This is a genomic window from Enterobacter sp. WP_7_1, assembly GCF_003688535.1.
GTDB lineage: Bacteria > Pseudomonadota > Gammaproteobacteria > Enterobacterales > Enterobacteriaceae > Enterobacter > Enterobacter asburiae.
In genome coordinates this window covers 1,092,106-1,206,563 of sequence record NZ_REFK01000001.1, presented here as the reverse complement: position 1 = coordinate 1,206,563, position 114,458 = coordinate 1,092,106, and the positions used below count along the sequence as shown (strand labels likewise).

Genomic DNA, 114,458 nt, shown 5'->3' with positions numbered 1-114,458 from the left:
CGGGGGGCTTACCTATTGCCTTACCGCATGCGCTGGCGGAGCCTGAGCTAATGGCCGCTCTGCTGCCAACCCTGGACGGAATTTACCTGCCGGGCAGCCCAAGTAACGTGCAGCCGCACCTTTATGGTGAAAACGGCGATGAGCCTAACGCCGATCCCGGGCGAGATCTTCTGAGCATGGCGCTGATTGCCGCCGCGCTCGAAAGGCGCATCCCCATTTTCGCCATCTGCCGGGGGCTGCAGGAACTGGTTGTTGCGACGGGAGGGACGCTGTATCGCCGCCTGTTCGAGCAGAACGACCTGCTTGAACACCGGGAGGATGCTGAACTGCCGGTTGAGCTACAATACGCCCCTTCTCATGAAGTTCAGGTTCAGGAGGGAGGACTGCTGTCTCAATTAATACCAGGCTGTAACAAATTTTGGGTAAACTCGTTACACGGGCAAGGTGCACGAACGTTAGGACCACGGCTCCGCGTGGAGGCCCGTTCGACGGACGGGCTGGTCGAAGCGGTTAGCGTTCATGACCACCCTTTTGCCCTCGGCGTGCAATGGCACCCCGAATGGAACAGCAGCGAGTACGCCCTGTCACGCATGTTGTTTGAAGGTTTTATCACCGCCTGTCAAAGCCACGTTGCCGAGAAGCAACGGCTTTGACCACTATCGTAAAGGAAATGCAACTATGAGCGATGACGGACTGGCGCCAGGGAAACGTCTGTCAGAGATCCGCCAGCAGCTGGGTCTCTCGCAGCGGCGTGCCGCCGAACTGTCTGGGTTAACACACAGTGCCATCAGCACCATTGAGCAGGATAAAGTCAGTCCTGCCATCAGTACGCTGCAAAAGCTGCTGAAAGTTTATGGGCTGTCGCTCTCGGAATTCTTTTCGGAACCGGAAAAACCTGATGAACCGCAGGTGGTTATTAATCAGGAAGATCTTATCGAAATAGGCAGTCAGGGTGTTTCGATGAAGCTGGTTCATAACGGAAATCCGAACCGTACGCTGGCGATGATTTTTGAAACTTACCAGCCTGGAACCACGACCGGAGAGAGGATCAAACATCAGGGTGAGGAGATCGGTACGATACTGGAAGGTGAAATAGTGCTAACCATTAATGGCCAGCCATATCACCTGGTTGCGGGGCAGAGCTATGCCATCAATACCGGCATACCGCACAGCTTCAGCAACACCTCGGCAGGCATCTGCCGCATTATCAGTGCCCACACCCCCACCACGTTCTAATTACCACTCGGTCCCGGCGTAAGCGCGCTTACGCCGGGACAAATAAAAACGATCAATGTCGGCATTCAACGGGTTAATTCCCGGGATGCCTCACGGCTTCGTATTGCCTGAAACGGCCATGCCTTTATTTATCTGATTGCGAAAGAAAGGAGTGAATATGCATTTTAAGCACCTGACTTACTGGCAGGATAAAGCAAAAAACAGCGCCATTGAGACCCGGCTATTTATTAACGGTGCCTATTGTGATGCCGCCGATAACGCCACGTTTGAAACCGTCAATCCCGCTACCCGGCAGGCGCTGGCGAACGTGGCCCAGGGCAAGCAGGCGGACGTGGACCGTGCGGTTCAGGCCGCGCGTGAGGTATTTGAGCGCGGTGACTGGTCGCAGGCGTCTCCGACGCAGCGCAAGGCCGTGCTACATAAGCTCGCCGATTTGATGGAACGCCACGTCGAAGAGCTGGCCTTACTGGAAACGCTGGACACCGGTAAACCCATCCGCCACAGCCTGCGCGACGATATACCCGGCGCGGCGCGCGCCATTCGCTGGTACGCCGAAGCGGCGGATAAAGTCTACGGCGAAGTGGCGCCTACGGGGCCGGGCGAGCTGGCGATGATTGTGCGCGAGCCGATCGGGGTTGTCGCGGCCATCGTCCCCTGGAACTTCCCGCTGCTGCTGGCCTGCTGGAAGCTGGGCCCGGCGCTGATCGCGGGCAATAGCGTGGTATTGAAACCGTCGGAGAAATCGCCGCTCACAGCCCTGCGCCTGGCCGGGCTGGCGAAAGAGGCGGGCCTGCCGGACGGCGTGCTGAATGTGATAAGCGGTTACGGCCACGAAGCGGGCCAGGCGCTGGCGCTGCATCCGGAGGTCGAGGTGCTGACGTTTACCGGCTCTACCCGTACCGGCAAGCAGCTGTTGAAGGACGCGGGTGAAAGCAACATGAAGCGGGTCTGGCTGGAGGCAGGCGGCAAGAGCGCCAACATTATCTTTGCCGACTGTCCGAACCTGGACAAGGCCGTGAGCGCGACCGCCGCCGGGATTTTTTATAACCAGGGGCAAGTCTGTATCGCCGGTACCCGCCTGCTGCTCGAAGACAGCATCGCCGATGACTTCCTGGCAAAGCTGAAAGCGCAGGCCCGTCACTGGCAGCCGGGCGATCCGCTCGATCCCGACAGCACGATGGGAATGCTCATCGACGCTGCGCACGCCGATACCGTCCACACGTTTATTCGCGAGGGAACCCGAAAAGGCACGCTCCTGCTGGACGGGCGGGAACAATCATGGCCTTCCGCAGTCGGTCCAACCATTTTTGTCGACATCGACCCTGCCTCCCCGCTCAGCCGGGAAGAGATTTTCGGGCCGGTGCTGGTCGTCACCCGTTTTAAAACCGAAGAGGAAGCCTTAACGCTGGCCAACGACAGTGAATATGGGCTTGGCGCGGCGGTATGGACCCGCGATCTCTCCCGCGCGCACCGCATGAGCCGCCGCCTGAAAGCAGGCTCGGTCTTCGTCAATAACTATAACGACGGTGATATGACCGTACCCTTTGGCGGCTATAAGCAGAGCGGCAACGGTCGCGATAAGTCCCTGCACGCGCTGGAAAAATTTACCGAACTGAAAACCATCTGGATTGCCCTGGAGCCTCAATCATGACCGAACATACCACCAGCTACTACGCGGCCAGCGCGAACGCTTACGAACCTTTCCCGACGCTTAACGAGTCGATCAGCTGCGACGTGTGCGTGGTGGGCGGCGGCTACACCGGCCTCTCCTCCGCGCTGCATCTCGCCGAAATGGGCTACGACGTGGTGCTCCTTGAAGGGGCGCGCATCGGCTTCGGCGCCAGCGGACGCAACGGCGGCCAGCTGGTTAACTCCTACAGCCGCGATATCGACGTGATTGAGAAAAACTACGGACCCGACGCCGCCAGAGTCCTCGGGAGCATGATGTTTGAAGGCGGAGAGATCATCCGGGAGCGTATCCAGCGCTATCAGATCCAGTGCGACTATCGTCCCGGCGGGCTGTTTGTGGCGTTAAACCATAAGCAATTGGAGACGCTGGAGGAGCAAAAAGCCAACTGGGAACGCTACGGCAACACGCAGCTGGAGCTGCTGGACGCCAGCGCCATCCGCCGGGAAGTCGACAGCGAGCGCTATACCGGCGCGCTGCTGGACCGCAGCGGGGGGCACATTCATCCGCTGAACCTGGCGATCGGCGAAGCGGACGCCATTCGCCTGAACGGCGGGCGGGTGTATGAACAGTCCCCAGTGACCGCCATTCAGCACACCAGCCCGGCCGTGGTGAGCACGCAGCATGGCCAGGTGACGGCCCGCTACGTGATCGTCGCCGGGAATGCCTATCTGGGCGATAAGATAGAGCCGGAACTAGCAAAACGCAGCATGCCCTGCGGCACCCAGGTGGTGACCACCGCCCCGCTGCCGGAGGAGGTCGTCCGCACGCTGATCCCCAATAACTACTGCGTGGAAGATTGCAACTATCTGCTGGATTACTATCGCCTCACCGCCGACAACCGTCTGCTGTACGGCGGTGGCGTAGTCTATGGCGCGCGCGATCCGGACGATGTCGAGCGCCTGGTGATGCCAAAGCTGCTGCAAACCTTCCCTCAGCTGGCAGGCGTCAAAATCGACTACCGCTGGACGGGCAACTTCCTGCTGACCCTGTCGCGTATGCCGCAGTTTGGTCGTCTGGATAAAAACATTTATTACATGCAGGGCTACAGCGGCCACGGCGTGACCTGCACCCACCTGGCCGGACGGCTGATCTCTGAACTGTTGCGCGGTGACGCTGAGCGCTTTGATGCGTTTGCCAAACTCCCGCACTACCCCTTCCCGGGCGGTCGCAGCCTGCGGATCCCATTCACGGCGATGGGCGCGGCGTATTACAGCCTGCGCGATCGTCTTGGCGTATGATCGTTTCGACAAAAGGGTATCTGACATGAGTAACCAGGAATTTCATCAGCGCAGACTTTCTGCCACCCCGCGCGGCGTAGGCGTAATGTGTGATTTCTTTGCCCGCACGGCGGAGAATGCCACGCTTACCGACGTGGAAGGCAACGACTATATTGATTTCGCCGCCGGGATCGCGGTACTGAATACCGGCCATCGTCACCCTGAACTGGTGGCCGCAGTGGAAAAACAGCTTCACCAGTTCACCCATACTGCCTATCAGATTGTGCCGTACGAAAGCTACGTTTCATTAGCCGAAAAGCTTAACGAGCTGGCCCCGGTGCAGAGCCCGGCCAAGACGGCGTTCTTCACAACGGGCGCGGAAGCGGTGGAAAATGCGATTAAAATCGCCCGGGCCCACACCGGCAGACCGGGTGTGATTGCCTTCGGGGGAGGCTTTCACGGCCGAACCTATATGACCATGGCGTTAACCGGCAAGGTCGCGCCCTATAAGCTGGGATTTGGCCCCTTCCCGGGGTCGGTTTATCACGTGCCGTATCCCTCCGAGCTGCACGGCATTACGACGCAGGATGCCATCACGGCGATTGAGCGCCTGTTCAAAGCGGATATTGAGGCGAAACAGGTGGCGGCGATTATTTTTGAACCCATTCAGGGTGAAGGCGGATTCAACGTCGCTCCGGCAGAGCTGGTGGCCGCCATCCGCCGTATCTGCGATGAGCACGGGATCGTGATGATTGCCGACGAAGTGCAGAGCGGCTTCGCCCGTACGGGTAAACTGTTTGCCATGGAACACTACGCGGACAAGCCCGACCTGATGACGATGGCTAAAAGCCTGGCAGGCGGAATGCCGCTGTCCGGCGTGGTGGGCCGCGCCGGGATCATGGACGCGCCGGCGCCCGGCGGTCTGGGGGGAACCTATGCAGGCAACCCGCTTGCGGTGGCCGCCGCGCACGCGGTGCTGAATATTATCGACAGCGAGTCACTGTGCGCGCGCGCCCGTCATCTGGGCGATCGACTGACAGCCACGCTGGAGGAGATTCAGGGCAGCTTTCCTGCGCTCGTGGCGATTAGGGGAAGAGGATCGATGATTGCGGCGGAGTTTTTTGATCCCGAGAGCCGTGAACCTTCGGCCGCCATCGCGCAGGCGATCCAGCAAAAGGCGCTCGCCCAGGGCCTGCTGCTGCTGATCTGCGGCCAGTACGGAAACGTGATCCGCTTCCTTTACCCGCTGACCATTCCGGATGCCCAGTTCAACCAGGCGCTGGCGATCCTGCAACAGGTTATGCGTGGTAAGGACTAAGTGCCCACCGAAAACCGTCTGCCGGAATGCCGGCGACGGTTTCAACGGAGGAGATCGGCATAGATTTCCTCCGTGTGGGAAATGTTGGGGAATTTGGTCTGTTTCATTGTATGCTCCCTGAAACACATCCCTGGCAAGAGGAAATAAGAATTGCAAAAAACATCAGCCTATCAGTCACTTGTCAAAACCTTCCAGCGTCTCTCCCGCTTCTCGCACCTCTCCTCCATCGCCAGCTGGGACATGTTCACCATGATGCCGCCAGGCGGCAGCGCCGCGCGCGGCGAGGCGCTGGCGGAGATGAGCGTCCTGCAACATCAGATCCTGACAGATAAAAAAGTCGGCGACCTGTTAGCGGCGGCGGCAGATGAAGATCTGAATGATGTCGAACAGGCCAATCTGCGCGAAATGACGCGCCTCTACCAGCAGGCGACCCTGCTGCCGGAATCGCTGGTGGAAGCGAAATCCCTGGCAGGCAGCAAGTGTGAACACGCCTGGCGTACTCAGCGCCCCGCCAACGACTGGCAGGGTTTTTCCGCCAACCTGAAAGAGGTGGTCAAACTCAGCCGCGAAGAGGCTCGCCTGCGGGCTGAAGCCAAAGGCTGTACGCCGTACGACGCGCTGCTGGATATTTTTGAGCCCGACATGACCAGCGCACGTCTGGACGTTCTGTTCGGTGATATGAAGTCCTGGCTACCGGACCTGCTGGCAAACGTGGTCGAAAAACAGGCTCAGCGGTCGTTTATTCCCCCGCAGGGCCCTTTCCCGACGGCAACCCAGCGTGAGCTGGGCCTGGAAGCCATGAAGATGCTTGGCTTCGATTTTAACGGCGGCCGCCTGGACGTGAGCGCGCACCCGTTCTGCGGCGGCGTCCCGGAAGACGTGCGCATCACCACGCGCTATGACGAAGATGAGCTGCTCAGCGCGCTGTTTGGCGTGATCCACGAAACCGGACACGCCCGCTACGAACAAAACCTGCCGCGCGCGTGGGCAGGACAGCCGATTGCCCTGGCGCGCTCAACCGCGATCCATGAGTCACAGAGCCTGTTCTTTGAAATGCAGCTGGGACGCAGTGAAGCTTTCCTCAGGCATCTCCTCCCTGCGGTACACGCCCGCTTTGGCAGCCAGGCGGCGTTTAGCGAAGAGAACTTTATTGCCTGGAACCAGCGCGTGAAGCCTGGCTATATCCGCGTCGATGCGGACGAAGTGAGCTATCCGGCACACGTGGTGCTGCGCTATGAGATTGAGCGCGCGCTGATCAACGGCGAGATAGAGGTGGACGATATTCCCGCCCTGTGGGATGAGAAAATGCAGGCCTGGCTCGGGTTATCCACCAAAGACAACTACCGCAACGGCTGTATGCAGGATATCCACTGGACCGACGGCGGTTTTGGTTACTTCCCGTCATACACGCTTGGCGCCATGTACGCCGCGCAGCTGTTCCATGCCGCCAGAACCGCACTGCCGGGTCTGCAGACCTCCATCGCCGAAGGTGATTTTTCCGCACTCTTTGAGTGGCTGCGTCAGAACATCTGGCAGCACGGCAGCCGCTTCAGCACGTCGCAATTAATCACCCAGGCGACGGGCGAAGATCTGAATATCCGTTACTTCCGCGAACATCTGACCTCCCGTTATCTTTAATCCCTCTGCCGGAGCCTGCTCCGGCACTCTTCTCACCCTTTTCAATAAGAATATGATTTAGCACATGTTGTCATGATTGCGTCGGGTGTATGAATGCGTGTCCTTCCGACACAATTAGACTGCCATCAGGTCAGGATTAAAAAAATAAAGGGATGAATGATGAAAGGCATAATGAAAACGATGTTAGCCATTCTGTGTGCGACCAGTTTAAGTACTTTCGCAGCCAAGGATAATACCCCGCAAGACGCGTTCAACGATATTACCCGCTCTCTTGCAGACCTCCAGCCCATCACGTTTCAGGCTCCTGCTGAAAAATATAAGCTGCTGGTGTTTATTGATAATCAGTGCATTTACTGCAGCAACGTAGTGAAAAACGTTAAGCAATATACGGATGCCGGTTTGACGATGTCGTTTCTGACCGTTGCGCCCAACGCCATTCGCGACTCGGTAATTGAAGATATGGGACGCGTCTGGTGTTCAACCGATAGGGTCAAAAGCCTGCAACAAGCGATGGCGGGATTTTTACCGGATAACGACACCACCACAGCCTGCTCCGATCTGATCGCGCGGCAATCTGCCCTGGCAGAACGTTTGGGCATTAGCATCACCCCGGTAATGGTGGTGATCGAGCCTGAATCACGGTCGATTATAGGCAGTCAGTCTCCGGCGGCTATTCTGGCCACACTGAACAAATAACAGAGGCCCGTACGAGCAGCGGCGTTTGGCCTGTTCGTACACTTTTCTCCCCGCTGTACATTCCGTTACACGCCGATACCAATCACTCACGGAAACCTCGAATTTACAGGGATATAGTTATTTCAACGGCCCCGCAGTGGGGTTAAATGAAAAACCAAATTCGAGGGTATGAGAATGAATAAAGTATTAGCTCTGGTTGTTGCCGCTGCTATGGGTCTGTCTTCTGCTGCATTTGCTGCTGACACTACCGCAACTGCTGCACCGGCTGCCGCGCCTGCTGCAACTACCACCGCTGCGCCAGCAAAAGCGGTTCACCATAAGAAACATCACAAAGCTGCAGCGAAAAAAGAAGCCGCTGCACCAGCAACCGCAGCACCAACCGAGCAGAAAGCTCAGGCTGCCAAAAAGCACCACAAAAAAGCCGCTAAACCAGCTGTAGAGCAGAAAGCGCAGGCTGCTAAAAAGCATCACAAAAAAGCAACCAAACCAGCTGTAGAACAGAAAGCGCAGGCTGCTAAAAAGCACCACAAAAAAGCAACCAAACCAGCTGTAGAACAGAAAGCTCAGGCTGCTAAAAAGCATCACAAAAAAGCAGTAAAACACGAAGCTGCCAAACCAGCTGCACAGCCAGCTGCGTAAGAGTACAAGCTTAACCGTGCCCTTCGGGGCACGTTGGTAAACCGGCGCTGAACCGGAACAGGTTCCGCGCCGTTTTTTTATTTCCGGAGGGCGTATGCTGCGACGCTATCGGTTTGAGCTGATTCTGATCCTGCTTATTTTATGCGCGCTCATCGCCAGCCATTTTTATCTTTCCTGATTGTAGCACGCTGATTTTACTCCCACTTTAGCGCTGTCCCGTCTATAGTATTTTCATAGGGTTCACTTTTAATAATCATAATTACCCCCACCAGAGTGTGATATGCGTAAATCTGTTGTGTTGTTACTGGGAACGTTTGGTCTTTTTTCTGGATTCTCACATGCGGATGATGGCGGTGATGACACCATTAGCGCGAAAGAGCTAAAGACGCTTTTTTTCGGTCATGACGATCGTACGCGCGTCGCCGATCCCACCCAGGCGCCCTGGGATGCTATAGGCCAACTGGAAACCGCCAGTGGTAACTTATGTACTGCGACGCTGATCACCCCGCAGCTTGCCCTGACGGCAGGCCACTGCCTGTTAACGCCGCCAAACGGCAAGCCGGATAAAGCGGTTGCCTTGCGGTTTGTGTCGCAAAAAGGAACCTGGCGCTATGAAATCCACGGCATTGAGGGGCGGGTTGATCCGTCTCTCGGCAAACGCCTGAAGCCGGATGGCGACGGCTGGATAGTGCCACCGGCAGCCGCCTCGTGGGATTTTGGCCTGATCATTTTACGCTACCCGCCTTCTGGCATTACGCCGCTGCCGTTATTTGACGGCGACAAGGCCGCCCTCACCGCAGCGCTGAAAGCCGCCGACCGAAAGGTGACGCAGTCAGGCTATCCTGTCGATCATCTGGATACGCTTTATACGCACACCGACTGTATTGTGACGGGCTGGGCGCAAACCAGCGTACTTTCGCATCAGTGCGATACGTTGCCGGGTGACAGTGGTTCACCGCTGATGCTGAAAACCGACAAGGGCTGGCAGTTGATTGGTGTCCAAAGCTCTGCCCCGGCGGCAAAAGACCGGTGGCGCGCCGACAACCGCGCCTTGTCCGTTACCGGTTTCCGCGACCAGCTGGAAGCGCTGGCTACACAGTAAGCCAGCGCGGAGGCCTGAAACTAATGATCGCAACGTTATCAGGCGAGTTTTATCATGATCATGCCGGCAAGCAGCAAGATGAGCCCCATCCAGCCCTTGTTGTTTAAGCGCTGGCCGAAGAGTACCCAGCCTGCGGCCAGCGTGGCGGCGATACCAAAACCGCCCCACAGCGCATAGGCCACCGACAGATCGATCCCTTTTACCGCCTGGGACAGGGCGCTGAACGCCCCGAGAACCGCGGCAATCGACATCAAGCCGTACAGTTTACGGCGAAAACCATCCGAGAATTTCAGCAGAACGTTCGCCAGGATTTCCAGCACGATGGCGAGCCCCAGCCAGGCCGCATGAACCCACTCAAACTGTTGCATGGTTCTGCTCCTTCTGCTGTTTGCCAGGTTTACGGGTACCCGATTTAATCAGCACAATACCCGCGACCAGCGTCGTTAATCCGGCGACCTTCATTGTTGTTAATGTTTCGTCAAATATCAGCACGCTGAACAGCGTAATCAACAAAATACCGATCCCTTCCCACAGTGCATACGCGACGCCCAGCGCAATTTTTTTCACCGCAAACGAGAGGAAAATATAGGAAAGCGAAATCATCACCAGCATCAAAATAAAACCAGTGTTGCCATCGCTGACGCTTGCCCATTTCATAGACAGCGTGCCGGTAATTTCAGCGATAATTGCCAGCGCTAATAGGATCCAGTAAAACATGTTTTTCTCCTGCTTGAGAATATAATCCATCGTGGCCCGCTGCGTGCAGCAAACCAAAAAATACGAATTGAAATCAGACAGCTAAGCGCTTAGCGCCAGCTCAGGCAGAAGAAATGACTATAGTGCGGTGCGCCAGTGTTGCTCACCAGAAAGCAGGCAGAAGGAGGTGGAGTATACAGCGGTATTGTTTGAAGAGTACGTCCTGAACATATTGTCCATAAAATTACAATTATCCGCGTTGTTGCTTCTCGTCTTTGCGGATGAAAATTGTCCTCGGTAGTTAAACACACCAAATTTGTACCATAAGCCAGGATTTTACTCAAAGTCTTTGCAATTCTTTACCCATCCCGTTTGATTTTGGTTAGTTTATTGCAATGCCTTTCACCTTTATTATAAATATAAAGAAAATTTCGGAGTCACCATGGCTAAACCCATTATTACCCTGAACGGGTTAAAAATTGTCATCATGCTGGGCATGCTGGTGATCATACTGACAGGCGTTCGTTTTGCCGCCGACATTATTGTGCCCTTTATTCTGGCCCTGTTTGTTGCGGTGATCCTTAACCCGCTGGTACAGCGCATGACGCGGCTACGCATCCCGCGCGTGCTGGCAATCACGCTGCTTATCAGCATCATCATTGTGGCGATGGTCTTGCTGGTGGCGTATCTGGGGACCTCGCTCAATGAGCTGGCGCGAACGCTGCCGAAATACCGCTCTTCGCTGGCGATACCGCTGCTCCAGCTGGAACCCTGGCTGCAGCGCGCGGGTATCGAAGTCTCGGTTGAGGAGCTCCTGAAATATATCGACCCCAACGCGGCCATGACGATCGTCACCAGCCTGCTGGCGCAGCTTTCCAATGCCATGACCTCCATTTTCCTGCTGTTTTTAACGGTGGTGTTCATGCTGCTGGAAGTGCCGCAGCTGCCGGCAAAGCTGCAGCAGATGATGGTCCGTCCGGCTGAAGGCATGGGGGCGATTCAGCGTGCGCTGGACAGCGTCTCCCGCTATCTGGTGCTGAAAACCGCCATTAGCCTGGTCACGGGGGGCGTCGTCTGGGTGATGCTTCTGGCGCTGGACGTTCGCTTTGCGTTTGTCTGGGGGCTGCTGGCGTTTGCGCTTAACTACATTCCCAACATCGGCTCCGTGCTGGCGGCGATCCCCCCTATCCTTCAGGTGCTGGTTTTCAGCGGGCTTTATGACGCGCTGATCCTGCTGGCCGGATACCTGGTCATCAATCTGGTGTTCGGTAACATTCTTGAGCCACGCATGATGGGGCGAGGGCTGGGACTCTCCACGCTGGTGGTCTTTTTGTCCCTGATTTTCTGGGGCTGGCTGCTCGGACCCGTTGGGATGCTGCTCTCCGTCCCGCTGACCATTATCGTCAAGATTGGTCTGGAACAGACGGCGGGCGGACAAACCATCGCCGTGCTGCTGAGCGATATGAGCCATAAATAGCGGTCAGTCCGCCATCGACAGGAGGGGCTTGCGGGTCCTTCCCCCTTTGCGATACGTACCGATCGCCCTCCGCCATTCCGCCAGCGGATACACCGTGACGTCGCTGTACCCGCTGGCGGGCAAATTAAGCCAGATGCGGTCAAACTCCGCGCGCCACGCCTCAGCGCTGAGCGCATCCAGACCGTTTCGGATATGGAACCACGCCACGCGCGGCGCTGGCCGTTGCTGTCTGAACGTTTGACCGGAGAGCAGCCCGTAGCAGACAAACATGCCCTGCTCGGGCATCGCGCTGAGGAGCGCTTCCGCAAGCGGCCCGCCGGTAGCATCGTAGACGACGTCGGTACGCGCGGCGACGGTGCCAATCCGCTGGGCGTCATGCTGCGCGACGGGAATGATCCCCATCGTCTCCAGCCGTTCAGCGTGAACGGCGGAACGGTGAATTCCGTACACCGCCTCCGCCCCCGCCTGACGCGCCCACTGCCCCAGCAGAATGGCGCAATCCGACCCGGCTGCCGTGAGCAGCACCCGCTTTCCTTCAGGCGGATAGCGGGTAAGCATCATCTGCGCCGCCAGCGGGTTGATATAGGCCCGCGCGGCCAGACGTGCGTCAACAGCGTCCGGAACGGGGATAGCATACTCTGCCGGGCAATCAACATAGCGCTGCCAGGTGCCTTGACCGCGCAGCGGCAGGACGCGTTTACCCAGCAGATGCGTAAACGACGCGGGCGCGTCGGTGACAATGCCGACACCTTCATACCCCGCGACCGCCGGTAGCGGAGTTCGGTGGCTGTAGGCGCCGGTGATGGGAATGAGATCGGACGCGTTCACCGGAGAAAACAGCATTCGCACACGAAGATGACCCGGCGCAAGCGCCCCCAGCGGCGCGGTTTCAGGTTGCAGAACGGTTTCTGGCTCACCAAAACGGCGATACCAGAGGGCCAGATTTTCCATTACGATCTCACGGCTGATAGCGGAACGACTACTCGCGCCAGCCCATTGCCGGTGCGACGTGTTTGAGAATAGACTCAATCACGTGCGCATTGTAATCCACACCGAGCTGGTTCGGCACGGTCAGTAATAACGTATCGGCTTCGGCAATCGCGTCGTCCTTTTTCAGCTGTTCGATCAGCTTGTCCGGCTCCGCCGCATAGCTGCGTCCGAAGATGGCGCGCGTTTTCTCATCAAGGTAGCCCACGCTATCGCTGTCGTTGCGGCTGGCACCGAAATACATCCGGTCGCGGTCGTCCATCAGCGCAAAAATGCTGCGGCTGACCGACACCCGCGGCTGGCGAGTATGCCCTGCCTCTTTCCAGGCCTGACGGTACGCGCGGATCTGTTTTGCCTGCTGAATATGGAACGGCTCGCCGGTTTCATCGTCCTTCAGGGTTGAGCTTTGCAGGTTCATTCCCAGCTTTGCGGCCCATACGGCCGTCGCATTTGAACCGGCGCCCCACCAGATACGCTCGCGCAACCCTTCAGAATACGGCTCCAGGCGCAGCAGCCCCGGCGGATTCGGGAACATAGGCTGTGGATTGGGTTTTGCAAACCCTTCACCGCGCAGCACCTCAAGCAGCACCTCGGTATGACGGCGCGCCATGTCCGATTCGTCTTCCCCTTCCTGCGGGACATAGCCGAAATGACGCCAGCCATCAATGACCTGCTCCGGCGAGCCGCGGCTGATGCCAAGCTGCAGACGACCGCCGGAAATCAGATCCGCAGCCCCCGCATCTTCAGCCATGTACATCGGATTTTCATAGCGCATATCAATCACGCCGGTACCGATTTCGATGGTTTTCGTTTTTGCGCCTATTGCCGCCAGCAGAGGGAACGGCGAGCTAAGCTGTCGGGCAAAGTGGTGCACGCGGAAATACGCGCCGTCTGCCCCCAGCTCTTCAGCCGCCACGGCTAAATCGATGGACTGCAGCAGCGTGTCTGCCGCCGAGCGCGTGCCGGACTGCGGAGAAGGCGTCCAGTGACCAAAGGATAAAAACCCGATCTTTTTCATAACGATGTGTCCTGAGAATGCTTTGCGTTGCACCTACTTTACGCATTACCGGGTGAGAATAAATGGCGTTTATTTAACGGAAAGCATCAAATAAATTGACAGAATAGCGTGGTTCGTCATTCCGCCTCATAATGGGATATAATATCCCCCACTTTTTTCATGGCAGGTAAAACCGGCAATGGCTTTGATCCCCAAAAACTACGCGCGGCTGGAAAGCGGCTACCGCGAAAAAGCATTAAAAATCTATCCCTGGGTCTGCGGACGCTGCTCGCGGGAGTTTGTCTATTCCAATCTGCGTGAATTGACGGTTCACCATATCGATCACGACCATACCAACAACCCGGAAGATGGCAGCAACTGGGAGCTGTTGTGCCTGTTTTGCCACGATCACGAGCATTCGAAATACACCGAAGCGGATCAGTACGGCACCACCGTGGTGGCCGGGGAAGACGCGCAAAAAGACGTGGGCGTCGCCACGTTTAACCCGTTTGCCGATTTAAAAGCGATGATGGATAAGAAGAAGTAATCGTTCACCGCCCATACCTGCCGTATGGGCGGCTCAGGAAAGGATAAAGGTCATGGACACCCTCCGCTGCTACTGGGATATGTTTTACACCGCCTACGGTTTACTTTTCACGAGAATACTTTGCCTCATACTTCTGGTCTGGCTGTGCCATGATTTTCTGCGCCGCCCAGAGAAAAATGCTGCTGATGCCGCTGGCCCGATTGCAGAAGCCGATGCCCGGGAGCGATATCAATGGCGTTTTCAGCTGTGGTCATTGCGAACGGTACAACTCCTCTGCGTGCTCTCACTTTTCTGGATGCTTATTAAGGGACTCCTTGCCTGACCCTCTCCCTGGTTAAAATGTCCAGGTGATAGCGGCGGTTGCAGACCCTTCATTACGCCGCATTACGATCGGGCTGTTATTCGCATGGTCGCCCAGCCAGGTGTAGTCCGCACTCAGCACCGTCCCCCAGTGAGCATCGAACTGATGGCTCCAGGTCAGGCTGGTGTCGACGCCATAGAATCCACCCGGCGCAGCATAGTGGCGATATCCGGTGCGGCGGCTCTGCTGCTCGCTGACCCCATACCAGGTATTCAGATAACGGCTGTCGCCAAACAGGGCCGCAGACTGAAAGGCAACCGTATCCTGGTTATTTTGCACGGGGATCAGCGTCACGGAGGCCTGATAGCTTGCACCCTGGCTGTCCGTTAACGGCAGCGTCGCTTTGCCTTCCATACTCAGCCATGGCGCGGCCTGCCAGCCGACGGCAAGGCCGGTATTCAGAGTGGCATCAATGTCCCCCATCCCTTTCAAATTGTTTGCGCCCTCACGCCAGCCAGAATTTTTATCAGCCCTTCCGAAGTCGTAGCCCAGCGTGTGTTCGAAATACCAGCCGCTGTCGTTTTGCAGGTCATATCCCCCCCCTTTTTGCGCATCAATAAAGAAAGCGCCTTTGCGTCCCTGCAGCACCGGAACCACCTGCCACACCTGCTTGTCTGAGCCTGAGTAACGCGGGGCATACTGCCCCCCAAGCCCCACGGTGAGGGAATCGGACGCGGTGCCATCATCCGCCTGCACGCCGGAACTCACGGCCATCAGAAGCGGGACGGACATATACAGGACTTTTTTTATCGCTATCATACTGCTCTCCATACGGACGCTGGCGCCTCCTGATACGGGGGCGGCCACACAACGTTGGCGCAGTATGATTTGGCTGAATCAATGAATCGTCGGGATAGTGTTAAGAAATGGTCAAGGTGAACGGATGTTGTCCAGAAGAGTGCTGATTATTGAAGATGACGCCGATGCGGCTGGCGTGCTCGAGGCCTATTTACGGCGGGAAAATTACGACGTGACCATTACCGGAGACGGTCATTCCGGGCTGGATATGGCGCAGCGGTGGAAGCCCGACCTCATACTGCTGGACGTGATGCTGCCGGGGCTTAACGGCACCGAGGTGCTGGCTGGCCTGCGTCGTAAAAGCGATGTGCCGGTGATCATGGTCACGGCCATGGGGGATACCCCCGACCGCATTGGTGCCCTGCGGTACGGTGCCGATGATTACGTTGTGAAGCCTTATCATCCGGGCGAAGTGGTGGCTCGGGTGCAGGCGGTGCTGCGGCGCAGCAGTAAAAAAGAGACGGACGAGGCGATCCTTCGCTGGCAAACGCTGGAGGTGGACGTGGCCGCCATTGTGGCGAGCGTGGATAACGGCGGCGACGCGCCCGTGATGCTCGATCTTACGCCAACGGAATTCTCGCTTCTGGCAACGCTGCTGCGTTCTCCGGCGCACCCGTTCTCCCGCCAGTATTTACTGGAGCACTGTTTGCCGGAAAGCGAGGCGCTGGAGCGCGTGGTGGACACCCATATTTATAACCTGCGTAAAAAACTCGAAGCGGCGGGGATCTCCGGCGTGCTGATCAACGTTCGCGGCGTGGGTTACAGGTTCAGACAGCCATGATTAAAAATCAGCACTCCTCTCTGTGGCGCTGGATTTGCGCGCGCATCTTAGCGCTGGCTATCGGCAGCGTGATCGTCATTGCCACCTGCATGTGGCTGCGCTATGCGGTTCAGAACTACTGGATAATGGGCAAAATGCCAGCGGCGGTCCGCCAGGAGTTTCTGGCGCTCAGCCAGAACCCGCAGACCAATCCGGCCCGCTTCCACTCGATTGTGGACACCTGGTGGGGCCTGAGCTATTCCACGCCGTCTATCGCCTCAGCCGACTGGGCCACGGTGGCCCTTCTGGTGCTGGTGATGATCCCGTTTATTGTGGTGATGGGGCTCAAACACGCCCGGCCGCTGGCGCTGCAGTTCAGCCGCCTTCGCGATGCGGCAAAGGATGTCGCCGACGGGCAGTTTGGCCGCCAGGCGGAACTGATCGAGGATGCGCCGGCTGAAATGGTCAGCTTTGCGACCGACTTTAACTCCATGACGGGACAGCTCGCCCGCTATGAAAAAGAGCTCCGCGCCTCGCACGTCGCGATGGCGCACGAGCTGCGCTCGCCCCTGACGGCCGCCATCGGGCGTCTGCAGGGCATGTTAGACGGCGTGTTTGATGCCAGCCCGGCGCAGCTCGGCATGGTGATGAAACAGCTCCAGCACCTCAACCGTCTCACCGATGAGCTTCACCTTCTCTCGCTCGCCGACGCGGGTAACCTCGTGCTGGAGGACCAGCCGTTCTGTCTGGATGAGCTGATTCAGGAGCGGGCTGCCTGGATCATGCCCGAGGCTGACGCGCATCATTTTCGGATAACGCTTCGCAACCCGCGCCCCAGCCTCTTCAGAGGCGATGCGTTCCGTCTGGGCCAGGTTGTTACCATCCTCATGGAAAATGCGCTACGTTACGGGCGCGAGGGCGGCCACCTCGAGGTGGCGCTGCATTACGCCAGCGGTCATTACACCCTCGAATTTACCGATGACGGGCCGGGCGTGTCGCCCCAGTTCTTACCGGAAATGTTTAAACGCTTTAGCCGCGAGGAGCAGTCCCGCGCCCGGCATTCCGGCGGCAGCGGCCTCGGTTTGTCCATCGCCCGGGCGATTTGTGAGGCGCATGGGGGAGAGATTAGCGCGTCATTGCCGGAAACCGGCGGCCTCACCGTGCGCATTTTGTTGCCCTGGCACCCGGCCGGTAATGAAAATCTCCACTCTTGATAAAGCCTTGACAGAACGTCGAATCTTTCTCGACGTAGCGCGCATTTAATAACGCCATTCCCTTTATGGAGCGGCGTTATGTCAGACGAATTTTTTCTCTCCCTCCGCCACTGCCTGCATCATATGTACGGCGTGGCGCGCACCCTTTCCTGGCTGCATTATCTTCCCCTGGCCCTGCTTGCGCTGGCGATTTTTCCGCTGACCGGCTGCGGCGATAAACACGAAAATAAGCCCGACCCGGCGCGAGCGGTACGCTACGTCGTCGTCGGGGCCGCCCAGACCCTTCCCGCGCTGGAAAGAACCGGTGAGATCCATGCCCACGATGAAACGACCCTGAGCTTTCGGACCGGGGGCCGGATACTGACGCGCAGCGTTGATATTGGCGACCGGGTCACTGCCGGACAGCTGCTGGCCACGCTTGACAACACGACCGGGCAAAACCAGCTCGACGGCGCGGCGGCCGACTATGAAGGCGCCAAAGCCTCAGCGCAGGTCGCCGCGCTTAACGTCAGCCGAATGCAAAAGCTCATGCCAACGGGGGCGATAGCCCGCACGCAGCTCGACAGCGCCCGTGCGGACTGGCTTGTCGCCCGCGCGCGCTTAAAAAGCAGCGAGGCCGCGTGGCGAAATGCCCGCGAAAGCCTCGGCTGGACGCGCCTGATCGCGCCGCAGGCGGGCGTTATCACCGCCGTGAACGCCTCTGCGGGACAGGTTGTCAGCGACGGTCAGTCCGTGCTGACGCTGGCAACCGGTGAAGCCCGCGACGTGGCGTTTGATATTGCCACTCCCGATGCGATCCCGCCTCTGGATAAGGCGTTTTTGCGGGTTTCCCTCCTCAGCGACCCGTCGGTGCAGGCGTCTGCCGCGCTGCGGGATATCACCCCTCAGGCCGATCCTCAGACCCGCACCTGGCGCGTCAGGGCCACCCTGCAAAACCCGCCCGCGGCCATGGCGCTGGGCGCCAGCGTGACCGTCACGTTGCCATCGTCAGCCCCGCGCGGATACACCCTTCCCGCCTCGGCGCTGACCCGCGTCGGCGACAAACCCGCCGTTTTTGTGATTACCCCGCAGTCGCGGGCGCAGCTGCGCGCGGTGGTGCCCGTCGGCTATACGGCCTCCTCCGTCATGATTGCCTCCGGCCTTGAGCCGGGCGACCGGGTGATTACCGCGGGCGTGAGCACATTACGATCCGGCGAGCCGGTGGTTGCCGGAGAGGTTCAGCCATGAACACAGGACCGGAAGCCAAATTTAACCTCTCCGCCTGGGCGCTGAAGAACCAGCAGATGGTCAGCTTTTTCATGCTGCTGGTGATTGCGATGGGCGTGTTCTGCTATGAGAAGCTGCCGCGTAACGAAGATCCGGCTTTTACCATTAAAACGGCCGTCGTCTCCGCGCAGTGGCCGGGAGCAACCGTGGCGGATACCACCCGCCTGCTCACCGATACGCTTGAAAAAAAGCTGCAGGAAACGCCCTGGCTGGACTATCTCGAAAGTGAAACCCGGGCCGGACGCACCGTTATCCACGTCAACCTCCGTGACGATACGCCCCCGCAGAGCGTGCCGGACATCTGGTATCAGGTTCGCAAAAAAATGCAGGACATCGCGCCGTCCCTGCCTGATGGGGTGCAGGGTCCTGCCGTGGACGACGAGTTTGACGACACGTTCGGCACAATTTACGCCTTTATTCCCGAGGGCTTCACCCTGCGGGAGGTGCGGGATCGCGCAGAGACAATACGGCGCGAGCTCATGTCCCTGCCGGATATGGGCAAAACCACCCTGCTGGGCGAACAGCAGGAGCAGTGGGTCCTCGCCTTTTCTCCGGCGCGCCTGGCCGGGATGGGGCTCGATATTCAGGAGATTGCCGATGCCCTCCGGGCGCAAAACGCCGTTGTCCCGGCAGGAACGATGCGTACTGAAAAAGAGAACATGGCGATCAAGGTCAGCGGGGCGCTCACGACCGAAGAGAGCTTACGCGCCGTCACGCTGCACGTGAACAATCGCTATATTCCGCTGACCGACATTGCCACCGTCACCCGGGAAATCGCCGAGCCACCGGCCCCGGCCTACCGGGTGAACGGTAGACCGGCTATCGGGCTGGCGGTGTCGATGGCGCCAACGGGCAACATGCTGCGTTTCGGCGCTGCGCTGAACGCCAGAATGGCGGCCCTCAGCGCCGGGCTGCCGCACGGTATCGAGATGGTGAAAGTTGCCGATCAGTCAGCGGTGGTCAGTGACGCGGTAAGCGGGTTTATCCGGGTGCTTATCGAAGCCGTTATTATCGTGCTGGCGGTTTCATTTGTCTCTCTGGGGTTACGGGCCGGACTGGTGGTGGCGACGGCCATCCCGCTGGTGCTCGCCATGACGTTTGCCGGCATGATGCTCGCAGGTATTGGCCTTCAGCGTATCTCGCTCGGGGCGCTGATCATTGCCCTGGGCCTGCTGGTGGATGACGCCATGATCGCCGTCGAAACGATGGTCTCCCGGCTGGAAGCGGGGGATTCCCGTCGGCTCGCGGCCACCCATGCATTTAAAACGACGGCCTTCCCGATGCTCACCGGTACTCTGGTAATGATTGCCGGCTTTATTCCCGTTGGTTTTGCGGCCTCCAGCGCCGGTGAATACTGCTTTTCCCTGTTTGCGGTGGTGCTCATTGCCCTGCTCTGCTCCTGGGCTGTCGCGATCCTGTTTTCGCCGCTGACGGGCACGAGGCTGCTGCCGGAAAAAGTCAGACATCACGCGGCAGGCCCCGGCAGGATCGCGCGCGGGTACGGCAGACTTTTACGCCTGGCACTGCGTCACCGAGTCGCTACCGTGCTGATTGCGCTTTCCGCGCTGGGGCTGTCCGTGTACGGCACGACGTTTATGCAGGGCGAGTTTTTCCCCGCTTCGGACAGGCCTGAGCTGCTGGTCAGCCTGACGCTTCCGGCCAACGCGTCGCAGCCGGAAACGCTAAGAGAGGTGGAAAAGCTGGAAAAGGCGCTGGCCAGCAACGGCAACATCGATCGCTATTCGACGTACGTCGGGTCGGGCGCCATCCGTTTTTACCTGCCGATGGACGTGCTGCTGGAAAATGAAAATATCGCCCAGATGGTCGTGGTGGCTAAGGATCTTGAGGCGCGGGATCGTCTGCATGCGCAGCTCAACAGGATCCTGGCGACGCAGTTTAGCGACATCATCACGCGCGTGTCGCCCCTTGAGCTGGGGCCGCCCGTCGGCTGGCCAATCAAATACCGGGTGAGTGGGCCTGACTATCTGCAGGTTCGGGCGTTTGCGAACCGTCTCACGGACGCGATTGGGCAGTCCCCGTTCTCACGCGACGTTAACCAGACGGCCGGAGAGCCGGAGAGGGTCATAACCCTTGAGGTGAATCAGACGGCGGCCAGGGCGGCGGGCATATCGTCAGAAAGCCTCGCCCGCACGCTGAACACCGTCTGGTCCGGCAGCGTTGTTACCTCCATCAGGGATAACGACCGCCTTGTCGACGTGGTGCTGCGGGCCACGGACGATGCACGTCACAGCACCGCCACCCTCTCCTCGCTCACGATTCAGGGGAATGACGGTAAAAAAATTCCGCTCAGCGCCGTCGCGACGCCGGTCTGGGGCGTGGACGATCCGGTCATCTGGCGTCGGCAGCGCGTGCCCTTTATCACGGTGCAAACGGACCTTGCCCCGGGGCTGAAGGCTGAAGCGGTATCCGCGGCGCTGCGTCCGGCGGTCGACAGGCTGCGCGCGAGCCTGCCCGCAGGTTACAGCATTGAAGAAGGCGGTGCGGTTGCCGAATCGGATAAGGGGAACAGCTCCGTCTTTACCGTTCTTCCGGTAACGCTGGTCCTCATGCTGTTGCTGCTGATGCTTCAGCTGCGGCGATATTCCCGGATGCTGCTGGCCCTCCTGATGGCCCCGTTTGGCTTGCCGGGGATCGTGCTGGCTATGCTGCCCGGCGGCACGCCGATGGGGTTTGTCGCGCTGCTGGGCGTCATCGCCCTGGCGGGGATGATCGTGCGCAACGCGGTGATACTGATTAGCGAGGTTGACAGCAATCTTGCTCAGGGGATAGCAAACGATGCCGCCATTATGGCGGCCGCGGAGCACCGGGCCAGACCCATCTGCCTGACCGCCTGCGCCGCCATTCTGGGCATGGTCCCGATCTCTCATCAGGTCTTCTGGGGGCCAATGGCCTATGCCATTATCGGCGGGCTGCTGGTCGCGACGCTGGTGACGCTGACCGTGTTACCCGCGTCGTTTAGCCTGCTGTTACAGTGGGGAACTCAGCGCAACGCCGCAGAAGACGGGCTGCGCTGAGGCTCCACCGTTTCCCGGCAGATTACGCGGCGGTCAGCGCAAAACGGTCTTTCAGTACATGGCGGATTTCCTCCTCCGCCAGCTGCCGCGTTTCAATGCCGTTCGCCGTGATGATTTTCAGCACGTCGCCCAGTAAAATCTGGCGTCCTTCCGGGCTGTGCTGCACCACTACCCGCTTCTGCACAAAGATGGCATCCGGGTGCGTGGAGTTAAGGTAGTTGGCCGGAACGAAGTCAATCCATTCCTGAGGGGTGAGATCAAAGCCGTACTGCCGGGCCCATTCACCCTCAACCTTCGCCTCAAGCAAATACTCACCCTCCGCGCTGCGGCTCAGTCGGAACGTGTCGAAATCCTGCGTGATATCCACATCAAGCGTGTCCAGCGCCATCGGCGCGCGAATGCCGTAGCTGCCGAAACCGAGGTCGCAAAGCCACTGTCGGCTCTCCACCTCGGCAATCAACGCCATATGGGTTTTCGGCCGCCGCGCGGGGTAGAACATCGGGCGCGCCGCCACGAAGCGGTAAGGGATCCCTAACGCCTCCAGCGCCATGGCAAAAAGCCCGTTTACCTCATAGCAGTAGCCGCCGCGCCCCTGCGTTAACACCTTATCGGCAATGTCGTCCGGCGCCAGCGAGACAATTTTGCCCGCCTGCACGTCCAGATTCTCAAAGGGGACTGAAAAGAGCTGATGGCGCATCAGCGCATGCAGGGTGGCCGTATCGGCAGCCGCCGGTCCGGTATAGTTTATGCGGTTGAAATAGGTGGAAATGTTGAAGTTATCGCTGTGCATAATGCCTCCTTGTCCTGAACATGCCGGACACTATAGATGGCGCGCATCAATGGCTGTATAGTCAGTTTTATCGAAAATTAGCCTGAACAGTTACCCATGTCTGCCCCGTCCCAGTCCTCTCCTCACTATCGCCGTATTGCGGATATGCTGCGTCTTACCATTACGTCCGGCGCGCTGCGCGCCGGTGACAGGATGATCTCCGCGCGCAAACTGGCCGAACGCGAGCGCGTTAGCCTTCCGACGGCGCTGGAGGCCCTTCGCTGCCTGGAGGCTGAAGGGCTGATCGTTGCGCGCCCGCGGTCAGGCTATTACATCCGTCAGACCAGCCAGCCTCCGCGCGCGGAGCCCGCGCGTTCCTTGCCTGGCCCGGTCCCCGTCACCATGTCCGCCGTGGCCCGGTCGCTGTTCAGCAGTGCAGAAGCCCGGCTGATCCCGCTGGGCGCCGCCCTGCCCGATCCCGCGTGGCTGCCGGGAGATGCGCTGCAGCGGGCGTTGCACTCTGCGGGCCGTCGTCTGGACGCGCATGGACAGAGCTACAGCCTGCCTCCGGGAAGGCGGGATTTGCGAAGCAAGATTGCCGCGCGCTCTGCCCAGTGGGGAGCCCGGTTCGGTGCGGACGATCTCATTATTACCGCAGGCGCGACGCAGGCGCTGCGCCTGGCCCTTCGGGCCGTGTGCCAGCCGGGCGATGTCGTGGCGATTGAGCAGCCAGCCTACTTTGGCACGCTCCTGCTGCTGGAGGATTTAGGCCTGAAGGCTTTAGCGATCCCCACCGACCCTGTGGAAGGCCTGCTGCTGGAACCGCTGGCGGACGCTATTCGCCACCACCGCCCTGCTGCCGTTCTGGCCTCGCCCACGGTACAAAATCCTTTGGGTGCCAGCATGCCCGTCGCGCGCAAGCAGGAGCTGGTTGCCCTGCTGGAAGAGGCGGGTATTCCCTTGATTGAAGACGATGTTTACGGTGACCTGGTCGGCGAGGGGCAACGCCCTCCGGCCTGCAAGGCGTTCGACCAGAGCGGGAATGTGATTTACTGCAGTTCCCTGTCTAAAACGCTTGCGCCCGGATGGCGAATCGGCTGGATCGCCGCCGGACGCTACTCCCCGCAGGTCTTACAGGCCCGCATGGCCGGAGAATGGGCTGGCGCCCCGCTGATGGAAGCGGCGACGAGCGAAGTTCTGGCGAGCGGCGACTACGATCGCCATCTGCGGCGGCTGAAGCGCCGGATCGCAGAGGGCGTTCACGCCGTCGTGGCGCAGGTCAAGGCGAGCTTTCCGTCCGGTACACGCGTTAACGTGCCCGCTGCCGGTTTCCTGCTATGGGTTGAACTGCCTCAGCGGGTCAACGCGCTGGAGGTGCACCGTCGCGCGCTGGCGCTGGGCATTGGCGTCAGCCCTGGCCCCCTGTTTTCCCCTGCCGCGGAGTTAACGCACTTTCTGCGGCTGAACTGCGCAAACGAACCCACACCCCGCCTGCTGAACGCCGTTGAGCAGATTGGCGCGCTGTGTCACGAGCTGGCTGCTTTCACACCAGACTCTCCAGCCATTCGGTAAAGACCCGCACCTTGCGGGAGAGATGGCGGTGTGGATAGAGCAGTGACAGCTTGCGGTCCGGCGAACGATAGTCCGGCAGGACTTCAACCAGAAGACCGCGGTCTATGTAAGGCTGGAGAAAGAGATTCATCCCCTGCATTAACCCCAACCCGGCAAGGCCTGCCGCGATGTAGGCCTCGGAGTTATCCACGACAAGCTTACCGGGCAGGGTAATTTCCGCGATGCCTTCTGGCGTGGTAAATGTCCACGGATGAATTTGTCTGCTGCGGTTATTAATCCAGTTGATGGCCTGATGCTTGCGTAAATCATCCGGCGTTTCTGGCATACCGTGTTTTGCCAGCCAGGCCGGGCTGGCGCAGGTCGTGATTTTGATGTTCCCGATTTTACGCGCGATATACTCACCGTCCTCCAGCTCTCCCACCCGCAGCACGCAGTCCAGGCCATCCCGCAGCATATCCCGACGGCGGTCAGAGCTGCTCAGAATGATGTCGATCTCAGGATGCTGACGATAAAAATCAGGCAGATTGGGTATCACCCGCAGCGTGGCAAAAGAGACCGGCATATCCACACGCAGCTGGCCGTGTATTGCCCGGTCCGTACCAAACGACTCCAGCAATTCGTCCGCCTGCGCCAGCAGGGGTTTACTCCGGCGATAAAAGGCTTCCCCATCCGGCGTCAGGCTAATCCGACGCGTTGTGCGCTGCAGTAGCCGGGTGCCGCTGTGTTGCTCCAGAAGCTGTAACGCTTTGGTAACCGCCGGACGATGGACCTGCAGATTCTCCGCCGCCTGGGTAAGACTGCCTGACTCGACAATTTCAATAAAAATTCGAATAGCTTCAAAGAGGTTTATTTGCATAAGGAACGCTTTTGTCGCGAGCAGGATAAAATGATTGTTATTAATTTTATAACAGTGATGAATCTTTTTGGCTGTTTTTCCTAACAATCCTGCGCCCTACACTCTTCCCCATTCAAACGTGAGGGAGAGTCCGCTATGAAAAATAACCGTATTTGCCAGATCCTGGGCATCGAAAAACCTGTTATTCAGGGGCCGTTATCCTGGCTCACCGATGCTCGTTTAGTTGCTGCGGTCAGCAATGCCGGAGGGCTCGGCGTGCTGGGGCCCAATGCCGGTTTAACCGCCGACACCGCGGTCTCCACGCCGGAAGAGACCGCCGAAAAAATGCGCGAAGAAATTCGTAAAACCAAACGGCTGACCGAGAAACCGTTTGGCGTGAACCTGATCCCCACGGCCGTTAATGACGTCTGGACAGGGCCTATTCTTCAGGTGGTGAAAGACGAAGGCGTCAGGGCCGTGGTGTATACGGGCTATGGGGAAGGCAGCATTATTCCCGCGCTGTTCAGCGAGTTAAGAGAGGCGGGTATCGCCATTATCTACCGCGACATCAACCCAACGCCGGAGAACACCCGCCTCGCGGAAGAAATGGGGGCTGACATTATCGTCGCCACCGGTTTTGATGAGGGCGGGACGTTACCCGCAACGGTGCTTGGCACCTTTTCCATCGTGCCGCTGATTGCCGATGCCGTGAAGCACGTCCCGGTTATGGCCGCGGGCGGCATTACCGATAATCGCACCGCCAGAGCGGCGCATGCATTGGGCGCGGAAGGCGTGTTTGCCGGTTCGGTCTTTATCAGCACGGAAGAAAGCCGCGTGCCGCAGGGGGTCAAAGAGAAAATTGTTGCCGCCAACGGCCTCGATTTGCTGCTTTTCCGCACCGTGCCCCATTACTACCGCTCTCTTCCCGGCAAGCTGGCGGACAAACTGGCGGCGATGGATAAAGCAGGCGCAAGCAACGAAGCGCTGGGCAAGGCGATGGGAGGATTACGGGGCCTGCGTCTTGGCATGCTCGAAGGCAACACCGATGAGGGCTATATCGCGCTCGGCACGGGGATTGGGAACATCCGCAGCGTGAAAAGCGTGGCCGAGGTTGTGAATGCGTTAACGGTTGAGTAAGCACCCGGCGTCCTGGCCTGCACCAGGACGCCCAGGCTCATCAGGGAATAATCCGCGCGGCTCTCAGCTGCGCGAACAGGCGGAAAAACATCTCATCGGTGGCCTGCATTTGCGTAAAGCCCGCCCTGCGCAGCTTGCTCCCGTCACCAAACATGTCGTAATCCCAGCTAAAGACAAAATCGGCAAACCGCCCGTCGCTCAGCTGCAGAATATCCGCTTCCACCAGCCGCTCTTCGGCAAGCTCTCGCCATACCCCGCGATAGTCGTTAAACAGCTGATGAAATGACAGCCTCACCGGCGGCGCAGAGTCCAGTTCAAACCAGCGTGCGATGCGCGGCCACAGTTCGCTCCAGCGCCAGACATCGCCATTGTTCACGTTGAACGCCTGATTCTGTGCCGCAGGTGACGCGGCGGCCCACACCGTGGCCTCGGCCAGCAGCCCGGCGTCGGTATGGTCAACGATGCTGTGCCAGGCCTGTTCCGAACCGGGGAAACGCAGCGGTAACCCCAGCGCCTTGCACAGGGAGGCGTACATGGCGATGCTCAGCGCAAGGTTCATGGCATTACCCGGTACCGCACTCCCCACCACGCCCGGCCTGATGGCATTCCAGTGCCAGCCTTTCCCCCGCTGAAACTGGCTGAGCCACGCGAGCTGCGCGGCGTTAAATTCGGCACCCGGCACGCCGGGATCGCTTTCCCGCGCCGGGGTTTTAAACGGCCCCAGATGCGCACCATAGACTTTGTACCCCTGCATCAGGCTTACCGTCTGTAAAGGTGCCGTTTTTTCGAGGGTGCTGACCAGATTACGCAGCATGGTGACGTTCGGCTCAACCATGTCCGTCCAGTTCGCCGCGTTCGCCCAGGCGCTGTAAAAAATGTGGGTGACACCGTTCAGGGCGTCCAGCGCCCGCGCGGTGTCCTGCGCGTCCAGTAAATCGACGTTCACCACGGGAATGCCGTCCGGATGGGTTACCTCGCGGCGACTGAGGCCGATCACCTCCCACTGATGGTGCAGGAGCGTGCTGACCAGCTGTCTGCCGACAATGCCGCTGGCGCCTGCGACCAGGGCGACGTTGTGTTGCTGCATCTTATTCATGGTGTTTCTCCGTAAAGGGTGACAGACGCAGTGTGATCTATTATTTTTTCTGGAGATATCCCCTGAAACCGATGGCACTTATAAGCAGAATCTTTAAATGAATAATAAGCTCACCGCCATTTCTACCTTTCTACGCGTCGCTGAAGCGGGCTCGTTTTCGGCGGCAGCCCGTCAGACCGGCATTAAGCAGTCCGCCGTCAGTCAACAGATCGCGGCGCTTGAGGACGCGCTGGGTGTGGTACTGCTGCACCGAACGACGCGTACGATGAAGCTGACCGAACAGGGTGAACGTTACCGGCGTGATATGCAGCTCGTGCTGGACGCAATGGGGGAAGCGGAGAGGCGTCTGCATCCTGTTGACCATAGCATTCAGGGACGCGTCCATGTCCAGCTACCGAGCGGCCTGGGGCAGATCGTTTTGCCGCATCTGCTGGCGCTACAGCGCCTGCATCCCGAACTGCAGCTGATGATTTCCCTGGATGACCGCCTTGCCGATCTGGTGACGGAGGGCGTGGATGTCGCGATACGGCTGGGCAGTGAGCCTCCGCAGGCGCACGCGGCTCGCGTGCTGGCGCGTATTGAAGCCGCGCTGTTTGCCTCACCCGGTTTTCAGGCGGTACACGCCGTCAGCGAGCTGACCACGCTGCCACACGTACGGTTCAGCGGTATTCCGCTGGATGCCCCCCTGCGCCTGATTTCTGACGAGGAAACGGTCGAGGTCAACGTGAATACCGTTTTCCGTGCCAACACCAGCGACGCGCTGCTGCAGGCGCTGGAGGCCGGCATCGGTATCGGCGGCATGCAGCGACCGCTCGTGGCCAGGGCGCTGCAGGCGGGCACGCTGGTGCCGGTGCTGCCCGACTGGCGCTTGCCCGATCGCTTCCTCTATGCCGTCTACCCTGACGCCCGCTTTATTCCGCAGCGCGTCAGAAAGGTCGTCAGCGTGATTGAGCAGTTACTGCCTGAAATAATAAAGAAAAACTGATTGTTTCCGCCGTAAATCACGTGCATTTTTTAACCGCAAGGAATAGAGTGTTTTTACCGTATCCCCTCTTTCTGGAGCACGTATGCCGGATTACTGTTTTTTCCAAAAAGGCCCGAACCTCATTGCGATCGAGAGCGCAAACACCGATGCGGCCGCTCAGCTCATCGCTCAGGGGTTTGAAAAACAGTTCGAGGAGATCGGCGCTGCGGATGAAAAAGAGGCGCTTACCCGCCTTGCGGATATCCGTAAAAATAATGAGATCGATCGCTATAACTTCCTGGCCGGAGCGGGCGAAATGCCGCTGATCGGCGCGCTGGCGGCTGCGGCAACCTGGTTGGTGCAAAAGAAATAACGCAACCATCTTCTACTTCGCCACCGGCAAATCGGCGTACCGCGTCGTATAGGCCGGTGACAGCATCTCACGCTTCATCGCCCAGGATTTCTCAATACCCTGCCCGGCGAACCATATCTTCCCTTTACCGGAATGATTTACGCTGTCCATCATCTCCATCAGCGCCGCGCTGTTGGCGCGCAGACGATTATCGTCAAACAAATTCAGCTGGGCGACGCCGCTGCTGAAAAAGTCCGCCAGCATGACCCCGGCTTTCATATAGCGATAGCCGTCGAGCCATATACGCCCCAGCGCCTCCGTGGCGGCGCGGATGATATCGCGCGAGTCATTGGTGGGCGTCATCAGGGTGACAGAAGCCTGATTACCGTAATAAATTTCATTGTCCGCGTGCGGGCTGGTGCGCACAAACACGCTGATAAAGCGACAGTATTGATGCTCACCGCGCAGTTTTTCCGCAGCGCGTTCCGCGTAGGCGCAAATGGCCTGGTGCATCTCTTCATATTGCGTAATACGGTGTCCAAACGAACGGCTACAAATAATTTGCTGCTTCGTGGGGGTGAACTCTTCCAGGTCAAGGCAGGGCTCACCGCGAAGCTCGCGGGCCGTCCGTTCCAGTACCACGTTGAAATGTTTGCGAATGACCCAGGACGACGCTTCCGCCAGCTCCAGCGCCGTGGTGATCCCCATAGCGTTGAGCTTTTTCGTGATGCGCCGCCCTACTCCCCACACCTCCTCTACCGGAACCTTTGCCAGCAGCTTACGCTGCCGCTCGCGGCCTGAGAGATCGACCACGCCGCCCGTGCTGGCCCAGCGTTTCGCCGCATAGTTGGCCAGCTTCGCCAGCGTTTTGGTCGGAGCAATACCGACGCCAACGGTTAAGCCCGTATTTTTAAATACCTGCGTGCGCATCTGGTGACCGAACGCTTCCAGTGACAGGCAGTGACTGACCCCTGAAACGTTCACGAACGCCTCATCGATGGAGTAAATCTCTATTGCCGGGGCGAGATCGGTCAGCGTCTGCATGACCCGACTGCTGAGATCGGCATACAGCGCATAGTTCGAGCTAAAGACGTAAACTTTTGACGGGTATAGTTTTTCTTTGAATTTAAAATACGGCTCACCCATTTTTATGCCGAACTGCTTTGCCTCCCGCGACAATGAAATGATGCAGCCGTCGTTATTGGACACCACCACGATGGGTTTCCCCTCCAGATCGGGGCGGAACACCTTCTCGCAGGAGGCGTAAAAGCTATTCACATCAACCAGCGCGAACATGTTTATGCGTTTTGAGCGTGTGGGTGACGACGCCGAAGATCTGCAGCTCCTCTTCGGACTGAAAGGTAATTGGCTGATAGCGGGCATTATGCGGCAGAAGTCTCAGAACCGGACGGGTCTGTAGCTCTTTCACCGTAAACTCACCGGCGACCGACGCCACGACGATATCCCCATGTTCGGCATTTAACGAACGATCGACCACCAGCAGATCGCCGTCGCCGATCCCCGCCCCAATCATGGAGTCTCCACTCACCTTGATAAAATAGGTCGCACTGGGGTGTCTGACTGCCAGCCGGTTAAGATCGAGACGATCCTCCACATAATCCTGCGCCGGGCTGGGGAAACCACAGGCAACGCGTTCTAAAAACAAAGGTAATTCAATGTCTTGTTTTGGGTGATAAGAAAAGAGAGTGTCCATAATGCCTTTCTCGCCAGATACTGTATATAAATACAGTATTACGGATTATGGACAAGGATCAAGGTCATTTCCAAAGGCGAACCCAAACGCGTTGAAGTTTGAGCGGTTTTAATTTAGCAACGTTGCCCGCCGTTAACAGGCCTGACAGAACAAGTCATATAAAAGTCATCTAGTTTATGACTTATAAAAAATAACATCACTATGCAATAACTACATGTTGACTTTAAAGTCAGATAAAAGCATATTTTACCGAACGAATTAACAAGACTTACTGGAGAATATTTTCAATGCCAGCCCGTGACTATCCAGACAAGCGTGTTGCACGCGGTCTGGCAAAGGAGGCCGATCTCAGAATGTTGAGCGCCCGCATCGATCCCGATCTGATGGAGTACATCAGAACCACCGCCTTTGAGACGCGTAAGAGCAAGCAGGAGATTGTGGCGGAAGCGTTAGCGCTTCACAGGCAGAAAAGTCAGACAGGACTCTAAGCGCGCAAAGCCGGAAGCATCCTTCAGGCTTTGCGCGTGTTACCTTTAATCCATCAGCGAATTCAGCGTTTCCAGCGCTTCAGGCGGCAACCGCAGCTCCCCCGCCGCGAGGTTTTGACGCAGATGCGCCACGGAAGAGGTGCCAGGGATCAGCAGAATATTCGGGGAACGTTGCAGCAGCCATGCCAGCGCAACCTGCATTGGCGTTGCGCCCAGTGAATCCGCGACGGCCTGCAGCCCGGAAGATTGCAGTGGCGTAAAGCCTCCCAATGGGAAGAACGGCACATACGCGATCCCCTGCTGCGCCAGCAGATCCACCAGCGCGTCGTCACCCCGATTTACAATGTTGTACATGTTCTGCACGCACACCACCGGGACCATCTTCTGGGCTTCCGCAACCTGGGTGGCCGTGACGTTGCTCAGGCCAATATGACGCACCAGACCCTGCTGCTGTAATTCGGCCAGGGTGGAGAGCGGTTCAGCAATCGACCCTTCCGCCGGCCCGTGTGCGCTAAACATGATCCGCAGATTCACCACGTCCAGCACGTCCAGCTGCAGATTACGCAGGTTGTCATGCACCGCCTGAGTCAGTTCCTGCGCGGAAAAGGCTGGCAGCCAGGCACCTTTTTCGTTGCGACGAGCGCCAATCTTGGTGACGAGCGTCAGATCGTCCCGGTACGGATGAAGCGCCTCGCGGATCAGCTGGTTAGTGACATGAGGACCATAAAAATCACTGGTATCAATGTGGTTCACCCCCGCCGCTACCGCTTCGCGCAGCACGTCCAGCGCGGCCTGCTTATCCTTCGGAGGACCAAAGACGCCCGGCCCGGCGAGCTGCATCGCACCGTAGCCCAGTCGTTTAACCGTCCGCGTTCCGAGCGCGTACGTCCCGCTTTTATCAATGCTGCTCATGTTAACCTTCCTCATAAAAATGATCCGGATTTACAACAGGTTCCTCACCGGAGCCCTTAGTTAAGCGCGAGTTAAATTAAAGTTTAAATTCTATACGACGATAGTATTGGTGTACCTCTGCATCCTTTCTAACGGACGACCGCTATGCTGAAAAATTTGCACGTGATTACCGGTATTATCTTTGCCCTCACCATATTCTGTCTGTTGCAAGTTGTCACGGGAGGGTTGTTCTACTCTGCCGTCAGCAACGATCGCCATAACTTCCAGAATTCCGGCGTGCTCAATGCCCAGCAGGAAAGCCTGAGCGACAGCGTGAACACGCTGGTGAAAACGCGCGTCACCGTCACCCGCGTGGCGATCCGCTACCTGAAAAACCAGCGCGACCCGGCTTCCCTTGCGGCGATCAATAAACTGCTTGGCACCGCAGCCGACTCGCTGGCAAAAGCCGAAGCCTATAACAAAGAGTGGCAGAAGCTGCCGCAGGTTAACGGCCAGGAGGCAGCATTAACCGACGAGATGCAGAAGTCCTGGAACCAGATGCACGAAGTGATGCGCTTATCGATTGAGTATCTGCGTGCCGACAACTACCAGGCCTATGGCGATCTGGATGCGCAGCAGGCGCAGGACGAGATGGAAGCGGTCTATAACCGCTGGCGCGCCGAAAACAACACCCTGCTGAAGGCCGCAACCGAAGAGAACCAGAGCAGCTTCACGCAGATGCAGTGGACGCTGGCGGCGATTCTGCTGGCCGTTATCGCGGTTCTGGTGGTCATCTGGCAGGGTTTACAGCACCTGCTGTTAAAACCCCTCCACTCCATTATGAACCATATTCGCGCCATTGCAGGGGGTGACCTGACGCAGGAGATCGCTATCTCCGGTCGCAACGAGATGGGCCAGCTGGCTGCCGGCCTGCATGAGATGCAGCAGTCGCTGGTGACCACCGTCAGCGCCGTACGTGGAAGTACCGATTCCATCTACACCGGCGCAGGCGAAATTGCCGCAGGGAGCAACGATCTTTCCGCCCGCACCGAACAGCAGGCCGCCTCGCTCGAAGAGACCGCCGCCAGCATGGAAGAGCTGACCGCGACGGTTAAACAGAACTCCGATAACGCCCGTCAGGCAACGCTGCTGGCGAAAAACGCCTCTGAAACGGCCGCGCGCGGCGGTCACGTCGTGGATAACGTGGTTCGCACCATGAACGAAATCGCCGACAGTTCGCAGCAAATTGCGCATATTACCGGCGTGATCGACAGCATCGCGTTCCAGACCAACATTCTGGCGCTTAACGCAGCGGTGGAAGCGGCACGCGCCGGGGAACAGGGCCGTGGTTTTGCGGTTGTTGCAGGTGAAGTCCGTACGCTGGCGAGCCGCAGCGCGCAGGCGGCTAAAGAGATCAAAGGGCTTATCGAGAACTCCGTCAGCCGGGTGAATACCGGTTCTGAGCAGGTCAGCGAGGCTGGCACCACCATGAAGGAAATTGTCGCTGCCGTCACCCGCGTGACCGACATCATGGGTGAGATTTCATCTGCCTCTGACGAGCAGAGCCGCGGTATTGAGCAGGTGAGCCTGGCCGTTTCGCAGATGGACAGCGTGACGCAGCAAAACGCCGCGCTGGTGCAGGAGTCCGCCACGGCGGCTGCGGCACTGGAAGATCAGTCCGAGCAGCTGCGCCAGGCGGTAGCGGCGTTTCGTCTGAACGGCAAAGAAAAAGCGGTCGCACCACGCCCGGCCAGTCTGAAAACGCCACAGCTGCTGCGCCCGGCGACGACTACCGCCTCCACCGACAGCAACTGGGAAACGTTCTGAGTCACCGGCGGGCGAGGAGATCGCCCGCTAGCGGCTGCGCTTGGCGTGCCGCTCCCAGTTTTCCTGTTTTGCCTCATCCGATTTTCGCAGTGAAACATAGCATGCCCCGCTGCCGCCGTGATGCGGCAGCGCCACGCAGAAGGCCTGCACTTCCTCAAACTCGGTTAACCAGCGCGCCAGATAGCTGCGCACCACATTGGGATGCGAGTTTTGCTCGCGCCCTTTCCCGTGAATGATAATCAGATTGCGTAACCCGTCGCGTCCGGCCTGGCGAATAAAAGAATAGAGCATCTGACGGCAGCGTTCGGCGGGCTGACGCAGGAGGTTTAAGCTGGCCTGGCGGGCGTATTTACCCGAGCGGAGCTTATCAATAACGCCCTGCTGTACCCCTTCTCGCCGGAACGCCAGCGGTTCTTCCAGGGGAAGCACGTCAAGAAAATCCAGCGTCAGGAAGTTATCCAGCTGTTCGCTATCCACCTCCTCGCGCGCCCGCGTATTGCGGCTGGGCTGCCAGTGAATATCCGCGCAGCGCTTCAGGGGCTGGACATCTTCCATGGCGTCAAGAAAAAATGATTTGTCGTCAGGGTTCATGGACATCCTCCAGCTACATCTGAGGACTGTACTATACCTGCGCCAGAGACCGGCCTCAATCACCGTTACAGAGCGATGCGTGGCAATATTATTAACCTGATGAATATATATAGTAATTATTAAATAAACTTAAATCAGACTTAACTAAAATTTCAGCAAAGGTAAAATACGTGATTTATGTTAAAAATTCGTGAAATCAATCACTCGCCCGCCTTTCATTTTTCGGGAAAGGTGTTATACCTAAATATACCTGCCTCATGGAAATAATACTCAGGATTGGCGAAAGGACGTACTGCTGTGTGTACTATAGGGTCTGTCTGATGTCGGGCAGATCCTGTTTTTTTTTAATTGGCATTTCACACGATGACTATTTTCCTCACCTCCCTTCTGAATTGCGTAATTAATGACTCAGCAAGGGGAGTCTGACGTGAATCACGGCGCTGAATTAAATAATATGTTGCTTTAGGAAGCGATTCGACAACCGGAAGCATGACCAGACGGTGTGCCAGCAGCGGATCACAGCCTAGCTCCTGCGGCAATATGCTTAAAAAATCACTTTGCGCGACCAGGCTAATACAGGAAGAAAAAGTTTCGCAAACCACACCGATTCGCGGTATTTGCGAGCGATCGCTAAATACCTCCTCTAATTGCTTATAATAACTTCCCCGCGGCGTCGGCATTGTCCAGTTATAATGCAGGAGTTCATTAATTGACGTTGCCCCCATTGCCGGATGCCCCTCCCGACAAAATACCGCAAACGGTTTTTCGAAGAGCTTTTCAAACGTAAACTCCTGGTCGTAAGGCCCCTGATAATAGGTATTGATGGTGAAGTCCAGCTCGCCCTGGCGTAATTCATTGATCATCGACACCAGCTGTCCTTCCATAATCCGCACCTTGACCTGCGGATGCTGCGCATGAAAGCGGGTGATAACGGCGGGCATCAGCGTGCGTGAAACGCTGGCCCCCATTCCGATGTTGATCTGCCCGGCCAGCTCACCCTGCCGCTGACGGATGTCATCCTGCGCCGCGCGCAGCTCTTCCAGAATCAATCTGGCGCGCTGGTAAAAGCCCTCGCCGCATTCGGTCAACGCGACGCCCTTACTCCTGCGCACGAAAAGCTGCGCCGCCATGCCCTCCTCCAGCTCTTTGATGGATTTGGTCAGCGCCGGCTGGGAAAGATTCAGCGTCCTGCTGGCACCGCGAATGCTGCCCTGACGCGCAACCTCAACAAACGCCCGGATTTGATGAAATTTAATCTGGAATGTCATAGCCCGACCGATAACCGTTGTTTATCAGAGTAAAGAAACTGTCATCTACTTTAATGGAAAGGGATGTGCGAGGGTAATTCCTGAACGGTTAAAACTGTGAAAAATCGGTTAGTGATAAGTAAAAACTATCACAGCGTGAAGCAGTTCACATATTTTAATGATGACAGGAACAGATATGGACACACTGGCGCAGTACATCCAGACACTATCCCCGCAGCTGAGCGCATGGCGTCGCGATTTTCACCATTATGCGGAATCCGGCTGGGTAGAGTTTCGTACCGCCGCGAAGGTCGCGGAAATCCTCGATTCGCTGGGTTACGAACTGGCGATGGGCCGCGACGTGGTGGATGCCGAAAGCCGGATGGGGCTGCCCGATGCCGCTACCCTGACACAAGAGTTTGCCCGCGCGCGGGCGCAGGGCGCGCCCGAGAAATGGCTGGCGCCGTTTGAGGGCGGGTTTACCGGCATTGTGGCGACTCTCAATACCGGGCGTCCTGGACCGACCCTGGCGTTTCGCGTCGACATGGATGCCCTTGATTTAAGCGAAGCGCTGGATGAAAGCCATCGCCCGTTTCGCGACGGGTTTGCCTCCTGCAACGCGGGAATGATGCACGCCTGCGCGCACGACGGCCACACCACGATTGGTCTGGGGCTGGCGCGGGTGCTTAAGCAGAATGAAGCGCAGCTCAACGGCACCCTCAAGCTGATCTTCCAGCCCGCCGAAGAAGGTACCCGCGGCGCGCGCGCCATGGTTGCCGCCGGGGCGCTGGACGACGTGGACTATTTCACGGCCATCCATATTGGTACCGGCGTCCCTGCCGGAACGGTGATTTGCGGCAGCGATAACTTTATGGCCACCACCAAGTTTGACGTGAACTTTACCGGCGTGGCCGCACACGCGGGCGGTAAACCGGAGGACGGTCGTAACGCCCTGCTTGCCGCCGCGCAGGCCGCCCTCGCCCTGCACAGCATAGCCCCGCACAGCGAAGGCGCCTCCCGGGTGAACGTCGGGGTGATGCAGGCGGGCAGCGGACGCAACGTGGTGCCCGCGAATGCCCTGATAAAGGTTGAAACGCGCGGCGAAAGCGAAGCGATTAATCAGTACGTCTTTGAACGCGCGCAGGCGGTCATTACCGGCGCAGCGGCGCTCTACGGCGTGAGCGCCGAGATGCGCCTGATGGGCGCCGCGACATCCAGCGCGCCGACACCGGCGTGGGTGGATTATCTGCGCGAACAGGCGAGCCAGGTTTCCGGGGTTGTTCACGCCATCGATAAGGTGAAGGCGCCAGCGGGTTCCGAAGACGCCACGCTGATGATGGCCCGCGTACAGGAGAACGGCGGCATGGCGTCATATATGGTGTTCGGCACGGATTTGAGCGCCGGACATCACAACGAAAAATTCGACTTCGATGAGCAGGTCATGACCATCGCCATTGAAACGCTGGCGCGAACTGCGCTCAATTTCCCGTGGACGCGAGGTGTGTAATGCAGGAGAACTACGCTTTTATTGCCGATGCGATCGACACGCGATGTCGGACGTTAACCGATATTGCCGACGCGATCTGGGATCGTCCTGAAACCCGCTTTGAAGAGTTCTGGTCCGCCGAGAGGCTCGCCAGCGAGCTGGAGTCAGAAGGATTTACGCTGACGCGCGAGGCAGGCGGCATCCCCAACGCCTTTATCGCCAGCTTCGGCAGCGGGAAACCGGTCATTGCCCTGCTGGGTGAATACGACGCGCTGGCCGGGCTAAGCCAGCAGGCGCACTGCGCAACGGCGCAATCCGCCACGCCGGGAGCCAACGGCCACGGCTGCGGGCATAACCTCTTAGGCACCGCGGCGCTGGCGGGCGCGGTGGCGGTGAAAAGCTGGCTGGAGCAGCACGGCGGCAGCGGAACGGTGCGTTTTTACGGCTGTCCCGGTGAAGAAGGTGGCTCCGGGAAAACCTTTATGGTGCGCGAAGGCCTGTTTGATGACGTCGATGCCGCCGTCACCTGGCACCCGGAAGCCTTCGCCGGGATGTTTAACGTCAGCACGCTGGCGAATATTCAGGCGGCCTGGCGTTTTCACGGCGTGGCGGCGCATGCGGCCAACTCCCCTCATCTGGGACGCAGCGCGCTGGACGCCGTGACGCTGATGACCACCGGCACCAACTTCCTCAACGAACACATCATTGAGAAAGCGCGCGTCCATTATGCCATTACCGATACCGGTGGGATTTCGCCCAACGTGGTGCAGGCGCAGGCTGAGGTGCTGTACCTGATCCGCGCCCCGGAGATGGCCGATGCGCAGCAGATCTACGAACGCATCGAGAAAATCGCCCAGGGCGCAGCGATGATGACCGAAACCACCGTCGAGTGCCGCTTTGATAAAGCCTGCTCCAGCTACCTGCCGAACCGCACGCTCGAGGCGGCGATGTATCGCGTGTTGCAGCACTACGGCACGCCGCTCTGGACGGAGGAAGAACGCGCCTTCGCCCGCGAGATCCGCGCCACCCTGACGCCCAACGATCTGCAAAACAGCCTGAAAAATATTGCCGCAACGGGGGGAGACGCGGGTAAAGCCTTTGCCCGTCGTCATCAGGAGACGCTGCTGGTGGATGAAGTCGCGCCTTACGCCATCACCGACAACGTGCTGGCGGGTTCAACCGACGTGGGCGACGTCAGCTGGAAAATGCCAGTTGCCCAGTGCTTCAGCCCCTGCTTTACCGTCGGCACGCCGCTGCACACCTGGCAGCTGGTGGCGCAGGGACGTACCTCCATTGCCCACAAAGGCATGCTGCTGGCCGGAAAAGTGATGGGCGCAACCGCGCTCAATCTGCTGCAGGACGCAGCGCTGCTGAAAAAATGCCGTGAAGAGTTCGAACAACAATTACAAGAAAAACCGTACGTGTGTCCGATCCCGCAGGGCGTGACACCGTCACCTTTAAAATAAAAAAACACAACAACACAACACTCCCGAGGAACGCCCATGAGTATGTCATCCATACCTTCGCATTCCCCATCCGGTAAGCTCTATGGCTGGGTTGAAAGGATCGGCAATAAAGTACCGCACCCTTTCCTGCTGTTTATCTATCTGATTGTGATTTTAATGGTCGCCACCGCCGTGCTCTCCGCCTTTGACGTGAGCGTGCGCAGCCCGGCTGACGGCAGCCTGGTGGCGGTAAAAAACCTGCTCAGCGTCGACGGGCTGCACTGGTTTTTACCCAACGTGATTAAGAACTTCAGCGGTTTCGCCCCGCTGGGGGCCATTCTGGCACTGGTTTTGGGTGCCGGACTGGCTGAACGCGTGGGCTTGCTGCCCGCATTAATGGTGAAGATGGCTTCTCACGTCAGCGCGCGTTACGCCAGCTATATGGTGCTGTTTATCGCCTTCTTCAGCCATATCTCCTCAGACGCCGCGCTGGTGATCATGCCGCCGATGGGCGCGCTGATTTTCCTTGCCGTCGGGCGTCATCCCGTGGCGGGCCTGCTGTCGGCGATTGCGGGCGTGGGCTGCGGATTTACCGCTAACCTGCTGATCGTCACCACCGACGTGCTGCTCTCTGGCATCAGCACGGAGGCGGCGAAGACCATCGATGCGGCAATGCACGTCAGCGTGATCGACAACTGGTACTTTATGGCCAGCTCGGTCATTGTCCTGACGATTGTTGGCGGGCTGATTACCGATAAAATCATCGAGCCGCGGTTGGGGAAATGGGAAGGCCGTAGCGATGAAAAGCTGGACACCCTGAGCAAAGAGCAGCGCTTCGGCCTGCGCGTGGCGGGCGTTGTCTCGCTGGCCTTTATCGCGCTGGTGGCGCTGATGGTGGTGCCGGAAAACGGCATATTGCGCGATCCGGTTAAACATACCGTACTGCCGTCGCCGTTTATTCAGGGCATCGTGCCGCTGATTATCCTCTTCTTCTTTGTCGTTTCGCTCGCCTACGGTATCGCGACCGGCAAAATCCGCCGTCAGGGCGATCTGCCGCAGCTGATGATCGAGCCGATGAAGGAGATGGCGGGCTTTATCGTGATGGTGTTCCCGCTGGCGCAGTTTGTGGCGATGTTTAACTGGAGCAACATGGGCAAGTTTATGGCCGTGGGCCTGACCGACGCGCTGGAGGCGGCCGGATTAAGCGGCGTACCGGCGTTTGTCGGCCTGGCGCTGCTGTCATCCCTGCTGTGCATGTTTATCGCCAGCGGCTCCGCCATCTGGTCGATTCTGGCCCCGATCTTCGTGCCGATGTTTATGATGCTGGGTTTTCATCCTGCGTTTGCCCAGATCCTGTTCCGCATCGCGGACTCCTCGGTGATTCCGCTGGCGCCGGTTTCGCCGTTTGTCCCGCTGTTCTTAGGCTTCCTGCAGCGCTATAAACCCGAGGCCAAACTGGGTACCTACTATTCGCTGGTTTTACCCTACCCGCTTATCTTTTTAGGGGTATGGCTGGTGATGCTGGTCGCATGGTATCTTGTCGGCCTGCCGATTGGGCCGGGGATATACCCGAGGCTGAACTAAAGGAATGAGGATGCTGAGATTACTCGAAGATAAGATTGCGACGCCGCTCGGGCCGCTGTGGGTGATCGCGGACGAGCAGTTCTGCCTGCGCGCCGTCGAATGGGAAGAGCACAGCGACCGGATGGAAGAACTGCTCCATGTTCACTACCGCGCGCAGGGGTATGAACGTATCCGAGCCACCAACCCGGGCGGGCTGAGCGACAAGCTTGCGGCCTACTTCGAAGGCGATCTCAGCATCATCGATACTCTGCCAACAGCCACGGCAGGCACGCCTTTTCAGCGCGAAGTATGGCAGGCGCTGCGGTCGATTCCCTGCGGGCAGGTGATGCATTACGGCCAGCTCGCGGAACAGCTAGGCCGTGCAGGCGCCGCACGCGCGGTGGGTGCCGCGAACGGCTCGAACCCGGTCAGTATCGTGGTACCGTGCCATCGCGTCATTGGCCGCAACGGCACCATGACAGGCTATGCCGGCGGCGTGCAGCGCAAAGAATGGTTGCTGCGTCACGAAGGGTATCTCCTGCTCTAGCTTCCAGGCTTTTTGTGCTTAATTTTCTTCCGGTTAGGCTAAAAATCCATAATCAAGCTGTGGAATTTCAAGAAGATGTCGACACGTTGCCGTCTCTTGTCCTTATTGAGGGTTTGTCAGGCTTACGTACTTACCAAAAAGATGTTAAAATTGACCAATATCAATTAAGGCTTGAGCAAACCTATGATCCCGGAAAAGCGAATTATACGACGCATTCAGTCTGGCGGTTGTGCTATCCATTGCCAGGATTGCAGCATCAGCCAGCTCTGTATCCCGTTTACCCTGAATGAGCATGAACTCGATCAGCTTGATAATATCATCGAGCGCAAAAAGCCTATTCAGAAAGGGCAGACGCTGTTTAAAGCGGGAGACGAACTGAAATCGCTCTATGCTATCCGTTCTGGCACCATCAAAAGCTACACCATCACCGAACAGGGTGATGAGCAGATCACCGGCTTCCATCTGGCGGGCGACCTGGTGGGCTTTGACGCCATCGGCACAGGCCATCACCCGAGCTTTGCTCAGGCACTCGAAACCTCAATGGTTTGCGAAATCCCGTTTGAAACTCTGGACGATCTGTCCGGTAAGATGCCTAACCTGCGTCAGCAGATGATGCGTCTGATGAGCGGTGAGATCAAAGGCGATCAGGACATGATTCTGCTGCTTTCTAAAAAGAACGCAGAAGAGCGCCTGGCCGCGTTTATCTACAACCTCTCCCGCCGCTTCGCCGAGCGTGGCTTCTCGCCGCGTGAATTCCGTCTGACGATGACGCGTGGCGATATCGGTAACTACCTGGGTCTGACCGTGGAAACCATCAGCCGTCTGCTGGGCCGTTTCCAGAAAAGCGGGATGCTGGCCGTTAAAGGTAAATACATCACTATCGAAAACGGTGAAGCGCTTGCCGTTCTTGCCGGGCACGCCCGCAACGTGGCGTAACTCTCCGCATGTTGATGACCAGACTGATAAATTCTTGTGATTTATTGGTCTGGTATAATCACTTCCGTTTCAAGATATTTTCACCGCAGTACGTCCCCACACAGCGCCCGAAAGGTTCTCGTTGAGGTTATGAATTGAGAGAAAGTTTGTTTTTCGTTTCAGTCGTGATTGCCTCAGTGACCTTTATCTTCATCTGGATCATGCTTGTCGGCCCGATGAAGGGGGAGGAAAAAACCTACGTTCAGGACTCCACGACCTTTGCCATAGCGGTGATGGTGCTGCTGTTTATTGCGTTTATCGCGGTGACGACCACGGTACTTTTCCTCTGATAATTTTTCATGAATTATTGATCTGGTAAAACCTCCCCTCTGTTTCATTCAGGATATATAGGTTACTCTTTTAATTACAGACTGTGGTGACAGTAGTAAGGAGACCTGTATGGCCAAGTATCAAAACATGCTGGTAGCTATCGATCCGAATCAGGACGATCAGCCGGCATTACGACGTGCTGTGTATTTGCATCAACGGATTGGTGGCAAAATCAAAGCGTTTTTGCCGATCTATGACTTCTCGTATGAGATGACCACCCTTCTGTCGCCTGACGAGCGCACCGCTATGCGTCAGGGCGTCATCAGCCAGCGTACCGCATGGATCCGTGAACAGGCGAAGTATTACCTGGAAGCGGGCGTGCCCATTGATATTAAAGTGGTCTGGCATAACCGACCTTTCGAAGCCATTATCCAGGAGATTGTCGCCGGTGGGCACGACCTGCTGCTGAAGATGGCGCACCAGCACGACAAGCTGGAATCCGTGATTTTCACCCCGACCGACTGGCACCTGCTGCGTAAATGCCCTTGCCCGGTCTGGATGGTGAAAGACCAGCCGTGGCCTGAAGGCGGGAAAGCCGTTGTGGCGGTAAACCTCGCGAGCGAAGAGGATTACCACAATTCGCTGAACGAGAAGCTGGTGAAGGAGACCATCCAGCTTGCCGATCAGGTGAATCATACCGAAGTGCATCTGGTTGGTGCCTATCCGGTCACCCCGATTAACATTGCCATTGAGCTGCCTGAATTTGACCCGAGCGTGTACAACGACGCGATCCGCGGTCAGCACCTGCTGGCCATGAAAGCGCTGCGCCAGAAATTCAGCATCGATGAGAAAATGACCCACGTGGAAAAAGGGCTGCCTGAAGAGGTGATCCCGGACCTGGCGGAACACCTGCAGGCGGGGATTGTGGTGCTGGGCACCATTGGCCGGACCGGTATTTCTGCCGCCTTCCTCGGTAATACCGCCGAACAGGTGATCGATCATCTGCGCTGCGACCTGCTGGTCATTAAGCCGGATGAGTACCAGACGCCGGTTGAGCTGGACGATCCTGAAGACGATTAACGCCTGACGCCCGGCAGCGCAGGCTTGCCGGGCCTACAAAACCGTAGGTCGGGTAAGCGTCAGCGCCACCCGGCAATAAAAAAACCGCCGAATTCGGCGGTTTATTCGTTTCAGCGCAACTTACAGCGCTTTCAGAATCGCATCCACGCTGGCTTTAGCATCGCCAAACAGCATGTGGGTGTTCTCTTTGAAGAACAGCGGGTTCTGAACCCCGGCATAGCCGGTATTCATGGAGCGTTTGAAGACGATCACGTTCTGCGCCTTCCACACTTCGAGAACAGGCATACCGGCGATTGGGCTACCCGGGTCGTCCTGCGCCGCCGGGTTAACGGTATCGTTGGCGCCAATGACCAGCACGGTGTCGGTGTCGGCGAAATCATCGTTGATCTCATCCATTTCCAGCACGATGTCGTAAGGCACTTTCGCTTCCGCCAGCAGCACGTTCATGTGGCCAGGCAGACGCCCTGCCACCGGGTGAATACCAAAGCGAACCTTGATGCCACGCGCGCGCAGCTTCTCGGTGATTTCCGCAACCGGATACTGCGCCTGCGCCACCGCCATGCCGTAGCCCGGGGTGATGATCACGGAGTGCGAGTTTTTCAGCATGTCTGCGGTATCTTCCGCAGAAATTTCACGGTGCTCACCCACTTCTTCATCCGCACTGGAAGAAGACCCGTCGGTCCCGAAACCACCGGCGATAACGCTGATGAACGAGCGGTTCATTGCCTTACACATGATGTAAGACAGGATCGCACCGGAAGAGCCCACCAGCGCACCGGTGACGATCAGCAGGTCGTTGCTCAGCATAAAGCCTGCCGCCGCTGCCGCCCAACCGGAGTAGGAGTTCAGCATCGAGACAACCACCGGCATATCCGCACCGCCGATGGACGCCACCAGGTGCCAGCCGAACGCCAGCGCGATGATGGTCATTACCAGCAACGCCAGCACCTGCAGACCGACGCTTTCGGTACGCACGAAGACCACCAGCAGTACAAACGACACCACCAGCGCCGCGAGGTTCAGCTTGTGACGGTTTGGCAGCATCAGCGGCTTAGAGGAGATCTTCCCGCGCAGCTTGCCGAACGCGACAATGGAGCCGGTGAAGGTCACCGCACCGATGAAGATACCGAGGAACACTTCCGTCAGATGGATGTTCACCAGAATCGGTTCCAGACCCGGTTCGTGATACAGGTAGCTGTTGAAGCCCACCAGCACCGCCGCCAGACCCACGAAGCTGTGCAGAATGGCAACCAGCTCCGGCATCTCGGTCATTTCAACGCGTTTTGCCAGGCGAATACCAATCGCGCCGCCGATGATCATCGCCACCAGGATCCACGCCACGTTGCCGGTATCCGGCCCGAAGATGGTGGCAATCAGCGCAATCGCCATCCCGGCGATACCAAAGTTATTTCCCTGCTGAGACGTTTCGTGTTTGGAAAGCCCCGCCAGACTGAAAATAAACAGGATTGCAGCAACAATGTATGCGGCTGTCACTAATCCTCCAGACATATGCTACCCCTTAGCCTTTACGAAACATTTTCAGCATGCGCTGAGTCACGGTGAAACCACCGAAAATATTGATACTGGCGATCAGCACCGCGATAAAGCTCAGGAAGCTGATCCAGCCGCCGTGACCAATCTGCAGTAACGCCCCCACCACGATGATCCCGGAGATGGCGTTGGTTACCGACATCAGCGGCGTATGCAGCGCATGGGAGACGTTCCACACCACGTAGTAGCCCACAACGCAGGAGAGCGCGAAGACGGTAAAGTGGCCGAGGAACTCTTTTGGTGCGACGTCAGCCAGCCAGCCGAACAGAATAATCACCAGCGCCATGATCGCGTATTTGCGCCACGGAGAAGCCGGTTTGGCGGGTTCTTTTGGCTCAGGTGCCGCTTTCGTTGCCGCCTGAGGCTGAGCAGAAACCTGAATAGGCGGCGCAGGCCAGGTAATTTCACCTTCACGGACCACCGTGACGCCGCGCACAACAACATCGTCGAAATCAACGGTGACGTTGCCGTCTTTCTCTTTGCAGAGCAGCTTCAGCAGGTTGACCAGGTTAGTGCCGTAGAGCTGAGAAGACTGCGTTGGCAGACGGCCCGGCAGATCGGTATAGCCGATCACCTTCACGCCGTTAGCGGTCGTGGTTACCTGATTTGGAACGGTATATTCACAGTTACCGCCGTTTTGGGCGGCCAGGTCGACAATCACGCTGCCCGGCTTCATGGAGTCAACCATCTCACGGGTAATCAGCTTCGGCGCCGGTTTACCCGGGATAAGCGCGGTGGTGACAATAATGTCGACGTCTTTCGCCTGGGCGGCGAAGAGTTCCATTTCGGCTTTGATAAAGGCTTCGGACATCACCTTCGCGTAACCATCGCCGCTGCCTGCTTCTTCCTTGAAGTCCAGCTCAAGGAATTCGGCGCCCATACTCTGGACCTGTTCCTTTACTTCAGGACGGGTGTCAAAGGCGCGTACGATAGCGCCCAGGCTGTTTGCCGCACCGATTGCGGCAAGGCCCGCCACGCCTGCGCCAATCACCATCACTTTCGCCGGAGGGACTTTACCCGCGGCGGTGATTTGACCGGTAAAGAAGCGACCAAATTCGTGGGCTGCTTCAACAATGGCGCGATAGCCGGCAATGTTTGCCATGGAGCTTAAGGCATCCAGCGACTGCGCGCGCGAAATGCGCGGCACGGAGTCCATCGCCATCACGGTCACGCCGCGGGCCGCCAGCTTCTCCATCAGCTCCGGGTTTTGCGCAGGCCAGATGAAGCTCACCAGGGTCGTCCCCGGATTCAGCAGCGCAATCTCATTCTCTTCCGGTGCGTTGACCTTCAGAATCACCGGCGACTGCCAGACGTCAGCACCGTCGACCACTTCCGCGCCGGCCTGGATAAAGGCCTCGTCATCGAAACTCGCCAGTTTGCCCGCGCCGCTTTCAACCGCGACCGTAAAACCCAGTTTAAGCAGTTGCTCCACCGTTTTCGGTGTTGCCGCTACGCGGGTTTCATTGGCTAACCGTTCTTTTGGTACCCCAATACGCATAGTTTTCCCTTCCATCGGTTTTTGATGATGGTTTATCGATAAATGCCCGCGGTTTGTATCAATTTTCGCCATCGCGCGAGCGACGAGAGATGATTAACCCCGGAAAATAAAACAGTAACAAACTGTCTATAACCTACTGAAAATAGCGCCCGCGATCTACCGCCAGAAAACACTATTTCTTACTTTATCTGTGAAAAATAAGCGATCGGCGTCACTGACAGTGATATTTACCTTAAATTCACTGCCAGAACCGATAAAACGCGCAAGCGAAGCGGTAAAAACATGATATAGCGCCATAAGAGAACAACTTGTTAACATTAAATTAACTTGTAAAAGTCATATGCTTTATCAGTTTTACTTGTCAAACGCGTGTTTTTTCAACATATCACTAAATGTTATCGAATTCGGTGATTCAGTAAGCACAGGCAGTGAAAAATGGCGCAGACAGCGACGGGTTTTAAATGCAATAATCGGGACCGTCTCAAATTAACAACAATACCAGTACATGGTTTGCGCAAGGCGAAGGATCATTTTTATGAAGCTTAAGAACACACTCCTGGCGTCCGCACTTCTTTCCGCGACCGCCCTGTCTGCGAATGCCGCAACAGAGTTAACGCCGGAGCAAGCGGCAGCGTTAAAACCTTTTGACCATACGGTCATTGTGGGTCGTTATAATTCTATTGGCGACGCCGTCGCCGCTGCATCAAAAGCCGCAGACAAAAACGGGGCGGCCTCGTTTTATGTCGTTGACCAGTCCGATTACGGCAACAGCGGTAACCAGCGCGTGACCATTGCGCTGTTCAAAGACAATGCGCCAAAAGCTGACGCACCAAAAAACCGCGTGATCAACGGTGTTGTTGAACTGCCGAAAGATCAGGCGATTGAGCTGGAACCTTACGACACCGTCACCGTTCAGGGCTTCTATCGCAGCCAGCCTGAAGTGAACGATGCCATCACCAAAGCCGCGAAAGAGAAAGGGGCCTACTCTTTCTTCATCGTGCGTCAGGTCGATGCTAACCAGGGTGGCAACCAGCGTATTACCGCGTTCATCTATAAAAAAGATGCGAAAAAACGTGTTCTGCAGAGCCCAGATGCCATCCCGGCGAATTCAGAAGCAGGTCGCGCGGCGATAGCTAAAGGCGGCGAAGAAGCGAAGAAAGTTGAAATTCCAGGCGTAGCAACGACGGCTGCTCCAAGCGCTGAAGTGGGCCGTTTCTTCGAAACGCAGTCCACGAAAGGTGGCCGTTATTCCGTTACGCTGCCGGACGGTACCAAAATTGAAGAGTTGAACAACGCCACTGCAGCGCAGATGGTGCCGTTCGACAGCATCAAGTTTACCGGCAACTACGGCAACATGACGGAAGTCTCTTACCAGGTCGCGAAGCGTGCGGCGAAGAAAGGGGCGAAGTACTACCACATCACCCGCCAGTGGCAGGAACGTGGTAACAACGTGACCATCAGCGCCGATCTGTACAAGTAACAACATCGTTTACGAAAGGCGGCGCAATGCCGCCTTTTTTTGTTACTTTTTTTGAATTTCTGCCTCACGTCATTGCATGCATTCGTTACACTCCGTAAAATCCCGCGCCTTAGTGTGATCCACCATTTTTATGCGCCTGAGCGAAATAATTATTCTGGATTTTGACCTTTCATAACAGGAAGCCAATGGAAAAGAAACTTGGCCTGAGTGCTCTGACTGCACTCGTTTTAAGCTCAATGCTGGGTGCAGGCGTATTCAGTTTGCCGCAAAATATGGCGGCCGTCGCCAGCCCTTCCGCGCTCATCATTGGCTGGGGCATTACGGGTGTCGGCATACTGCTGCTGGCCTTCGCGATGCTGCTGCTCACCCGCATTCGCCCGGATCTGGACGGCGGCATTTTCACCTATGCGCGTGAAGGTTTCGGCGAGCTGATTGGCTTCTGTTCCGCGTGGGGATACTGGCTGTGTGCCGTTATCGCCAACGTCTCCTACCTGGTGATCGTCTTTTCGGCGCTCAGTTTCTTTACCGATACGCCTGAGCTGCGCCTCTTTGGCGACGGGAATACATGGCAGTCTATTGTGGGCGCCTCGGTGTTGCTGTGGTTCGTCCACTGGCTGGTGTTACGTGGCGTACAAACGGCCGCCAGCATCAACCTGGTGGCGACGCTGGCAAAACTGGTTCCGCTCGGCCTGTTTATCGTTCTGGCCTTTATTGCGTTCCGTATGGACGTTTTCAAGCTTGATTTCAGCGGCGTTGCGCTGGGCGTTCCCGTCTGGGAGCAGGTGAAAAACACGATGCTGATTACCCTGTGGGTGTTCATCGGCGTTGAAGGCGCGGTCGTGGTTTCAGCCCGGGCCAGGAATAAACGCGATGTAGGCCGCGCGACGCTGCTGGCCGTACTGGCCGCGCTCGGGGTCTATCTGCTGGTGACGCTGCTGTCGCTGGGCGTGGTGGCGCGTCCTGAGCTGGCTGAAATGCGTAACCCGTCAATGGCAGGCCTGATGGTGAAAATGCTCGGTCCCTGGGGCGACGTGGTGATTGCCGCAGGGCTGATCGTCTCCGTCTGCGGCGCTTACCTGAGCTGGACCATCATGGCGGCTGAAGTGCCGTTCCTAGCCGCGACGCACAAGGCGTTTCCACGCCTTTTCGCCCGTCAAAACCAAAACAGCGCGCCGTCGGCATCGCTCTGGCTGACCAACATCAGCGTTCAGGTCTGTCTGGTGCTGATCTGGCTCACAGGTTCAGACTATAACACCCTGCTGACCATCGCCTCGGAGATGATTCTGGTACCCTATTTCTTAGTGGGCGCGTATCTGTTAAAAATTGCCACACGCCCGGCGCATTATGTAGTGGGTGTCGGAGCCTGTATTTACGGCCTGTGGTTGTTGTATGCTTCCGGGCCTATGCATCTGCTGCTGTCGGTGGTGCTGTACGCACCGGGTCTGCTGGTGTTTATCTATGCCCGCCGCACGCATCAGCTGGAGAACGCGCTGAAACGCCGTGAAATGGCATTAATTGGACTGTTACTGGTTGCTGCCCTGCCGGCAACCTGGATGTTAATGGGTTAGCATCGCCTTTCCCATTGTTGAACTGTAAAGGAGAATACGATGGGAAATGCACCGCTTCGCCCAATACTGATTACCGGTGGAGGCCGCCGTATCGGCCTCGCCCTCGCCCATCACTTTCTCAACCTTCGCCATCCGGTCATTGTCAGCTACCGTACGGAATACCCGTCGATTGAAGGGTTACGCAAAGCCGGGGCGGTCTGCATTCAGGCTGATTTTTCGACCGATGAAGGCATTCTGACTTTCGCGGAAAAGGTAAAAGCCACCACGACGGGACTGCGCGCCGTGATCCATAACGCCAGCGCATGGCGAGCCGAAAAACCCGGTACGTCACTCAGCGAAACGCTCTCCGCCATGCTGCAGATCCACGTCAATGCGCCTTATCTGCTTAACCACGCTTTGCAGGACCTGCTGCGCGGCCATGGGCACGCGGCGGGCGACATTATTCACTTCACCGATTATGTGGTGGAGCGCGGCAGCGACAAGCACATCGCCTACGCGGCCAGTAAAGCCGCGCTGGATAATATGACGCGCTCGTTCGCCCGCAAGCTCGCGCCCGAGGTGAAGGTGAACGCCATCGCCCCGGCGATGATTTTGTTTAACGAAAACGATGATGCGGAGTATCGCCAGCAGGCGCTGAATAAGTCGCTCATGAAAATCGCCCCGGGCGAGAAAGAGGTCATCGATCTTGTGGATTACCTCCTGACCAGCTGCTACGTCACGGGCAGAACCTTTGCCGTGGACGGCGGACGACCGCTGCGCTAGTGAAAGCGGCTCCAGAAGAAAATTAACACCCAGGCGCTGAGTCCCCAGCAGGCCACCGCCCCGCTCAGCGCCAGGGGAAGACGCAGAAAACCGGTGAAATACCACAGCGAAAGCAGGTAGAGAAAATACGGAATGATAGACCACATGCCAAACACGATGGTCGTACGTAACGCTTCCGTACCCCGCTCAGAAGCCACGATATAATGGGCAATCAGCGCAAAGGTCGGGAACAGCGGGATTAGCCCGGCAATATAGTAGTTTTTCGTTTTTGCCAGAATGCCAATCAGTAACACCACTAGCGCGCCCAGTGCGGCTTTAATCACCAGCCCCATACTTTTCCCTATAACAATCAAGTAACAATAAGAGCCAGAATAACGGAACCGGCGTTAATTTTGAAAGATTAATGGAAGGTTAAGGTTTCGCGGTGTATGTTGGCTTTTTTCACGAAAACAGACGCTGTATGAATAAGATTGTTTATGTTGAAGACGAACCCGAGGTCGGGCAACTGATCGCCGCCTATCTGGGTAAACATGATATGGACGTCATTGTTGAACCTCGCGGCGATCGTGCCGAAGAGGTGGTCGTCCGTGAAAACCCGGATCTGGTGCTGCTGGATATCATGTTGCCAGGCAAAGACGGCATGACGCTTTGCCGTGACCTGCGCGCCCGTTGGGAGGGCCCTATCGTCCTGCTCACCTCACTGGACAGCGATATGAACCACATTTTGTCGCTGGAGATGGGCGCCAATGACTACATTCTGAAAACCACACCGCCTGCCGTCCTGCTTGCCCGCCTGCGCCTGCATTTGCGCCAGCACGCCAGCATCGAACGCGAAGCGCCCGCGCCGTCTCTGACGCCGCACAAAGCAATGCGCTTCGGTACGCTGTCTATTGACCCCATTAACCGCCAGGTGCTGCTTTCCGGCGAGCTTATCGCCCTCTCCACCGCAGATTTTGACCTGCTGTGGGAGCTGGCAACGCACGCCGGGCAAATCATGGACCGCGACGCGCTGCTGAAAAACCTGCGTGGCGTGAGCTATGACGGCATGGACCGCAGCGTTGACGTAGCAATTTCGCGTCTGCGCAAAAAGCTGCAGGATAACGCTACCGAGCCCTACCGCATTAAAACCGTGCGTAACAAGGGTTATCTGTTTGCCCCGCACGCCTGGGAAACCTGATTCCGTTATCTGGCTAGCATAACGTGCGCGAAATGAAGGCGTTACACAGCGATGTCCTCTCTTTCGCGCGTTTATTTTTACGTTTGCGCAACAATTAACTTGCTAAGCACGCGAACTATCCCATAATTAAATCTTCATCCATCCTTTCTACAGCCAGCACTGCCCCGGCGACATGCAGACTCTTTTTTCACCGTGAAGCTCTCACGATACCTTTCCCATAAAATCTTGAAATGAGGATTTAAGCCCATGAAATATGTATAGCTACAGTCAGATAGAAGCCATCAAGACCAATCTTGAATGGATTGTTAATCAGGCAGCGCTTAGCCATTCCTCCCCCTCACGCGCCGATCAAAAAGCGCTCTTTGATCTCCTTGAACTCATCCAGACTTACGAAATTCTCCTGGATTTAATTAACGAATTTGGGACCGATGTGATTGATATGCACATTGCGGAAGGACTGGCCGTAACGGAAACACTCATCGCCAAGGTAAAAAACAGCGCGAAAGCCATGTAACACGCTTCACAGACATGAAAATATCGACGGGTTTTCATGTATATTCTGCACAAAGCGTTTCTTCGGTGAGATCCAATGAAAAAGCTGTTTGTGCAGTTTTAGTGTGCAGAAAATTCGTAACTCATTGAAATTCAATCATTTCCCACGATATCAGTGAGTTAGCCCGAAACGTTTAACAGACATCTACGGACGTGCACGGTCTTTTTTGTGCCCCTATCGGTGTCCCTACTTTCAAAATGCCCCCAAATTTGCCCCCAAAATTCTGATTCGATTAGCTGATTTGCGCGCACGTTTCCAGTTTTTAAACCTCCTGCTTTACTGCCCCCAACTCCCAACAGCATAATCACCGTGAATGAGTTGTATGACTTAATCGGCGTGCGCTATTTTTTTGATTACTGCTTGTTTGCATGGCATTACTTCACTCCCCTTTGACATTTGAGAAGGACTTTTATGAAACAATTATTCTCTCGCCTTCCGGAGGAATTCCTCCACACTCACCTCGGTAAATTCAGATTTGGATCCTTTGACGACATTCCAAAAGACGATGAACCGTTTGTCTACCCTAAGTTCAGCGACATTCGTTTCATTCTACCTCCAGTGTTTGCTCAAGAGGGTGGATGCATCATTTTTGCCGATGGTTTAAAAATTCTGGAAAGCATGGGGGATGAGGCATTTAACATCGACCCAATTCGCTGGCACAAAGTTAAAAGCTACATTGCCAACGGTATTGTCGAGTATCCGGAGATGACCTCGCCATTCCGTATCATGGATGGTCGGCACAGAACCCTGGCTCTTACTCAACTTTATCCTGGTATAAAAATTCCTGTTATCATCCCTCATAGCCTTCACAGTGAAGTTATTGAAACAGGAATTTTCAATAAAGCGATCGTTGAACCAATGCTTTAACTGGAGTAGATAGACAGGCAATGCATTGGTACCCATTTAGCGTGCTTATCTGTGCCTATACTTTCAGTCTGACAACTGGAGGTGCCCGATGTGTGGACGTTTTGCACAATCCCAAACCCGTGAAGAATATCTGGCATACCTGGCCGATGAAGCAGATCGCAACATCGCCTATGACCCCGAAACGATCGGACGTTACAACGTGGCGCCAGGCACAAAAGTACTGCTGTTGAGCGAACGCGACGAGCATTTGCATCTCGATCCGGTGCTCTGGGGTTACGCGCCCGGGTGGTGGAATAAGCCGCCACTGATTAACGCGCGCGTTGAAACTGCAGCCACAAGCCGCATGTTTAAGCCGTTATGGCAACACGGTCGGGCAATCTGCTTCGCAGACGGTTGGTTCGAATGGAAGAAGGAAGGCGAAAAGAAACAGCCCTACTTCATTCACCGGGCCGACGAGCAACCCATATTTATGGCGGCAATCGGCAGCACGCCATTTGATCGTGGAGACGAAGCAGAGGGCTTTCTGATAGTTACGTCCGCAGCTGGTAAAGGTCTGGTTGATATTCATGACAGGCGGCCACTGGTTTTGTCACCGGAAGCAGCACGCGAATGGATGCGCCAAGATATAGGCGGGAAGGAAGCTGAAGAGATAGCAGCCGACGGTGCAGTGCAAGCAGACAAGTTTTTCTGGCACGTGGTATCGCGCGCTGTGGGTAATGTTAAAAATCAGAGGCCGGAGTTAATCGAGGCAATAAATGCAATATAATCGAACGAAAAAAGAAATAGAATGATTTTATGCTCAAATCCATAAATCTCCATTGACATTATACACCACGTCACGTTACATATATTGAACATTCTTTATAAATTACAACAGCAATGACATAACCACCCAAAACACAGGGAGGCCAGAACATATTTTCTAGTGAAGACAATAAAGTCAATACAAACACCTGAGAAAATATTAACTTTTTTAGTTTATTCATCATAGCTAAAGCACGCCCCCCCCTTCACCACTCCCAACGAAATAAATCGCAAGACATTAATATCATTGATATTGGTATTTTAGAATGATATTCCTCTAATTATTCCTATTGATTGACATCACCTAACCAATAACGATTAGTCAAGAATTATTAACTTTTACTCCCCTTCCAAAATATAGAAAATAGTCCAGCAGTCATTATAACTATATTGTTCTTCATTTGGGGGTGATGTCCCCCTTTTTTAGTTTACATTGAGCTTATAGTAACATAATGATCACAAAACCATAAAGAAGGCACAAATAATCATTGATAAAATAGAATGTGGTGCCGGGTGCCTCCCGGTGTTTCTCTTCCAGTCTCAAGAAACGCGAGCATACTGCAAAATTTGACTGTTCGCCCCTCCGCTTAGGGGGATTCACCACATATTTAAACTATTAGATTTACGAAATCTAGTCAAAAAAAATAAGCATTATGCTTTCAGTCTCAATCATACATAATTATCTCCCGGGCTAAACATGCAATTTTTGGCACTTTAAGTATACGATGAAAAAAACCCGCCATTACAAAGCGGGGTACTGAAGGTTCAGAAAGGTTGTGTACCATAGCATTGCTTAGATTCAAGCATTTTGAGGCTAGTATAATTTTTTATTCTTTGCCAGGACTTAAAATTTTTGTATCGCTACTAAACGATAGCAATTATCTAACTACTGGCAGATCTGTTAGTCGAGTCGTATATCGAGGAGATAACATTTCACGCTTCATCTGCCACTGCTGCTGTATTCCCTGCCCGGCAAAGTAGAGAGTTCCTTTACCCTCTTTCGCGTTCAGGTGATCTAGCACCTCCATCAACCTTTTACTACCGGACCGCGGCGCGTTATCGTCAAAAAGGTTGAGCTGTGCCACGCCCTGGCTGAAGAAGTCACCTAGCATGATTCCGGCTTTCTGGTACCGGTGACCGTCTTGCCAGATTTTGTCCAAGCACTTTACTGCAGCGTTGATAATGTCACGTGAATCCTGAGTGGGGGTGAGAAGCTTCATTGATGCACTGTTGCCATAATATGGCTCATTTAGGGCAAAGGGTGATGTCTTCACGAACGCCGAGATAAAACGGCAATACTGGTGCTCACCACGTAGTTTTTCCGCACCACGGGCAGCATAACTGCAGATAGCCTGGCGCATTTGTTCGTACACGGTGACCCGTTCGCCGAAAGACCTGCTGCAGACAATTTCCTGCTTTGCTGGTGCAAACTCCTCCAGCTCCAGACATGGTTCGCCGCGCAGCTCCCGGACAGTTCGCTCGAGCACTACGTTAAAGTGTTTACGGATAATCCATGTGCTGTGTTCTGAGAGGTCCAGAGCCGTTTTGATGCCCATGGCGTTCAACTTCTTACTGATGCGCCTGCCGACGCCCCAGACATCCTCCACAGGCACAATTGCCAATAACCGACGCTGGCGATCGATATTGGACAAATCAACAACTCCACCCGTCTGCCTCTGCCATTTCTTTGCGGCGTGGTTGGCGAGTTTAGCGAGTGTTTTTGTCTGGGCAATGCCAACGCCAACGGTGAGGTGTGTACGCTTTAGAACCGTAGCGCGGATCTCCTTGCCGAACTCGGTCAGGTCCCGGCAGTTGCGAACACCTGTCAGGTCGCAAAAAGCTTCGTCGATGCTGTAAATTTCGACGCGAGGGCTCATTTCATCCAACGTTGTCATCACCCGGTTGGACATGTCAGCGTAAAGCTCGTAATTGCTGCTGAAGCAAACAACGCCAGCGCGCCGAAATAAGTCCTTTTGCTTGAAGAAAGGCTCTCCCATTGTAATTCCAGCGGCCTTAGCCTCGGCACTGCGTGCGATTACACAGCCATCGTTATTCGAGAGAACGACAACCGGGCACCCTCTCAGGTCAGGCCTGAATACGGTCTCGCATGATGCGTAGAACGAATTCACATCACAGAGCGCAAACATACTCAGCTCGCCGATTTGACGATGAAAGTAACAACGCCGAAAACGTCCAGCGTATCTTCGCTGCCTACAACAATCGGACTGTAGGCGCTATTCATTGGGATGAGTTGGACTGTCGGGCGTAGCTGCAGGCGCTTAACAGTGAATTCCCCTTCTACCGCGGCAATGACAATGTCACCATGCTCAGCAGTTCGCGAACTATCAACCACCAGCAGATCACCGTCGCTGATACCCGCCTCGATCATTGAGTCACCAGCGGCCTTAACGAAATATGTTGAGCTCGGGTGAGTAACCAGTAACTCATTGAGATCGATACGCTGTTCAACGTAATCAGCGGCAGGGCTTGGGAAACCACACTGCACTAAGTCACTGAAAAGCGGAAGAGCGATAATTTCTCGCAGTTCTGTTGGCCTGATGAATTCCATTATGCACACCCCAAACACTGTTTTTATATACAGTAGTTTTATTTCTAAGTGTCCGCAAGATTCAGGCCCTATCGTCACTGCTTAAAGCTTCGCCGTTTCGTTTCTAAGCTTCTCTCTCGTTTCGAATTATCTCTTTTGTAAATTTTTCTATAATGGCAGATTGTAAGCAGACCTGAGTGAGACAAAGCCAGTTGAGTACCTGCACGGGCTGCGGCTGAAAGCTAAGACTTCATGATTCCGCTTTAAGCTTCTGGAGCTCTTTCTGTGTTGCCTCCAGCTGTTTAATGATGTAGTTCAATGCCAGCACGGTATCAAGCATGATAACGTTGTTATCCAGTGCCAACGTATCATCAGCATCAACCCTGTTTCCTTCGCTATCAAACTTTGGCGCAGCAGGGACCAGCTTTACGTACTCACTATCAATCTTCATGACGTCCTGAGCGATTACACCTCGGCGAACTCTCTCACGAGGGTCATCGTTGTAGACGTAAGTTGCTGGCAGGAATTTCTTGATATTCTCGTATGACTGATAACCATCATCATATTTAATATCGTGCTTCAGCGTAATGTCACAGTTAGGCTGCTTTTGGAAAATATAGTTACCGGAAAGATTTCCACCAGCGTTGGCGTATATATCACCGTTTGCTGTCGTGAATTGAAATATACGTTGCCCGGCAGAACCACCATCCCCAAGTGTTGTTATTGCTACATCCGCCCACGAACTAGGCCCGGTAGCTATAGAACCAAGCCCTACTGTTGAAGAATATCCACCACTGCATTGACTATGCCAACGGGCAAAAGGAATAAACCCTGCATCATTATTAACGGATACGTTACCTCGAAAAAAAGAGATATTCCTTTGCCATGTGTTAATGTCTGACCATGAACCACCATAACCAGCCCCATCAGCTCCACACGAAGATGATTTGAATCTTTCATCGGGGTAAAATAAAAATGACCCCGCCGTACCAGCTCCGCTATTAACATTCAACTGCGCTCTGTCTAAATTAGTTCCGCTCCCTCGAACGCCGCCAAGAGACCAATTTCCGTTATACCACGCCCCTCCCACAGCGTTTACATAACCTCCTACACTACCATCCCCTGTGATGTTGTATAGCTTAACGGTCTTATCACCACCTTCCTGAGTAGATACGCCAATGCTGCTACCCTGAGTTACCATCAAAGTACCAGTTACATTTCCACCCGTTTTTCCATTTAACGTGCTTGTCTGGCTTATTACGGATGGCCACGATGGACCTTTAAAAGTTGTTCCATCTGGTAGCTTCACTGTGATGTTTCCGGCTGCACTGAAAACCTGCTGCCAGTTCTGTTTGTCGTAATTCAGTCCACGCAGCGCTTCTGCACTCTGAGCAACTAGCGCTGCTGTGACCATATTCAAGGCCACACGCGGGACTGCTGACCAGGCCGCACCGGATTGCGTTGGCCCGGTGAAGTTACTGACAAGCGTGAGCTGCGTGCCACTGTCTACCGTTTTCACTGGCAGCGTATAGGGCACACCGCCCACAGTTGAGACAATGAAGTCACCTGCGGCAAGTTCGGTAGTAAAAGAGGTTCCGGAACCGCCAACAATAGCGGAACCATTTGTCAGAGTTATTGTTCCTGCCGACATATAGGACTCCTTAATTCAGATAATAAAAAGCCCCGCCAGAGCGAGGCTTTTGGGTGGGGTTGTATCAATACATTGCGGGGATAATGGGAATACTCATTCCCGTAAATCTCTCGCCGGTCACAGAATACTTGTCGGTCCAACGGGAACGGACACGACCATTCCCACATTTTACCGAGTTCCCACTCATCACCAGTCCCTTGGAGCGCATGTTGCACCACCCGCTGGCTGTTGACGAGTTGAAACCATAGCAGCCAAGCGCAATCATGCTGTTGCCAATATCGACCCAGCTATTGCCCGGTGAATAAAACTGATTGCGGAATATAAATGGACGGCGAGTGGTGGAGAAGGTGCACTGACCAGCGGCGTTGATGAAATTTAATCCTCTCCCCGGTACAGGTGCCTGAACCGCAAAAATTGCAATATCGACATTTACAGAACGGGCAATATCGTCATAGCCCGTATAATCCTGCCGGGAGTAAATATTATTGCCATCACACTCAAGCGTAGCTGCGCTGTCATTCCAGCGGGCAAAAACGAGCCCTTTGGCCGGAAGCGTGTAAGTACCATTTACATTGACCGTCCCACTGAAAACACAGGAAGCAACGCGGCTGACATCAGTGATCGCAATAAAGTCTGTCGAGTCCTCAATGAGCAAACCACGGTTTCCACTCTGCCCTGCCGGTAAAATCTGCCAAACTGTGCCGGGAAATGTTTTATCTTTCCCCCAGCCATCTGATGACCAGACTCTCTGAGTCAGGGTTCCGTTGCCGTTATTGGTTATCCCGTCAAGAACCATAATCGTTGTGATCAGATTCGGCGAGCGAGTCACATTCACAACCGAGTTTGATGGAATGAAAAATGGGGTCGCCCCGGCAATAAAGCCCTGAACAGTCATGGTCTGCTGGCCCCATGCCTCTACTGCCTCCCCGCCATACGACGGACATTTCATTCCGGCAGTGATGGTCATTGCGGGACGCCCGTCATTCAAATCAATATAAAGCCCCCTGGCCATCAAAATTCTCCCAGAACAATGCGCCCGCCGTTCGACAAACTGACAGTGACACCGTTGTTATTGATCGTGACGCCTCCAGTTGAGTTGGTAAATCCAAACTGACCATTTTGGGCATAAACCCCGCCACGAACCGTCACATTATTGAATTCAGCAGAACCATTCTTGTTGATAGTCCAGCCTGCTGTGCCCGCACTGTAATTATTCGACTGAATGACATTGCCAATCTTGGCATTCGTGATCGTGCCATCCTGAATAAAACCTGAGCTGATAAAGACCTGACCATTAACCACCGCGAAGGGTGAATACTGACTGTCACCGCTGCCGCTCATCAGAACGAACTGATTAGCGTTGAACCCAATACGGGTAACTACTGGTTTCCCGGCCTCAGCAAGCACAGCAATCGACATCCCGGCGTTGTACATCACCCCGTTTATCCTCACGCCTGTTTTGAGGGTGTAGATTGCCGAAGCACCTGAGGCATCGACGACGGCTGTGAGCTTGTCTTCCAGGGAAGCGGTGACGTTGTCGATCTGCGCCTGCACCTGTGTCGACATTTCGGCCATTGCCCTATCCACCTCAGCAATAGTAGTTTTCACAACGAGGATATCGGCGCGTACCTCTCCGTATTGCGCCCATTTATGTTCAACTGTTCCGTGGTTGGCCAGCGCGTTCTGCATTGCAGCTTCAAGATTGGTATCAATATCGCTGGTCAGGCGGTCGCCGTCGGCCGAGGTAAGGAAATCGTCTGCTATTTCACCCAGATAATCATCAGCATTATCGTTAGACATTCCCCTGATCCAGTCGGTATAGCCGGACTCGTTACCCGTTCTGTCAACCAACTGCGCGCGATACCAGAATTCCTGCCCGGCTTTCAGCCCGAGCTGGGTATATTCAGCAGATGGATAAGGTACGTCCGATAGCAGCAACGGATCGGAAAAGTCGCTGTTGGCCGTGTACTGGATTTCTGTTTTGAGGGTATCGCCGGTGTTTCCCGGGAACCCCCAGTTCAGACGAATACCCCAGTTAATGCCCGTAGCCATAAAGCCCACTGGCTTGGGCGGATTGCCCACTTTGCCGGTCAACGTCTTCTCTTCTGAATATCCCCACCCGGATGAAATTTCCGCTGCGTTGATAGCACGCACGCGCACCAGGTACCGTCCGGCGTAGATGCCGGAAACGTCAAAGGAAGCGGTGGAGCTGCGCGGAACGTTAACCCAGTTCCCGTCATTGCGGCGCCATTGCGCCTCATAGGCGATGGCATTTTGTGCCTGGTCCCAGCTTACGCGCATGGTTTCGACGCTGATATTTTGCTGAATCACCGAAAACGAGCTGATCGCGATGTTGACTGGCGGCGACTGATTACCAAGTGGTATTACACTTATTGGCCGCTGATCTATAACGGCACCTGTATCGATACGGGCATATTTATCCGGATCGTGATTTGCCCCCGTGATGGTATATGTCCCGTCATTGTTATCGGTGACACTAATTACCCTGTACTGCTCCGCATAGAGTTCATCAGATTCAATTACCCATACAGCCTCAGCCTGCGGAAGTTCACTAAAGGAAGTTGTTACGGTGACCATTTCACCGGACAGGGACTGAATCGTCCGGGATTGGGTAATACCCGACGGCAGGTTTACCATTATCCTGTCACCGGCCATAGCACTTGGCACCCGGTCAAGTTTGAGGACACGACCATTAACCGCGGATAATCGACCACCTAAATCTCGGCCAGAGAGATTTCGGTCAGCGACAGCAATTATGTAGCCAGGCTGAGGGATGTTGCCGTCCAGACCAACGTCAAACGTTACAATCCTATCTTTATTGTTGGTCAGGATCCCCCAGCGCCCTTTTCTGTTAGCCTCAGACTGCCGAGTGCAACCGATGGCGGTGATCTCAAGCTGGTTGAAACCATAGCGCGCCACCAAAGCCTGCTCGAAGACGGGCTCCATTGCATCAGCATAGCCATTTGCCGGTTCAGACCAGGATACAAGAGCGTTCGTGTAGCGACTTTTGGTTGTGCTGCTGGAATACACAAATTTGCCGTTGACTACGTTAGCGTGCGTGTAGGTAAAATCGACATCTCTGGGCATGTCTGCAAGGGCAACAATCTGGTCGTCTCCCCAGTAGGTCATACCTCGAAAAATGGCGGCAAAGTCTCGCAGCACAGTGTAAGCGTCATTTCGATCCTGAATGTATACGTTGCAGGTGTAACGAGGTTCAGTTCCGCTGCCACCCTTACCATCCGGTACCGGTTGATCACAATATTGAGCGACCTGATAAAGCGTCCATTTGTCGATATTGGCTGCCGTTAGCCGATTACCAAGGCCGAAGCGGTCAGTGACCACCAGATCGTAAAATATCCACGCAGGGTTATCCGTCCATGCCCACTTAAATGCGCCCGTCCAGGTGCCGCTGTACGTTCGTGTTTCCGGGTCATAGGTATCGGGCACACGAATAACACGTCCGCGAGGCTCGCAGGAAATTTGCGGAATTGAGCCATTGAACTGGCTCGAGTCAAATTCAACGTACAAAAGCGCAGTGTTCGGATATCGAAGTTTGGCGTCGATTACTTCTGTGAAGCTTTGCAGCGTCATCGTGTCGCCAATCTTCGCGCTATTGGCATCGGCTGTAATTTTGCGCAGCCTGATGGTCCAGGTGCTGCCCGCCTGAGGTAAATCAATACGGTGGCTGCGCTCGTAACCTGACGTCGTTTTCCCGGTCACGCTGGTATTCAGCACTGTCTGCCAGGAGCCGCCATCTGTCTGCAGGTCAATTGCATAGTTGACCGAATAGCCAACCAGATCGCCATCATCCTCCTGTTTGAAGAGAGAAGGCCATTTTAGACGCAGGCGAACAGCTGAAAGCTGCGTATTGGTGAACGTGCGCGTCCACGCTGTAGAGCTGGAAACTTCGGAGCCTACATTGATTTCATTTTCGGTACCCGGGATCCCTTGAATGTATTTTTGCGCCTGAGTTCCAGAACGAAACTCCCACGCCACACCGCTGAAGTTCTGTGAACCATCTGCGTTCTCAAGTGCGGTGCCATCGAGATAAATATCGCGCGCAGTAAGGCCACCAGCAAACTCCCCCTCTCCCAGCGCGAGAAGGATTTTTGCCTTGGCTACTGACTGCAGATCGTCTGGCTGTTCTGTAGGAGTTCTTGAGCTTGAACTGCCGCCCTTGCGGCCTTTAATAGCGGTTGCTATAGCCATATTGCGCCCATAAAAAAAGCCACCCAGAGGTGACCATGATTAGAACAATGTTGAATTAAATATTATTTGATAAGCAAACCAAAATAATAGTGTTCATCGAAAATACGGAGAAAGCGAATTGCACAATTACGAACGTACTCTAATTGTTTCGAGCGAGGAATGTCACCGTGTCGCGGATAGTTCAGGTAATAATACCCAACCTCATATTCATAATTATTTGTAAAATCATCATGCAATGCGCTCCAGTACGTCATTACTCTATATAAAAGGCCATTTGGCAAGTCATACCATTTAACAAAAGTTCTAGTTAATTCACTCCAGACATCATCCTCAAGTTCAGAATAGGCGAGCTTTTTGAATGTTAGTCTCATTGCCAATATGAACGCGACTCGTTCAGTTGGCATCACTTCTCCAATCTCATCAACGTAGCCATCAAAATAGCGAAACACCTCATCTTTCGAGATTTCCTTATCTAATCCCAAAGATGCCAAAATCAAAAGATTTGAAGACTCATTGCCAGCTGAAATCTGGTTTTCAGCCCAGTCTGTGAACGCCCTTCTGTCCAAACCAGGCTCGTTTAATTTTCTTAATCCAAGCAAATCTTGAAAGTCTATAGCATAACCATCCATAAGCATTTCCAGTCTTATAATGCGTTCTTTCAAGAAGATACTCTTAGTTTGGCACTATAGCTACTGCTGATCGTCAACATAAATGCCAGCAGAAATGATCGCTCCACCGATGCGGCGCTTGCCGTAAAGGAGCGGCACAGGATTACCCTGGGCTGTCGTATTTGTTACTCCACCAAAGGCGTAACTGGCCTTGTTGTCTGCCGATTGTTTGCTGGCAAGTCCGGTTGTCTGTGGAGAAAGCATTTGAACGACACCGCCAAGGGCCATCGCAGCGCCAAATTGCATTAGAGGAACGCCGACAGCACCACCGCCAAAGTATGACGCCACAGCACCAACTGCGACCAAAGCCACGCCTAAGATGGTCTGGAACACTCCGCCACGTTTACTCCCGAGGATAACCGGCGCAATACGGATATCAGCACTACTCTGATCCATAGAGAGTTCGTCATCGTTCAGGTTACGCTTTCCACTGAATACAGCGTAAGTAAGCCCGCGCTGCTTACTGGTATTCAAAAAACGCTCGAAGCCTGGCACGATAACGCACAATGCGCGGATGGCTTCTTTTGGTGAGGCTACCGAAAGTTGGAATTCGCGGCCAAACGTACTACCTAGAACACCGTACAGGCGAATGGTACGGACGGATTCGCACATTATCCCTCCTGCATGATTAGGCTTTTATGCCTGACAATTTTCATGGTTCTCTCCATCCAGTAACCTCCATATGGCACACGTTGACTGAGGTGACCATAAAGATGATGAAGAAGCATGTTCCCCTCCAGCAAAATCCCTGAATGGTTCCACTTATTCGATTCCATCTGCATGATGATCAAATCGCCCGGCATTGGTGATCCACTGAATTCTCGGAACCCACATTCGTACCAGCAATCCTGATAGAAATTATCCGGATAGGAGTCCTCCCACCACGGATAATCAACACGGTAATCCTGAAGTTCGACATCATGCTCCTGCCGGAAATAGCTCATCACCAGCCCCCAACAGTCGTAGTGTCCGAGCACAAACGGGCGCCCGAGCAGCGGCAATTCTCCGCGGGGAGTAATGGTACGAAAGTCTCCTTCCGGCCAACTGACAATATGCCAGGGCAGCAACGTTGCATCGCATTGAGCCTTGTCCAGTTCGCTTGGTTGGGTCGTCGCGTCAGGGTGACTATGTACGATTCCCGTTATCGTCCCCCAGTCTTCAGCAGCGGCGTAATCCTCTGGTGAAAGGTGAAACTGTTCCGTTGGTTCAGCAGCCAGATTACGGCATGGGAAATAGCGTTCCACCCGGCTTTTCTGCGCTATCACGCCGCAGCATTCGTGGGGATAGTCTTTCGCAGCATGCGCCAGGATGTCCTGAATTGTTTTCTGACGCATGTTAACTCCTGATCAAAGATGTTCCTGGAAAACCACCGAAAGGAAGTTCATTGTGTTCACCAAACCGAAGCTTGCAGGCGGTGAGCGTGCCGTTGCATTCATCCAATGAGGGATCGCTTACCGGATTGTTGTTTCTGTCGAAGTAAAGCGTGCCGGCATAATCGCACCCATCGCCGGTGCGGTACCTATTCCGGATGCACCATGTGCAAAGGGAATGCAGCTGTCTGGTCGGAATCATCAATCCCTGCAGATCCATCGGGCTGGTAAGAACAAACTCGATACTTTCACCGGGAAGCTCGCTATTTTTACCGTCGATATAGAAAACCCGCTTCCTCACCTGCAAGGGATCTGCTGTTGGATTTCCATCCGAGAAATTGCGCGCATCCAGGTAATGCGCAAAAGTGTCATGAATCGTAACTTTGGCCTGCAGCATATCGTCATAGGCCAGACAGAGCGCAGTGATAGAGCTGTCAATGTTGGCAACGGTGAGCGTCGGCTGGGCGCTACTGCCATCGGTTGACGCTTCCAGTCCCTCGAGCTTATATGGCCAGGCACCATACTCTTCGCCCTGCCACCAGATACTTTTCGCCTTTAACTTTGATTCTTCTCCACCAGCAGCCGCAATCTCTTCTGCAGTATGCGGGAGGTTATAAGCGTGAAAACGAAGAACGTCGTCCAGGCCAAACGCAGAACCGTCTACCTCAAGAAGACGTATTTTTTCACCAGGTTCGAGGCGTTGATAATCTTCAGTAATCATGGTGCGTATGCCTGTTTGAAGATTGCTTTTATGGTCATCACTTTGCTGGATAGCGGCTGGACTTTAATGGAATCAGCTTCAATCCGGTATAAACCGGTTTCGCCAACAGGAGACGTCCAGATAAAGGATTTTGTAATGTGCTTGCGGCAAAACCTCAGCGCATCGAGCATCTCAGTTTTTTTTCCCGTTAAGGTCATCGGCCATGACTGTTTTTCAGGGTTGATGCCTTCACCGGCGATCTGTTCAAAACCGTCTCCAAAGGAAGCAGAGCGCGTTACGTAAATAAACTCCCCTTCCATGCCCGCCTGAATCTGGGTTCGCCAGATAAATGTTTCGATCGCCAACTTTCCTCCGGGTATAAAAAAACCCGCCGAAGCGGGTATAATTCGATTAGTCGCTGAAAGAAATTTCATCTCCAATTGTCGATTCATTACGTATATTTGAATGGCTATTACACAATTTCACTACACAGCGAGTTCTCATGAAAACACTACTAATCGCAGCTCTTTCTTTAGCGCTTGTGGCGCCCTCGATCACTTATGCAAAAGGTTCTCGTGGTCATTACACCAACGGGAAAGGCTCCTCACACAAGGGTGGGACATATACAACCCATAAGTATCTGCCCCGTAAATAATTAATCTTGTGATAGCAGGCTCAAACAAGGGACTGCTATCAGTTTATCAACGGCTTTTCATAGCGTTCCAAATCAACCTTCCGGGTTGCAACTCCTTAGCAATTCCAGCACGAACAGACTGATCGATGGTCTGTTTGTAAGCCCGAGAAATAGCATCGTTATTGCCGGAAGTCTGCTGGTGAGTGTTCTGGTTTTGAACGACCACGGAAGTTTGAACGGTTACGCCACCAGCTGCATTCGATTGCAGCCCATACATTGGGGCTGTGCCAACATAACCGCCGTTTGCATACCCCTGAGCTCCACGCATAAGCGCATAGAGATTGCCAACACCAAGTGCACTGGTCGCTTCCTTCGTAAATACAAACTCACCACCATGAACTACGCCTTTCGGTTGGTACTTACCACCATCACCGGTGTAGCCACCGCTATCGAATCGCGGCACCAATCCACCACCTGAAAAACCAAAGAACGCGCCGATACCGGTTCCACCAAACGCTGACTTCATTCCATTAACCAAAGCCAGTTGCGTCAGCATCTGGGCGATGCCCTTGAGGAAAGTGGAAAGGAAATCTGAGAAGTTAGATTTACCTGTGGTGAAGAAATCAGTCAGGGTGCTGGCCATCCCGGTGAAGGCATTGCTGGTAATCGTCTGCACCTGCGAGTAAACATTGGTCGCGCTGTCCTCAAATTCAGCCCAGCCCTTTTTCACGCCGGTCAGCCAGTCACCGCGTAGCTGATCCTCAGCATCATAGTAATCGTTAGCTGCCTTAAGCTGTTTCTGGTATCCCTCTTCATCCAGCGAACCACCAGTATTTTTCCAGCCGGCGGTGAGCTGACTTTTTGCCAGCTCTCGCTGCGCCTGGCGGTCACTCATCCCCGCGCCACCCAGTAATGCGGCCTGTTTCTCAGCCATCTGCGTGACGTATTTCTGCGAGGTATCCATGCGCTTGTTCAGCAGTTCCTGAGCGGAAATCTGATCACCCAACAGGGCTTTCTGCCGCGCTAACTGTAGCACCTGGTCTTTACTCGCGAGCAGAGATTGCTCCTGCTTTGTCAGAGAGCGAGATCGGGAGGCCTCTTCCAGCACCTGAAATTTCGCTTCCGTAGTCCAAAGGTCTTTGCGCTGTTGGCTGATAGTGTCGTTCAGCCCTTTATGCTGCTGCAGCGCGCGTAACTGTGCCTGAAGCGCCAGCAGCTCGGCCTGGGCAGCATTCGTGCTGCGATCGCCAGCCGATAAAGTGCCCTGCTTTCCGGTTTGCGTCTTTTTACCAAAAGAAGCGACTCCTTCACGATCCTTCTGGGTGGTTGCGGTACTTATCTTTCTGGTCGTATCGAGGTATTTACCTGCACTGATATCAGCGGCATCCCAGTCTTTTTTCAGCTGAGAGACGCTGTCGCCATAAGCGCCGGCCATTTGTTCGTTGTAGTCCTGCCATCCCTGCAGAGTATCCGTTTTCGCCCAGTCAGGAATGAGATTAATCGCTGCGGCAATCGAGGAAGAAATAATCTGGTTCAGCTTCTGGAAAACGATCGCAACGCTGTAATAAATTGCGTTGAATTCCTTCAGTGTGTTTGATGCCAGCTCTGCTACCCACTGGCCGATACTATGCATGGCCTCAGACGCCCAGTCTTTGATATCCAGCCACAGGCGACCAAACGGCGTCAGCGAGTCGTAAGCCTGTTCTCCACGTTGTGCCATCGTATCGCCAAACAGGTCCATGGCCTGTGTAACTGCAGCGGTCCGGTCCTTCTGCTTCACCAGTTCATCAATGTGCTTAAGCTGCGAAACAGTCAGGAAGTTGTATTGTTCGTTTAGGCTCTGAAGGGCTTTAACCGGATCCTTTTCAATATCCTGATATGCCTTGGTGATGTCCTGCGCCGAAACAATACCGGTTTGAACTGCAAGTGCCGTAGAGCCCGCCGCTTTTTCAAGCTGCTGCTGTGTGAGCGATCCCATGCTAATCAGTTCAGTCATCAGACTCTGAACGGTTTCTACAGTAGCGCCAGTAGAGGCAGCAATCGACTGGGAGGAAGCCATTACCTGGAGCGCTGACGTGCCTGCAATGTTGCCAGTCCTGATAATGGCCTTGTTAATTTCGTCGTAGGCGGTGAAGTAGTCCGCTCCCGCTTTTGCAGCAATCAGAACAGCACCGGCCAGGCCACCAATGGCCACTCGGGCAGGAGTCACCATCGACAACATCGCTTTGAGAGCATTGCCTACACCCCCAAACGAATCGCGCAACTGGCCGCCCTGCTGAATGGCTACCATATAAACCGGCATGCCGGACGCCAATGAAGTTACGATGTCGGTCATTTGCATTGGTAGATAACGCATCGCGTTGCGGTATTGCCCCGCGCTGATCGCTCCTGACCTCCACGCTTCCTCCTGCTCTTTCAGTCGGGCGATCATCGGTGCAGCACGATCGGACACGCCAAGTTGGGCTGCTTTTAGCTCTAACAGTTCTGCGCGCGTTTTTCCGATTGCTGTGACCTGCTCTTCCAGCGAATCGATAAAGGTTTTGCCCGCCGCAGCTGCACGCTGCGCTGCCTGTGCCTGTTCAATGCGAGCCCGCCCCTCTGCGGTCTCAGACTCCATGACCTGCGCCAGTTTTGCCCGCGTCGTCTCAAGCACGCTGTTGTAACGAGTAAAGTCCTCGTCTCCCACCAGCCCTTTACCGCGAAATTTCGCCAGGCTCTCCTGGATAGTGTCCAGCTCATCCAGCGCCTTGTTTACCGGACTAATTTTATTCAGCAGGTTCTGCAGTTCCTGACGCTGCTGCTTCAGGCTTTCGCTGTTCTTCTTCTGGTTATCGATGCCGGTGCGGAACGTACTGTTCAGGTCATCCGCTTTACCTGCAGCGGCGGACGCGGTCTCCTGAAAGCGATCCAGTGCCTGGTTACCACGCTCCAGCTCATTGGTATTTACGCGCAGGGAAATCGTGGCGATGTCGTAACTCATTCCGCCCTCTCTTTATGCATAACTTTTAGTGCGGCGCTCTCCATGATTCGAATGTCCGAAAGCGCGGTTGCCTCGTCGTCGACGTGGTGCAGGCGCATCATCCAGGGCAGCACGTTGTAATCAAGCCCTGATGCGCCTCCCATGCCCGTGCGCCACTGTGTGCTGACAGCCTGAAACACCAGGAATGAAGGCCATACATCTGGCCAGACGTCAATGTACTGGTCATCGTAATCGTCCGGCGTAAGCCCGTAGGGTGCCAGTTCAGCCGCCGTCGGTTCAGGCGTATAGAACGCAGAGGCAACCGCTATCAGTTTTTTTCGCGGTGTCCCATCAGCTCGCGATAGTACGTTTCCGGAATGGCCTTCATGGCCGCCGGGTAATTCTCCAGCAGCACCGACAGGTTTTCCGCGTTGAATGCATCGGGAAGTGCCCAACCTGAAATGATTTCCATCAGAAAATCAGTGGCGGTTTTGCCTTCGAGTTTTTCCAGGTCAGCCAGTTCTTTAAGTGGTTTGTGATTAAACGTGAATGTCAGCACGCCATCCTCATCGCCGGCTCGGGGGATCGAGACATTGGCCTTGAATGTTGGTTTGGGCTGAAGAGTGAATTTGGTCGCCATCGATACCTCTTAACGGAAAAAGCCTCCACTATGGGAGGCATGGAATAGTGAAAGCTCTGACGGGTTAGGCGGCAGCATCAGTCACCTTGTAGAACGTCATCGCCGGTGACTGCAGGTTCAGCACCACACTTACTGTCTCGACCTCGTTAACCGCAGTAGTTGGCGTATCGTCAAAGGACGCCGTGGCCGCCCAGTAACGGTTTTCCTTCGCCTTCGGTACGTACATGTAAGCCGCGACCGTCTCTTCGTCTTCGTCCAGTTGACGCAGCAGTGGGTATACCGGAAGCGTGGAGTCATGAGCGATCGAGTAGGTCTGGGAAACTGCTGATTTGTAGGTGTTCAGGTTGCGCTGTCTGTCATCGCTGAGGAACTGAATCTGCGTGGTGTTCTGATCGCCACCAGCTTTTGATACTTCTGTGATTTGTGGCAGTTCGGTCCACTCAAGCACCTTGCGGATTGAGCCGGAACCGCCACCAGCAGCATATTTGTTTTTGTTAGTGGTATTGATATTGCGCAGAGTTACAGCGCTGTCTGCAATCGCTTCAATTTTCGCGATTACGTTATCAACACCGGACCAGTTGCAGTTCACATGAACAATATCACCTACCTTGAGCGCGTCCGCTTCACTCACGGTGATCACCATATTTTCGGCGTTCGTCGCCCCGGTGAAAGTAATGGCTGGGCCATAACCCGATGCCAGATAGACGTGAGCGCCGTTAGGCAATGCAAAGCCCATATTGGTTACTCCTTTAGAAACGGGAAAACCGGCAAAGAGCCGGTCAGGTTTAGAAGGTTGTGAGGATTAGCTGGAGATATCAGCTCGATAATTGAGACTAACGGGAACGGTATAAGCGACAGATGTAGTGATACCGCGGAAAACACCAGGCGTTTCATCTATCCAGCATGTAAAGCCCCTGCCTTCAATCTCCAGCCCCTCGGGAAACAATTCAGCCACGCGGTCTACCAGGGCCACTACATCGGTACGGCCTATGCCGGCTGGAGCCACAACGTTAATCTGGTAGACACCTGAATAAATGCGGCAGCGCAATCCAAGGTCTACCGTACGCGGCGAAGCGGGCATGTCATGGACAGCAAGATAGAGCCCATCAGACGGCGGTGTGAAAGGCACGTTTTCCCAGGCAACCGGGATCCCTTCAGCATCAGCCCACTCGCCGAGCCTGGCGGCCAGCGCCGCCGCGATATCGGGAATCATTTAGTCACCTCCCTTACTGCTTCCTCAAAAAATCGCTGAAACTCAGCAGCAGTAATGCGTACCATCCCTCCCGGAGCCTGGGAAGAGTGCCCCATCTCCAGTCGATACGCGTAAGGGACGTTGTTGCAGAAATAAATAGCCTTCATCCCGACTTTGAACAGCGACAGCGTGTAATTGCCGGCGGCTTTTGTCAGATTTCCGGTTTTATCGACACGGCCCGTTTCATCTGTGGTCGGTGCATCAAAAGACACCTGCCAGTTGCCCCGAAACCGTCCACCGGTATATCCGGGTGGCGCTTTGATATCCATCCCATCCACCAGTCGAGCTTTCTTCTTAAGCCGTCCGGTTTTAGTCAGGTTGGCAGGGTCCGATTTTTGCGCTTCGTTATGGTCGTATACCGCCTGATTGTAAGAAGCTGCCGTCTGGTTGATGCCCCACAGTTCCGGGTTGCCGACAGGTGACATCATCACCAGTTGATTAAGGATCCGAATGCCGACAGCACGTACGACCGCTTCCTGATTCGCTTTGGCTTTGTCCACGAACGCGGTGATGGCAGTCGTAAACGCCTTATTATCGCCCATGCTATGTCCTCAACTGGGATTTGTAGCAGAGCACCACCGCACCCGGTTTCACGGGGTTAGGTTTAACTACGCGGTGGCTTACGCCGTCCACGACGATCAGATCGCCGGTTTTAATTTCCTTCTCAGCGGTGAAGACAATCCGCACATCGCCGTTTTCAATGACGGTTCCATCAATTTCGCCTGGCGTGTAATCCGTCTTCACTCCTGTGGCGGTGAACTGGATATCATCGGAACGATGCTCCACACCACCGATGACGATTAACGTGCCCTTACGCGTGACGTTGTATGCAATGCCGTTCTGCTTGAGCATACGAGTCGTTGTCGCCTGCATTCGCTGATAGTTGATGGCCATTACGCGCGCTCCGCGAAAGTATTGATTGCATATCCACGCCCACCAGCCAGGTCGCCGAGAATAGCCATTACCGCCGGGTAAGAAGGTGTAAACGCCTCACCATCGGCAACCGCATAGGTCATGGTAACGGCGCCTTCGACACGTTCGGTTTTAACCGCGGCCTCACGAACGCTTGAAAGCAAATCGCCAGCAATTGCCTCGATAGCCAGCATGCATTGTGCGGTGATAACCTGCCGCGGCACCTGGTCGGGTGGGAAGTCGTGTCCATCCAGAATGACATTTGCGCGTGGCCAGGCCAGCGGCTGTCGAGGGTCTGCTTTGGAACCTACCCATTCAAGCCCTTCCAGGTAGTCCATCGCCTTAATCAGTAACGGTGCGAGCTTTTCAGGCAGCTCAACTCCTCTCAGCGTGGCAAATGACGCCAGTTCATCTTCGCTGGCGTAACTGTTTGCGTCAGCGGCGGTGATATCAGTAATAATCATCTGAGCATCCGTTGAATGGGGCTTACGCCCCATCGATTAGCCAGCTGCAGGTGCGGTGAAGGTGATCTCATCCGTGGTTTTCGCCACTCCTTCAACCGTGCCGGTTACCGTGAAGGTGCCAGCAACGTCTGATGTGAGTTTGACCGTCGCCCCACCAGCAGAGCCGGTCTGAGAACTGGCAGTGCTGAGCGTGCCGCCGGTTGAATTCCAGGCAACGTTTTTGCCGGAAACACCTGCGCCGTTTAGCGTGTACTTCAGGGAAATGGTGACCGCATCGGTGCTGTCAGCGGTTGCGGAGGTTTTATCCGCTGACAGCGTTACTCCCCCGCTGCGGATCCCAGCTTAATCAGGACGCCAGCCGTAGATTTGTTGCTGGTGAAGTGCTTCTTCCAGTTACCCGCGGTGCCGATTTTGGTCAGGTCCGGGTTATCACCTTTGGCGGTGTCCCAGCTGTAGCCCAGCAAGTCGACATTCACAACGCCTTCAGCACGGTACCCGATGGCCAGGTTTTCCTGATCGTTGATGTCGTAGGAACGGAACCCCGGCGCCTGAGACTCGGTGACGGTAACCGCTCCGGCTACCAGCCCAAGGATCGCATCAGCGTCCATGGTGTCGGTCACCAGCACAGGTTTACCCAACGTGCCCGGCTGCCCGCCGTAAACCACCACGCCAGCTTCTTCGTAGATTTTGTTGGCGATCGCCTCATCCACGATGTCGAAGTAAGTGGCGGAGTGCATAACGAAGAGAACAACACGGTTGAACTTATCGCCGTATTTGCGCAGGCCGCGCGTCAGGGTCTTCTTGCCGTCTGTTTCGATATCGGCGGTGACCACCATGTCCGCGTTGGCGCCAATAGCAGCCGTCAGCGCCTTCAGGCCGTATTTCACGTAGCCTTCCAGGGTCGCGTCAGCCACATCAGTGCCGATTACTTCGGAGAACTCATCAACCGAGCGGCCGCGGCGTTTGAACGCTTCTTCAGTGGTTTCGTATGGACCGTATTTCCACGGCGCTTTGACGGATACGGCTTCACCGGCGCCAATCTTCTTACCCGTCACCTTTTCGGTGGAGTTAACGTCACGCGATTCGATTGAGCCGCCCACCTTGTAGAAGGCACGCTTGCGGAAGTCGCCTTCAATCAGCTCGTTATCCAGCAAGATCGCGCCGTTGGAGGACGCGTTGAAAATAGCCAGGTTGTCCTGGCGGCGCTCGAGGAAAGCAGTCTGCGCCAGGTCGTCATAAATGATCAGGTCACTATTAACAGTGGTAGGCATGGGTTAATCCCTTATTTCGGAAGTTTGAGGAAGGCCTGCTGGCCATGCTTGCGGATGTAGTCCGCTTTGTCGCTGGCGCTCATTTCGGAACGTTTCAGGCTGCCACCGCCGTTTGGTTTGTGTCCGCCCGCGCCGGTGCCTTCTGCGCGTGGGAACAGATGCGGAGCCGTCTCCTTAAGAGACTCAGCCCACTCAAGCGGGCTCAGTGGAGTTTTGCCGTCTTTACCGAACAGAACATCGCCATTTGCATCAACTGCTACGGCCTCGCCTTCGTCGTTGAGCTGGAAAGTGCCTTTGGCACGCAGAATCAGATCGTCAGATGCTTCCGGCAGCGCACCAGCTTTTGACGCTGCTGCACGGATTGCATCGCCCAGAACTCGATCCCGGAATTTGTTGGAGAACGCTTCGGCTTTGTCCGCGCGTTCATTTGCGGCTTTAATCTGCTTTTCAACGTCAGCACGCAGACGCTCGGTGCGCTTATCGAGCACCTCATCGATTTTTCCGGCGGCAATCAGCTTTGCCTCTTCGTCGTCGGAAAAACGCTGGAGGATCCCGCGCACTGCATCAGGATCGATACCATCGAAGCGTGACAGGGTTTCTTTTTGCTGCTTAATGGTTCCCAGCAGCTCAGAGTTTTTCGATTTCAGGCCAGTGACTTCGCTGGTCACACGCTCATCAATCAGCTTCTGGATTTCAGGAGTGATTTCGATACCGCCACCACCACCGCCCTCACCGCCACTTTCAGGTGCGTAATATTTCAGAAGCATGTTTCGAATTAACATAATTTCCCCTCGGGATTTTGCCGGGCCTCGCCCATAAAAAAGCCCCGGCGGATGCCAGGGCGTGGAGTAAGATGTGATTGTTAGTTGTCTGTGCCTGAGAGCTGCTTCAGCCGTTCCAGGCTGATCCACTCGCCTTTGTCAGTGAACATATCAGCCAGGTCGATTTCACCCGCGCGGAACAGACGTCCACGCTCGGCACCCAGAACCTGATCCTGGCGTTGTGCCGACTGGCGCGCGAGCCATTCCAGATACGAGGTTTTAGCTGGCACCTGGCCATCCATGCTGGCACGAGTACCCTCGGCCATCTCATCAATATCAATGCCGAGTTCGCGCCAGGACTTGAGAATCAGAGTTTCAGTAGAACGGCAGCAGAAATGAATCTTCCCGGGTCCCTGCAGGTAAGGCACCTTATGCCCGACCGGTTTGTTATCCAGGGTGTAACGCAGCAGGTCACGAATAATGCAGTCGTGGCTGGTTTTATTGTCCAGTGTAGACAGCCACTGTTTGCCTTTCACGATATCGCTGTTGGCACTGGTGAAGCTGTTGCGCGCTGTGGCAGCCAGATGATTCACAGCTGTTTTAGCGATGCTGGCGGCATTTGCCCTGCTCATCTGCAGCGCGCCGTCGCGATAATCTTTATTGGCGTGGCCGCGAACACTGCGCGCGATTGTTTCTACCGTGTCGCCGGCAAGATACCCCCTTCGAACGGCGTTCACTATCCGCGCCAGCCTGTCCGATTCCAGATTATCCGCCCACTCACTCAGCAGCCGCCCCTGAAAGGGCTGCGCCATCGCCGCGGCATACACCATATCGGCTGTAATACCCTGCAGCGGATAGTGAGACAGGACCTGTGATGGCAGAAGGGAATCGAACAGGCTCAGCTGATAACTGGCTTCGTTCTTTGCCAGCGCCACCAGCTCACTCTCGAGCCCTGCCTGCATGGACGCTACGGCTTGATGGTTAAGTTCGCGCACGCTGCCCAGTAAACTCTCCAGACGGTTAACGGTGAAGCTCTCCGGCGGCAATCTGTCCAGCGCATCTAGTAGCCGTGCCGAAAGATCCGCGTCCGTTTCGTTAAGCAACTTCACCATCCGGTTTGCCACACCGGTGGCGTAGCGACTTAACCAGACGGAATGTGCGATCGACTCATCGCGCAGGCTTTCGTTAATGGTGGCCATATCAGCCTCCCGTCAACGTTGGTGCCTGATTGCGAAGCACATCAATAACCTCGTCCGGACTGTCGGCCGGGTCAATGAGGTCAAGCTTTTGCAATGCGCGAATCATATCGCTATCGCGCAGCGCACCGGACTGCCAGGCGTTGACGATTGCCGTCACCATGCCCGACTCGGCAACCTTCGCGATGAACTCCTGGTTGATGGTGTAACTCGTCGTTTCGCCCTTGATGCCGAGGTATTTCGCACACCAGCTAAGCGCCAACGTGTAGGCCTCAGAAACGTTCGAAACGCAGATACCGAGCACAGACGTTGAGGATGTTTGCTCACCGCTCGCCTGGGTAGCAGTCTTCGCCGTGGCGTTCTGCTCAATCAATCGGGCGCCAAGCTGCACCATGTAATCGCGTTTGCTGTCCATGGCCTCTTTAGCCAGCATGTTCGGCTGCGCCTGGGCATAACCAAACGAGCCCTCCTTAGGAAGCAAAAGCGGTGATCGGGAACCAATTTTAACGCCCTTCTTCTCGAGGTGATCACGCCAGTTGGTATCAAGCCCTGTCATGTACGGCTGCACCTGACCACAAAACCACACGCTGTCCTCATAGTCAGCACTGTTACGGTAATGACCGTGGTTTATCTCCACCAGCGCAGCCAGAGGTGAATCATCAATTGTAGGATCGTTGTTCTGGGCCCCGACGAATGTGAACGGGATTTCGTCCCAGTAGTCCTTTCCTTTCGGCTTAGGGTGGTACTCACTGTCAACGGTGTAGGTTCCGCTTGCAGTGCCACCAGCCCGGCGCCATACCCGGCAGATGAACCGGCCTTCTTCCAGCGCCAGTTCGCGGTACTGGATTTCATCCTTATAAGCGTAACCATCCGGCTCTTCTACGCATTCACGCAGTACCACCAGCACCAGCTGATCGCGCCCGTTAATTCGCTTTGTTCGCCAGTTGATGATGTTCTCTGCCGGATAGCGGAGGATGATCGCCTCATCGGAGGCTTCTGCGTAATCGACATAAAGCCCCTCTCGCGCAACTTCCAGCACGTTCTCGGCCACCAGTTGCGACTGCTGATAAATACTGGTGCCGGCACCGTCAGCATTGTCCAACAGGTAATTGAGCTTTTCAGGGCCGTTAAACGTGGGGTCCTTGCGATACGCCATCCCAAGCATGCCGATTTTCGTATTACCGGCAATGGCATAGAACACCGCGCGGCTCAGATAGTCCTCATTGCGCTTGCGATTGCGAGTGGATTTATCAGTTGGGTCGAGATAAGGCAGGTACTTATTACCCGCTGCCTTTACGGCCTCAGCTCCTTTGCAAAAGTCCCTGTATTTCCGCCAGGCAGCAGAAGCCGCCCGGTGTTCTGGTCGAACCCAGGTGATGTCGTCGTTTGCCATATCAGAAAGTGGTGTCCATGGTGATTGAGTATGCCGGTTTCACGATCGGGTAATCCTTCACGATGAAGTACCCACCAGCATCATTGGGGTGATCGTTATCTGCTGATTTGTCCGGTTCGCCATTTGCCGCCCAGATTTGCTGCTCGAGGCTCTCGGTGTAAACCGGGCAGTTCTGAACGTTAACCAGATAGCGGCGTTCGCCATTGGCGTTGCAGAACATGGCGTTCATCGAGTTGATGCGGTCTTTAACAGGAGGGTTGGCATCATCTACGATGACGCTGAATCCGGCATCGTTGAGCTGAGCAATATCGGTCTTGCTGGCGTTCTGGGACTTGCGGGAGTCGCCAGAGGCATCCGGATAGATGTAAATCTCCCGGCTTTTAACGTATCGGCCATCCTCGTAGCGCCAGAACTCTTCCTGGATACGCTTAATCATCGCTGGCGTGTCGTAGACCTTCACCAGCTCACGGACCGCGCGCGGCAGGCCATTACGCTTTACGTGAACAATCGCGGCCATTTTCCCTACGTTGAAGTCCATACCAATAAATAGCGGATCCCCGTCCTGAATCTCGTCAGAACAGTTATTCAGCTTGCGGTTAAAGGTGTGGTAAATGGTCCCGCTGTTAAGGTTGGTGAACTTCCCGCGCAGATAGGCCTGAATCAGTTCGTCAGGGTAAGAACTAAGCAGCGATGGAATGTAATCAGGCGGTAGATTCTTCGCATTGTCGAACGTGCTGGCCTGAATCAGTCCATACAGCGCCGCAAGCTCTGGTTTTTCACGCACAGCCTTCACGAACTGCTGGTAGACGAATTTGAAGCCTTCCGGCGTTGTCGTGACGTCAATTCCATTTCTCAGACCGGGAATGTTGTAACGCATACGGGCGATGATTTTTCGCCAGGCCTGCTGCGCTTTGGCAGCCGCCATAACGTCCAGCTCATCCACCATCGCATTACCAATTTTGAAGCCGACTATCGAGCCGGGCTTCTCCATCGAGCGGCAGATGGTTGTCCCGCGGTAGCACCGCCCCTCGTAGAAGTGAACCTCTTTGTTCCCCTCGTTGATTTTGACGCTCAGCCCCCAGTCAAAGGCCACCTCCTCTATCGTCGGGTAGAAGATGTCACGAATCTGCGGGTACGTCGGCGCGAAATAACCCTGGTTGATTTTAGGATGCTCCCACATCCCTTTGCAGATGCCCCCACAACCCACCCACGTCTTACCGGAACCGAACCCAGCAACGTAGGCTTTGAATTTGTGCTGCATCGCGAGGAAGCGCGCCTGAGGAATGTTAAGTGTCGGGCTGATCCCCATCGTCTGCCCTCGCATCCACTACGTTGATATTGATCTGCACTGGGGTTGGTTCATCGTCCTCACCATCACCGACCAACTCTTTACGAAGCTTTTCTACCTCCAGCTGCCGGCGCTCGATTTCAATCTGCTGCAGGCGCTGCGCGAACTCGCTATCAGCCAGGCCAAGGCGCTTCATTACCGCTTCGAACATGCGCTCACGGCTGATTGCGGTTATCTCGACGCCATTCTTGCCGACCTTAACGCCGGAGTATGCGAGCCGTGAGACTTGAGGGAGTTTGCGCGTATCGGGGAAATAAGGCTGGCCAATACCATCGCCGTTGCAGCGCGGGCATTCAGGGTTAGGCTCTCTGTTGTGGTCATAGCCGTAACCGCCGGAATCTTCGGGTTCACGTCTGTCACGCTCAAGCGCCTCGAGTCTTTTCTCTTCGAACTCAACGGCATCGCGCCACTGGTAGTGATGACCGAAGCCCCAGCAGTAACGACACGCGCCACGACGATACTGCGAAAGCTGGTTTGCATCGAAGGTGGCGAGCTGCCACATCTGCGCGAGGACTTCATCGGCACTGCCAAGCGTGCGCGCAATGGACGCTTTTTGCTGCTGCGCAATAGACTGCGCAACGTTAGGATTCGCTATGAGCTGACGACCGTAGTTTGGGTCACTATAACCAGCACGTGCAGCGGCAGCTGTGGCGTTGTTGTCCTTCAGGTACTCCGCGACAAATAAGCGCTGCTGAGCTGTAAGTCCATCATCATCCACCAGCGCATCTGCGCTTTTATCTTTCTGCGCAGTGCGCACTTTTTTTAGCGCAGGTTTTTGCGCAGTTTGCGCAGTAGGCTTTTTGATGTATCGGCGGGCGGTAGCGTAATTAAGTCCCTGCGCTTCACACCATTCCTTCGGTGATACGCCTGTTTTGGCATGTTCGGACAGGAACCGTTGCTGAAGCTCGCCCCAGTCCGGTTTTGCCATGTTTTTTCCTTGCGTTACTCACTGTCAAATAGCGATAAAAAAGGCCGCATGAGCGACCTTGTTTTGTGAAGTTACGATTAAAGGAGTTTGATTTTGACCTCGTACCCTTCAAGACCTGTCATCGCTTCACGAGCGATAAACTCAATTTCGGAAACTTCATGGCCTGTTTTTTTTCGTAACTCTGAAATTTTTTTTGATATGAGGGCAGAAATTTCTTCTTCTGCCTTGTTCGTCAGTTCTTCAATTTTCATTATTACCTCTTTTGGCCGTTTACTATTTCCATTATCAAGTAAGGCGACAGTCATAGATGAGCTGCCTTTAACCTAACTGTATGTAAATAGTAGACTACCTGTGTTACAGATGCTGAATGGGCTAACGTTCAGCTTGTCCCCAATGGGGTTCCCAGCGTCAGTGATGCCCCAAATAATGATAAAAAAAGCTCCTTCATCATTACAAGAGCTTTTGCCATATGGTGCAGGATGCCTCCTGGTGAATCGTCTCTTAGTCCCCGGAAGCCCGCAGCCTCATTTGTTCAAAATTGGCGCATGACAAGAAGAACAATCAGACACATCCCTGCCACTATGAACAGGGCCAAGTCAAAACCTTCCGCCACAGGGAAACCAGCTATTAATGATTGCCGTTTCCGCCTGAGATTGAAAGATCAGGATGAGGGGCTTCACGTTATTGCATTTAAAAGTGCATTTAATTTGCAATATCTGGCTGAGATGTTATTTTGCCAAAGCCTTAGAGCAAGAAGCACATAAACATTACAAAAGATTCGACTAATACTTGCCCCGTATCAGGGGCATTTTTTATGGCCGAACGCAGTTCAACCCGTTCCTTTTAGTGTGTGTAATTTCGAGTGAAATCTAATCTTCTTATAGGGGATATTAGGTAGAGCATGTGCAACAAGTAAGAACCATCAAAGACTGCCAATCTGAGGAAATTCCTAATACTTTTCGCTTACGCTTGTTGATTACTGGTTGACTGCCAGGCTATCCAAGACTCTGATGCGGAGAATGCCAACTCCAGGGAATCATCGATAAAAAGAGCAAGTGAAACTGAGACTCCTTTAGCTCTCTTTGCGAGAGCATTTTTTTGGCGTCATCCAACCTATCAAAATGCGCTTAAAATATTTGCTATTGCTAGTGTCCAGAAGAGAAATAGTGACAGAACCTTACGGATGAGGCTCTATTTCATACATTGCTCTTTGATGTAGTCCTGCAAATATCCGACCTGCTTTGTCACTGTGACGATTCTTTCTCTGAGGGTGAAATAATCCCGTTCAGCGGAGTCAGTAAGTCGGGGGCTGGAAGCATCGCCCAGGCTGCCGGTTCCGGCCGTTCCGTTCGAGGGACATCTGGCGTTGACGTGCAGCCCACACTTACCAGTGCTAACGCAACGCTGCAGATCTTCAAGCTGTGATTTCGCATCGGCTAATTCCTTCGTGTATTTAGCATCAAGTGCCGCTGCATCACGCTGACGGGTCTGCATGTCTTTGATGGTGGCGTTTGCCAGGCTGAGTTTCTCAGTGGCTTTATCCCGCTGATCTTTGTAGGTGATGGCGATGTCGCGATAATGGTTAATCGCCCATGCCATGGAAACCAGAAGGCAGATAACTACAGCAAAGATGGTTGCTGTTAATCGGTTCATTTCTGGCCCCACTCGCAAACTTCACGCTCAATCTCGCGCCGAGTGATAAGCCCTTTCCACTGTTTGCCACCGGCATACGTCCAGCGCTGCAGTTCTTTGCATGCACCCGGAACGTCGCCGAAATTTATTTTTTTCAGCAGCGTCGATCTGCTAAACGCTCCAGCTCCTACGTTGTAGGTGAAAGAGTAAAGTGCGGCACGAGTGGTTTCGGGAATATGGACTTTAATCAGCGGGTCGATAGCTGCAGCTACCTTGCGCAGGTCGGATTGAAGCAAAGCGTCACATTCTTTATCGGTGTATCTGTGACCGCGGCGAATGTCAGCGCCGGTATGCCCATCGCAAACAGTCCAGACACCAACGACGTCTTGATAAGCGTAATAGCGTCTTCCTTCAAGTCCATCCGCATTGCCCAGCATCACAGCTGCAATAGTGATTGCGCTGGCGCCGCCAACAACGGCGCCCACCAGCTTATTTCGGAGTGTCGGGTTCATCTCGGCTCCTGCTGCGGCGGTTGTCTTCGCGGATTTTGAAATAGAGATTCGTTAGATACGTCAGTACAGCGATGATGATGCCCACCAGCACGCCGATAGCGTTCCACTGCTCGGGACTGTAGGCATTCAGCATGCCGTTTAGGATGCTACCGGCTGAAGCGCCGTAAGCAGCACCGGTGGTTAGTTTGTCCATGCGATACATACTCTCACCTCGCGTAGTTAGCGGGTGCTGTGTGTTAGAAAAGGGTCTGTCCGTCGGGACGATTTAACAAGAAGGCGTGTCGATGATGGTTCTAGGAGCCTGAAATGAAAAAGCCAGCGACAGGCTGGCAAGGTGAGGGTAAGGCAATGAGCAGGGTATTATTTAGAACCAAGCGACCTATAACCTAGCTAAACAGATGACATTTGTGTAAAAAGATGACATCAATCAGCAGGTGTCCATCGTGAAATACATTTGGCTAATTTTAAAGCTCATAACAGCATCACTTTATGTGTTTCTGGTTGTTTTTGGCTCTGGATTTGTAGGTTCGAGTATAGCCAATGCAATTAATCTTGAAACACTTAACCTAAATTACTCATTAATCGCAAAGGACTCGGCGGTATACGCATTCTTCGCAACTGGTGCGACATTAGTTGTTCCACCTGTCCTATATTTAATCCAACATTATGTCTGGCCAGTGTTGAAGTTTATCGGCTTGAAGATTCGCTTCTTCTTCCATGGATACTAAAAGGCTCGCAGCTGGCGAAGCATCGCTTATTTTTCCGTTACAGCGCTAGCTCTTCAATAATTCTTAAATCGACAGAAGCAAAAAGCCCCACGGGGTTAACCGCAGGGCTTTAAACGAAGGCAATAATCCATCGTTAGAGGAAAACTACCACAGATTCGGGAAAAGTAAATAGCTCACGATAAAATAACGCCCTATTTTGTTATCTGCTTGAGCTGTGCATCAGCCCAGGCCTCTTCGATGTCAAACCTGGTGATGAGTTGATCGTAGAATGGCTTAACAGATTTCTTCCATGTATCGAGGCTGATTGCATCCGTTATCTCACTTAAAGCTGCGTAAGCCTCAGTTGATGGAATTCGCTCAAACCCTCGCCCACTGCAGCGCTTGCAATCAGCCAGTACCGGAACGCCCTGCTGATCTGTAAGAGCGTGATTAACAGCTTTCCCGCGGCCATGACAATCTTTACAGGCACAGCTTACTACCTTCTTCCCCTTACACCGAGGGCAGAGAACGCGCGCTACCTCCCTGACCTGTCTATGCACCTCATACTCAGAAGGACGAATATCCTCCGCGCCCATGTGCAAAGACATCTTCACGAACTTCTTCTCTTTTGCCGGAGTGTGAGACTTCATGCTGAAAACCTCAGCGTCAATAAACCCTTCCCCATTGCAGCCATCGCACTGCTTCACGCTGGCGGCGCTGCGGGAATAGTCTTCGAACGCGAAGGTGGCCAGCTGATGCATCACCAGTGGTTTAACCCCTGGCTCCAGCTTGCGCAGCGCCGCCACCCGATCGCACTTAGTCAGCGCATACTGGGCCAGCAATTCAATCGCCCTCTCCCGGTCATTGTTGCTGATGCCCATTTTCCCGAGAAAAGCACTGTAACCCAATGCTGCCCGTTCCTGCGTCATGCCCATAGCGGCCATGATATCCGTCCCAGTTAATGAGTCTGACGCCGTTGCACGCGGAGAGTCGCTAATCATTGTCGATTTGGCAAAGTGATATTTGAGAGTGTTTTCAAGGTTCATGCGGTCTCCAGCTCGGTAATGGTGAGTTTTAATTTCCCGCCTTTAACGACAGGCATTTTCACAACGCGATAATCGATTACCTGGCTGTCATCCAGCCAGAATCCCGCCTTGGTCAAAGCGTCAAATGCAGCTTTCTGCAGGTTATCCAGATCGCGGCGTCGGCGGTCGGGCATGTGACATTCAATTCGGATTTTGAGTGGTACAGCTGTCCGAATATTAAGCCGGGCGCTTCGAATGAGACTGGCGACCGCATAGCGATACGCGACGCCATCTGCGCTAATGTGAGTGCGCCCGCGGTTGTGCCGGTAATACCGGTTGTTGCTCGGCGGCCAGGGCAAAGTGATTTGATATGTTTTCACATTCATCCCCACATCCGGTTTCGCCAGCGGCTATCCGGGCGCGCTGGAGTATTTGAGGTCGGAAGGAATGCACTGACAGTCCAGGTCACGTAATCCTGGTTAAGGCTGCGCTCAACTCGCACGCCGCGCGCTTTGTAACGCTTGACCAGTTCGTCGGCCTGTTCGGTGCTACAGTCGGTATGATGGAACCATGTAGACTTCATTCGATCACCCCGCGAAGCCAAGCAGCTGTGCGGCGACATTTTCTGCCTCATCGCGACTGCGGAATGAACGGGACAGGACCCACCGCCAGAGGACATCAAGCGCAGCTTTATAGAGTTGCTGAAACTCGGGCTCGTCCATGTTGGCGAATGAAATGCTGCGAGGATGCTTTTTGAGTGTGCCGTCAGGTAGCTGAATGGCATCAAAGTGCCCTGCCTCAACGATCACCCAGGAGCGGTAAGCATCGAAGGATTTGCACAGGCTAATGCCATTCGTGACGCGCCGGTAAGCAACCTGCTCTAGATACTGCTCAGCAGCATCGATCAGCGCGCCCTCATTCCCGCCATACGAAGCAAGGAACTTGGCGTAGCCAGTGATCAGCTTCCGCTCGTTACTCGAGATAGCCCCGCCGGTTGGTTCCCAGTATTCAAAACCAAGATTGAGAAGCGCGAAAAAGCGTCGGTGGAATGCCGGGTTTCGTACACGTCTGAACTCGGCCACAAGAACATCGCCGAGCCGGGTTTTGGATTGCAGGATATCGCTGGTCTCGGGAGTAGCCGGGATCAGTATTCCTGAATGGTGTTTGATAAGTTGTAATTCTAGCGCCATGGTTCTCTCCGTGGCGCATCAGGTATAGGGTGTTCAGGCCTATGAAAGAATAATATCAGACGGTGGTGTAACTCGGTACCCCAGTCGTTTTGCAAATTGCATAAACCCGTTGAGAGTGAAGATTTCTTCCTCGTCGAGTAACGGTCGTAATGAAACTATTCCATTTACTCGATAAACCAGATATCTCCCTTCCGCCGGGAAGCTATAGATGACTGCGTTATCGGCCCTTCTGACAACGTCGTACCATTGATCATCTGCATTAAAGGCATCTGCACTACACACTATTTTCCCCCAGAGCGACTTATTGACACGGTAAACAGTAATCGGGAACAGCCAGGGGAGCGCAAACAGCAATACTCTTTGAAACTGCTCCAGTGAAATTCACGCGATTAATTAAACCACTCGTCAGCGCTTTCCCAGGTCTCCTGCACGATATATTCGACCTCTTTCTTGTCACCCCCGAAAACAGTCAGCCCATCATGGCTGGCACGCTTAATCGTAAGCTGGCAATCATCAAACTGCTTGCTGAGCCTTTTCAGCAGTTCTGACTCGAGCGCAGGTATAGATCCATCAGGAAGTTTCTTCATGCGATCAATGGTTAACTCGATTTTCATTTTTCCCTCCGCAATGAATTACTGTATGTATATACAGTATATTTATAAACATATCTTACGGGTTTTGCAACGCTTTCAGAACATCGAATTTGAATCAACCGATTTTTCTTGTAGAACAAATCAAGTGTTCAATCCAGGCGGCAACCTAGATAAAACTGATCTCGCGTCGCAAAATAACATAAGGATTTTAAAAGGTTGGAATTCATTCGCTTCTAAATCGGACATGAAAGCGATGTGTTAGAAAAGAGAAAAAAACATCACTTATGTTAAAAAATTGGGTGACTTTTAAATTGGTTTAATTTTAGCCAGATGTGATAGAGTGAAATACATTCATTGAGAGGCTAATCATCATGTCTGTTATCGATTACGCAATGAAACTTTTTGGAAGCGTATTAACCACCACCGTCACCTGCCCTGTTTGCGGATTAAAATCCGCTCAGTCTTCCTCTAAACTGCGTCTAAAAAGCCCCATGCTCTGTCCGGGGTGTAAAGCACTTTTTATCTCTCCGCGCTAGCTTCACAGCCGATGTTCTACACTTAATATAATATCAGCAGTTGTCAAAATCCCCGATGCCTTACGCCCATCCTGAGAGAACGTTTCTGAACTGATTTCGCATCTGCTCCTGCGCGTTAACGTAGCAAAAGAGCAACCCTATGAAAATGAAACATATCGCGTGGTTTAAGCGATCTCGTATTCTGCCCGAAGGCAGCGCACACATATCAGCCACAGTCAACGATTGGGGAGGAGAAAACTATTTACGTTCGGAACTGTTTTCTACCCCTCAGTTGGAACGCTTTGGAAAAAAACTGGCTCGTACGCACAAATTGTCTCCGGAAATATTACCGTACTACCTTCTTAAACGACTAACTGACAATGAAACGATAATTACGCGATGTTGCTATCTACTCAATGCAGGAAAAAAAACGAGTATCATGCCCGCAGGTGAGTGGCTGCTGGACAACTATTACCTGATTGAAGAGCAGATTCGCATGGTACGCCAGCACTTACCGAAAAGCTTTGGTAAGGGTCTTCCGCTACTAGCCTACCCGCATAGATGTCCCAGAATTTATGACTTAGCCTCAGAGGCCATAGCGCATGGCGACGGACGCTGGGACACCAGCAGTCTTACCAGTTATATTTCCGCCTATCAAGAGGTGACACCTCTGACGTTGGGGGAGATATGGGCTTTGCCAGGAATGCTGCGTCTAGCGCTGATTGAAAACCTGCGTCGTGTGAGCAACGAAGTGACCCAAGCCCAGCAGGAGCGAAATCTTGCAGATATGTGGATAACGCGGATTTTTGATTGTGCAGAGAATGCTCCCGCCGACCTAATTATGATTGTTGCCGATATGGCGCGTACTCACCCTCCGCTGAGCAGTGCCTTTGTCGCTGAAATGGTTCGTCGTCTGCAGGGACATGGCAATGCTCTTGCACTCCCTCTGAATTGGATTGAACAACGTCTTGCAGAGCAAGGTGTTACAACTGAGGTCCTGATTCATCGCTTCAATCAGCAGCTTGCCGCCAGCCAGCTTTCCGTCAGTAACAGTATTTCGGGTTTACGTCTGCTGAATGAAACGAACTGGTCTGATTTTGCAGAGACCATCAGCGTAGTCGAGCAAACATTACGCCTTGACCCAGCTGGTATATATCCTCACATGCACTTCGACACCCGAGATCATTATCGCCATGTGATTGAAACGCTTGCCAGGGATGCGATCTTAAGTGAGCCGGAAGTTGCAAACCGTGTGATGGCAATGTCTTGCGAACCGAGTCTAGATCCTGAGCACCGACATATCGGTTATTTTCTGCTTGGGGGTGGAAGGCCACAACTTGAAAAACTGTTGTCAGCTGAAAGGTCTCTATTGAAACGGCTGCGGCAGAGTATGAATAAATCGCCCCTTCTGTCATGGCTTGGTAGCCTGAGTCTTTTGACCACGGCCGCTTCAGCTACCATATTGTATGAAACTGCACTACAGGGTATATTCTGGCTGCTCATCCCCCTAGCACTCCCCCTTATTGTTGCCATTAGTCAACTCGCCAGCGATATGCTTAGCGAAGCAACGACACGCTTTCGTATTCCCAGGCCTCTGCCGCGGATGGACTTTTCAAGTGGGATACCAGTTGAATATGCCACAATGGTTGCGATCCCTTGCATGCTGACAAGCTATGAAAGCCTCTGCAAACTTCTCTTCCGCCTGGAAGTCTGCAGCCTTGGCAATCAGGATGAAAATCTCTGCTTTGCACTTCTTACCGATTTTCCGGATTCATCAACTGAGGATACCGAGGAAAACACTGTCCTTTTAAGGCAAGCGATTGCTGAGATGCAGAGACTTAATCGGCGCAACCCTAGCGGCCGATCTCGATTTTATCTACTGCACCGCCAGCCGGAGTGGAACGATTCGCAGAGAATCTGGATGGGATATGAACGCAAGCGGGGCAAACTAGCTCTTCTTAACAGCTGGTTACGCCAACCGGGAACCCAGTTTTCGAGCGTTGCAGACCTTCCCTCGCAGGCTTTGCCCGGACGGATTAAATACGTCATCACTCTTGACAGTGATACGCTCCTGCCTCGTGATACAGCCCATAAACTGGTGGCCACAATGGCGCATCCGCTGAACAAACCAGTATATGATCCAACGTTCCAACGAGTCGTTAAAGGGTACGGAATTTTACAGCCAGGCTTAGCAGAGGAAATGCCTCTTTACGGTCAGGGGCGCTACGCCGCCATGCGCAGCAGCGTCCCGGGTAATAATCCCTATTCGATGATGTCTTCAGATATATATCAGGATCTTTTCGGCGAGGGATCGTTCGTAGGCAAAGGTATCTATGACGTAGATATTTTTGTCCAGTCCACTGCCAACGTCTGTCCGGAAAATCTCGTACTCAGTCACGACCTGCTGGAAGGATGTTACGCCCGCTCTGGTCTGCTGAGCAACGTTTTACTTTACGAACAATATCCAACTAATTATCTCTCAGACGTCGCACGTCGTACGCGCTGGATCCGAGGAGATTGGCAACTGCTCAATTGGCTGAGGGTTCGGGTCAGAAAAGCTGACGGAAGTAGGGAAAAAAATCCATTGTCCATCCTTTCTCGCTGGAAGTTATTGGATAATCTCCGACGCAGCCTGGTAGCGCCGTCGATCATGCTGCTTGTATTTAGCACGCTGCTCTGGCTCCCCAACCCTTTATACTGGTTTAGCGTGCTAACGCTAATATGGTTTCTTCCTGCGGCGCTTAGCATAGCATGGGATCTCGTTCATAAACCGCACCGCCGTCCCCTTAAACAACATCTGCAACTGGTTTCAGCTGGAGCCTTGAAGCGCGTTTCACGTATCGGTCTCACATTTATGATACTACCCCACGAGGCCGGTTACTCATTATACGCTATTGGAGTTACGCTTTGGCGACTAGGTATAAGCCAGCGTAACCTCAACCAATGGGTAAGCTATAACCCAGATAACTACCAATCCAGTATCTCTGTTTTAGGTTTTTATCGGGCAATGTGGCTGAATGTTGCCTGCGGTCTGAGTCTCGCATCACTAGCATTGGTGTTTGATCCGCTGATGATGTTCATTGCATTGCCCATTAGCGTCGGGTGGTGCATATCTCCCATTATTATGGCTTGGCTGAGCCGCCAACCCGCGTGTAAGCCCTTTTTGCCAGATCAGAAACAGAAACTTCTGCTGAGACAGACAAGCCGAGAAATATGGTCTTTTTTTGAGACCTTCGCCACAGCGAAAGAAAATTGGCTCCCCCCTGATAATTACCAGGAAATACCGCAGCCGACGATCGCGCACCGTACATCTCCAACCAACATTGGGTTATCACTACTGGCTAACCTTACTGCTTGGGATTTTGGCTATTTGCCAGGCGGTAGCGTCTTACAACGCATAACGCTCACGCTCGACTCTCTTGATAATATGGAACATTTTCGTGGTCATTTATATAACTGGTATGACACTCGAACGCTTGCGCCGCTGAGTCCACGTTACGTATCAAGCGTGGACAGCGGTAATATGGCCGGACATTTGTTAACTCTGCGTGAAGGGTTATTAGCCATGCGAAACCAGCCCATTTTGAATGTCGAAAGAATACTTGCAGGGTTAATCGATACATTATTACTTCTTGAAAAACACTGGGGGCCGGGGGCACCGGATTCGCTTAAAGAGCTTCAAAAGCAGTGTTTCAGCTCAGCGGAACTACCTCCGGGAGCTCTTTACAGCGAACTTAAAAAGATGCGAACTCAGTGCAAACATCTCACCGCTGCGAGTCAGCAGGAAGGCGATCTTGTGGTGCGCTGGGCCGAACATCTGGAGCATCAGTTGGTTGAATTATGCCACGAATGGTCACATCTGCTCGCGTGGATACCCCCTACATACCAAAGCGAGACACTGCCAACACTAAGCTGGTTGGCGCAGAGTACCGATACCGGAGAAGGAACGCCTCCTGCACCAGTAATTACTCACGCCCGTTTGCGGCTGGATATCATCAGCGAACTTGAAAAGAGATTAAATGACCATGCACGAATGGATTTTGCCTTTCTCTACAGCGAAGCTACCAGCCTACTGAGTGTCGGATATAACTGCGACACAAATACCGCCGATAAAAGCCACTATGACCTTCTGCCCTCTGAAATCAGGCTGACAAGTTATCTCGCTATCGCGACAAATCAGCTTCCGATGAAAAGCTGGTATGCGTTGGGAAGGTTGTTCACCAATATCGACAATGAAACCGCGTTGATGTCATGGAGCGGCTCGATGTTTGAATACCTGATGCCGAATCTGGTGATGCCAAACTGGCGCGGCAGTTTGCTTGATGAAATGGGCAAATCCGCAGTGACACGCCAGATTAACTGGGGCAAGGAACGTGGCGTACCATGGGGCGTCTCTGAGTCCGGCTATCATGCATTTGATGTCCAGAGTAATTATCAGTATCAGGCATTTGGGGTACCTGGACTCGGTCTTCGCCGAGGACTTGCGGACGATATGGTTGTCGCGCCGTATGCAACACTACTGGCTCTGCTCGTTTCCCCCCAGAAGGCCTGTGAAAACTTGCTTAGACTGGAGCAGAGCGGCGCACATGGCGAATACGGGTTTTATGAAGCGCTGGACTACACGCCATCGCGGCTTGCTACCGGGCAACTGTACGCGGTTGTACAGTCCTGGATGGCACACCACCAGGGGATGGGATTCCAGGCGCTAGCGCATATCCTGCTTGATGCCCCAATGAGCGAGCGATTTATGACAAGCCCCACCTTTATGTCGGCGAATCTTCTTTTGCAGGAACGCGTCCCGGATTCAGTCGATCTTTACAGCCCTCGCCGTCATTTTGAATCCCATGAAGGAAGGGTTAAACCGGTGCGATATGAACCGAGAGTTTTCAGTCATGTAGACAGCCCTACTCCGGAAATACAACTGCTCTCAAATGGGCATTACCATTTGATGCTGACGCCAGGTGGTGGAGGGTACAGCCGTTGGAATTCGATTTCAGTTACCCGCTGGCGCAGCGATACAACCCGTGATAACTGGGGATCGTTCTGTTATATCCGTGATCCGCATACGAATGAGGTGTGGAGCAATACTTGGCAGCCCATGGGCGGAAATGCGAACAGCAGCGATGAGATAATCTTCACCGACGCAGGCGCAGAATTCAGGCGTACCTTGGGAGCCCTAAGCGTTAGGACACAGGTTGTGGTTTCCCCGGAAGATGATATAGAGCTGCGGCGTGTCACCCTGGTACACCATGGCCGTCTACCGCGAACGCTTGAGCTAACAACGTATGCTGAAGTAGTGATTGCTCCAGAAACCAGTGATCTAGCGCATCCGGCATTCAGTAATTTGTTCATTGAAACTGAGATTGATCACAGTCGGGACGCTATTCTTTGCCATCGACGACCGCGTTCTCAAGATGAACCGAGCCCATTTCTGTTTCACATGATGGTGGTGCATAGCAATGATCATAATGAAGCCTCGTTTGAAACAGACCGAGCTAAGTTTATTGGGAGGGGCAGAAGTCCGGCTGATGCCGCTGCTATCTATGCTAACGGGCCGCTCAGCAATACTTCCGGTGCCGTGCTGGATCCTGTACTAGCGATCCGACAAGTTGTGAGACTCATGCCAGGCATTCCGATAACGATTGATATCGTTTATGGCATCAGTGAGAGCCGTCAGCAAAGCAAGGCATTATTGGAAAAATACCGTGATTACCCAATCGCTGAGCGTGTTTTTGAGCTTGCCTGGTCGCACAGTCTGGTAGTGCTCAGGCAGATAAATGCTAGCGAAGATGACGCAACGCTGTTTAACCGACTCGCTAGCGCTGTGCTCTATTCCTGTCAGGAACTACGCGCCGACGTTCAAGTCATAAGCCGTAACCGCCGCGGTCAGTCCGGACTGTGGGGCTGGGGTATTTCAGGTGATCTACCGATTGTACTGCATAGCGTGACCAGCGATGAGAGTATGACCTCTATCACTACACTGATTCAAGCTCATCGTTACTGGCGACTAAAAGGGCTTGAAGTGGACCTTGTTATCCTCAATAACAGCGCCGGTGGCTATCAGCAGGCCCTACAAACACTGATTATGGATTTAATCTATGCCGGTTCAGAAGCCAGCCTGCTGGATAAACCTGGCGGCATTTTTGTCCGTAACGGGGAGCATTTGTCTTCCGAAGATAAGCAATTGTTGATGAGCGTTGCATGTATGCATCTTGACGATCGCGCCGGCGGGCTAAACGAGCAACTTAATCAGCGGCTCCACTCGTCAATTAAACCGCAAAGGCCATTTGTACCTTTTGTCACTGAGGGAAGCAATCGACACGAAGACTGGACGCCGCATATAGAACATATGTTCAACTTCAATGGGCATGGAGGGTTTTCTGAGGATGGACGGGAGTATCAGATTATCCTGAAGGAAAATGTTCCAACGCCGGCCCCTTGGTCAAATGTGCTGGCAAACTCCTGTTTTGGTAGCGTCATTTCAGAAGCCGGACAGGCTTACAGTTGGTATGAGAACGCTCATGAATATCGTTTAACCCCCTGGGAAAACGATCCAGTAAGCGACCGTAGCGGTGAGGTTTTTTATATTCGTGATGAAGAGAGCGGAACGGTATGGTCACCCACGACATTACCTGTGCGTGGCCGCGGGGATTATTTAACCCGTCATGGTTTTGGCTACAGCGTATTCGCGCACCGCGATAGTGGTATAGATAGCGAGTTGACAATACTGGTTAGCGAACACGATCCTGTTAAGTTGGCACTTCTGACGCTTAGTAACAATTCGGGCCGCACGCGCAAATTATCGGTCACAGGGTACGTAGAGTGGACGCTTGGGGAATCACGCTCGCGTTCTGCTCCCCATATCGTTACACATACGGTGATCGTGCCGGCTGGTAGTGGAGTTACAGCAAATAACTTTTACGGAGCTAACGGCGAAGGACGCATTGCATTTTTCGCTGTCAACGATCCTCATTGTTCGTTGACAGGTGATCGCCGAGAGTTTATTGGCCGCAATGGCTCTTTGCAAAAACCGGCCGCAATGAAGCTTCGCAGTTTATCGGGAAATACGGGCGCCGGTTTGGATCCATGCGGTGCAGTTCAGTCTGTTACCACCCTAATTGACGGTGATCAGAAGACCTTTATTTTTGTACTCGGCAGCGAGGAAAACTCCGCCCGGGCTCAGACTATACTCGCTCATTATTTGGATGAAAATATCGTTCGACAGGAGTTGGACAATGTCCATCGTCACTGGCACCGCATGCTGGATAAGATAGTGGTCAATACACCAGACCATTCAGTTGATAAGCTAGTTAACGGTTGGCTTCTGTATCAGACAATGGCCTGTCGACTCATGGCGCGCAGTGGTTATTATCAATCGGGTGGCGCATTTGGTTTTCGGGATCAACTCCAGGATACATTAGCACTGACCCACGCTGCACCGGAACGCCTGCGCGACCAAATAGTACTATGTGCGTCAAGACAGTTTATTGAAGGCGATGTGCAGCACTGGTGGCATCCACCTCACGGTAACGGCGTACGCACGCGATGTTCAGATGATTTTCTCTGGCTCCCGCTCGCCGTCTGTCACTACGTCGACACTTCTGAGGATATCGGAATACTAGAGCAGATGATTCCTTATCTGGAAGGACGTCAGCTCCAGCCTGGAGAAGAGTCCGTTTACGATACACCACTAATCAGCCACACCGAAGAGACGCTATGGCAACACTGCGTTAAAGCCATTAAGCATGGGCTTCGTTTTGGACAACATGGTCTGCCGCTAATGGGCGCTGGCGACTGGAACGATGGGATGAACCGGGTCGGCATCGAAGGAAAAGGTGAAAGCGTTTGGCTCGGGTTCTTCCTGTTCGACATTTTAAAGCGTTTCGCGACGCTCGCTGATCGTCAGCAAGATAAGCTTGTAGCATCGCTGTGTCGCACGGAGGCGGAACACTTGCAGAAAAATCTGAATGCGACAGCCTGGGACGGGGAATGGTTTCGGCGTGGATATTTTGACGATGGAACGCCTTTAGGCTCCAAAAGTTCTCAAGACTGCCGGATTGATGCAATAGCTCAAAGTTGGTCCGTTTTATCCGGTGCGACTGACTGTGGACGTGCCGGTAAATCAATGCAGGCTCTGGACAAGCATTTGGTAAACTCCGAATCCAGGTTGATAAAGCTACTTTCGCCTCCATTCGATGGACACGGACCAAATCCCGGTTACATTCAGGGTTATGTGCCTGGTGTGCGTGAAAATGGCGGGCAATATACTCATGGTGCTATCTGGGCCGTGATGGCATTTGCCCGAATGGGAAATGCAGAGCGTGCGTGGCAACTCTGGTCACTGATCAATCCAATAAACCACGCGTCTACTGACGAAGAAGTTGCGATTTACAGAGCAGAACCATACGTAATGAGTGCAGATGTTTACAGCATCGCGCCACATACTGGACGTGCAGGTTGGAGTTGGTACACCGGATCAGCGGGTTGGGCCTATCGTCTTCTTACAGAAGAATTGATGGGCATAAAACGTTCCGGTGATATCTTGACCATACATGCCCTGTTACCAGCAGAGTGGAAGTCTTTTTCTCTGACATATCAGCATGACGAAAGTCATTACGAGATTACCATTACACGTGGCAACGGGGAGTATCAGGTCATACTAGATGGTATCGAACTGTCTGATGACCGAATACCTTTAAAGCAGGATGGTCAAAGACACATAGTAGAGATCACTCAGAACTAAGGGATCTTAAGAGCGCATTAACGCCTACCGTTAATGCGCTGATTGTCTCTAAGCACTTCAATCGCAGTCTGCATAGCAACTTTATCATCACGTCTTTTTTGCTTACCTTGCATGACTTGAAGATACTCGAGCAAGGTCCGGGTATTAATGGGCCTTCCCTGTTTACCCACAGCAAGCACTGCTTCACCTAAAATAATTTTTACTGGCGGCAACTGCGCTGGGTACCAGTCAAGAGTGTCTTCTGATTTCATCATAAATTTCTCATGGAAGGATATTGTAACATAAATCAAACTGTTGTTTTCTAAAAGCTCATATTTTATTCAGCAATAAATATTCATAACTTAACCCGACAATTTATATTTTAAAGCGTATAATAAATATTATATTTTTCAGAGGTTATTTTATGTCATTTACAGAGGGACTTAGACATTTTAAAGAAAGACCGGTCCATGTTGCTTGCCCGGTATGCGCATACAGAGCCAATCAGAAAGCAGGTAAACTAAGAAAAAATGCTGTTCTGGAATGTCCTGCCTGCGGACTGTTGTTCAGGCCATCAGAATGCTGGTGCATCGGCGGCTGAACAGTTCCTGCAACTTAACTGATATCTGTAAATGCCAACATTCCTTTTATAGTATAGTGGTAGAGGGCATTATGATGAAAGATAAAAAATCTGTTTTTATTGAAGGAGATATACTTTCGAACAGCTGTCATGGACAGATCGGTCAACATTTCTATATCCACAGAGTGAAATTTAGCAATGGTAAATATGCAATTGTTCGGGAAGCATCAGGGATATGTTTCAAGCCAGGCGAAGTTATTCAACGAAATGATTGCTATTGGTTTTATAACTTAATCCCAATTCGTCTTCTATCTTTTGAGTATGTTGGGGAGGATGAATCCAGAAGGCAATTCCTCGAATATCGTTAATAACCCATTGAGTCTTATAGAAAAAGAATTTTTTTCGCCTCACTAAACCATTTAGTGAGCATCCACTCCCACACGCAATCTGTCCCCCTGAATTCAGAAAAAAACTCAATTATCTAAATGAAACGTTCCGCTGAAAAACAAATTTTCAAATTATCCATGTGCATTACAACCTTCATTAACTTAGGGAAATTTATGTCACAACTCTTTACATAAAAATTACTTCATCCCCGCCACTGGTTTTCCTGGGCAGGCTTGGCACTTCTGTGGGTTATAGTCCAACTTCCTTATCCGGTTTTATATACTCTTGGTTCCGGTCTTGGAAAAATCTCCAGGCCCTTTTTAAAACGTAGAGAAAGTATAGCGGTTAGGAATATTGAACTCTGTTTTCCCGATATGACTCCGATTGCCCGAAGCCAGATGATAAATAATAACTTTGTTTCTCTCGGGCTGGGACTGATGGAAACTGGCATGGCCTGGTTCTGGAGCGATGCGAGAGTCAAAAAGTGGTTTGACGTAGAAGGGATTGAAAACTTGGCTAACGCAACCGGAGGGGTAATGGTTGTCGGGATTCATTTCATGTCGCTTGAACTATGCGGAAGAGTAATGGGGTTATGCCATCCAATGATGGCAACATATCGGCCGCACAACAATCCATTGATGGAATGGGTTCAGACAAAAGGACGTATGCGTTCAAATAAAGCTATGATTGATCGACGTAATCTATCTCGCTTAGTTCATGCACTCAAGGCCGGTGAAGCTGTGTGGTTTGCACCAGATCAGGATTACGGGCCTAAGGGGAGCGTTTTCGCACCCTTTTTCTCGGTAAAAAAAGCAGCCACAACGAACGGAACGTACGCACTTTCAAAACTCGCTGGAGCAAATTTGATCACACTTAGCATGATTCGACGGAGCGATAAAAAAGGTTATCATATGTATATCAGTAATCCATTGTTAGGATATCCGGAGGACGATAATATCGCTGCAGCTGCTTATATGAATAAAATCATCGAGCGTGAAATCCTCCGCGCCCCTGAGCAATACCTGTGGATGCATCGAAGGTTCAAAACGCGCCCAGAAGGAGAAGACTCTTTATACAAATGAATTTTTCACAGAATTATTCAAATGATTGTCCAGTGGACCTTTCTCAACACCACTCGCATCTCATGCTAGCTTTCATCCGTTCATATTCCGTCCTTAGCAGTTCAGAGGTGTAGGATCCAATAGAGCGGCCAAAGCTAGGATTTCGTACTGCCTAATCCTCAAGATAAAAAAGGTACCATAGGAAAAGTGATTAATATGATTGAGTTATTAGACAACTATTTCTCCGCGCATCACTCAGTCAGCATCAGTCACTTCAGCTACGCTTTATGTGTTCAGCAATGAGCATGTGGTATAAAAAATCTCTTTCGGCTCAATAGCAGTAGCGCTCACGCTTGCATCCCCTTTCCCCTTGCCAGGTTGATTCTGTCAACGCATTCCCTCAATGCTTTGACTTGCTCCGAAGAGAGTTCAGTTTCATCAATTGTGGCCAGAAGCGCGTTGAGGGAGCGCTCAATATCGTTTTTAGTCAACCGTAAACAGATAACCTTAACCCAACGTGGCGAGAACTTGCTGAGGCCGATTGCTCTTGTGATTCGTAATTTCATGCCATGCCTCTTTGTCGCCAGAGGAGGCGACTTGTAACTTGTTTATAACACGTTGTGGAAACAAAGCCTTCTACTCATTCGCTGTATGGTACGAATCTGAAGAATCTTTGCTCGCACAGTTAAACTCTCCCTTCATCTTTTAGGCGCGCGTATTTAGCCTTCAGAAGTTCAGCTGGCGTTGGCCCCCTCGGAGCCACTGGTGCTGCCAACGCACGACGAACAGGCGGGATTGGTTTCCCGGCCAGCACCCGCTTTTCCCACATATCCAGAATGTCGCCGGCTTCATGCTCGAGTTCTTTGTGGCACAGTTGACCATCAGTTCCCCGGCGCCGCAGCTCGAGGCAGATGTGATAGTAAATGGGTTTAGGCCAGGGATACTGCTCACTGCTCGGATACAGGAACACCAGCTTGCGCCACTTCCAGTATTCAGCCATCACGTCTGCGGTGGTGATCCCCAGAACACAACGCCCTTCCCTGCACCACTTGATGAACTGACCTGGCGACGGCAAAAACGGGCGCTCCTGACGGCGTACCTGGCGCATACCGGCTTCAACCTGCTCCATGGTGTTTATCCCGTTTTCTTTGAAGGCCAGCACCCACTGTCGGCGGATCTCGTTCACATCCTCCTGGCTTCGGTTAACCAGGCTTGCCGGGAACGCGGCCGCCAGCTGTACGAACAGCCCGTTGATAATCTGCGCCACTTGCTGCGTTTGTTCGCGCTCGGTGTACTGCTCAGGCAAGTTATGCGCCACGCGGCGAGCCTGTTCCCGGTCAAAATCGCGAATGCTCTCTGCAAGGTTTTTCATTCCAGCACCCCGTCGATCCAGTCGGTGTTATGCAGGTCGATACCGCCCCGGGAAGGTTTTACCGCCCCGGTTGCGCGCAGCCGTTTGGTGGTGAGCTGATCCCACTGTTTGCGCAGACTTGAAGGGCTCAGGATGTTGTCTTTCCAGAACTCGTCCCGGTTGGCCCACTGGAACAGGTCACAGATTTCGTAGTGAGTACGCTTGTCCTGGACACGCATCAGCCTGATGGTGTTTGCCCATTCAGCCCAGTTTGGTTCGGATAGCGAAGCGTTGACGGTGAGAAGCCTGTCGTAAATCCAGCGAGCGGCCTTGAGGTCGTCAGCAGATCCCCATGATTTACCTGCCTGGGTGTATATCCCGGCGGCAGCTTCTGGATGGCGTGAGAGAAACTTTTGAGTTTTCTGGTTTCGGGATTCGTCAGAATTCCGAGACGAGGATATTTTAATATTGTTCTTGTTATAGTCTTGGGTGTCTACCGTTTCCGGGAAGGTTTTTCCCGTTTTCGGTAACACTTTTCCCGATTTCGGGAAGACTTTTCCCGTTTTCGGTTTGTCTAAAATCCAGGCAGAAAGGTCAGTATTTATACCGACCGTTTTCATCACGCCCTGCTTAAGATTGAAGATAATTTTGCGTTCCGCAAGCGTTTTGAGCGCATCAGAAACATGCGAATCACTCAATCCTGTAAGCTCGGCGATCACCGTGTTCGTAACCCGGTCCTGCTTCTTGTTCCAGCCGTAGGTAAGCCAGATCACCGCCTCAAAACACTGCCACTCCCGGCCTGACATTCTCAGACGAGGCTTGAGCTGTTGGATCTCGTTAGCGACCTTGGTATACCCGTTCGACAGGTCGGCCATACGACCTCCCGGTTGTTCGGTTCTGTGGGGGAAATTGATAATTTCAGCTGTGTTTGACATACTTAGCTCCGCAATCACACTCCGTTTTTGCACCTGAAAGTCGGTTCTGTTCGCGCAGACCGGCTTTCGCCTTTTCTGAAGTCTTCACATTGCCCCCAACATGGTTGTGACCATCGCCAACAGCGGCGCCGTAAGGTCCGGATCGACTCTGAACATTTCGAAAATCCCCTCGCCTAACTCCTTCAGTTTTTCCTTCTTCGGTGCATCGAGCATCAAAGCTTGCTTCGCCTCACTCACCTCTTTTTCCAATCTGGCCATCCGGTAGGCAAACGAGTCGTTCTTTACAACACGGTCGCGGTATCGAAGCGGTAATACGGACATGATTGCTGGCATCAGCTGTTCGACGTTTTTTCGGTACGATGCGGAGTCTTCTTTGTTGTCCAGCCATCGGAACAGCTTCACGTTCCAGACATCGGCCTGGCCAGAGAAATCCACGCCATCAAGTTGAAGTTCTTCCGCCGCTTCTTGGATTTGAAGCGCAACAGCTACGCGCCCTTCTACCGCAGCCCAAGCTCGTACCGCTGAGCAGATATCGCGATGCTCAATTTCCTGCGCTGCCGATTCGCTTTGATGACACGGGAATATCATTGGATTAGAGGAAGCTCTGCTACTCTGTTGAAATGAAACAGTTTGCATAGTTAAGGCTCCTGTTTAGGTAAACCATCAGTGTTGTTTGGATAGAGATCTGGCCGTAGTTCGTGTGGAGTTACTCCAGTAACCCCATAAATTTGCAGGACGCGATCCGCAGGCACCCCTTTACGGCGCCACTGCGAAACAGCCATTTTTGATACGCCAATCAAAGCGCCAAGCGCACTGGCAGAACCAGAGCGGTTAATTGCATTTTCTATACCATTCATGAGACCTCCTTAAGCGAGCAAAGTAAAGCATTGATTTACCGAAAAGTCAATAATCGCCTGCCTATCGAGAGGTAAAGCTATTGTTTACAATCAATCTATGAATAAAAAAGATCCTAATGAGAGCCTGATTGCTAGGCTGACCGAATTAAACGTAAAGGGCTTCTCAAAGACTGAGATGGCAAAGGTTGCTAATGTCAGTAAGCAGGCGGTGACCGGGTGGTTTCGAACCGGAAAGATGAGTAAGGAATCTGCTTTGGCTGTAGCCGATGCAGCCGGTGTATCAGTTCCTTGGTTACTTGGCGAAGAGGTTGGTGAAAAAGATGGCCTTAAACCTGATGAACGGCGACTCCTAGAACTCTATCGTCAGCTTCCTGAAGAAGAGCAAAAAAATATGCTCCGCATATTTTCGATTCGTCTGAAAGAGTTAGATGAGCTTTACGAAAAATACATGAAAGGTCGCATCCGGTCACAGGACGATTGAAGCCATCCAAGAGCAATTCCGGGGCCTCAACTATGTGCTGTTTTGCCCTGATTTTAGGTTGTTTAGTGATGTTGCCCCATATTGAAAGCCTAATATAATTGACGGCAGCGCTACCCTAATCAACAATGCAGTTATGATGTTTTGGATTAATTTTCCCAGGTGATAGCATGGCCGTTGTTGAACTTCAGTTGTCCAAAGTGATGATTGAGTGGATAGCAAACTCCCAAGGACTCTCTCTCGAGGCCCTTGGAGAGCAAGTCATGCCGAAAAATTCTAATAAATTCCTGAATGGGATTGTGAGCAAATCTGGAGCGGAAAAGCTTGCTAAAATTGGTGGGGTTCCTTTTGGATTCCTTTTCCTCGACACTCCGCCAAAACCAGAAGTACCTAAAATTCCTGATTTACGACAAACACTTGATACTCAATCCTTGGGTAGAAACTTCTTTGATGTTTATCATGATATTGAATATAAACTTGAATGGTATAAAGAGTATTTGAAAGAGAACGGTAGTGACCAAGAGCTTAAGTTTATAGGTAAATTTAAATACAGTAAAAACTTAGCTCATGAGATTGTGGCTCAAGATATTGTCACTACTATAAAATTTAATGTTCAAAAAGAAATAAAAGCTGTAACTATAGATAGTTATTTTTCCAAAGTTTCCAAATTGATAGAACACGTAGGCATTTTAGTTTTTAAAAATGGTGTTGTTGGCAACAACACCAACAGGAAATTAGATACTCGGGAATTCCGAGGATTTTGCATAGCAGACAACATTGCACCAATAGTGTTCGTAAATGCCTCAGATGCATTGTGTGCCCAAGTATTTACCTTATTCCACGAAGTTGCTCATCTCTGGTTGGGGATTGAGGGTATTTCTGGATGGGATACAGAAAAAAGTATAGAAGCTTTTTGCAACAAAGTAGCTGCAGAAATACTAATGCCTCGGAATTTGTTCTTATCCTCTTGGAATGTAAATGACGTAGAAGATGATATCTATAGGGTTAAAGATGTATCTCGTCAATTTAAAGTCAGTAATTATGCCTGTGCAATCAGGGCATTACAGCTGGGTCTTATAGATGAAAGCACTATCGCTGTTATAAAACATGAAGCTAATAACAAACCCAAAAAAGAATCTTCTGGTGGTTCTTTCTTTAACACCCTTCCTGTACGTAATAGCTACAAATTGACTAACATAATTGTTTCTCGCGCAATGTCCCAGCAATTGCCCTTACGAGAAGCTGGCGTCCTGCTGAATGTAAGAGCAGATACAATAGTTGATTTTCATAAAAATAGAGAATCCCTATGACTTCAAATGGGAAATTTTTGATCGATAGCAATGTCTTCATAGAAGCTAAAAATTTCGCTTACAACTTTAATTATTGTAAGATTTTTTGGGATTTTATTCTTGCTATGCATAGTAAGGGATTTGTCTACAGCATCAACGCTGTAAGGAAAGAACTTTGCGTTAAAGAAGATCCACTATGTCTCTGGATTAAAGATGAAATTCCGTTATCATTCTTTGAAAATGAGCTTACATCAATCACGAATTATGCCAAGCTTATAAATTGGGCTATGACTTTAGATGTCACACCGAAGGCCAAAAGTGATTTTGCGAATCAAGACAAAGCCGATGCGTTCTTGATTGCTCACGCAATGACTCATGGATTTACGATTATTACTCATGAAAGACCTTCTGGTGGCACTCCTAAAAAACGCATTATGATCCCAGATGCTGCTGCAGTACATGGGGTCAAGACTCTTACGCTTTACGAATTCCTACCAACGTATGCAAGCCATAATTTTTCACTAAAATAAAAATTTAATCACCCATCGCGTAGGAACGACTTCCCTACCCCTTTCAGCTGAATCACGCAGTTAAGATCTGCTACTCAAACTCCTCGCCCCCGTCAATCGGTCGGTTTTTGTGCTTTCTATTCACTTTTACTGGCCCGCAACCATCAAAGTAAAGCATAGCCATACCCTTTAGTACCATCACACTTGACTCAAAAGTAAAGTGGTGATTTACTATCATCACTAAGACGCACTACGAACCACCAAGGCAGGACGCCCACGAAGTAGCCGCCGACGGCATACGAATAGTCGGATGAGGTGGAGAGATTAACGCGCATCAGGTTTAAACGTTCCGCTGGCCGGCGTTACAGGCGCATATAGGGGGAAAAATTGTGGATGACACGGTCATAAGAAAGAGTGAGCTTTATGCACATTGCAACAGCTCACTCTGGAGAAATAGGTCTAGCTGGGGAAGCATATAACCCTATTTCCATTCGTCTTCTGAGAGTTTCTGGTCAAGAAAGACTTCGAATTTTGCATAGATTTTTTCTATCTCTTCCACCGGATCGTGGGGGTCAGAAAGATTCCGGCCAGAAGAGATTTGAGCAGAACGGTAAGAGTTATATGTATCAACCGCTAAGCGAGTTAAATACAAGACTTTCTCTTCTTTTTCCATAGTTAATTCCCTCATTAGAGTGCGGGAATAACCACAATAGCACTGAAGTTAGGACCGCGATACGACAGTCAGAATTAAAAGGAAAGATAAATGATCGACTTTGCACGAACACCTTCAAGACAACAAGCTATCCGCCTCAGTGCGGCGGAAGTATGGATTCGCAAGCTTTGCTACTTACTGGCGCAAAAAGGCAATCCAGAGCTAAAAGCATGAGCTCGTTCTTTGCCCTGATCGTTACCGTCTGCGCCCTCACCGGGGAATGCTCAGACATCATGCTCGGTGTATACCAAACCGAAGCTGGCTGTGATGCAGCTGCCAAAGAACAGCACGTAAAAGGAGAGTGTTACCCATATAGACCGGCTGACGACCACCAGCCTGCTTTCAAATTTTAATCGAGTTATGACCAATGGCTGTTACCAGCCCCTAAAAGCACAAAACCCGCGCAAGGCGGGTTAAGTACCCGGTCAGCCGACCAAAGCTTTCCGGAATCGAGTTTTGACCAATGACCACTACCCAAGGCGGCAATCATTAGCTGCGGGTATCTTACAACCAAAATTAAGGACCCGATATGGAATTCTTTCATTTTATCAAGGCAACCCAGAAATCCGGCAAAGAAGATGCCGTTATCTGGTTCACGGCTAAATCAGAAGCACGAGCCAATTTGCAGCTGGATGTAGAGCTGGAAGATGCTGGCATTGAAACCGGCCGGGGCACGGATTATGCCAAACCAGTTCGGACCGATTTCCCCGTGTATAACGACCTGCCGGAAGAAAGTGCGGTGGATTACACCTGGTGCAAACGCTACGAACTGCAGGAAGATGGACGCACCTGGCTGCCAAAGGCTGGTGCTGAGTTGACTGGACCTGTGGACACCACTGCCGCACCGGAAACGTCCGTTAATGTCGAAACTACCGTCGAGAGTGTCCCGCTTGAAAACCGCACTCCAGCGGTCCGTTTTGCCGTCCACCTGACCAGCGACAAATACCAGTCACACATCACTAAAGAGCAGCAGCTGTCTGCCAGCGAAATGTCACTGGATGAAGGCAACACCTATCTCCAGAACCTGCTGCTGGCGAAGAACGACATCCCTGAAGTTGCCGATCTCAGCCTGAACGCTGAGTGGAAACTGGTTCAGGCGATTAAGCAGGTATTCACGCCAGATGAAGCACACGAAACCGAAATTATCGCTGCATTCATGGCTGACTGGGCGAGAGCAGATGCCAGCGACCGCAATCAGTTAGTTGAAGAGTGGAGAAGCGGAAAGCTTTCTCTTCTCAAATCAGAAAGCACCAGCAACTCCGACGTTACAACCGTTCAGGTTCTGGAACCTGATAACGGTATCCAGATTGACGAGAATGATGACGAAACCACTCGTTATCCAGTCGTGCGTATGCCGTTCCGGAAGCAGCTACTCGCCCAGTTCACCGCCAACGAACTGCGCCACCACTTAACCCGCCAAGAATACGAAGGTATCAGCGCTCTGGAGATGGACACTGACAACAGCTATGTCCAGAACCTGCTGCTGGCGGCAGAAAACTGCGAAGAGGTTAAGGGTTACGACACCAAAGACCTGTGGCGCTATACCGACGCCATTCGCAAGGTGTTCAGCCAGGAGAAGCGCCACGAACTCGCTTTGGTTCTCCGTTTCACCAGAATCTGGGCGGCGACTGATTATATTGACCGCGGCATTCTCGTTCGCGAGTGGGCAGCCGGTAATCGCATCAGTAATGTTCAGCGCACCGATTCTGGTACTAATGCCGACGGTGGCTATGTAACGGATCGCGGCGAAGGCGCGCATCACACTCTGGACACTCTCGATCTTGAGATCGCATGCGCTCTACTGCCTATGGACTTCCACCACTTCGAGATTCCTTCGAGCGTGTTACGACGTGCCAAAGAAATCGTGGCTAAGAAAGAAGAACCATGGAAATCATGGAGCGCCATCCTGCGTAATCAGCCCGGCGTACTGGCGGTGAACCGTGCGGCAATCTTCAATCTGATCCGCATCGCACCAGAAAACATTCATCACACGCCAGCGGCTCATCTTGAGTTCGTTAATAAAACCATGACGGCTGAGTTTAACTCTGCTGTGGCGTTATTGCCGTTGTCTGCAGCTGCTGTTGAGTCTGAAGCTCCAGTTGAACAACCGTATGTTGAAAATCTCGGCAGCGGCGTGTTCTCCATCGATGGCCTGATGGGTGGAAACACCCAACCGGTCTTCAATACCTCCTCAAATGAAGTCGAAAAAACGGAAAACACAGCGGAGACCACCGGCGATGTGCAGATGGAAACGGCTAAGCCAGAGAAAGACGAAGATGCTGGTTCGGTACCACCGGGCGAAAGCACTGATGCAACTAATTCGCAGACAGTTTCCGTAGAAGCAGACCAGTTGCAGGAAACAACAATTGACGTTCAGGAATCGAACCCAGAAGTGGAGCTCCCTGCAGACTTCGAACCTGGCCGATACGAAGGCCTACCGAATGACGTTTATCACGCTGCGAACGGCATTAGCTCAACCCAGGTGAAAGATGCCCGCGTCAGCCTGATGTACTTTAACGCGCGCCATGTGGCTAAAACCATCCCGCGAACAGCATCCAAAGTGCTGGATATGGGAAATCTGGTGCACGCTCTTGCACTGCAACCGGAAAACCTCGAAGCAGAGTTCAGCGTAGAACCTGAGATCCCGGAGGGTGCTTTCACCACCACCGCAACCCTGCGCGAGTTCATTGACGCGTACAACGCCAGCCTGCCGGCGCTGCTGAGCGCCGACGAGATTAAAGCGTTGCTTGAAGAACATAACGCATCCCTTCCCGCTCAAGTGCCGCTTGGCGGCAGCCTGGAAGAAACGGCTCAAAGCTATATGGTTCTCCCAGCTGAGTACCAACGTATTGAAGAAGGTCAGAAACAGACAGCAACGGCAATGAAGGCATGCATTAAAGAGTACAACGCCACCCTGCCCGTGCCGGTTAAAACCAGCGGCAGCCGTGATGCGCTACTCGAGCAATTAGCGATCATCAATCCTGATTTGGTCGCACAGGAAGCGCAGAAACCGACGCCGCTGAAAGTGTCCGGCACCAAAGCAGACATGATCCAGGCAGTTAAGTCGGTTAAGGCCGATGCCGTGTTCGCAGACGAGCTGCTGGATGCCTGGCGCGACAACCCTGGCGAAAAGATTCTGGTTACCCGCCAGCAGCTGGCCACAGCGCGGGCAATTCAGTCCGCACTACTGGCGCACCCGACCGCCGGCATGCTGCTGACACATCCAAGCCGTGCCGTTGAAGTGAGCTACTTCGGTTTTGACGACGAAACAGGTTTAGAAGTGCGTGTACGCCCTGACCTCGAGATTGAACTGGATGGCGTGCGCATCGGTGCTGACTTGAAAACCATCAGCATGTGGAACGTTAAGCAGGAAAGCCTTCGCGCCAGGCTGCACAGGGAAATCATAGACCGTGACTATCACCTCAGCGCGGCAATGTATTGCGAAACCGCAGCGCTGGACCAGTTCTTCTGGATTTTCGTCAACAAAGACGAGAACTACCACTGGATCGCCATCATTGAGGCGTCAACCGAACTGCTGGAACTGGGCATGCTCGAGTACCGCAAAACGATGCGCGCAATTGCCATAGGTTTCGACACGGGCGAATGGCCAGCGCCGATCACTACCGATTACACCGATGAACTGAACGACTTCGACCTGCGCCGCCTCGAAGCGCTGCGCGCTCAGGCTTAAGGGGGATTTATGCATAACACTAACGTTACCGTTGCTGACCAGAACACCGTTATTAACTCCAACGTGGCTTTGTTCGATTCCCAGTATCTGAACGCCATCAGCACGTTCGCGCAGATTATGGCCCAGGGCACCGCTACAGTTCCTAAGCACCTGCAGGGCAATCAGGCCGACTGCATGGCTGTAGCGATGCAAGCGGCACAGTGGCAGATGAATCCCTTTGCCGTGGCCCAAAAGACGCACCTGATTAACGGTGTGCTCGGGTATGAAGCACAGCTGGTTAATGCCGTAATTTCACGCAGCGGCGTGCTGGCCAGCCGCTTTGAATATGAATGGTACGGGCCATGGGAAAAGGTCGTTGGAAAATTCCACATCCGTAAAGGCGACAAAGGCGAGTACCGCGTCCCGGGCTGGACCCTGGCTGACGAAGCCGGGATCGGCATCATTATCCGCGCAACGCTTAAAGGTGAAGATCAGCCGAGAGAACTCGATTTGCTGCTGGCTCAGGCCCGAACCCGAAACTCTACCCTTTGGGCTGATGACCCTCGCCAGCAGCTGGCGTACCTGGCCGTCAAACGCTGGGCGAGACTGTTCTGCCCGGATGTGATTCTGGGCGTTTACACCCCTGATGAGCTCGATGATCGTCGAGAAGAACGAGAGGTAAACCCGGCACCGGCGCAGCACGTTAGCCTCGCAGATATTTCAGGTGACAACGTCACTACCACTCAAACGGCTCAGGAATCAGCTCAAAACATCGATGCTCTAGCTGATGATTTCCGCGACCGCATCGAGGCGGCTCAGGATGTGGATAGCGCTAAAGCTCTGCGAGCAGATATTGAAACCGTGAAAGCAACGCTGGGTTCTGCCCTGTTCACTGAGCTGAAAAACAAGGCCGTGAAGCGTTATTACCTGGTTGATGCACGGAACAAAGTCGAAGCAGCCATCAATTCCTTGCCACCTTCAGATGAACCCGATGCAGCTGCGCGGTTCGCAGAGGTAGAGCGCGTTCTTGCATCGTCGAAACGACATCTGGGCGACGAGCTGCATGGTCAGTTCAGCATCACCCTGGCGGATATGAAACCGGAATACGTGGACTAACGAGATAGGGAGGGGAAACCCTCCCTCAAGGAGAAGAAATGCGACTGATTAATCGAGGCAGTAAGCAATCCCCTTTGGCTCGCCAGGCATGTGAAATCGCACTCGCAGCCCACCAGCAAAGATATGGTGACTATGGGCGCAGCAAGATGAAAGAGACCTATACGGTGAGAGTGGAAGGCGTGAAGGTCTGGGTTGAAGTGGTCAACTGCAAGGCAAGCTACGTGGCCACAGCAATGACTGGTATGCGCCGACTGCGTTCCCTGCCCGGCCAGGCAAACTGAAACTGAAATATCAACGACTAAAGACCGGCATATCTATACTCATGCCGGTTACCTGAGGTGAACCATGTCGCAGGTAATTTACGATTCAGAATGGGGCGTTGCTTCAAAACTAAAAGAGAAGACAGGCCTTACCGATCGTCAGATTAAAAGCTATCGCCAAACCTCCTGGGTAGAAGGTGTTCATTTTAAGAGAATCCCATTGGATGGAAGCAGCTCCGAAGAGCGAGGACTTGTCTGGTACAACATCCCAAACATTAACAGGTTTGTGAAGGAGGCATAATGGCTGCAATGCCAACGGGTGTTGAGATCCACAACAATAAGATACGAATAAGTTTCAAGTTTCAGGGCGTTAGATGTCGAGAAACATTGAAAGGATGGATCGTAAGTGCTTCGAATCTCAAAAAAGCCGGAAATCTAAGGGCCAAAATTGTAAGCGAGATACAGTTGGGCACTTTTGACTACCGGGGCGTGTTCCCGGAGTCAAAGGTAGCAGCAAAGTTTTATACATCTAAAAATATTACGACGTTCGCCGAACTTGCATCAACCTGGTATGAAAACCATAAAATCGATCTCTCACCCAATGCCACAAGAAGCTATGGGATAGCTGTAAGAACGTTAACAAAACTAATTGGCCCTGAAACGCTGGTTGCATCCATCACCAACAGCGACATTCTGGGCTGGAGAAAGGAATTACTGACTGGCGAGACTAACTATGCTCCCGAAAAGAGAAGAAATAAAACCGGCCGTGCCGTTAGAACAGTAGATTATTATCTGGCCATCCTGCGACAAATCCTCGACTATGCGGTTAAAAATAAAGTCATTTCATATCAACCATATGTCGGGATAAAAAGGCTTCGCAAAGGGCAAACTAAACCAGATCCGCTTCTGAGACATGAGTTTGAGCAGCTGAAAGGGACTGCTCCGGCTCAGCAGAAAAACATGTGGCAATTTTTTGCTTACACCGGCGTTCGGCCCGGGGAACTTTGCGCTCTTGCCTGGGAGGATATCGATCTTAATTCCGGCGAAGCTAACATTGCGCGCAATCTAACTCAGGAAGGCTTGTTTGGACCACCCAAAACCGAAGCTGGATACCGGACGATAAAGTTACTGGAGCCGGCTCTGGAAGCTTTGCGAGCTCAAAAGGAACTTACCGGGAGTGCCCCTAAGGTACCAATCACTTTTTACCACCGGGAGTTCGGTAAAACGGAAACGCAGAAACTGCACTTTGTGTTTATGCCTCGACCTCAGAAAGGCAAGCAAGCTGCGTACTATTCAGTCAGCTCAATTGTGTCACTATGGGATATTACGGTAAGACGTTCGGGCATTCGCCGCAGACGCCCCTATCAGCTGCGTCATACATACGCGTGCTGGATGTTGTCGGCAGGTGCTAATCCTGCTTTTATAGCGAATCAGATGGGTCATGAGAATGCAGAGATGGTCTTCCATGTATACTCTGCGTGGATAAATGCTCTCGATAGCGATCAGGTATCATTTTTGAATCAGCGCTTTGGTGGATATACAAATGCCCCTATAGTGCCCCTGAAGGTAAAAACAAAGTAGTTAATTACTTGATTTCCCGGTGATATTTAATGAAAAAGCTGTTTGTGCAGTTTTATCTTTTGCTGTTTGTCTGCTTCCTGGTCATGACCATGCTGGTCGGGCTGGTCTATAAATTCACCGCCGAACGTGCGGGCAGGCAGTCGCTGGACGATCTGATGAAAAGCTCGCTCTATCTGATGCGCAGCGAGCTGAGAGAGATCCCGCCGCACGACTGGGCGAAAACCCTCAAAGAGCTGGATCTGAACCTGTCGTTCGATTTACGCATCGAGCCGTTAAAAGATTTTGAGCTGGACCCGCCCGCCATGCAGCGCTTGCGCGACGGGGACATCGTCGCGCTGGATGAGAAATACACCTTTATCCAGCGCATTCCGCGCAGCCATTACGTGCTGGCCGTCGGGCCGGTGCCCTATCTCTATTATCTGCACCAGATGCGTCTGCTGGACATGGCGCTAATGGCCTTTATCGCCATTTCGCTCGCGTTTCCGGTCTTTATCTGGATGCGCCCGCACTGGCAGGACATGCTGAAACTGGAATCCGCCGCGCAGCGTTTTGGCGAAGGGCATTTTACCGAACGCATTCACTTCGACAGCGGTTCCAGCTTTGAACGTCTGGGTGTGGCCTTTAACCAGATGGCCGATAACATCAATGCCCTAATCGCCAGTAAAAAGCAGCTGATCGACGGGATTGCCCACGAGCTGCGCACGCCGCTGGTTCGCCTGCGCTATCGTCTGGAGATGAGCGAGAATCTGACGGAAGCGGAGTCTCAGGCGCTTAACCGCGATATCGGCCAGCTTGAAGGGCTGATTGAGGAGCTGCTGACCTATGCGCGCCTCGATCGCCCGCAAAACGAGCTGAACCTCAGCACGCCGGACCTTCCCGCCTGGCTGCAAACCCACATCGATGACGTTCAGAGCGTGAACCCGCAGCGCACGCTGTTAACACGCGTCACGCCGGGTGATTACGGCGCGCTCGATATGCGCCTGATGGAGCGCGTGCTGGACAATCTGATGAACAACGCCATGCGCTACAGCGAAAGTACGCTACAGATCGGGCTGGATTTGCAGGGCAATCAGGCCAGCCTGACGGTGGAGGATGACGGGCCGGGGATCGCCCCGGAAGCGCGAGAAACCGTGTTTGAACCATTTGTCCGCCTCGACCCCAGCCGCGATCGCGCCACTGGCGGATGCGGCCTGGGGCTGGCGATTGTCTACTCTATCGCGCAGGCGATGGGCGGCACGGTGCATTGCGAAGAGAGCGAGCTCGGCGGCGCGCGCTTCTGCTTTAGCTGGCCGGTGTACCATAACATCGCCCTTCCCGTCCCTGCCTGACCTCAACTGCACGCTGGCCTGACCCGGCGTGCTGTGTTATATGATAAGTATGTTGTAACTAATGAGAATGCTTATGGCGACCTACGATCTCCTCGAACGGCTGAACAGCACGTTTCGGGAAATAGAACACGAGCTCCTGACCCTGACCGAACGTTTGCAGAGCTGCCGCCTGCTGGCCGCGCGCGTCTTTACTCTCCCCGAGGTGGCTAAAGGGGCCGAGCACGACCCGCTGAACGCCATCGAGGTTGAACAGCACATCGGCAGCGCCGCCCTTGAGCTGGCGCTGAAGCACTATCGCCGCCTGTTTATCCAGCAGCAGTCAGAAAACCGCAGCAGTAAGGCGGCCGTGCGTCTGCCCGGCGTGATCTGCCTGCAAACCGATGCGACAACGCGCGACGCGCTGGAAAGCCAGATTACCCATATCAACACCCTGAAAGCGGCATTTGAAAAGATCATCACCGAAGAGTCCGGCCTCGCCCCTGCCGCCCGGTTTGAATGGGTGCACCGACAGCTTCCGGGGCTGATTACCCTGAACGCCTATCGCACGCTGACGGTACTGCGTCACCCCGCCACGCTGCGCTTCGGCTGGGCGAATAAGCACATCATTAAAAACTTCACCCGGGATGAAATTCTGGCGCAGCTGGAGAAAAGCCTGAAGACGCCGCGCACCGTCGCGCCGTGGTCGCGTGAGCAGTGGATTGAGCGCCTGGAGCAGGAGTATCACAGCATCGCCTCGCTGCCGGCGGACACGCGCCTCAAGATAAAGCGCCCGGTGAAGGTGCAGCCTATCGCCCGCGTCTGGTATTCCGGCCAGCAAAAACAGGTTCAGTATGCCTGCCCTACGCCGCTGATTGCGCTTTATGATGCCGATCGGGGGGGCATCGTGCCGGATATTGGTGAGCTTTTGAATTACGATGCGGACAATGTCCAGCACCGTTACAGACCTCAGGCGCAGCCGCTACAGCTGATTATTCCGCGGCTGCACCTGTACGTGGCGGGATGATTATTTCAGGCTGCCGACCATCGCTTCCGGACGAACCCAGGCGTCGAACTCTGCCTCCGTGAGATAGCCCAGCGCCAGGGCGGAGGCTTTCAGCGTCAGCCCCTCTTTATGCGCTTTTTTAGCGATCTCGGCGGCTTTGTCGTAGCCGATATGGGTATTCAACGCCGTCACCAGCATCAGGGATTCATTGAGCAACTGGCTGATACGCTCGCGATTCGGCTCAATGCCTACCGCACAGTGCTCGTTAAAGCTCTCCATTCCGTCCGCCAGCAGACGAATTGATTGCAGAACGTTGTGGATCACCATCGGGCGATAGACGTTCAGCTCGAAGTTGCCGGACGCACCGCCCAGGTTGACGGCCACGTCGTTGCCCAACACCTGACAGCAGAGCATGGTCATGGCTTCGCACTGGGTCGGGTTCACTTTACCCGGCATGATGGAGCTGCCCGGCTCGTTTTCCGGAATGCTGATTTCACCGATGCCGCAGCGCGGACCCGAGGCCAGCCAGCGCACGTCGTTGGCGATTTTCATCAGCGAGGCCGCCAGCCCTTTCAGCGCGCCGTGGGTGTGGACCAGCGCATCGCAGGTCGCCAGCGCTTCAAACTTATTGGGCGCCGTGACGAACGGCTGCCCGGTGATGTTTGCCAGTTCCTCCGCCACGCGCACCGCGTATTCTGGATGGGTGTTTAACCCGGTCCCGACCGCCGTTCCGCCGAGCGCCAGCTCCGCCAGGTGCGGCAGGCTGTACTCAATATGCTTCAGGTTATGTTCCAGCATCGCCACCCAGCCGGAAATCTCCTGGCCGAGCGTCAGCGGCGTGGCGTCCTGCAGGTGCGTACGGCCAATTTTGACGATGTCGCGGAAGGCCTGCGCTTTCTCGTTGAGCGTGGCTTTCAGCACGTTGAGCTGCGGAATAAGCTGCTCGCGGATAGCAATCACCGCCGCCACGTGCATCGCCGTCGGGAAAACGTCGTTAGAACTCTGGCTTTTGTTGACGTCATCGTTCGGATGGACCTTACGCTCCATGCCGCGCACGCCGCCCAGCAGTTCGCTGGCCCGGTTCGCCAGCACTTCGTTCATGTTCATGTTGCTCTGGGTGCCGGAACCGGTCTGCCAGATGGCGAGGGGGAATTCATCGGGATGCTTACCCGCCAGCACTTCGTCGGCGGCGTTGATGATGGCGGTCGCTTTGTCCGCCGTCAGCAGGCCTAAATCCTGGTTCACTTTCGCGGCGGCGCGTTTGGTGAGCGCCAGCGCCTGAATCAGCGAGACGGGCATTTTTTCGGTCGAAATACGGAAATGCTCCAGCGAACGCTGGGTTTGCGCGCCCCAGAGCTTGTCAGCCGGGACGTCGATGGCGCCCATCGAATCTTTCTCATGGCGTACCGTGGTCATTACTTTCTCCTTGATAACAAAAGAGGGATTGCTCACATGCTTAAGGGATAAGTATTGATGACTTCTGAGAAACGATATGGCGCTTTGTGCGCTCTTATTGGTGTCGGGTGGCGCTGGCGCCACCCGACAATTTACAGAATTACTTCACGCACGCCGAACACTGGGACGACTGGATCTGCTTGAAGAAGTCGTTGCCTTTGTCATCCACCAGGATAAACGCCGGGAAGTCTTCCACTTCAATTTTCCAGATCGCTTCCATACCCAGTTCCGGGTATTCCACGCACTCCAGGCTCTTAATGCTGCCCTGCGCCAGAACCGCTGCCGGGCCGCCGATGCTGCCGAGGTAGAAGCCGCCGTGCTTGTGGCAGGCATCCGTCACCTGCTGGCTGCGGTTGCCTTTCGCCAGCATGATCATGCTGCCGCCGTTGGCCTGCAGCTGGTCAACGTACGAGTCCATACGCCCTGCGGTGGTTGGGCCTAACGAGCCGGACGCGTAGCCTTCAGGCGTTTTTGCCGGGCCTGCGTAGTAGATCGGATGATCTTTAATGTACTGCGGCAGCCCTTCGCCGTTGTCCAGACGCTCTTTCAGCTTCGCGTGCGCGATGTCGCGGCCCACGATGATCGTGCCGTTCAGCGAGAGACGGGTCGAGACCGGATACTGCGAAAGCTGCGCCAGAATCTCTTTCATCGGACGGTTCAGGTCGACGCGAACCGCTTCACCCTCACCCGCTTTACGCAGCTCTTCCGGGATGTATTTGCCCGGGTTGTTTTCCAGTTTTTCGATCCACACGCCTTCACGGTTGATCTTCGCCTTGATGTTGCGATCCGCAGAGCAGGACACGCCCATCCCGACCGGACAGGAGGCACCGTGACGCGGCAGACGTATCACGCGCACGTCGTGGGCAAAGTATTTGCCGCCAAACTGCGCGCCGAGGCCCAGATTGCGAGCTTCTTCCAGCAGTTCCTGCTCAAGCTGTACGTCGCGGAACGCCTGGCCGTGCTCGTTACCTTCGGTAGGCAGGCCGTCGTAGTATTTGGTTGAGGCCAGCTTGACGGTTTTCAGCGTACTCTCCGCCGACGTACCGCCGATCACAAACGCGATATGGTACGGCGGGCACGCCGCGGTGCCGAGGGTGCGCATCTTCTCAACCAGGTAGTTCTTCAGCTTGCCCGGGGTGAGCAGCGCCTTGGTTTCCTGGTAGAGGTAGGTTTTGTTGGCCGAACCGCCGCCCTTGGCGATACAGAGGAATTTGTACTCGTCACCGTCGACGCTGTAGAGATCGATCTGTGCAGGCAGGTTGGTGCCGGTGTTGACCTCTTTGTACATATCCAGCGCCGCGTTTTGCGAGTAGCGCAGATTGTCTTCGGTGTAGGTGTTGTAGACGCCGTGCGCCAGGGCCGCTTCGTCACCGCCGCCGGTCCAGACGCGCTGGCCTTTTTTACCGACGATGATCGCCGTGCCGGTGTCCTGACAGGTAGGCAGAACACCTTTCGCGGCGATGTCTGAGTTACGCAGGAACTGCAGGGCAACGTATTTATCGTTTTCGCTGGCCTGCGGGTCGCTCAGGATATCGGCAACCTGCTGCTGGTGCGCTGGGCGGAGCATAAACGAAGCGTCGTGGAAAGCGTGCTGCGCCAGCAGCGTCAGCGCCTGCGGATCGACCTTGAGGATCTCTTGTCCTTCAAACTCAGAGACGGAGACGTGATCGCGGGTTAACAGGTAATACTCGGTCCGATCCTTACTAAGGGGGAAAGGATCCTGATAATGGAAGGGTTTATTCGACATTGGTCTCTCACTTACTGCTTCGGTCTGTTTATTCAGGGCAGATGTTCCGCTGCCCGGCTTAAAAGCGAGTCAGCTTATCCTACACAATTTTTTAACAAAAACTGAGACTAGTACGACTTTTTACATCCACAGGTTACTTCCATGAGGTTTATTGCTTTAATACCCGGAGTTAATTCCATAATTGAATCAGGGCTTGATAATGCAAAAACTCATTAACTCAGTGCAAAACTACGCCTGGGGAAGTAAAACTGCGTTAACGGATCTCTACGGTATCGCGAACCCGAACAACCTGCCGATGGCAGAACTGTGGATGGGTGCGCACCCGAAGAGCAGCTCAAAAATTGAAGACGCCAGCGGCCAGGTACGCAGCCTGCGTGACGTGATTGATGCCGATAAAGCCGCGCTGCTGGGCGACAAGGTGGCTCAGCGCTTCGGCGAACTGCCGTTCCTGTTTAAGGTGCTGTGCGCCGACCAGCCGCTCTCCATTCAGGTTCACCCGAACAAGAAAGCCTCTGAAATCGGCTTTGCGAAAGAGAACGCGGCGGGTATTCCGTTAGACGCAGCCGAGCGTAACTACAAAGATCCTAACCACAAGCCGGAGCTGGTCTTTGCGCTGACCCCGTTCCTGGCGATGAACGCGTTCCGCGAGTTTTCAGAGATCGTTTCCCTGCTGCAACCGGTCGCGGGTGCCCACAAGGCTATCGCCCACTTCCTTGAAAACCCGAACGCTGACGCGCTGAGCCAGCTGTTTGCCAGCCTGCTGAATATGCAGGGTGAAGAGAAATCTCACGCGCTGGCGGTGCTGAAAGCGGCTCTGGGCAGCCAGCAGGGTGAACCGTGGGAGACTATCCGTCTGATCTCCGAATTCTACCCGGACGACAGCGGCCTGTTCTCCCCTCTGCTGCTGAACGTGGTGAAGCTGAACCCGGGCGAAGCGATGTTCCTGTTTGCCGAAACCCCGCACGCCTACCTGCAGGGCGTGGCGCTGGAGGTGATGGCCAACTCCGATAATGTGCTGCGCGCGGGCCTGACGCCGAAATACATCGATATTCCTGAGCTGGTTGCCAACGTGAAGTTCGTGGCGAAACCTGCCGTGGAGCTGCTGACTCAGCCGGTGAAAAACGGCGCAGAGCTGGACTTCCCGATTCCGGTTGAGGATTTTGCCTTCTCCCTGCACGACCTGAGCCAGGCCGAAACCGCCATCGCGCAGGAAAGCGCGGCGATTCTGTTCTGCGTGGAGGGCGAAGCGACGCTGCGCAAAGGCGAACAGCGTCTGGTGCTTAATCCCGGTGAGTCAGCATTCGTTGCAGCCAATGAATCTCCGGTCAGCGTAAACGGCACCGGTCGTCTGGCGCGCGTTTTCAATAAGCTTTAAGCACTTACTGAATTTTTTAACAACTCTTGCTAAGCTAGTTGCAGGCTTAATATCTCCAGGCGGTTTTTACCGCCTGGTTTCATTTTAGGGATAGTCGCAATGAAAAAATCGGTCGTAGCGGTTGGAGTGATTGTAGCGTTAGGCGTGGTCTGGACGGGTGCCTCCTGGTTTACCGGGAAAC

At 53.8% G+C, this 114,458-nt stretch carries 114 protein-coding genes and 1 pseudogene (2 of these 115 only partly in view); 55 read left to right on the top strand and 60 right to left on the bottom strand.

Annotation, left to right across the window (positions count from 1 at the left end; all coding sequences use genetic code 11):
- From puuD to BJ885_RS05960, 9 genes are all read left to right on the top strand, one after another.
- Positions 1–653, top strand: partial view of a gamma-glutamyl-gamma-aminobutyrate hydrolase gene (gene puuD, locus BJ885_RS06000; RefSeq protein WP_029739361.1) — the 3' portion only. It extends 112 nt beyond the left edge of the window; the window shows 653 of its 765 coding nt (coding positions 113–765); its start codon lies beyond the left edge, outside the window; the stop codon is at positions 651–653.
- A gap of 25 nt (positions 654–678) precedes the next feature.
- Positions 679–1,236, top strand: coding sequence for an HTH-type transcriptional regulator PuuR (gene puuR / locus BJ885_RS05995; RefSeq protein ID WP_013096835.1), 558 nt, complete (start codon positions 679–681; stop codon positions 1,234–1,236).
- A gap of 157 nt (positions 1,237–1,393) precedes the next feature.
- Positions 1,394–2,887, top strand: a complete 1,494-nt coding sequence (gene puuC, locus BJ885_RS05990) for an aldehyde dehydrogenase PuuC (protein WP_121931380.1) — start codon at positions 1,394–1,396, stop codon at positions 2,885–2,887.
- Positions 2,884–4,164 (top strand): FAD-binding oxidoreductase, encoded by a 1,281-nt coding sequence (locus BJ885_RS05985; RefSeq protein ID WP_059346671.1) that lies wholly within the window; start codon positions 2,884–2,886, stop codon positions 4,162–4,164. The genes puuC and BJ885_RS05985 overlap by 4 nt, the downstream gene beginning before the upstream one ends.
- Positions 4,165–4,189: 25 nt before the next feature.
- A complete protein-coding gene (gene puuE, locus BJ885_RS05980) occupies positions 4,190–5,461 on the top strand; it encodes a 4-aminobutyrate transaminase (protein WP_121931379.1) in 1,272 nt (423 codons plus the stop codon).
- Between the two features lie 150 nt (positions 5,462–5,611).
- Positions 5,612–7,099 (top strand): carboxypeptidase M32, encoded by a 1,488-nt coding sequence (locus tag BJ885_RS05975; protein ID WP_121931378.1) that lies wholly within the window; start codon positions 5,612–5,614, stop codon positions 7,097–7,099.
- Positions 7,100–7,255: 156 nt separating this feature from the next.
- A complete protein-coding gene (locus BJ885_RS05970) occupies positions 7,256–7,795 on the top strand; it encodes a thioredoxin fold domain-containing protein (RefSeq protein WP_121931377.1) in 540 nt (179 codons plus the stop codon).
- Positions 7,796–7,969: 174 nt separating this feature from the next.
- Complete coding sequence (asr, locus tag BJ885_RS05965; RefSeq protein WP_032657610.1) at positions 7,970–8,434, top strand: acid resistance repetitive basic protein Asr; 465 nt, start codon at positions 7,970–7,972, stop codon at positions 8,432–8,434.
- A 280-nt stretch (positions 8,435–8,714) separates the two neighbouring features.
- Positions 8,715–9,536 carry a serine protease gene (locus BJ885_RS05960; protein WP_047647926.1) on the top strand — a complete coding sequence of 274 codons (822 nt, stop codon included), beginning with the start codon at positions 8,715–8,717 and terminating at the stop codon, positions 9,534–9,536.
- A 38-nt stretch (positions 9,537–9,574) separates the two neighbouring features.
- On the opposite strand, the gene mdtI is transcribed toward BJ885_RS05960, so the two are convergent.
- Both mdtI and mdtJ read right to left on the bottom strand, forming a co-directional pair.
- Positions 9,575–9,904, bottom strand: a complete 330-nt coding sequence (gene mdtI, locus BJ885_RS05955) for a multidrug/spermidine efflux SMR transporter subunit MdtI (RefSeq protein ID WP_024909144.1) — start codon at positions 9,902–9,904, stop codon at positions 9,575–9,577.
- Positions 9,891–10,253: a multidrug/spermidine efflux SMR transporter subunit MdtJ gene (gene mdtJ / locus BJ885_RS05950; protein ID WP_029739354.1), complete on the bottom strand. Its 363-nt coding sequence runs from the start codon at positions 10,251–10,253 to the stop codon at positions 9,891–9,893. The genes mdtI and mdtJ overlap by 14 nt, the downstream gene beginning before the upstream one ends.
- Before the next feature lie 421 nt (positions 10,254–10,674).
- Between mdtJ and BJ885_RS05945 the strand changes: the two genes are divergently transcribed.
- The gene (locus tag BJ885_RS05945; protein WP_059346666.1) at positions 10,675–11,709 is read left to right on the top strand and encodes an AI-2E family transporter; all 1,035 of its coding nucleotides are present in this window, start codon (positions 10,675–10,677) and stop codon (positions 11,707–11,709) included.
- A 3-nt stretch (positions 11,710–11,712) separates the two neighbouring features.
- Here the strand turns inward: BJ885_RS05945 and BJ885_RS05940 are convergent, their stop codons facing one another.
- Positions 11,713–12,660, bottom strand: a complete 948-nt coding sequence (locus BJ885_RS05940) for a zinc-dependent alcohol dehydrogenase family protein (protein WP_121931376.1) — start codon at positions 12,658–12,660, stop codon at positions 11,713–11,715.
- A 28-nt stretch (positions 12,661–12,688) separates the two neighbouring features.
- Complete coding sequence (locus tag BJ885_RS05935) at positions 12,689–13,714, bottom strand: LLM class flavin-dependent oxidoreductase (RefSeq protein WP_032657621.1); 1,026 nt, start codon at positions 13,712–13,714, stop codon at positions 12,689–12,691.
- Positions 13,715–13,892: 178 nt separating this feature from the next.
- Between BJ885_RS05935 and yajD the strand changes: the two genes are divergently transcribed.
- On the top strand, positions 13,893–14,240 hold the full coding sequence (yajD, locus tag BJ885_RS05930) for an HNH nuclease YajD (RefSeq protein WP_003857471.1): 348 nt from the start codon (positions 13,893–13,895) through the stop codon (positions 14,238–14,240).
- A 52-nt stretch (positions 14,241–14,292) separates the two neighbouring features.
- Entirely contained in the window at positions 14,293–14,562 is a 270-nt protein-coding gene (locus BJ885_RS05925) for a hypothetical protein (RefSeq protein ID WP_121931375.1), read from the top strand.
- A gap of 12 nt (positions 14,563–14,574) precedes the next feature.
- Here BJ885_RS05925 and BJ885_RS05920 read toward each other — a convergent pair whose 3' ends face one another.
- Positions 14,575–15,360 (bottom strand): MipA/OmpV family protein, encoded by a 786-nt coding sequence (locus tag BJ885_RS05920; RefSeq protein ID WP_121931374.1) that lies wholly within the window; start codon positions 15,358–15,360, stop codon positions 14,575–14,577.
- Between the two features lie 124 nt (positions 15,361–15,484).
- Between BJ885_RS05920 and BJ885_RS05915 the strand changes: the two genes are divergently transcribed.
- From BJ885_RS05915 to BJ885_RS05900, 4 genes are all read left to right on the top strand, one after another.
- Positions 15,485–16,180, top strand: coding sequence for a response regulator (locus BJ885_RS05915; RefSeq protein ID WP_029739347.1), 696 nt, complete (start codon positions 15,485–15,487; stop codon positions 16,178–16,180).
- Positions 16,177–17,373, top strand: coding sequence for a cell wall metabolism sensor histidine kinase WalK (locus tag BJ885_RS05910; RefSeq protein ID WP_121931373.1), 1,197 nt, complete (start codon positions 16,177–16,179; stop codon positions 17,371–17,373). Before BJ885_RS05915 ends, BJ885_RS05910 begins: the two co-directional genes overlap by 4 nt.
- Positions 17,374–17,451: 78 nt before the next feature.
- Positions 17,452–18,600, top strand: a complete 1,149-nt coding sequence (locus BJ885_RS05905) for an efflux RND transporter periplasmic adaptor subunit (protein WP_121931372.1) — start codon at positions 17,452–17,454, stop codon at positions 18,598–18,600.
- Positions 18,597–21,674, top strand: coding sequence for an efflux RND transporter permease subunit (locus tag BJ885_RS05900; protein ID WP_121931371.1), 3,078 nt, complete (start codon positions 18,597–18,599; stop codon positions 21,672–21,674). Before BJ885_RS05905 ends, BJ885_RS05900 begins: the two co-directional genes overlap by 4 nt.
- A 22-nt stretch (positions 21,675–21,696) precedes the next feature.
- Here the strand turns inward: BJ885_RS05900 and BJ885_RS05895 are convergent, their stop codons facing one another.
- Positions 21,697–22,464, bottom strand: coding sequence for an arylamine N-acetyltransferase (locus tag BJ885_RS05895; protein WP_029740272.1), 768 nt, complete (start codon positions 22,462–22,464; stop codon positions 21,697–21,699).
- A gap of 96 nt (positions 22,465–22,560) precedes the next feature.
- Here BJ885_RS05895 and BJ885_RS05890 point away from each other — a divergent pair, with 96 nt between their 5' ends.
- Positions 22,561–24,015: a PLP-dependent aminotransferase family protein gene (locus BJ885_RS05890; protein WP_029740273.1), complete on the top strand. Its 1,455-nt coding sequence runs from the start codon at positions 22,561–22,563 to the stop codon at positions 24,013–24,015.
- On the opposite strand, the gene BJ885_RS05885 is transcribed toward BJ885_RS05890, so the two are convergent.
- A complete protein-coding gene (locus BJ885_RS05885; protein ID WP_029740274.1) occupies positions 23,987–24,871 on the bottom strand; it encodes a LysR family transcriptional regulator in 885 nt (294 codons plus the stop codon). The two genes, BJ885_RS05890 and BJ885_RS05885, sit on opposite strands and share 29 nt — an antisense overlap.
- A 135-nt stretch (positions 24,872–25,006) precedes the next feature.
- On the opposite strand from BJ885_RS05885, the gene BJ885_RS05880 reads away from it, so the two are divergent.
- The gene (locus tag BJ885_RS05880) at positions 25,007–25,987 is read left to right on the top strand and encodes a nitronate monooxygenase family protein (protein ID WP_121931370.1); all 981 of its coding nucleotides are present in this window, start codon (positions 25,007–25,009) and stop codon (positions 25,985–25,987) included.
- Between the two features lie 40 nt (positions 25,988–26,027).
- On the opposite strand, the gene BJ885_RS05875 is transcribed toward BJ885_RS05880, so the two are convergent.
- Positions 26,028–27,083 carry an SDR family oxidoreductase gene (locus BJ885_RS05875; protein ID WP_029740276.1) on the bottom strand — a complete coding sequence of 352 codons (1,056 nt, stop codon included), beginning with the start codon at positions 27,081–27,083 and terminating at the stop codon, positions 26,028–26,030.
- A gap of 97 nt (positions 27,084–27,180) precedes the next feature.
- Between BJ885_RS05875 and BJ885_RS05870 the strand changes: the two genes are divergently transcribed.
- Positions 27,181–28,068: a LysR family transcriptional regulator gene (locus BJ885_RS05870; RefSeq protein ID WP_121931369.1), complete on the top strand. Its 888-nt coding sequence runs from the start codon at positions 27,181–27,183 to the stop codon at positions 28,066–28,068.
- Positions 28,069–28,150: 82 nt separating this feature from the next.
- Positions 28,151–28,420 (top strand): hypothetical protein, encoded by a 270-nt coding sequence (locus BJ885_RS05865; protein ID WP_029740278.1) that lies wholly within the window; start codon positions 28,151–28,153, stop codon positions 28,418–28,420.
- Positions 28,421–28,432: 12 nt separating this feature from the next.
- On the opposite strand, the gene umuC is transcribed toward BJ885_RS05865, so the two are convergent.
- Together umuC and umuD are read right to left on the bottom strand one after the other, a co-directional pair.
- Positions 28,433–29,695: a translesion error-prone DNA polymerase V subunit UmuC gene (gene umuC, locus BJ885_RS05860; RefSeq protein ID WP_121931368.1), complete on the bottom strand. Its 1,263-nt coding sequence runs from the start codon at positions 29,693–29,695 to the stop codon at positions 28,433–28,435.
- Entirely contained in the window at positions 29,679–30,113 is a 435-nt protein-coding gene (umuD, locus tag BJ885_RS05855) for a translesion error-prone DNA polymerase V autoproteolytic subunit (protein ID WP_029740280.1), read from the bottom strand. The genes umuC and umuD overlap by 17 nt, the downstream gene beginning before the upstream one ends.
- Positions 30,114–30,400: 287 nt before the next feature.
- Between umuD and BJ885_RS05850 the strand changes: the two genes are divergently transcribed.
- On the top strand, positions 30,401–30,601 hold the full coding sequence (locus tag BJ885_RS05850) for a hypothetical protein (protein ID WP_029740281.1): 201 nt from the start codon (positions 30,401–30,403) through the stop codon (positions 30,599–30,601).
- 45 nt (positions 30,602–30,646) lie between these two features.
- On the opposite strand, the gene BJ885_RS05845 is transcribed toward BJ885_RS05850, so the two are convergent.
- Complete coding sequence (locus BJ885_RS05845; RefSeq protein WP_054830290.1) at positions 30,647–31,513, bottom strand: aldo/keto reductase family oxidoreductase; 867 nt, start codon at positions 31,511–31,513, stop codon at positions 30,647–30,649.
- A 144-nt stretch (positions 31,514–31,657) separates the two neighbouring features.
- Here BJ885_RS05845 and BJ885_RS05840 point away from each other — a divergent pair, with 144 nt between their 5' ends.
- Positions 31,658–33,319, top strand: coding sequence for a methyl-accepting chemotaxis citrate transducer (locus tag BJ885_RS05840; protein WP_039262714.1), 1,662 nt, complete (start codon positions 31,658–31,660; stop codon positions 33,317–33,319).
- Positions 33,320–33,346: 27 nt separating this feature from the next.
- Here BJ885_RS05840 and smrA read toward each other — a convergent pair whose 3' ends face one another.
- Positions 33,347–33,910: a DNA endonuclease SmrA gene (gene smrA, locus BJ885_RS05835; protein WP_047647942.1), complete on the bottom strand. Its 564-nt coding sequence runs from the start codon at positions 33,908–33,910 to the stop codon at positions 33,347–33,349.
- A gap of 356 nt (positions 33,911–34,266) precedes the next feature.
- Positions 34,267–35,178, bottom strand: a complete 912-nt coding sequence (locus BJ885_RS05830) for a LysR family transcriptional regulator (RefSeq protein ID WP_121931367.1) — start codon at positions 35,176–35,178, stop codon at positions 34,267–34,269.
- 175 nt (positions 35,179–35,353) lie between these two features.
- On the opposite strand from BJ885_RS05830, the gene BJ885_RS05825 reads away from it, so the two are divergent.
- From BJ885_RS05825 to uspE, 7 genes are all read left to right on the top strand, one after another.
- A complete protein-coding gene (locus BJ885_RS05825; RefSeq protein WP_121931366.1) occupies positions 35,354–36,664 on the top strand; it encodes a M20 family metallo-hydrolase in 1,311 nt (436 codons plus the stop codon).
- Positions 36,664–38,109 carry a M20 family metallopeptidase gene (locus BJ885_RS05820; RefSeq protein ID WP_121931365.1) on the top strand — a complete coding sequence of 482 codons (1,446 nt, stop codon included), beginning with the start codon at positions 36,664–36,666 and terminating at the stop codon, positions 38,107–38,109. The genes BJ885_RS05825 and BJ885_RS05820 overlap by 1 nt, the downstream gene beginning before the upstream one ends.
- Before the next feature lie 36 nt (positions 38,110–38,145).
- Positions 38,146–39,672: a p-aminobenzoyl-glutamate transporter gene (abgT, locus tag BJ885_RS05815; protein ID WP_032657666.1), complete on the top strand. Its 1,527-nt coding sequence runs from the start codon at positions 38,146–38,148 to the stop codon at positions 39,670–39,672.
- Between the two features lie 10 nt (positions 39,673–39,682).
- A complete protein-coding gene (ogt, locus tag BJ885_RS05810; RefSeq protein ID WP_047647947.1) occupies positions 39,683–40,198 on the top strand; it encodes a methylated-DNA--[protein]-cysteine S-methyltransferase in 516 nt (171 codons plus the stop codon).
- A 183-nt stretch (positions 40,199–40,381) separates the two neighbouring features.
- Entirely contained in the window at positions 40,382–41,134 is a 753-nt protein-coding gene (fnr, locus tag BJ885_RS05805; RefSeq protein WP_006174991.1) for a fumarate/nitrate reduction transcriptional regulator Fnr, read from the top strand.
- A 146-nt stretch (positions 41,135–41,280) separates the two neighbouring features.
- Positions 41,281–41,463 (top strand): hypothetical protein, encoded by a 183-nt coding sequence (locus BJ885_RS05800; RefSeq protein WP_014883604.1) that lies wholly within the window; start codon positions 41,281–41,283, stop codon positions 41,461–41,463.
- Between the two features lie 109 nt (positions 41,464–41,572).
- Entirely contained in the window at positions 41,573–42,523 is a 951-nt protein-coding gene (uspE, locus tag BJ885_RS05795; protein ID WP_023335478.1) for a universal stress protein UspE, read from the top strand.
- Positions 42,524–42,643: 120 nt separating this feature from the next.
- On the opposite strand, the gene pntB is transcribed toward uspE, so the two are convergent.
- The gene (gene pntB, locus BJ885_RS05790; RefSeq protein WP_032668239.1) at positions 42,644–44,032 is read right to left on the bottom strand and encodes a Re/Si-specific NAD(P)(+) transhydrogenase subunit beta; all 1,389 of its coding nucleotides are present in this window, start codon (positions 44,030–44,032) and stop codon (positions 42,644–42,646) included.
- Between the two features lie 10 nt (positions 44,033–44,042).
- Positions 44,043–45,572, bottom strand: a complete 1,530-nt coding sequence (gene pntA / locus BJ885_RS05785) for a Re/Si-specific NAD(P)(+) transhydrogenase subunit alpha (RefSeq protein WP_121931364.1) — start codon at positions 45,570–45,572, stop codon at positions 44,043–44,045.
- Between the two features lie 535 nt (positions 45,573–46,107).
- On the opposite strand from pntA, the gene ydgH reads away from it, so the two are divergent.
- The 3 genes from ydgH to folM all read left to right on the top strand — a co-directional run bounded on the left by ydgH (position 46,108) and on the right by folM (position 49,382).
- Positions 46,108–47,052: a DUF1471 family protein YdgH gene (gene ydgH / locus BJ885_RS05780; protein WP_024909331.1), complete on the top strand. Its 945-nt coding sequence runs from the start codon at positions 46,108–46,110 to the stop codon at positions 47,050–47,052.
- 185 nt (positions 47,053–47,237) lie between these two features.
- The gene (locus BJ885_RS05775) at positions 47,238–48,620 is read left to right on the top strand and encodes an amino acid permease (RefSeq protein ID WP_029740292.1); all 1,383 of its coding nucleotides are present in this window, start codon (positions 47,238–47,240) and stop codon (positions 48,618–48,620) included.
- 39 nt (positions 48,621–48,659) lie between these two features.
- Positions 48,660–49,382, top strand: coding sequence for a dihydromonapterin reductase (gene folM / locus BJ885_RS05770; protein ID WP_029740293.1), 723 nt, complete (start codon positions 48,660–48,662; stop codon positions 49,380–49,382).
- Here the strand turns inward: folM and BJ885_RS05765 are convergent.
- The gene (locus BJ885_RS05765; RefSeq protein ID WP_047647949.1) at positions 49,379–49,714 is read right to left on the bottom strand and encodes a GlpM family protein; all 336 of its coding nucleotides are present in this window, start codon (positions 49,712–49,714) and stop codon (positions 49,379–49,381) included. The genes folM and BJ885_RS05765 overlap by 4 nt on opposite strands.
- A gap of 128 nt (positions 49,715–49,842) precedes the next feature.
- Between BJ885_RS05765 and rstA the strand changes: the two genes are divergently transcribed.
- The 4 genes from rstA (at position 49,843) to BJ885_RS05745 (ending at position 52,745) form a co-directional block, all read left to right on the top strand.
- Positions 49,843–50,559 carry a two-component system response regulator RstA gene (rstA, locus tag BJ885_RS05760; protein ID WP_021241154.1) on the top strand — a complete coding sequence of 239 codons (717 nt, stop codon included), beginning with the start codon at positions 49,843–49,845 and terminating at the stop codon, positions 50,557–50,559.
- 253 nt (positions 50,560–50,812) lie between these two features.
- Positions 50,813–51,073: a hypothetical protein gene (locus BJ885_RS05755; protein WP_029740295.1), complete on the top strand. Its 261-nt coding sequence runs from the start codon at positions 50,813–50,815 to the stop codon at positions 51,071–51,073.
- A gap of 450 nt (positions 51,074–51,523) precedes the next feature.
- Positions 51,524–51,979, top strand: a complete 456-nt coding sequence (locus tag BJ885_RS05750) for a hypothetical protein (protein WP_052194041.1) — start codon at positions 51,524–51,526, stop codon at positions 51,977–51,979.
- Positions 51,980–52,067: 88 nt separating this feature from the next.
- Positions 52,068–52,745: an SOS response-associated peptidase gene (locus BJ885_RS05745; protein WP_047647951.1), complete on the top strand. Its 678-nt coding sequence runs from the start codon at positions 52,068–52,070 to the stop codon at positions 52,743–52,745.
- 916 nt (positions 52,746–53,661) lie between these two features.
- On the opposite strand, the gene BJ885_RS05740 is transcribed toward BJ885_RS05745, so the two are convergent.
- The 29 genes from BJ885_RS05740 to BJ885_RS05605 all read right to left on the bottom strand — a co-directional run bounded on the left by BJ885_RS05740 (position 53,662) and on the right by BJ885_RS05605 (position 80,054).
- Positions 53,662–54,930 carry a Y-family DNA polymerase gene (locus BJ885_RS05740; protein ID WP_047647952.1) on the bottom strand — a complete coding sequence of 423 codons (1,269 nt, stop codon included), beginning with the start codon at positions 54,928–54,930 and terminating at the stop codon, positions 53,662–53,664.
- A gap of 2 nt (positions 54,931–54,932) precedes the next feature.
- Positions 54,933–55,352 (bottom strand): translesion error-prone DNA polymerase V autoproteolytic subunit, encoded by a 420-nt coding sequence (locus tag BJ885_RS05735; RefSeq protein WP_047647953.1) that lies wholly within the window; start codon positions 55,350–55,352, stop codon positions 54,933–54,935.
- A 229-nt stretch (positions 55,353–55,581) separates the two neighbouring features.
- The gene (locus tag BJ885_RS05730) at positions 55,582–56,982 is read right to left on the bottom strand and encodes a tail fiber domain-containing protein (protein WP_047647954.1); all 1,401 of its coding nucleotides are present in this window, start codon (positions 56,980–56,982) and stop codon (positions 55,582–55,584) included.
- A 64-nt stretch (positions 56,983–57,046) separates the two neighbouring features.
- Positions 57,047–57,994 carry a DUF6453 family protein gene (locus BJ885_RS05725; RefSeq protein WP_047647955.1) on the bottom strand — a complete coding sequence of 316 codons (948 nt, stop codon included), beginning with the start codon at positions 57,992–57,994 and terminating at the stop codon, positions 57,047–57,049.
- Positions 57,994–61,212: a host specificity protein J gene (locus BJ885_RS05720; RefSeq protein ID WP_121931363.1), complete on the bottom strand. Its 3,219-nt coding sequence runs from the start codon at positions 61,210–61,212 to the stop codon at positions 57,994–57,996. Before BJ885_RS05720 ends, BJ885_RS05725 begins: the two co-directional genes overlap by 1 nt.
- A gap of 62 nt (positions 61,213–61,274) precedes the next feature.
- Complete coding sequence (locus BJ885_RS05715; RefSeq protein ID WP_052194043.1) at positions 61,275–61,841, bottom strand: hypothetical protein; 567 nt, start codon at positions 61,839–61,841, stop codon at positions 61,275–61,277.
- Between the two features lie 60 nt (positions 61,842–61,901).
- Positions 61,902–62,492, bottom strand: a complete 591-nt coding sequence (locus BJ885_RS05710) for a tail assembly protein (RefSeq protein ID WP_047647957.1) — start codon at positions 62,490–62,492, stop codon at positions 61,902–61,904.
- Entirely contained in the window at positions 62,492–63,214 is a 723-nt protein-coding gene (locus BJ885_RS05705; protein WP_047647958.1) for a C40 family peptidase, read from the bottom strand. The genes BJ885_RS05710 and BJ885_RS05705 overlap by 1 nt, the downstream gene beginning before the upstream one ends.
- Before the next feature lies 1 nt (position 63,215).
- The gene (locus BJ885_RS05700) at positions 63,216–63,971 is read right to left on the bottom strand and encodes a phage minor tail protein L (protein WP_047647959.1); all 756 of its coding nucleotides are present in this window, start codon (positions 63,969–63,971) and stop codon (positions 63,216–63,218) included.
- Positions 63,968–64,315, bottom strand: a complete 348-nt coding sequence (locus BJ885_RS05695) for a phage tail protein (protein WP_047647960.1) — start codon at positions 64,313–64,315, stop codon at positions 63,968–63,970. The genes BJ885_RS05700 and BJ885_RS05695 overlap by 4 nt, the downstream gene beginning before the upstream one ends.
- Positions 64,316–64,651: 336 nt before the next feature.
- Complete coding sequence (locus BJ885_RS05690) at positions 64,652–67,564, bottom strand: phage tail tape measure protein (RefSeq protein WP_047647961.1); 2,913 nt, start codon at positions 67,562–67,564, stop codon at positions 64,652–64,654.
- Entirely contained in the window at positions 67,561–67,824 is a 264-nt protein-coding gene (locus BJ885_RS05685) for a DUF1799 domain-containing protein (protein WP_052194082.1), read from the bottom strand. Before BJ885_RS05685 ends, BJ885_RS05690 begins: the two co-directional genes overlap by 4 nt.
- Positions 67,825–67,871: 47 nt before the next feature.
- Positions 67,872–68,183, bottom strand: coding sequence for a phage tail assembly chaperone (locus tag BJ885_RS05680; protein WP_020882521.1), 312 nt, complete (start codon positions 68,181–68,183; stop codon positions 67,872–67,874).
- 64 nt (positions 68,184–68,247) lie between these two features.
- Entirely contained in the window at positions 68,248–68,919 is a 672-nt protein-coding gene (locus BJ885_RS05675; protein ID WP_063440012.1) for a phage tail protein, read from the bottom strand.
- Positions 68,920–68,985: 66 nt separating this feature from the next.
- The gene (locus BJ885_RS05670) at positions 68,986–69,396 is read right to left on the bottom strand and encodes a DUF4128 domain-containing protein (protein ID WP_047647963.1); all 411 of its coding nucleotides are present in this window, start codon (positions 69,394–69,396) and stop codon (positions 68,986–68,988) included.
- Positions 69,393–69,977: a hypothetical protein gene (locus BJ885_RS05665; protein ID WP_047647964.1), complete on the bottom strand. Its 585-nt coding sequence runs from the start codon at positions 69,975–69,977 to the stop codon at positions 69,393–69,395. The genes BJ885_RS05670 and BJ885_RS05665 overlap by 4 nt, the downstream gene beginning before the upstream one ends.
- Position 69,978: 1 nt before the next feature.
- The gene (locus BJ885_RS05660; RefSeq protein WP_047647965.1) at positions 69,979–70,329 is read right to left on the bottom strand and encodes a hypothetical protein; all 351 of its coding nucleotides are present in this window, start codon (positions 70,327–70,329) and stop codon (positions 69,979–69,981) included.
- Positions 70,329–70,811: a DnaT-like ssDNA-binding protein gene (locus BJ885_RS05655; protein ID WP_121931362.1), complete on the bottom strand. Its 483-nt coding sequence runs from the start codon at positions 70,809–70,811 to the stop codon at positions 70,329–70,331. The genes BJ885_RS05660 and BJ885_RS05655 overlap by 1 nt, the downstream gene beginning before the upstream one ends.
- Before the next feature lie 36 nt (positions 70,812–70,847).
- Positions 70,848–71,075 (bottom strand): Ig-like domain-containing protein, encoded by a 228-nt coding sequence (locus BJ885_RS23560; RefSeq protein WP_375714063.1) that lies wholly within the window; start codon positions 71,073–71,075, stop codon positions 70,848–70,850.
- 53 nt (positions 71,076–71,128) lie between these two features.
- Positions 71,129–72,082: a major capsid protein gene (locus tag BJ885_RS05650; protein ID WP_063440010.1), complete on the bottom strand. Its 954-nt coding sequence runs from the start codon at positions 72,080–72,082 to the stop codon at positions 71,129–71,131.
- Positions 72,083–72,093: 11 nt separating this feature from the next.
- Positions 72,094–72,864 carry a hypothetical protein gene (locus BJ885_RS05645; protein WP_047647968.1) on the bottom strand — a complete coding sequence of 257 codons (771 nt, stop codon included), beginning with the start codon at positions 72,862–72,864 and terminating at the stop codon, positions 72,094–72,096.
- Positions 72,865–72,944: 80 nt separating this feature from the next.
- Positions 72,945–74,042 (bottom strand): phage minor head protein, encoded by a 1,098-nt coding sequence (locus tag BJ885_RS05640; protein ID WP_047647969.1) that lies wholly within the window; start codon positions 74,040–74,042, stop codon positions 72,945–72,947.
- A gap of 1 nt (position 74,043) precedes the next feature.
- Positions 74,044–75,432: a DUF4055 domain-containing protein gene (locus BJ885_RS05635; protein WP_047647970.1), complete on the bottom strand. Its 1,389-nt coding sequence runs from the start codon at positions 75,430–75,432 to the stop codon at positions 74,044–74,046.
- Between the two features lies 1 nt (position 75,433).
- Positions 75,434–76,741: a terminase large subunit domain-containing protein gene (locus BJ885_RS05630; RefSeq protein ID WP_047647971.1), complete on the bottom strand. Its 1,308-nt coding sequence runs from the start codon at positions 76,739–76,741 to the stop codon at positions 75,434–75,436.
- Complete coding sequence (locus tag BJ885_RS05625) at positions 76,719–77,708, bottom strand: terminase small subunit (RefSeq protein WP_047647972.1); 990 nt, start codon at positions 77,706–77,708, stop codon at positions 76,719–76,721. The genes BJ885_RS05630 and BJ885_RS05625 overlap by 23 nt, the downstream gene beginning before the upstream one ends.
- A gap of 77 nt (positions 77,709–77,785) precedes the next feature.
- Positions 77,786–77,959: a GnsA/GnsB family addiction module toxin gene (locus BJ885_RS05620; protein ID WP_047647973.1), complete on the bottom strand. Its 174-nt coding sequence runs from the start codon at positions 77,957–77,959 to the stop codon at positions 77,786–77,788.
- A gap of 940 nt (positions 77,960–78,899) precedes the next feature.
- Positions 78,900–79,361 (bottom strand): lysis protein, encoded by a 462-nt coding sequence (locus tag BJ885_RS05615; RefSeq protein ID WP_047647974.1) that lies wholly within the window; start codon positions 79,359–79,361, stop codon positions 78,900–78,902.
- Positions 79,358–79,852, bottom strand: a complete 495-nt coding sequence (locus BJ885_RS05610) for a lysozyme (RefSeq protein WP_047647975.1) — start codon at positions 79,850–79,852, stop codon at positions 79,358–79,360. Before BJ885_RS05610 ends, BJ885_RS05615 begins: the two co-directional genes overlap by 4 nt.
- Positions 79,830–80,054 carry a class II holin family protein gene (locus BJ885_RS05605; RefSeq protein WP_014884012.1) on the bottom strand — a complete coding sequence of 75 codons (225 nt, stop codon included), beginning with the start codon at positions 80,052–80,054 and terminating at the stop codon, positions 79,830–79,832. Before BJ885_RS05605 ends, BJ885_RS05610 begins: the two co-directional genes overlap by 23 nt.
- Before the next feature lie 241 nt (positions 80,055–80,295).
- Here BJ885_RS05605 and BJ885_RS05600 point away from each other — a divergent pair, with 241 nt between their 5' ends.
- Positions 80,296–80,580, top strand: a complete 285-nt coding sequence (locus BJ885_RS05600; protein WP_047647976.1) for a hypothetical protein — start codon at positions 80,296–80,298, stop codon at positions 80,578–80,580.
- A 191-nt stretch (positions 80,581–80,771) separates the two neighbouring features.
- Here BJ885_RS05600 and BJ885_RS05595 read toward each other — a convergent pair whose 3' ends face one another.
- The 6 genes from BJ885_RS05595 to BJ885_RS05570 form a co-directional block, all read right to left on the bottom strand.
- Positions 80,772–81,605, bottom strand: coding sequence for an antitermination protein (locus tag BJ885_RS05595; RefSeq protein WP_047647977.1), 834 nt, complete (start codon positions 81,603–81,605; stop codon positions 80,772–80,774).
- Positions 81,602–81,964: a crossover junction endodeoxyribonuclease RusA gene (gene rusA, locus BJ885_RS05590; protein WP_047648755.1), complete on the bottom strand. Its 363-nt coding sequence runs from the start codon at positions 81,962–81,964 to the stop codon at positions 81,602–81,604. Before rusA ends, BJ885_RS05595 begins: the two co-directional genes overlap by 4 nt.
- A 2-nt stretch (positions 81,965–81,966) precedes the next feature.
- Positions 81,967–82,167, bottom strand: coding sequence for a hypothetical protein (locus tag BJ885_RS05585; RefSeq protein ID WP_072034206.1), 201 nt, complete (start codon positions 82,165–82,167; stop codon positions 81,967–81,969).
- Between the two features lie 4 nt (positions 82,168–82,171).
- Positions 82,172–82,774 (bottom strand): DUF1367 family protein, encoded by a 603-nt coding sequence (locus BJ885_RS05580; protein WP_047647978.1) that lies wholly within the window; start codon positions 82,772–82,774, stop codon positions 82,172–82,174.
- A 39-nt stretch (positions 82,775–82,813) separates the two neighbouring features.
- Positions 82,814–83,056 (bottom strand): hypothetical protein, encoded by a 243-nt coding sequence (locus BJ885_RS23420; RefSeq protein WP_072034227.1) that lies wholly within the window; start codon positions 83,054–83,056, stop codon positions 82,814–82,816.
- A gap of 107 nt (positions 83,057–83,163) precedes the next feature.
- Positions 83,164–83,388, bottom strand: a complete 225-nt coding sequence (locus BJ885_RS05570; RefSeq protein ID WP_047647979.1) for a DinI family protein — start codon at positions 83,386–83,388, stop codon at positions 83,164–83,166.
- A gap of 350 nt (positions 83,389–83,738) precedes the next feature.
- Here BJ885_RS05570 and BJ885_RS23330 point away from each other — a divergent pair, with 350 nt between their 5' ends.
- Together BJ885_RS23330 and BJ885_RS05565 are read left to right on the top strand one after the other, a co-directional pair.
- A complete protein-coding gene (locus BJ885_RS23330) occupies positions 83,739–83,903 on the top strand; it encodes a YnfU family zinc-binding protein (RefSeq protein WP_213730115.1) in 165 nt (54 codons plus the stop codon).
- 139 nt (positions 83,904–84,042) lie between these two features.
- Complete coding sequence (locus BJ885_RS05565) at positions 84,043–92,625, top strand: GH36-type glycosyl hydrolase domain-containing protein (protein WP_121931361.1); 8,583 nt, start codon at positions 84,043–84,045, stop codon at positions 92,623–92,625.
- Positions 92,626–92,642: 17 nt separating this feature from the next.
- Here the strand turns inward: BJ885_RS05565 and BJ885_RS05560 are convergent, their stop codons facing one another.
- Positions 92,643–92,876: a hypothetical protein gene (locus BJ885_RS05560; protein ID WP_039262743.1), complete on the bottom strand. Its 234-nt coding sequence runs from the start codon at positions 92,874–92,876 to the stop codon at positions 92,643–92,645.
- A 152-nt stretch (positions 92,877–93,028) separates the two neighbouring features.
- On the opposite strand from BJ885_RS05560, the gene BJ885_RS23555 reads away from it, so the two are divergent.
- Both BJ885_RS23555 and lpxP read left to right on the top strand, forming a co-directional pair.
- The gene (locus BJ885_RS23555) at positions 93,029–93,205 is read left to right on the top strand and encodes a YnfU family zinc-binding protein (RefSeq protein ID WP_213730113.1); all 177 of its coding nucleotides are present in this window, start codon (positions 93,029–93,031) and stop codon (positions 93,203–93,205) included.
- 560 nt (positions 93,206–93,765) lie between these two features.
- Positions 93,766–94,653: pseudogene (gene lpxP / locus BJ885_RS05550) on the top strand (kdo(2)-lipid IV(A) palmitoleoyltransferase); the annotation flags it as partial.
- 326 nt (positions 94,654–94,979) lie between these two features.
- Here lpxP and BJ885_RS05545 read toward each other — a convergent pair.
- The 5 genes from BJ885_RS05545 to BJ885_RS05525 all read right to left on the bottom strand — a co-directional run bounded on the left by BJ885_RS05545 (position 94,980) and on the right by BJ885_RS05525 (position 97,775).
- The gene (locus BJ885_RS05545) at positions 94,980–95,198 is read right to left on the bottom strand and encodes a hypothetical protein (RefSeq protein WP_047647982.1); all 219 of its coding nucleotides are present in this window, start codon (positions 95,196–95,198) and stop codon (positions 94,980–94,982) included.
- Positions 95,199–95,317: 119 nt separating this feature from the next.
- Positions 95,318–96,004, bottom strand: a complete 687-nt coding sequence (locus BJ885_RS05540; RefSeq protein WP_121931360.1) for a replication protein P — start codon at positions 96,002–96,004, stop codon at positions 95,318–95,320.
- Positions 96,001–96,918, bottom strand: a complete 918-nt coding sequence (locus BJ885_RS05535; RefSeq protein WP_183128607.1) for a replication protein — start codon at positions 96,916–96,918, stop codon at positions 96,001–96,003. Before BJ885_RS05535 ends, BJ885_RS05540 begins: the two co-directional genes overlap by 4 nt.
- Before the next feature lie 84 nt (positions 96,919–97,002).
- Positions 97,003–97,554, bottom strand: a complete 552-nt coding sequence (locus tag BJ885_RS05530; RefSeq protein WP_121931358.1) for a toxin YdaT family protein — start codon at positions 97,552–97,554, stop codon at positions 97,003–97,005.
- A 2-nt stretch (positions 97,555–97,556) separates the two neighbouring features.
- Entirely contained in the window at positions 97,557–97,775 is a 219-nt protein-coding gene (locus BJ885_RS05525; RefSeq protein ID WP_121931357.1) for a YdaS family helix-turn-helix protein, read from the bottom strand.
- A gap of 49 nt (positions 97,776–97,824) precedes the next feature.
- Between BJ885_RS05525 and BJ885_RS05520 the strand changes: the two genes are divergently transcribed.
- The 3 genes from BJ885_RS05520 to BJ885_RS05510 all read left to right on the top strand — a co-directional run bounded on the left by BJ885_RS05520 (position 97,825) and on the right by BJ885_RS05510 (position 100,072).
- Positions 97,825–98,256, top strand: coding sequence for a helix-turn-helix domain-containing protein (locus BJ885_RS05520; protein WP_251884606.1), 432 nt, complete (start codon positions 97,825–97,827; stop codon positions 98,254–98,256).
- A 167-nt stretch (positions 98,257–98,423) separates the two neighbouring features.
- Positions 98,424–99,563 carry an ImmA/IrrE family metallo-endopeptidase gene (locus BJ885_RS05515; protein WP_121931355.1) on the top strand — a complete coding sequence of 380 codons (1,140 nt, stop codon included), beginning with the start codon at positions 98,424–98,426 and terminating at the stop codon, positions 99,561–99,563.
- Positions 99,560–100,072: a DUF4411 family protein gene (locus tag BJ885_RS05510; protein ID WP_121931354.1), complete on the top strand. Its 513-nt coding sequence runs from the start codon at positions 99,560–99,562 to the stop codon at positions 100,070–100,072. Before BJ885_RS05515 ends, BJ885_RS05510 begins: the two co-directional genes overlap by 4 nt.
- A 460-nt stretch (positions 100,073–100,532) precedes the next feature.
- On the opposite strand, the gene BJ885_RS05505 is transcribed toward BJ885_RS05510, so the two are convergent.
- Positions 100,533–100,724: a hypothetical protein gene (locus tag BJ885_RS05505; protein WP_059311999.1), complete on the bottom strand. Its 192-nt coding sequence runs from the start codon at positions 100,722–100,724 to the stop codon at positions 100,533–100,535.
- A 90-nt stretch (positions 100,725–100,814) separates the two neighbouring features.
- On the opposite strand from BJ885_RS05505, the gene BJ885_RS23415 reads away from it, so the two are divergent.
- The 9 genes from BJ885_RS23415 to tus all read left to right on the top strand — a co-directional run bounded on the left by BJ885_RS23415 (position 100,815) and on the right by tus (position 109,721).
- Positions 100,815–100,937, top strand: coding sequence for a hypothetical protein (locus BJ885_RS23415; RefSeq protein WP_258321457.1), 123 nt, complete (start codon positions 100,815–100,817; stop codon positions 100,935–100,937).
- Entirely contained in the window at positions 100,934–101,116 is a 183-nt protein-coding gene (locus tag BJ885_RS05500) for a DUF1482 family protein (RefSeq protein WP_059312023.1), read from the top strand. The genes BJ885_RS23415 and BJ885_RS05500 overlap by 4 nt, the downstream gene beginning before the upstream one ends.
- 176 nt (positions 101,117–101,292) lie before the next feature.
- Positions 101,293–104,454 carry a RecE family exodeoxyribonuclease gene (locus BJ885_RS05495; protein ID WP_121931353.1) on the top strand — a complete coding sequence of 1,054 codons (3,162 nt, stop codon included), beginning with the start codon at positions 101,293–101,295 and terminating at the stop codon, positions 104,452–104,454.
- 9 nt (positions 104,455–104,463) lie between these two features.
- Positions 104,464–105,549 (top strand): RecT family recombinase, encoded by a 1,086-nt coding sequence (locus BJ885_RS05490; RefSeq protein ID WP_047647991.1) that lies wholly within the window; start codon positions 104,464–104,466, stop codon positions 105,547–105,549.
- A 38-nt stretch (positions 105,550–105,587) separates the two neighbouring features.
- Positions 105,588–105,830, top strand: coding sequence for a DUF4060 family protein (locus BJ885_RS05485; protein WP_020882485.1), 243 nt, complete (start codon positions 105,588–105,590; stop codon positions 105,828–105,830).
- A 64-nt stretch (positions 105,831–105,894) separates the two neighbouring features.
- Positions 105,895–106,110, top strand: a complete 216-nt coding sequence (xisR, locus tag BJ885_RS05480) for an excisionase family protein (protein WP_047647992.1) — start codon at positions 105,895–105,897, stop codon at positions 106,108–106,110.
- Positions 106,110–107,390: a site-specific integrase gene (locus BJ885_RS05475; RefSeq protein WP_052194045.1), complete on the top strand. Its 1,281-nt coding sequence runs from the start codon at positions 106,110–106,112 to the stop codon at positions 107,388–107,390. Before xisR ends, BJ885_RS05475 begins: the two co-directional genes overlap by 1 nt.
- Positions 107,391–107,419: 29 nt before the next feature.
- Positions 107,420–108,718 carry a two-component system sensor histidine kinase RstB gene (rstB, locus tag BJ885_RS05470; RefSeq protein WP_047647993.1) on the top strand — a complete coding sequence of 433 codons (1,299 nt, stop codon included), beginning with the start codon at positions 107,420–107,422 and terminating at the stop codon, positions 108,716–108,718.
- Positions 108,719–108,791: 73 nt separating this feature from the next.
- Positions 108,792–109,721: a DNA replication terminus site-binding protein gene (gene tus / locus BJ885_RS05465; protein WP_121931352.1), complete on the top strand. Its 930-nt coding sequence runs from the start codon at positions 108,792–108,794 to the stop codon at positions 109,719–109,721.
- Here tus and fumC read toward each other — a convergent pair whose 3' ends face one another.
- Both fumC and fumA read right to left on the bottom strand, forming a co-directional pair.
- Positions 109,722–111,116, bottom strand: a complete 1,395-nt coding sequence (gene fumC, locus BJ885_RS05460; RefSeq protein ID WP_048976948.1) for a class II fumarate hydratase — start codon at positions 111,114–111,116, stop codon at positions 109,722–109,724.
- A 139-nt stretch (positions 111,117–111,255) separates the two neighbouring features.
- On the bottom strand, positions 111,256–112,902 hold the full coding sequence (gene fumA, locus BJ885_RS05455; RefSeq protein WP_029740299.1) for a class I fumarate hydratase FumA: 1,647 nt from the start codon (positions 112,900–112,902) through the stop codon (positions 111,256–111,258).
- A gap of 199 nt (positions 112,903–113,101) precedes the next feature.
- Here fumA and manA point away from each other — a divergent pair, with 199 nt between their 5' ends.
- Together manA and BJ885_RS05445 are read left to right on the top strand one after the other, a co-directional pair.
- Positions 113,102–114,277 (top strand): mannose-6-phosphate isomerase, encoded by a 1,176-nt coding sequence (manA, locus tag BJ885_RS05450; RefSeq protein WP_121931351.1) that lies wholly within the window; start codon positions 113,102–113,104, stop codon positions 114,275–114,277.
- Between the two features lie 99 nt (positions 114,278–114,376).
- Positions 114,377–114,458 carry the 5' portion of a YdgA family protein gene (locus BJ885_RS05445; protein ID WP_121931350.1) on the top strand. 1,442 nt of this gene lie beyond the right edge of the window, so 82 of the gene's 1,524 nt are visible here — the first part of the coding sequence; the start codon lies at positions 114,377–114,379; its stop codon lies off the right edge, out of view.

Bases quoted from the DNA above. Each gene is read 5' to 3' on its own strand.
- fumC (WP_048976948.1), bottom strand. From the start codon at position 111,116: ATGACCACGGTACGCCATGAGAAAGATTCGATGGGCGCCATCGACGTC.
- BJ885_RS05755 (WP_029740295.1), top strand. From the start codon at position 50,813: ATGTATAGCTACAGTCAGATAGAAGCCATCAAGACCAATCTTGAATGG.
- xisR (WP_047647992.1), top strand. From the start codon at position 105,895: ATGTCGCAGGTAATTTACGATTCAGAATGGGGCGTTGCTTCAAAACTA.
- BJ885_RS05750 (WP_052194041.1), top strand. From the start codon at position 51,524: ATGAAACAATTATTCTCTCGCCTTCCGGAGGAATTCCTCCACACTCAC.
- yajD (WP_003857471.1), top strand. From the start codon at position 13,893: ATGGCTTTGATCCCCAAAAACTACGCGCGGCTGGAAAGCGGCTACCGC.
- BJ885_RS05740 (WP_047647952.1), bottom strand. From the start codon at position 54,930: ATGTTTGCGCTCTGTGATGTGAATTCGTTCTACGCATCATGCGAGACC.
- BJ885_RS05945 (WP_059346666.1), top strand. From the start codon at position 10,675: ATGGCTAAACCCATTATTACCCTGAACGGGTTAAAAATTGTCATCATG.
- BJ885_RS05850 (WP_029740281.1), top strand. From the start codon at position 30,401: ATGCCAGCCCGTGACTATCCAGACAAGCGTGTTGCACGCGGTCTGGCA.
- BJ885_RS05630 (WP_047647971.1), bottom strand. From the start codon at position 76,741: ATGGGGATCAGCCCGACACTTAACATTCCTCAGGCGCGCTTCCTCGCG.
- BJ885_RS05615 (WP_047647974.1), bottom strand. From the start codon at position 79,361: ATGAACCGATTAACAGCAACCATCTTTGCTGTAGTTATCTGCCTTCTG.
- BJ885_RS05890 (WP_029740273.1), top strand. From the start codon at position 22,561: ATGTCTGCCCCGTCCCAGTCCTCTCCTCACTATCGCCGTATTGCGGAT.
- BJ885_RS05830 (WP_121931367.1), bottom strand. From the start codon at position 35,178: ATGACATTCCAGATTAAATTTCATCAAATCCGGGCGTTTGTTGAGGTT.
- manA (WP_121931351.1), top strand. From the start codon at position 113,102: ATGCAAAAACTCATTAACTCAGTGCAAAACTACGCCTGGGGAAGTAAA.
- tus (WP_121931352.1), top strand. From the start codon at position 108,792: ATGGCGACCTACGATCTCCTCGAACGGCTGAACAGCACGTTTCGGGAA.
- BJ885_RS05640 (WP_047647969.1), bottom strand. From the start codon at position 74,042: ATGGCCACCATTAACGAAAGCCTGCGCGATGAGTCGATCGCACATTCC.
- BJ885_RS05620 (WP_047647973.1), bottom strand. From the start codon at position 77,959: ATGAAAATTGAAGAACTGACGAACAAGGCAGAAGAAGAAATTTCTGCC.
- BJ885_RS05510 (WP_121931354.1), top strand. From the start codon at position 99,560: ATGACTTCAAATGGGAAATTTTTGATCGATAGCAATGTCTTCATAGAA.
- BJ885_RS23555 (WP_213730113.1), top strand. From the start codon at position 93,029: ATGTCATTTACAGAGGGACTTAGACATTTTAAAGAAAGACCGGTCCAT.
- BJ885_RS05720 (WP_121931363.1), bottom strand. From the start codon at position 61,212: ATGGCTATAGCAACCGCTATTAAAGGCCGCAAGGGCGGCAGTTCAAGC.
- BJ885_RS05745 (WP_047647951.1), top strand. From the start codon at position 52,068: ATGTGTGGACGTTTTGCACAATCCCAAACCCGTGAAGAATATCTGGCA.
- BJ885_RS05565 (WP_121931361.1), top strand. From the start codon at position 84,043: ATGAAAATGAAACATATCGCGTGGTTTAAGCGATCTCGTATTCTGCCC.
- BJ885_RS05875 (WP_029740276.1), bottom strand. From the start codon at position 27,083: ATGAATAAGATGCAGCAACACAACGTCGCCCTGGTCGCAGGCGCCAGC.
- pntA (WP_121931364.1), bottom strand. From the start codon at position 45,572: ATGCGTATTGGGGTACCAAAAGAACGGTTAGCCAATGAAACCCGCGTA.
- puuR (WP_013096835.1), top strand. From the start codon at position 679: ATGAGCGATGACGGACTGGCGCCAGGGAAACGTCTGTCAGAGATCCGC.
- ogt (WP_047647947.1), top strand. From the start codon at position 39,683: ATGCTGAGATTACTCGAAGATAAGATTGCGACGCCGCTCGGGCCGCTG.
- BJ885_RS05625 (WP_047647972.1), bottom strand. From the start codon at position 77,708: ATGGCAAAACCGGACTGGGGCGAGCTTCAGCAACGGTTCCTGTCCGAA.
- BJ885_RS05915 (WP_029739347.1), top strand. From the start codon at position 15,485: ATGTTGTCCAGAAGAGTGCTGATTATTGAAGATGACGCCGATGCGGCT.
- BJ885_RS05735 (WP_047647953.1), bottom strand. From the start codon at position 55,352: ATGGAATTCATCAGGCCAACAGAACTGCGAGAAATTATCGCTCTTCCG.
- BJ885_RS05710 (WP_047647957.1), bottom strand. From the start codon at position 62,492: ATGTGCGAATCCGTCCGTACCATTCGCCTGTACGGTGTTCTAGGTAGT.
- BJ885_RS05490 (WP_047647991.1), top strand. From the start codon at position 104,464: ATGCATAACACTAACGTTACCGTTGCTGACCAGAACACCGTTATTAAC.
- BJ885_RS05825 (WP_121931366.1), top strand. From the start codon at position 35,354: ATGGACACACTGGCGCAGTACATCCAGACACTATCCCCGCAGCTGAGC.
- BJ885_RS05650 (WP_063440010.1), bottom strand. From the start codon at position 72,082: ATGCCTACCACTGTTAATAGTGACCTGATCATTTATGACGACCTGGCG.
- BJ885_RS05495 (WP_121931353.1), top strand. From the start codon at position 101,293: ATGGAATTCTTTCATTTTATCAAGGCAACCCAGAAATCCGGCAAAGAA.
- BJ885_RS05725 (WP_047647955.1), bottom strand. From the start codon at position 57,994: ATGGCCAGGGGGCTTTATATTGATTTGAATGACGGGCGTCCCGCAATG.
- BJ885_RS05665 (WP_047647964.1), bottom strand. From the start codon at position 69,977: ATGGGCGATAATAAGGCGTTTACGACTGCCATCACCGCGTTCGTGGAC.
- BJ885_RS05655 (WP_121931362.1), bottom strand. From the start codon at position 70,811: ATGATTATTACTGATATCACCGCCGCTGACGCAAACAGTTACGCCAGC.
- BJ885_RS05595 (WP_047647977.1), bottom strand. From the start codon at position 81,605: ATGAACCTTGAAAACACTCTCAAATATCACTTTGCCAAATCGACAATG.
- BJ885_RS05820 (WP_121931365.1), top strand. From the start codon at position 36,664: ATGCAGGAGAACTACGCTTTTATTGCCGATGCGATCGACACGCGATGT.
- BJ885_RS05645 (WP_047647968.1), bottom strand. From the start codon at position 72,864: ATGTTAATTCGAAACATGCTTCTGAAATATTACGCACCTGAAAGTGGC.
- BJ885_RS05865 (WP_029740278.1), top strand. From the start codon at position 28,151: ATGCCGGATTACTGTTTTTTCCAAAAAGGCCCGAACCTCATTGCGATC.
- smrA (WP_047647942.1), bottom strand. From the start codon at position 33,910: ATGAACCCTGACGACAAATCATTTTTTCTTGACGCCATGGAAGATGTC.
- umuC (WP_121931368.1), bottom strand. From the start codon at position 29,695: ATGTTCGCGCTGGTTGATGTGAATAGCTTTTACGCCTCCTGCGAGAAG.
- folM (WP_029740293.1), top strand. From the start codon at position 48,660: ATGGGAAATGCACCGCTTCGCCCAATACTGATTACCGGTGGAGGCCGC.
- BJ885_RS05700 (WP_047647959.1), bottom strand. From the start codon at position 63,971: ATGATTACTGAAGATTATCAACGCCTCGAACCTGGTGAAAAAATACGT.
- BJ885_RS05925 (WP_121931375.1), top strand. From the start codon at position 14,293: ATGGACACCCTCCGCTGCTACTGGGATATGTTTTACACCGCCTACGGT.
- BJ885_RS05935 (WP_032657621.1), bottom strand. From the start codon at position 13,714: ATGAAAAAGATCGGGTTTTTATCCTTTGGTCACTGGACGCCTTCTCCG.
- puuC (WP_121931380.1), top strand. From the start codon at position 1,394: ATGCATTTTAAGCACCTGACTTACTGGCAGGATAAAGCAAAAAACAGC.
- BJ885_RS05545 (WP_047647982.1), bottom strand. From the start codon at position 95,198: ATGAAATTACGAATCACAAGAGCAATCGGCCTCAGCAAGTTCTCGCCA.
- BJ885_RS05845 (WP_054830290.1), bottom strand. From the start codon at position 31,513: ATGAGCAGCATTGATAAAAGCGGGACGTACGCGCTCGGAACGCGGACG.
- fumA (WP_029740299.1), bottom strand. From the start codon at position 112,902: ATGTCGAATAAACCCTTCCATTATCAGGATCCTTTCCCCCTTAGTAAG.
- BJ885_RS05475 (WP_052194045.1), top strand. From the start codon at position 106,110: ATGGCTGCAATGCCAACGGGTGTTGAGATCCACAACAATAAGATACGA.
- BJ885_RS05610 (WP_047647975.1), bottom strand. From the start codon at position 79,852: ATGAACCCGACACTCCGAAATAAGCTGGTGGGCGCCGTTGTTGGCGGC.
- BJ885_RS05900 (WP_121931371.1), top strand. From the start codon at position 18,597: ATGAACACAGGACCGGAAGCCAAATTTAACCTCTCCGCCTGGGCGCTG.
- BJ885_RS05905 (WP_121931372.1), top strand. From the start codon at position 17,452: ATGTCAGACGAATTTTTTCTCTCCCTCCGCCACTGCCTGCATCATATG.
- rstA (WP_021241154.1), top strand. From the start codon at position 49,843: ATGAATAAGATTGTTTATGTTGAAGACGAACCCGAGGTCGGGCAACTG.
- pntB (WP_032668239.1), bottom strand. From the start codon at position 44,032: ATGTCTGGAGGATTAGTGACAGCCGCATACATTGTTGCTGCAATCCTG.
- BJ885_RS05515 (WP_121931355.1), top strand. From the start codon at position 98,424: ATGGCCGTTGTTGAACTTCAGTTGTCCAAAGTGATGATTGAGTGGATA.
- BJ885_RS05560 (WP_039262743.1), bottom strand. From the start codon at position 92,876: ATGAAATCAGAAGACACTCTTGACTGGTACCCAGCGCAGTTGCCGCCA.
- BJ885_RS05675 (WP_063440012.1), bottom strand. From the start codon at position 68,919: ATGGGCTTTGCATTGCCTAACGGCGCTCACGTCTATCTGGCATCGGGT.
- BJ885_RS05705 (WP_047647958.1), bottom strand. From the start codon at position 63,214: ATGCGTCAGAAAACAATTCAGGACATCCTGGCGCATGCTGCGAAAGAC.
- BJ885_RS05535 (WP_183128607.1), bottom strand. From the start codon at position 96,918: ATGTCAAACACAGCTGAAATTATCAATTTCCCCCACAGAACCGAACAA.
- BJ885_RS05730 (WP_047647954.1), bottom strand. From the start codon at position 56,982: ATGTCGGCAGGAACAATAACTCTGACAAATGGTTCCGCTATTGTTGGC.
- BJ885_RS05635 (WP_047647970.1), bottom strand. From the start codon at position 75,432: ATGGCAAACGACGACATCACCTGGGTTCGACCAGAACACCGGGCGGCT.
- BJ885_RS05660 (WP_047647965.1), bottom strand. From the start codon at position 70,329: ATGGCCATCAACTATCAGCGAATGCAGGCGACAACGACTCGTATGCTC.
- BJ885_RS05715 (WP_052194043.1), bottom strand. From the start codon at position 61,841: ATGGATGGTTATGCTATAGACTTTCAAGATTTGCTTGGATTAAGAAAA.
- BJ885_RS05985 (WP_059346671.1), top strand. From the start codon at position 2,884: ATGACCGAACATACCACCAGCTACTACGCGGCCAGCGCGAACGCTTAC.
- fnr (WP_006174991.1), top strand. From the start codon at position 40,382: ATGATCCCGGAAAAGCGAATTATACGACGCATTCAGTCTGGCGGTTGT.
- BJ885_RS05885 (WP_029740274.1), bottom strand. From the start codon at position 24,871: ATGCAAATAAACCTCTTTGAAGCTATTCGAATTTTTATTGAAATTGTC.
- BJ885_RS05940 (WP_121931376.1), bottom strand. From the start codon at position 12,660: ATGGAAAATCTGGCCCTCTGGTATCGCCGTTTTGGTGAGCCAGAAACC.
- BJ885_RS05530 (WP_121931358.1), bottom strand. From the start codon at position 97,554: ATGCAAACTGTTTCATTTCAACAGAGTAGCAGAGCTTCCTCTAATCCA.
- BJ885_RS05525 (WP_121931357.1), bottom strand. From the start codon at position 97,775: ATGAATGGTATAGAAAATGCAATTAACCGCTCTGGTTCTGCCAGTGCG.
- uspE (WP_023335478.1), top strand. From the start codon at position 41,573: ATGGCCAAGTATCAAAACATGCTGGTAGCTATCGATCCGAATCAGGAC.
- BJ885_RS05765 (WP_047647949.1), bottom strand. From the start codon at position 49,714: ATGGGGCTGGTGATTAAAGCCGCACTGGGCGCGCTAGTGGTGTTACTG.
- BJ885_RS05505 (WP_059311999.1), bottom strand. From the start codon at position 100,724: ATGGAAAAAGAAGAGAAAGTCTTGTATTTAACTCGCTTAGCGGTTGAT.
- BJ885_RS05880 (WP_121931370.1), top strand. From the start codon at position 25,007: ATGAAAAATAACCGTATTTGCCAGATCCTGGGCATCGAAAAACCTGTT.
- BJ885_RS05920 (WP_121931374.1), bottom strand. From the start codon at position 15,360: ATGATAGCGATAAAAAAAGTCCTGTATATGTCCGTCCCGCTTCTGATG.
- abgT (WP_032657666.1), top strand. From the start codon at position 38,146: ATGAGTATGTCATCCATACCTTCGCATTCCCCATCCGGTAAGCTCTAT.
- puuE (WP_121931379.1), top strand. From the start codon at position 4,190: ATGAGTAACCAGGAATTTCATCAGCGCAGACTTTCTGCCACCCCGCGC.
- rstB (WP_047647993.1), top strand. From the start codon at position 107,420: ATGAAAAAGCTGTTTGTGCAGTTTTATCTTTTGCTGTTTGTCTGCTTC.
- BJ885_RS05570 (WP_047647979.1), bottom strand. From the start codon at position 83,388: ATGAAAATCGAGTTAACCATTGATCGCATGAAGAAACTTCCTGATGGA.
- BJ885_RS05605 (WP_014884012.1), bottom strand. From the start codon at position 80,054: ATGTATCGCATGGACAAACTAACCACCGGTGCTGCTTACGGCGCTTCA.
- BJ885_RS05585 (WP_072034206.1), bottom strand. From the start codon at position 82,167: ATGAAGTCTACATGGTTCCATCATACCGACTGTAGCACCGAACAGGCC.
- ydgH (WP_024909331.1), top strand. From the start codon at position 46,108: ATGAAGCTTAAGAACACACTCCTGGCGTCCGCACTTCTTTCCGCGACC.
- BJ885_RS05840 (WP_039262714.1), top strand. From the start codon at position 31,658: ATGCTGAAAAATTTGCACGTGATTACCGGTATTATCTTTGCCCTCACC.
- BJ885_RS05910 (WP_121931373.1), top strand. From the start codon at position 16,177: ATGATTAAAAATCAGCACTCCTCTCTGTGGCGCTGGATTTGCGCGCGC.
- BJ885_RS05970 (WP_121931377.1), top strand. From the start codon at position 7,256: ATGATGAAAGGCATAATGAAAACGATGTTAGCCATTCTGTGTGCGACC.
- mdtJ (WP_029739354.1), bottom strand. From the start codon at position 10,253: ATGTTTTACTGGATCCTATTAGCGCTGGCAATTATCGCTGAAATTACC.
- BJ885_RS05690 (WP_047647961.1), bottom strand. From the start codon at position 67,564: ATGAGTTACGACATCGCCACGATTTCCCTGCGCGTAAATACCAATGAG.
- umuD (WP_029740280.1), bottom strand. From the start codon at position 30,113: ATGGACACTCTCTTTTCTTATCACCCAAAACAAGACATTGAATTACCT.
- BJ885_RS05870 (WP_121931369.1), top strand. From the start codon at position 27,181: ATGAATAATAAGCTCACCGCCATTTCTACCTTTCTACGCGTCGCTGAA.
- BJ885_RS05670 (WP_047647963.1), bottom strand. From the start codon at position 69,396: ATGATTCCCGATATCGCGGCGGCGCTGGCCGCCAGGCTCGGCGAGTGG.
- BJ885_RS05485 (WP_020882485.1), top strand. From the start codon at position 105,588: ATGCGACTGATTAATCGAGGCAGTAAGCAATCCCCTTTGGCTCGCCAG.
- BJ885_RS05775 (WP_029740292.1), top strand. From the start codon at position 47,238: ATGGAAAAGAAACTTGGCCTGAGTGCTCTGACTGCACTCGTTTTAAGC.
- BJ885_RS23415 (WP_258321457.1), top strand. From the start codon at position 100,815: ATGATCGACTTTGCACGAACACCTTCAAGACAACAAGCTATCCGCCTC.
- BJ885_RS05680 (WP_020882521.1), bottom strand. From the start codon at position 68,183: ATGGCGACCAAATTCACTCTTCAGCCCAAACCAACATTCAAGGCCAAT.
- asr (WP_032657610.1), top strand. From the start codon at position 7,970: ATGAATAAAGTATTAGCTCTGGTTGTTGCCGCTGCTATGGGTCTGTCT.
- BJ885_RS05895 (WP_029740272.1), bottom strand. From the start codon at position 22,464: ATGCACAGCGATAACTTCAACATTTCCACCTATTTCAACCGCATAAAC.
- BJ885_RS05960 (WP_047647926.1), top strand. From the start codon at position 8,715: ATGCGTAAATCTGTTGTGTTGTTACTGGGAACGTTTGGTCTTTTTTCT.
- BJ885_RS05500 (WP_059312023.1), top strand. From the start codon at position 100,934: ATGAGCTCGTTCTTTGCCCTGATCGTTACCGTCTGCGCCCTCACCGGG.
- BJ885_RS05580 (WP_047647978.1), bottom strand. From the start codon at position 82,774: ATGGCGCTAGAATTACAACTTATCAAACACCATTCAGGAATACTGATC.
- BJ885_RS23330 (WP_213730115.1), top strand. From the start codon at position 83,739: ATGTCTGTTATCGATTACGCAATGAAACTTTTTGGAAGCGTATTAACC.
- mdtI (WP_024909144.1), bottom strand. From the start codon at position 9,904: ATGCAACAGTTTGAGTGGGTTCATGCGGCCTGGCTGGGGCTCGCCATC.
- BJ885_RS05540 (WP_121931360.1), bottom strand. From the start codon at position 96,004: ATGAAAAACCTTGCAGAGAGCATTCGCGATTTTGACCGGGAACAGGCT.